We start from the raw sequence: 114,362 nt of genomic DNA, 5'->3' as shown, positions 1-114,362 counted from the left end.
CAAACGCCAGCAGACTTCCTGACGATCCGTACGTCGAGGTTCATGAAGTCCTTCTGCCTGGCCGAAACCGCGCCCTTCGGAGGCAACGGCGCACTCTTCGAACCGATAGTACAAGAAATACCGGTAAATTAGGGAGCGTGATCGAATTTGTGACTCGTCGATGCTGACGTCCACGCGAGCGACGCGCACCTTCGCGGTGGCTGTCGTACTCGCCGTCGTCGCAGCTCTCGGCTACCCCGTCTACGTCGATCCCGTCGTCGATCGGCCGACCGACGCCGACGCGATCGTCGTACTCGGCGGCTCTGCGGACAACCGCAACAGTCTCGGACTCGAGCTCGCCGAGGACGGCTACGCTCCCACGCTGGTGTACTCCGATCCGTACGGCTCCGCAAGCACTCTCACCGACATATGCCGCGACGGGCGCGAGGGCATCACCGTCGAATGCTTCGTTCCCGATCCCGGCACGACGCGCGGCGAGGCACGCGAGATCCGTGATCGAGCACGTCGCGAGGGCTGGACGTCGGTCGTCGTCGTCACGTCCACCCCGCACATCTCGCGGGCTCGATACATCATCGGCAAGTGTTGGGACGGGCAGGTCACGTACGTCGCGAGCACGACCGATCGAAACATCTTCGAGTGGGCGTGGGAGTACGTGTACCAAACTGCCGGGTACGCGCGGGCCGTGTTCGAGGACTGCTGATCTACGCGGGATCCAGCAATTTCCCGATGTCGGCGAGGTAGGCACTGCGCGTGTTCGCACCCGCGACACCGCGCACGCGTGCGCGCTCCCGTTCACGCACGACGGGGTCGTCCATCAGACTCTCGACGGCCTCGCGCAGGCGCACGGAATCTCCTGCGGGCACGACCTCCGCGGCGAGATGCTCGTATCCCTCCAGCCCACGAACGTCGGTCACCACCACCGGAGTCTCGAGGGTCGCCGCGCTCATGATGCGTACGTGGCCTGCACTGACGCTGTCGTCCCGCAACGGGATGACGTAGACGCTCGCGGCGGCGAGCAGGTCGGCGTGTTCCTCCTCCGACACTTCGCTTCGAACGACGATGTCGGCGCCCGACGCGGAGGCGACGACCTCGTCGTAGTCCTGCGAGGAGCAGACGATCGTCAGGTTCCACGGCCTGTCGCGGGCGGCCTCGATCAGCACGTTCCAGTCGCACGAGCTACGGCCGCTCGCGAAGACGCCGACGCGAGCCGAGTCGGGTGTGGGTTCTCGCTGTGATTCGTCGTCGTAGAAGTAGAACGGCACGTGGCTCACCGTTGCCGGGTCCAGGTTGTACTCGTCGATGTAGAGCGTCCGCTCCCACGGAGTCATGACCTGGATCGATCGGCAAGCTCGGTGAAGCAACCGCCGGTAGAGGAATCGGATCACCCGTCCTGTCGGGCCCGATTTCACTCCGGGAAGGAACTCGAGGATCACCAGTGGACGGTGGCGTCGTAACGCGCAGACGAAGGCGAGAACCACGATTCCCACCGGTCTCGCCACGCCCTCGGACGTGACGACTATGCCTCGTCTCCCTGCGCCGGACAGCAATGCCACAGCGGACACGACGGCGGCGAGATAGCCGCCCGACGGTTGCGCGAAGATCTCTGCACCCAGAGGTTCCCCGTACCAGACATTGCTTACTACGCGCCGGCCGGACGCAGTGCGCTGATCCACGTAGATCCTCCAGAATCCCGGCGCTGTAGTGAGCACGGCGCAGCTCGACGAAGGAAAGTATGACGAGTGGGAGCGCAAACTGCCATGCCGGAACGACAGGTGTGATCTAGAACCTCGGCAGCTCGAACACCGGCGGCGGCGGGAGCTGAATCTGAGGCAGCTGGATCTGCGGCAGTCCGGGGATCAGCGGAGCAGGCGCGGGAGCGGGCTCGGGCGCCGGAGCCGGCTCCTCGTACTGCGGAGCCTCGTACGTCTCGACGGGCGCAGCCGGGGCAGGCGCGACCGTCGTCGTCGGGGCAGGCGGTAGCGGCGTGGTCGTCGTCGTGGTCGGCACCGAACTGGACGACGACGGAACGTCGGTGACGGTGTCCGCGGTTTCGGTCGGTGCGCTCGTCGGTTCTTCCGAACCGCCGTATCCGAGCGCGAGGCCGAGGGCGGCGACGGCCGCGAGACCGCCCGCTACCAGTGCGGCACCGCGGATCTTGCGCTTGGAGGTCGCCGCGCGGTCCGTCGGCTCCGGGCTGAGCCAGTCGGGTGCACTGTGCTGCGACTGGGCAGGTGGCGCCACGATGGGCGCGGAATTCTCGACGGGTGTGGCGAGCAGAGCTGCGCCCTTGGCCGCGACGGCTTCGGGATCACGCGGCGTCACGACGGGCAGCCCGGTCCAGGACCGAAGAATGGCCTCGACCAACGGAATGCGTGCACCACCGCCGATCAGGAATATGGCGTCGACGTGCTGTGGAGAACGGGCGATGACGTCGCGAACCAGCCGTGCGGAGTACTCGATCGGCACCGTCACCAATGCTTCGAAGGACTCGCGCGAGATCAGGATGACTCCACTGTCGCCGGGCAGGCACACGGCACCGCTGGTGGACAGCTGCTCCTTGGCGATGCGGCACCGGCTCGTGAACTCCTGCACGCCGAGCGTGTTCTGGAGGTCCATCCCCTGCTTCGCGAGCTGGTTGTCGCAGATCAGTCGATCGAAGTCGTCGCCGCTGATGTCCGTGGTGCGTTCGGCGAGCAGCACGTTTCCGGTGGCCCGGTCGAGGACGCTGATGGTCAGCCCTGAGCTACCGAGGTCGTAGAGCCCGATCGTCGAGTATTCGCCGATCTCGCCGGAGGCGTCGAGGTAGGCAAGGGCAGCGCGGGCCTCGGGAACCAGTCGATAGTTGTACAGCCGCTGGCGGGCCATGGCCTGTTGGATCTCACCGAACTGCTGCTGATCCCGATACGCGACGCCGGTCGCCTCGACCTGACTGCCGTTGCTCTGCGAGAGCACGACGCCGATGGACTCCGCGGCCAGTTCCTCGGCACGGTCCCAGTGCGCGTCGACGGTATCGCTGTGAAAGTCCAGCTCCTGGTGGCCCGACGTGTGCAGGCGTAGATCGGGCCGCGCCATCCGGACGGCGCTGGACCCGACCGATACACCCAGAACCTCAGTCATGACCTGCCTCACTTGGTTTGCTGCGAACGGACTCGCCGATCGGTTGTGTAACGATCCCGTCTCGAAGCCGTCGCTCGGGCATCACTGTAGCGTGACCGTCACCTGAATGCGATTGCCGCCGGCGAGGCACTAGCCTGGCCCGGTGCACGTCCTCTTCGTCTGTACCGGCAACATCTGTCGCTCCCCCACGGCCGAACGGCTGGCCGTCGCCTACGCAGCCGAGTCGGGTGTGCAGCTGACAGCGTCGAGCGCGGGCACGCATGGCCTGACCGGACGTGCGATGGACGAGACCGCGGCTCTCGTGCTGCGGCAGCTCGGCGGCGAGCCCGACGGATTCGCCGCGCGTCGCATCTCGACCCGCATCGCCGACGACGCCGATCTGATTCTGACGATGACCACTCGTCACCGGGACGAGGTGCTCACGATCGCGCCGCGGAAAATGCGTCGTACATTCACTCTTCTCGAGGCGGCGGGCCTCGTCGAGCAGTCGGGCGCTCAGTCGTTGGACGAGCTCGCGGCAGCACGCGCACGACACTCGGTCGACGCGTTCGACATCGCCGATCCGTACACGAAATCGCACGATGTGTACGAGAACGTCGGTCAGCAGATAGCCGATGCTCTACCCGGAATCATCCGTCTGATCTGACCGATAGTCCGCTTGTATGTCGAACGAATGACAGCTCAACGGCTATGCAGCAGGTTTCCGACGCCCACGCGGTCCGGATAATCGTCCGACGCGAAATTCGGGCGTCGATGCTGCATGATGCTCCCCATGCCGATGTATCAGCTTCGTATCGACGACGTAGTGCTTGCCGAGGCCGAGCTGCCGTCCGACGGCAAAGCCATGACCTGGGCGGTGCGGATGACGACCGAACATCGCAAGATCGTGCGCGGACGCCGATGGCAGGGCCATCGCCTGGTGAGCGATACCTGGGAGCATCGCTTCGGCGGTGGGCGCGGAATCGTCGACGCCTCGGGTGATGCCGGTACGGCCGTCGCGAGCTGAGCGATTCAACGCCCGCTGAGGTAACGTTCCGATATCGATGCCGCCGGAAATCGGGCGGCAACAGGCGTAAGGGCTGCCAACAGGATGCGTGACAAGGTCATCGCGGCATCTGCGGTGGCGATCGCAGGTGCAGCAGTAGCCGTCGGACTCGGAATCGGCGCGCTCGGCGGTGCATTCGACGACGGAGTCGAGCAGGTGCAGCCACCGGCGTTGCGCTCGGATCTCAGTACCGCGGTGGCGGCGACGTCGTCGTCGGCCATCACCGTTCCGCCGTCGCCCACCTGGCAGGTCGCGGTCCCGACGCAGCCGCGCACCACCACTCCCACCGAGACGGCGACGCCCAGCTCGGAGCGAGAGACCACGTCGCGCACCTCACGCCCCCGCGCGACCACGTCCGAGGAATCCGAGGACGACACGTCCGAGTCCGAGACCACGACGACCGGTCGCTGATCCTCGGGTCGATCACCGGGCCGTGTCGGTCGCTCCGACTTCGCCGATCCACGATTCGTAGCCGCTGTCCGTCGCGGCCAGTTCGGAAATCCACACCAGCACCGATCGCGCCCGGGTCGCCGGCTCGATCGGAATGTGCGTCGTGCCCTGCTTCAACACTCCGGTGCCGATCACGCGGGTCGAGTCGAAACCGTCGTCCGATTCCGGCGGTGTCCTGATCTCGACGACCGTTCCGACGGCGTCCGATGCGATCCACACCTCGTCGATGTCGACCGGCTCGTCGAACCCGATCAGTAGTCCGATTCCGTTGTCCGGTGTTCCGAACGCAGTGCGGTAGGTGTCGGTGTACCACCTCGTCGCCGGGTTGGCGTCGATGGCTCGACCGGCATCGTCGGCGTTGTCGGGGTATCGCACCGCCGACCATGCCTCTGCGCTCGTCGGCCGCAACGCCCCTCCGGCCCAGTCGGACGTGGACACTCGCGCTGCGGACAAGGACGGCACTGCGACGTTCTGCCCGCCACGCCCGAAGACCGACGTCGCGATCAACCAGCCTGCGCCGCCGCAGAACACGAGCACTGCCAGCGCGGCGACCGCGGCCAGAATGCGGGCTCGCGACGACATGGGAGGCTCTTCGTCGTCTCGGCGTCGGCTTCGGCGGCGGCCGCGTCGACCGCGCTCGTCGATCAGAAGGACGTAGGGCGGAGTCACCAGGACGCGAGGCGGAATGCGCGACCGGTCTGCGTATGTCGCGAGGGCGTCGGACCGCGGATTGTCCGGTTCCAGGACGTCCATGTCGACGACTTTCACGCCGAGCTCGTAGCCCGTCGTGAGATCGCGGGCCAGCCAGGACGACGCACTGTCCGGCGACGGTTTCTTCTCGAGCAGCCGATATCTGTCGGCCAGAACGATTCCCGGACGCACCGATGCACTCATGGATCGCCTCCCCACCCCGGCGACACACTGTGCATGTCACCGGCGGGGAAATCCCACGTCCGGCGGTGCCGGGCCCAGTGGCGATTGTGCTACGTCACAACTAGGGCTGTCCGGGCTTTGAGCGAACTTCCTAAGCGGAGAGTCGTGCGCCCCACACCATGCGGACGATCGTGCCGTCGTGGTCGGAGGTGACGGTCGTCGAATCCGCGAGAGCGTGCATCAGCGGAACACCCCGTCCACGCGTCGAATCGGGAGCATGGACCGACCATGCGCCGTGGTCGCAGATCGTCACTTCGATCTGTCCCGTACCGGGCTCGTAGAGCGCGTGTAGATCGAGAGTGCCGGCCGCCCCGTCGTTCTGATAGGCGTGTTCCACGGCATTCGCAAGTGCTTCGTATGTCGCCAAGACCACGTCGTATACGCGCTCGGAATCCACGTCGAGACCGGTGAGCCATTCACCGAGTGCGATTCTGAGCGCGGAGGCTCTGTCCGCGACAGCAGCTTCGCCGTCGAAGTTCAGGTGCATGACGTCCCCTCGACCTGGGCTGAGTACTTGTCCGGTGGCAGCGTAAAGCGGCGTGTCGTCTCCACCGGGTGCTGTGACCTTCATGAGAGCGTCATACCCGAAAGTTCAGGACTTACCCGTGGCGAGAGCAGTGAGTGCTTCCTCGACGGTGGCGTAGATGCCGAACAGCTGGTCCAGCCCGACGAGAGACAGCGGCCGACCGGTCGCCGGGCCGTCGGCGACGACCGCGAACTTGGCTTCCTCGCCCAGTTGCTGGTGCGTCGAAGCGAGCAGGGACATCCCCGCCGAGGCGAGGAATCCGACGTCGGAAAGATCGATGACGAGCGCCGTCGGGGACTTCCCCAAGACCAGCGTGACCGACTCCTGCAGCTGCGGTGCGGTCACCAGATCCAGCTCACCGGAGACCGTCACGACGACTGTGTCGCCACGCCAATCCACTGCTACGTCGAAATGCTGGGGCCCAAGGCCCGACTCGTCCACGGTCACAAGTAATGAAGATACCCGAACCTCGCGGTACGCCACGTGCCGCCGCCTCGCGCTCACCTGGCACCGTGCCGGATTCGCACTAGAGTCGACGCGTGTGAGACCCGACCGACTTCCCGTCTTCGCGGCGACAGCTCTCGGCGGGGCCGTCGGAGCGATGGTGAGATTCGGTGTCTGGCAGGTGCGCGACACTGCGCGATGGTCGATGCTGAGCACGTTCGCCGTGAATGTCGTCGGGTGTCTGCTGCTCGGTGCCGCGCTCGGATATCTGTCCGGTTCGCGACTGCCCGTCGTGCGTGCGGCAGTGCTGGGCCTGGCGTGCGGATTCACGACGTTCGGCTTCTACGCAGTGCACGGCGTCACCTACGACGCCGCATGGCACTCCGTGATGTACATCGTCGCGACGCCGGTGCTGTCGGTCGTCGCGTTGGCGGCAGGTGCGTTGATCACACGTCCGGCGGTAGCGCGCACGTGATGGCATTTCTTCTCGTGGCACTCGGTGGTGCCGCGGCCGCCGTGGCGCATCTGGCCCTGACCGATGCCGTCACCGATCGCCGACGCGTACTGCTCCTGACGATCGGCACGTGCGGCGTGCTCGGGTTCGTGGTCGCTGCGGCACCACCGGAGTGGTTCGTCGGACTCGTGTGTTTCGGGTTTCTGAGCACAGTGGCGCCGATGTCGTCGGTCGCGCTGTCGACGGTCAACCAGATTCGCGACGGCAGAGTGCGCGACGGGGTGCTGTTCCTCGCAGCCAACGTCGTCGGTGGCGTCGCCGCCGTGATGTTCGGAATTCTGTTGCTGAAATCAGGAGTGACGCTCTATCACAAGTTCTGACAGTCACCCTGGATGCCGGCTTTGACGAACCCCGCCACCTGATACAGGTAGGTGTACTCCCAGAAGACCAGCGAGAAGTTGTACGAGCGCGGCACCGCCTGCATAGTGACGTCACCGTCGAAGCACTGGCCGAAGATGTACCGGGCTCGTGGCAGGTGATAGCGCCAGCTGACGACGACCACGTGGTCCCAACCACGTTCCTGCGCAAGCTCTTGCGTGAAGATCGCCTCGCCGCGCGTCGTACTGGGTTCGGGTGGGACACAGAGGACCGTGTACTTCTCGGTGTCGGCGCCGCAGTACTTCTTCATGACGGGGTCCTTGGCGCCGTACGGATCGGACAGCACGACGGTGTCGGCGACGCCCTGCTCGGCGAGCGAGATCCCGTACGCCTCGCGGCCGTCGTGTTCACCGCCGAGAACGACGATCGCGTCGGCCTGCGAGATCGGGTCGATGCGGGCTTTCGTGAACGTCAGGTATCCGCCGAAGCCGATCACCGACACCGCGATCACCGGGAGCACGATGGCCAGCACGACCCACCGGCTTGTACGCATCACCGTGTCAGCGTAGGCAGGTCGTCCGCTCCCCGGCTCGGTCGGCGACGAAGGTCACGCTGTATCCGCCGCCCCTGTCGCTCCGCCGCCCCTGTCGCTTGAATGAACCGTTCAAGCCATCTGATCGGATGAGTGAACCATTCAAGCGGTCGACACCCGGTCCTACTCGCTCGGCTTCGGCAAGTTGCAGTCGGTGACCTTCGGGTTCACTCCTGCGTAGTTGAGCGGCCCGGCGACGACGGTGAGGGCGATCGTGCCCACTCCCGCGCAGTTCTCCGGTGCGGACGAGGCGTAGCCCCGTTGGAACACGGCGATGGCTCCTATGACGAGCCAGATCAGGACGATCAACGTGACGAATCGCATGACTGAGATCCCCTCTCGTGACCGCCCGTCGGCCACCGCGAACCGGGCGAATACCCCATCCGCGGTGACCGAAACCAGTGCCCTACTGCGTGAACACGGGTGCCGGTGTCAGGCTCGCATCGGGCAGTCCGAGGTGATCGCGCAGCGTCGTACCGGTGTACTCGGTGCGGAACAGGCCGCGGCGCTGCAGCTCGGGAACGACGAGGTCGACGAAATCGTCGAACGTGCCGGGTGCCTGTGCGGCCGAGAGGATGTAGCCGTCGGCCTCACCGCCGTTGAACCCTTCCTCGATCTGGTCGGCGATCTGCGACGCGGTGCCGACGAACTGCGGCAGCAGGACGCCCTGCGCGTAGAGCTTGCCGATGTCGCGCAGCGTCAGCGAGTCCTTGTCGCTCAGACGGCGCGCGACGTCGAACAGGCCCTGAGACCCGGGCACGGTGACGTCCTCGATCTGCGCGTCGAGGTCGTATTGCGAGAAGTCGTGGTCGGTGTGCACCGACAGCGTGATCAGTCCCGAGATCGGATCGGCGAGCTCGTTGTGGAACGCCTGCTTCTCCCGCGCGATGGATTCGGTTTCACCGACGAACGGCACGAACGACGGGAAGATCTTGATGTCGTCGGGATTGCGGCCGAAGTTGGACGCGCGGGACTTGACGTCGTCGTAGTAGGCCTTGCGGCCTTCCTTCGTCGGGTCGATCTCGAAGATCGCGTCGGCCCATCGCGCGGCGAAATCCTTTCCTACCGAGGAGGATCCGGCTTGGAAGATGACGGGTCGGCTCTGCGGCGAATGCGGAACCGTCAGTGGCCCCCGGGTCTTGAAGAATTCTCCGTCGTGGTCGACGGTGTGCACCTTGTCCGGGTCGGCGAACACACCGGATTCCTTGTTCTGCACGAGCGCGTCGCGTTCCCAGCTTCCCCAGAGCTTGAATGCGACCTCGAGGAATTCCTGTGCGCGAGCGTAGCGTTCGTCGTGTCCGAGGTGGTCGTCGATGCCGAAGTTCTGCGCCTCGGCCTGATTCAGCGACGTGACGACGTTCCAGCCCGCGCGGCCACGACTGAGGTGATCGAGGGTGCCGAAGATCCGAGCGACCTCGTACGGATGGAAGTACGTCGTCGACTTCGTGATCGCGAGGCCGATCTTCTCGGTGACACCTGCCAACAGCGACGCGACCAACGAGGGATCGATCGTCGCCGACGCCTGAGTGCCGCTGCTCAGCGGAACGCGAATGTCGTTGCCGTAGCGGACAGGCGTGGCCAACAGGTCGGCGAAGAACAGGAAATCGAACTTGCCGCGTTCGAGAGTCTTCGCGACGCGGGAGTAGTAGTCGGGTCCGAGATAGTCGGTTTCCGACGCCGGATGCCGCCACGCGGCATGGGAGTGGGTGACGTGCGAGGCGATGAGAAAGCCTGCGAGGTGCAGTTCACGAGACATGGATGTGTCCTTCGGGATCAGAAGTAGCCGTTGAACGGCAGCGGTTCGGAGTTGAGGATGTTGTTGCCGATGGCGGCGGCCTTGTACGAGGCCGGGTTGTGCAGTGTGATCGTCCGGATGTTGCGCCAGTGCCTGTCGAGGTTCTTCGCGCGTGACGCCGCCGATGCGCCGCCGACCTCGAACAGCACTGTCGCTGCGCGAGTGGCGATCTCGTCGATGTGCACCTTCGCCTGAGATGCCCGGAACGACGCGAGAGCAGCCAGTTCGGCGTCGGGAACCGCATTGCTGACCGACGCGTATGCCGCGTCGATAGCATCGGCGGCGGCGAGCGTCGTCGACTCGGCAGCGAAAGCAGTACTCGACAGCTGCCCGACGGCGTTCTGCAGCAACGGGTCTCGCGTCAACTCTTCCGAAGGACCGTGCGCGAATCCGCGGGTGCGGCTGCCGATGAGGTCGACCGCGTCGGTGACGACGCTACGCAGGATGCCGCTGACCAGTCCGTGCAAGTACAGCTGCAGGAATGCGAACTGGTATGACGGGTCCGGTGCAGCATCGAGTGGGATGCGGGAGACGATGTCGTCCTCGGTGACGGCGACGGACGTGAATCGTGTTGTACCCGTGCCGGTTCGGCGCTGTCCGATACCGTCCCAATCGTCGACGATCTCGACGCCCTCACGGTCGGTGGGGACGATGACCGAAGCCACCGCGACACCGTCGACGTCGGCCCAGATGCTGACGTAGTCGGAGAACAACGTGCCGGTGCTGTAGAACTTCTCACCGTCGAGCAGGAAGGCGTCGCCGTTCGTCGTGAGGTGTGTGCCGTACTTGAAGTTCCCGACGGCCTGGCTGCCGCGCTCGCTGCTGGCGTTGCCGAAAATCTTGCCCTGCAGGATCAGCTGGATCCAGCGGTCGTTCTCGAAACCCGGGTAGTCGACGGCGGTCGCCTGCCGCAGTCGTTCCTCGACGAACCAGAAGTGCGTGCGGAGGATGTGGGCGACGATCGGGTCGGCCTCGGCGATGTCGACGATGACGCCGAACAGCTCGCGGACAGTGAGCCCACCGCCGCCGATCGACTTCGGCAACCGGAGTGCACCGACGCCTGCGCGACGGAGCGCCTCGATCTGCTCGAATGGATTCTGGTCCTCGAGATCGCGTCGGCTCGCGCCCTCGGCGATGGCCGCGAGGAGTTCGCGGTACTCGACGGACCCCGGGACGAGGCGCCCCACTGTCTGCTGCACTGCTGTAGTCATGCGTTCAATCGTCAGATGTTTAGCGCATGTTGTCAGTAGTTCAAATCATCGTGAATCTGAGAATTTGTTCAGGACGTCACTTCCTCCACGAAGACCACCTTGTTGCCTTCGGGGTCGAGCACGGTGAACGTCTTGACGACCGGGTACTCCTCCAGCACGCCGTCGGCGATCTCGGAACTGCGGAGGTACTCGACGTGTGCGTCGAGGTCGCTGACACCGAGAATCACCGACGACTTACCTGCGACGTCGGGGTCGACTCCTACCTGAATCCACGCCTTGTCGGCGATCTGCCATTCCGCCACATCGTCCATCGGTTCGACGTCGGCCGGACGTCCGAGCAACGCGGCGTACCAATCACGAGCCGTCGCAAAGTCTTTGACCGGTAGAACCGCAACGATATTGTCGAGCTGCATGGGCCCTCCTCGTGGGTGTCGTGAGAAGCATATGCGGCAAGCCACCCGTGCGTGCATAGTTTGTGCCGAGACCAACTGTGCGCGCACGGGTGGCGCAGCCGCCTTCCCGATTCGCCGCCCCCTCACCGGCTTTGTACTCTTACGCGGACGAAGGGACTCATTTCCGCCATGAGCAAACGCCGCTACGACTCCTACGACGCCTATGGCGGGTGGACCGACGATTCCCGTCGCCGTACTCGGGGTCGTCGCCGTCGCCACGTCGAGGCTCGACGAAACCGACACAGGACGCGTCGACGCGTTCTCATCGGGTCGGGCTTGTTCGCTCTGGTGCTGTTCGCGTTGCTCGGATGGCTGGGGTTCACGGGGTACTCGGCGTACACCGATCTGACCGCGGCCCGGGACCACGCGACCTCGGCTCGATCGGCGCTGCTGTCGGGCAACACCGACAGTGCCCGCACACAGTCGGATGCTGCCGTCCGCGCGTCGAGCGACGCCGCGAGCGCCACCGACTCCCCCATCTGGAAGGTGGCGTCGTCGATCCCGTATCTCGGGAGCCCGCTCGGCGTCGTCTCGGACATCGCCGACGTCGTGGACGGTCTGGCCACCGATGTCCTGACGCCTGCGGTCGACGTCGGAACGACGCTGGATCCGAAGCGCCTGCGTACTCCCGACGGCCGGATCGACCTCCAAGCCCTGCGCGACGCGGCCCCGGTGCTCGCCGAATCCGCTTCGGCAGCAGAAGAATTGAACGCACGGGCAGCGAGTATCGCCGAGCCGTCGTACCTGACGCAGGTCGCCGATGCCCGTACCCAGCTGCAGGATCAGCTACACGATCTGTCGACGCTGCTCACCAACACGAGTATCGCCGCGCAGGTGCTGCCACCGATGATGGGCGCCGACGGTCCACGCAATTACTTCATGGCGTTCCAGACGAACGCGGAGTCCCGCGGAACCGGTGGTCTGATGGGTGGTTTCGGCATCGTGTCAGCCGCGGACGGTCGCCTGGATGTCGCCGATCTCGCGCAGAACAGCGAGCTGAAGGAACGGTACGACAACCCCCTCGACCTCGGTCCCGAGTTCTACACCGCCTACGAGGAGCGCTACCAGGCGACGCAGAACTGGCAGAACAGCAACATCAGTCCCCACTTCCCGTATGCGGGACGAATCTGGCAGTCGATGTGGCAGCAGGAGACGGGCCAGGTCGTCGACGGTGCACTCGCGACGGACCCCGTCGCGTTGAGTTACGTTCTGGACGTCGTCGGGCCGGTGACGATGCCGGACGGCGAGGTCATCGACGCCGACAACGTCGTTCGAATCACGTTGTCCGACGCCTACTTCCGCTTCCAGGACGACAACGCGGCAAGAAAGAATTATCTGCAGGAGCTCGCGGCGCGCGTCGTGGCGAAGATGCAGGGTGACATCTCCTCTCCCGCAGCACTGTTGGAGGCACTCGGCCGCGCGACGAGCGAGGGGCACATCGCGGTGTGGAGTGCCGACCCTGCAGTGCAGGACATCATCGGCCCGACCAAGATCGGCCACGAGGTCCCCGATACGCCTGCCCCGTATGCATCCGTCGTCACCACGAACGGTGCAGGCGGCAAGCTGGACTACTACCTTCAGCGCAACGTCACGTACACCGGCGGATCGTGCGAGGGCGCGACCAGGCCTACGAAGGTGGTCGCCGAGATCACCAACAATGCTCCGGCACAGGACTATCCCGTGTACGTTGCGGGACGTCAGAACGAATCGACTCGCTACGGTGGCCCGCCAGGGACCAACAGGACCGTCGTGCAGTTCTACGCCACGCAGGGCGCGACGCTCGAGAACGTCACGCTGAACGGCAATCCGGTCTTCCTGATCACTGCCAGCGAGCGCGGGCACCCGTTCTTCTACACCCCGATCGTCACCGAGCCCGGCCAGACGAACGTGCTCGAATACGACCTGATCGAACCGACGGCACCCGGCGAGGCACAGGCGCCGATCCAACCCCAGGTCCAGCCGTCGACGTCGACGGTGGACGTGCCTACCTGCGGCTGACGGCGGGTTCCTCGGTGAGCGTGTCGAGCTCGCGGCCCTTGGTTTCGGGGGCCGCGTAGGCCATCCACAGGACTGCGACGATCACGAGCCCGGCGACGAGGGCGAACGTCAGCGGCAGCCCGAGGATCGGCCACATGACCGAGCCGAACAGCAGCGGAGCGAAGCCCGTCGCGACACGGCTGACCGACGACGCGTAGCCGAAGCCCGAGGCTCTGAGCGTCGTCGGGTAAAGCTCGGACACATAGCAATACAGCACCGGGATCGCGATCTGCACGACGAAGCCGAAGACGGCCAGCCACACCAGGGCGCTGGATCCGACGTCGAGCATCATGGCGAAGACCACGAGCGCGCCGCCGGCCAGCGGCCCGGAGATTCCGATGACCCACTTTCGCCCGACGACCTCGACGAGGTAGGCCGACACGATCACGCCGATGATGCCGACGCCCGTCATCAGGGTCGTGCCCGCGAAAGCCGCGAAGTCGTCGTACCCCTGCCGCCGCAGGATCGACGGCATCCAGCTCAGTGCCGCGTAGTAGAGCAACATGATCGAGACGAACAGAAGCCATGCCGCAGACGTGATCCGCGGGCTGTAACTCCACACCGACTGCAGTCCGGCGAGACCCGATCGCTTCGGCGCAGGTTCGGCGCCGATCGCGTACGGCTGTGGTTCGGCGCCGGTCCGCGACACCATCTCGTCGATGACCGCGCGCGCTTCGGCCTCGCGGCCGACCTTCGCCAGGTAGATCGGGGATTCGGGGATACCGCGGCGCACGAAGAACAGCAGCAATGCGGGCAGAACCATGAACAGCAGCATGACGCGCCAGCGGACGTCGCCGTCGATCGGAACGAGCAGCGTCGCAACGACGCCGCACACCGTGGCACCGATCGGCCACCATCCGTCCATGGCGGACAACACTTTTCCGCGAATTCGACGCGGCGAGAACTCGCTGACCAGCGCATAGTCCACCGGGATGCAGCCGCCGAGGCCGAATCCTGCACAGAATCGCAGCAGTACGAAGATCTCGAAGTTCGGCGAGAACGCACCGAGGACGGAGAACAGCGCAAAGATCAACAGCGTCAACGAGAATGCACGTTTGCGTCCGAGCCGGTCGGCGATGGTGCCCCACACGACGGCGCCGACGGCCATGCCGATCAGATTGCCGGTCGCGACGAGGCCGCGCTCGGCTTGGGACAGGTCCCAGTAGGTCCCCAGCAGCGGCGTCAGAAACCCGTTGAGTGCGACGTCCCAGGCGTCGAACATATAGCCGAGCCCGCCGATGACGAAGATTCGCCCTTGCACTGCCCATTTCCAGGGGAGCTCCTGCACCACCTGTTCACCGGTCTTCACCGCCGTATCCTCTCACCGAACCGCTCGGTATAAGGTCGTGCCTATGCGAACAGCGGCGACGCTCGTGGTTGCAGCGTTGCTCGTAGCGGGCTGCAGCAGCGGCGACCCACAACCGAGCGCCGACCCACAACCGAAAGCCGAGACGTCGGCGCATTCGGTCCATTTCGCGTCGGGATCGTTGACGGTCGGATCGCCCACGCGTGCACCGGCGCCGACGGGTTCGCCCTCGGTGATTCCCGGATTCATCGACCAGCCGCCGAGCAGTACGTTCACGATCTCCGACGTCCGGCTCGACGGCGGCGCTGCCGTCTTCACGTTCGACGGCGACGGCGTCGTCAATTACGTTGCGCGGTACGTCGACGAGCCCGCTGTGTACGGAAGCGATGCGCGAGTTGACGTTCCTGGCCGGTCGATTCTGCAACTCGATCTGATCACCGATCCCACCGCCGACACCGATCCGGCGTACCAGTCCACCGTGTCCGTCCCGGATGCCGACGGCGCGATGTTCGTCCACACGGCACAGGCGTCGGAGGGTGTGTTCCAGTCGTTCATCGGAACGTCCGTGGACCGATCCGACATCGTCGTCGTCCCCCAGCAGAACCCGCCGAGCCTGACGGTATCGGTCATCGGAGCGGCTTGAGCACTCGGCTCGGCACCCAGTGCGTCACGGTCTCGCTGCGGTCCTTCGACATCAATTGATACGTGACGCGCCCGATCCAGTCGCCGTCGACCGTCATCGACCATTCCGTCAGATCCCCCGGCACGACGGTCCGTACCTCGAAGCCGTCGGCGGTGTACTTGCCGGTGTGGTGCGGCGGCTGCGGATACAGAACCGCGAGATCGACCAGCACCTTGACCGACGGGGTGAGCACCTTGAACGGACGTCGTTGCCGGAACGCATCACCACCCGGCCCATTCATCGTTCGATCATATGTTCGAATCATGATCGACTCAAACGAGCCGGCGCCCAGCTTCCGCCGAGATCGAAGTTATGCATCCGAATCCGATGAATCGGCGTCATAACCTCGATCTCGGCGGTCACACGGTCACTTGTACCGCGACGCCTCGCTGACGCCGTTCCGGGCAGGGCCGCCGTCGTACGTGGGTGCGGACGGCGTGGCCGGCTGCGCCGGGCTCAGCACCTGCTTGGGCACGGACTTGTCCGTCTCGTAGTAGTACGCGTAGCTGTCGCCGCCGCGACGACCCGAGCCGGGCGTCATCGTGAAGACCGCACCCAGGATGTGCGCGCCGATGGTGGTCAGGTTGCCGGTGGCCCGTTCGAGCTCGGCCTCGGCGGTGTGGCCGTGGCGGGCGATGACGAGCGCGCCGTCGCTGTGCGTGGTCAGCAGCGCCGAATCGGTGACCGGCAGCAGCGGGGCACCGTCGACGATGACGTAGTCGAAACGACCGCGCAGATCGTCGATGACGCGACGCGACGCCTCGGAGCCGAGCAGCTCGCTCGGGTTGGGCGGCAACGGCCCGGACGCCAGAACCTCGAGTCCGACGAACTTGCTGGGTTGCAGGACGTCGTCGAGACCCGCTTGTCCGGCCAACACCGTCGACAGCCCGACCGAGCCGATGAGCCCGAGGTACTTGGAGACGCGCGGCCTCCGCAGGTCGCCTTCGACGAGCGCGACGTGGTGTCCCGCTTCGGCGAGCGCGAGCGACAGGTTGATCGCGACGGTCGTCTTGCCTTCCGACGGCACGGCGCTGGTGACGACGATGACGCGAGGCGGGTTGTCGACTTCGAGGAACTGCAGATTGGTCCGCAGTTCGCGGAACGCCTCGGCACTCGAGGAGTGACCTGCGCCGAACGACACGATCGACGTGTCCTTCAGGTTCTTGTCGTACGGAATGTTGCCCACGAGCGACGACTTCGCGGACTTCTCGAGCGTCTTGCGGTCCTTGATGGTGTTGTCGAGCCGGTCGCGCAGCACGGCGAGTGCGATACCGAGCAGCAGACCGACCGCGGCACCGAGCGCGAGATTCCGCTTGGTCTTCGGGCTGACCGGGGTCGACGGGGTCTGTGCCTGCTCGACGAGTCGGACGCCTGCGGTCGGCGAGCCACCGTCCTCCGGAGTTTCGAGTTCACGGACGAGCGTGGTCAGTTGAGTCGCCATCGAGTTGGCGACGTCCCGGACGATGGCCGCGTCGGTTCCGGTGTTGCAGATGTCGAGCAGGACCGTGTCCGGTGTCGACTTCGCAGTAGTGGTCGCGGCGAGCGCGCTGGGCGTCGTCGTCAATCCCAGATCGTCGATGACGCGGGCGGCGAGAGTCTCACCGGTCACGAGTTCGGAGTACGACGCGACGCGCTGCTGCGAGAACAGGTTGCCCTGATATGTCTCACTGACCGACGATCCGCCCGATGTGGAGACGAATACGCGGCTGCATGCCTGATAGGTCGGCGTGGTGATCAACGAAACGGCAAGGGAACCGAGGATTGCGACGGCGACTGTGACGACGATGATCATCCACCGGGTCTTCAATATCTTGAGATAGTCCTGGATTTCCACGTCGTGCTCCTAAACTCGAAATTCGTGTCGATCGTTTCATAGCGCCGTAGGTACTGCTCGTCCTCATGGATACAAGTCGCCTCCGACAGCCCTTCGGTACTGCACAGGCAGATGTGTCGCCGCCCGAAGTTCTTCCCCGATCGCCCTGGCCCCCACCGGCCCCAACATCTCGTCGTGCTCTGCGTCGACGTGACGTACCCGTAGGGGTCTGTCCACGAAATCTCGCCACCCGGATGCACCGTCGGACCCCCGTGCCGAGACGTAGATAGTATCGCCCGAAAACACGCGGGGTGCGTACGCGGCCACCAGGCTCGGCGCCTCGACGACGGGTTCGTACATGCGCCGCATGTGTTCGCCGGTAACAGATATCGCCGCGGGATACTGTGCGCGAAAGTTTTTCGAAATTGCTTCGAACGAATGACCCTCGACGCCGAGCCGACGGCCCAGATCTGCGACGGAGAAACTGTCGGCGTTCTCCGGGGCCGTCATGCGCGCGTCGACCAGAACCAGTGTCACGTTACTTCCCTCCTTCTGCAGTCTCGTCGCGAGAGCGTGCGCGATGACTCCACCGAGCGACCACCCGAGTACGACGCACGGGCCCCCGTCGTGAAGAGCACGGATCTCACGCTCGTACCGTGCGGCGTACTCCTCGACGGACCGCGGAAGCCTCTCGCTCCCGTCGAGCCCCGGGACCTGAACCCCGTAGAGCGGGCCGTCGACTTCCGTCGCCAACGCCGCATAGTTCCATGCGACACCGACGGCCGGGTGGATGCAGAACACCGGCACGCCGTCTCGGCCTGCAGCAAGAGGCAGGATTACGTCGAACATGTTCTGCTGCAGCATGTTCGACGACCGTTCGATGCGATCGGCGAGTGCGGTGACGCTGCGGTCGAGGAACATCCACGACACAGGAACGGGAACGTGCAGCGCATCCGCGAGCGCGTCGGACACCTGCACGGCACCGAGGGAGTGCCCACCGATCTCGAAGAAGTCCGCATCCACATCGACGGATTCGGGGTCCAGACCGAGACCCTCTGCGAACACTCGTCGCACGGTCGTTTCGAGTTCCGAAGTCGGCCGCCTGCCCGTCGACAACGGCTGAGACGGGGCGGGAAGCCGTATCGCATCGATCTTTCCGGAGATCGTCACGGGTAATGCGTCGACCGTCGTCACGGTGACCGGAACCATGTACGACGGTACCCTCCCTGCCAGGAAAGCACGTACGTCTCGCTGTGTCACTGCGCCGACGACGTATGCCGCGAGCTCCTTGCCGGTTTCCGATTCCCTGCCCAGCACGTACGCCTGGTCGACGGACGGATGGCGCATCAGTGCGGCTTCGACCTCGGCGGGTTCGACGCGGTGGCCGCGGATCTTCACCTGTGCATCCGCGCGTCCGAGGAACTCGAGAACGCGCCCGTCCGGGCGCTCCGACCAGCGCACGAGGTCGCCCGTCCGGTACATCCGAGTTCCTGGCTTGCCCAGCGGGTCGGGCACGAATCGCGACGACGTCGACGCTGGCCGTGCGACATAGCTGTCGGCCAATGCCGGTCCTGCCAGATACAATTCGCCGACGACGCCCGGAGGCACCTGGCGCAGCCGGCAGTCCAACACCAGCGTATCGAAACCCTTTGTCGGCGTGCCTATTCCGACGTGGGCGCCGCCCGCCAGGTCTCGGCTGCATGTACCCATGATCGTCGCCTCGGTCGGCCCGTACGCGTCGAACACGGATCTGCCGGGTGACCAGCGGCGGACCAACTCGGAGCTCACGGCGTCCCCGGCCATGATCACGGTCGTGACCGTCGGCACCGCATCGGCGTTCGTCGCCGCGAGGACGGCCGGCGTGAGGCAGACATGCGTGACCCCTGCGTCGGTCAGGAACTCCGCGAGCTGCCGTCCGGCATGAACGGCAGAGGGCGCGATGGCAAGGGCCGCACCGGATCCCGCGGCCAGCAACAGCTCGAACACCGACGCGTCGAAACCCGGTGAGGCGAACTGCAACACAGTCGATCGATGGTCGACACCGAACATCTCTCGTTGCGACAGAACCAGATTCGCAATTCCACGACCGGTCACCCGAACCCCTTTGGGTGCCCCGGTCGATCCGGACGTGTAGACGACGTAGGCGACGTCGTCGGGCCTCGGTGGTGATGCGTGAGCGTGCTCCGCCTGCGCTGTTGGTGCCAGCCAGTCGATTCCGTGCCCGAGTGGCTCGGCCGAAATCCCCACCACCGGGCCCACCTCACGGATGATGTCAGCGATACGCGATGCGGGATGAGCGGGATCCATCGGCAGGAACGCGGCACCGGACTTCGCGACGGCCCACACGGCCACGACGTGGTCGACGGACCGCGGCAACACCAGTGCGACGACCGTGCCAGGACGGGCGCCACGCGCGATCAGTGCGTTCTTCAGCGCCTCGGATCGTGCGTTCAAGTCCCGGTAGGTCAGCTCGGCATCCGAATCGACGACGGCAACCTCGTCGGGCCACTGATCCACCGCAGCGTCGAGGACGTCTGCAAGGCCGAGATGTTCGGACACTCCGACCGTGTGCGCGGGCAATACGCCGTCGGTTCCGAGCACATCGATCCGTCCGAGCTCGGCGGCGGGGTCGTGTACGACGGCGCGCAGCAGAGCCGTGAGGCGAAGTGCCATGAATTCCACTGTGGCCGAGTCGAACCGCGCAGACGCGAACGCCATGGTCCCCGCCAAGGACTCACCCGCGTCGTCGATCACGATCTCGAGATCGAACTGCGTGTCCGCGGTGGGAAGCAGCCGGACGTCGAGGTCGATGGTCGGGCGGGACGACACCGACAACAGAACCTGGAAGAACGGGTGCGCGTCGCCGCGTCGCGAGGGTGCGAGATGTTCGACGACGTCGTCGAACGGGACGTCGGAGTGCGCGAACGCGTCGAGGTCTCGGTTGCGCACGTCGGCCACGAACTGCTCGAAAGTGAGGCCACGCCGAATCGGTGTGCGGAGAACGACTGTGCCGACGAACATTCCGACGAGGTCGTCGAGCTGCGAGTCCGTTCGACCCGACACCGGGGTGCCGACGGCGACGTCGTCGGTGGACGCGAGGTCGGCGAGCAGCAGTGCGACTGCCGCGTGGACGACGACGAACGTCGATGCGCCGAGTCTGCGCGCCAAGGCTCTCAGTTCGGCGCTGGTCTGTTCGTCGACCGCGAACTCGACAGGACGGACCATCAACCCCGGATCGGCTGCGCCGGTGGGCAGTTCGAGGTAGTCGGGAAGGTCCTTCAGAGCACGTTCCCAGAAGGCGAGCTGCGTGGGCCGCACGACATCCAGAACCGCTGCGTGCCAACGACGAAAGTCTGCATAGTCGACGCCGAGCTCGGGGAACTCCGGTGCGCGGCCGGCGAGTCGGGCGTCGAGCGCAGTCTGCACGTCCCGGAGCAGTGGTGCGATGGACAGACCGTCGACGGCGATGTGATGGGCGACGACCACCAGCTCGTGGTCGACGAGTGCAAATCGAACGGGTATCTCGGTGGTCAGATCGAAACCGGCTTCGGCCACGTCGTCGGCAAAGGACTCGAGCACCACATCGCCCGCAGCGCGGACCGACACGACGGGCCCCGGCGCGTACACGGTCCGCAGCGGCTCGTGCCGATCCAGCACGTCGACGATCGCCACGCGCACGGCAGTGATGTCGACGTCGCGTGGCAGACGCACCGCACAGGCCAGGTTGTACGCGCTCGACTCGCTGTTCAGCCTGTTCTGCAACCAGATTCGACGCTCGGCTGCCGACGGGGCGGACGTCCTGTCGGTACGGTGTATCAACTCCGGCAGTTCGACGCGTCGGCCCTGCATCGTGTCGAGCTCGGCTGCAATACTTCTCGCGGTCGACGCGTCGAACAGCGTGCGTACCGGTACGTCCACCCCGAATGCTGCACCGATCCGCCCGGCCGCCCGGATCGCGATCGACGAATCGCCTCCGTGAGCGAAGAAGTCGGCGTCGACGGACAAGTCGTCCCTCTGCAGCAGCTCGGCAAGGATGCCGACCACGATGTCCTCGGCCAAGGTTCGTGGGGTCGCGTCGACCGTGGTGGCGTCGGGTACGACGAGCGCAGCCCGATCCACCTTGCCGTTGGCGGTGACCGGCACGTGGTCCACGAACACTACGACGCCGGGCACCAGCGATGAGGGAAGGATCGATGCCGCCCATGCCCGAGCATCGACACCCGGATCGCCGACGACCCAGGCCACCAAGCGATCTGCGCGTACATCGGCGACCGCACGGTCGAGTCGCGGATGGGACGCCAGTGCAGCTTCGACATCACCGAGCTCGACGCGCACTCCACGCACCTGCACCTGAGAGTCCGTGCGACCGAGGAAGTCGAGTTCTCCGTCGGGTCTGCGTCGGACGAGATCGCCTGTGCGGTAGACCCGTTGCCCGCCCGAGTATGCCACGAACCGCCCGGCCGTCGACGCCGCGTCTCCGTATCCTCTAGCCAGGCCGTCGCCACCGAGGTACAGCTCGCCGACGGCGCCGAGCGGCACGGGATGCAGCCGTGCATCGAGAACCAGACACGCCACCGAGTCGAGCGGAGATCCGATGGTCACGCTCGTCGTCAGCGGTCCGGTGAGGGTCGCCACCACGGTCGCTTCGGTCGGGCCGTAGGCGTTGAGCATCGTTCGACCGGGAGCCCATGCACCGACGACGTCGGGCGGCAGCACGTCTCCGCCGACAGCGACCGTCGTGACCGTCTCGACAGGCGGTACGGTCGCGAGAATCGCAGGCGTGGACAGGAAGTGGGTGACACCGTGGTCACGGAGGAACTCTGCCGTCTCAGCGCCTCCGACGAGTGACGCCGGGGCGATCACGAGCGTTGCTCCCGATCCGAATGCCAGCACGGTCTCCAGGACAGCTGCGTCGAAGTTGACCGAATAGCCCTGCAACACCCGCGATGCCGACGTCACGCCGTACCGTGGGACCACCTGCCGCGCAAGCGCACACACCGCTCTGTGGGTGACCGTCACACGCTTCGGAACGCCGGTCGACCCGGATGTGTGCACCACGTATACGGGGTGGTCCGGGAGTAGTGACGTATGCCGATCGGCATCGGCGATAGGAGCATCGCTGAATGCGAGCGCATCTGCCTCCGACACCCACGTGACTCCAGGCTCCGTTCCGCCGATGCCGACCGCGGCGGTGCGCAGCATGTGTGCGCGTCGTGCCGCCGGGAAGTGGGGATCGACCGGCATGAACGCTGCACCGGTTTTCAGGACGGCCCACATCGCGACGATGTACTCGGCCGACCGTTCGAACGACAGCGCGACGGTCGTCTCGGGTCCAGCTCCATGGGCGATCATCAGACGCGCCAGGCGATTCGACCTCACGTCGAGGTCGTCCGCGGTCACGGGAGCGACGCCGTCGAGTCCACCGGGACGCAGCAGATCCGGCAACACCTCGGCCGCACCGGGCCTCGGACGTCGACCAGGCGAGGCCAACTTTATGTCACCGACCACAACATGCGGGTCCGCGACGACGGCAGCGAGGATCGTGTGGAATGCCTCGACGAACGCGTCGACAGACCGACCCAGATACATGTCCGACGCGTATTCGAGCCATCCGTCGATGCTGTCCGCGGACTCGGTCAGCACGAGGTTCAGGTCGAATTCGGACGCGGTCTTCTGGCCCGTCACCACCTCGAACGGGACGTCCGGGCGAGAGGCTGTGTCGTAGGACAGCATGACCTGCACTGCACGTTCGTACGGTATCTCACTGTGCGACAACGCTTCCAGGTCATGGTCTCGAACGCCTGCGAGTAGGTCGGTGAAGCGTGCGGCCCGATCGATCTCGACCACCAGAGGGGCGGTCTCGACGAACATCCCGACCATGCCGGCCGTGTCCGGATGTACCCGTCCCGACGTCGGCGTCCCGATGACGGTCCGGTCCGTGCCGCCGAACCTCGCCAGCGTCGACGCGAACACAGTGTGCACCAGCATGAACGGTGTGGCGTCGACCGTCCTCGCGAGCCGACGCACCGCCGACGCATCGGCGATCCGGAGTGCGATGCGCGACATGTCCAGCGACCGTCGCGGCCCGTCCACGGGCAGATGGGCGTGCGGCTCCAGCGGAATCGGATCGTGCCCCTCGCGGCCCCTGTTCCACACCGCGAACTGCGGATACTGCGCTGCCAGGCGCGTCCACCGGGGCGCGCTCCCTCGAGTACGGGCCCGCCAGGCGTCCGCGAAGTCACGCATCAGCAGATCGATCGAGGCTCCGTCGACGGCGATGTGATGTGCGACGACGGCGAGGGCATCACCGTCGAGAGTGCGTATCAGTGCAGTCCGCAGAGGAACCTCGGTCGTCAGGTCGAAAGACTGTGCAGCGCAATCATGGAGACCCTGCTCGACTGTGTCGGCGTCGATGTGTCGAATGTCGAGCCTGGCAGGGTCCACCACGACTTGATGGGGCCCACGCTCGTCGGTCGGGAAGTAGCTTCGGAGAATGTCGTGGCGCCGGACGACGTCGTGCAGCGCAGCGATCGCGGCTACTTCTCCACCTGCAGGTAAGCGCACTGCGACGGGCATGAGGTAGGCCGTGGAGGGTTCGAGCTTCTCGGCCACCCAGATGCGATGCTGCGCCGACGACAGCGGCACCCGGCTCGGAACCACGACGGATGCGAGGCTCTGCGGGCGCATGGATTCGCGCTCGTCGACGAGTGCCGCGAGCGAGAAGACGGTGGGGTGCCGGAACAGCTCCGCGAGCGTGATCGGGGAACCCAGACGCGACAGCACCGTCGACGCGGTCAGCGAGTCACCACCGGCGTCGAACAGGTTGTGGTCGCGACCGACGGACTCGATGGACAGTACGTCCGAGAATATCTGTGCAACAGTCCTTTCAGTCGAGGTAACCGGAGCACTGTACGTTCCGCGCACATCGGGTAGCACCATCGCACGCCGATCCGGCTTGCCGCTCGGTGTCAGAGGGATCTCGTCGACCGGAACGATCGTCGGCACCATCCAGGCAGGGAGAACGTCGCGCGCGTACGCCTCGATCACTGCGGTGCGGCCGTCCAACACGACGAAGGCGACCAGGCCGTTGCCACGAACCGTCGCCACCGCGTCGCGCACCGACCGATGCCCGGCGAGCGCAGCTTCGATCTCACCGAGCTCGATGCGTCGACCGTTGATCTGGACTTGAGCGTCGGCCCGTCCGAGGAACTCCAGCGTGGTGCCGGTGTTCCGCACACGGTCTCCTGTGCGATACAGACGTCGGCCGGGCACATCGGGGTCGGCGACGAAATATGCTGCCGTCGGTCCGAATCGGTGGTCGTACCCACGTGCGATACCGTCGCCGCCGAGATAGAGTTCGCCCACCCCGCCGTCGGGTACACGCCGCAGTCGACGGTCGAGGACAAGTGCCCGCACACCCGGCAACGGGCTTCCTATCGTCACCGGTGCACCCACTGCCATGGGCTCCGAGACCGTCGCCAACACGGTGGCCTCGGTGGGGCCGTACGCGTCGAACATCGTTCGCCCCGGCGCGAACCGGTCGCGCAGTGCAGGGCTGCAGACGTCACCACCGACGTCGAACACCTCGACACCGTCGAGATCCTGTGGCTCGAGAGTCGCCAACACCGCGGGTGCGGTGATCAGATGGGTAATACGTTCTGCTGCAACGAATTCTGCCACCTCCCTGCCGGACGTCACCTCCGGCGGCGCGACGACGAGTGTGGCGCCGGACGCGAACGCCATCACCATCTCCTGTATCGACGCGTCGAACACCGGTGACGCGAGATGCAGCACGCGCGAGCTGCGTTCGATGCGGTAGTGCGAGACCACCGCATCGGCAAGCACGTTCACACCCCGATGCGTGACGCTCACGCCCTTGGGCGCTCCCGTCGAACCGGACGTGTGAATGAGGTAGGCCTCGTTGTCGACCGACACCGGACCGGGAACCGGCGAGGCGTCGGACAAGGAGTCGACCCAACGTATGCCGGCGAAAGGCGCTGCAGCATCGGTGATTCCCAGACCGACGCCCGCCGCACGCAGCATGTCCACCGACCGCGGGTCGGTCCGGTCCACGGGCACGAACGACGCCCCTGCCCGCGCGACGGCCAGGCACGCGATGACGGATCGGTCGGATCTCACGACATCGACGGCGACGCGCACCTCGGGGCCGGCGCCCGCGTGCACGAGTCGACCAGCCACAGAATGGATTTCGTCATGGATCGTGCGGTAGGTGTACGACCGGTCACCGAACCGAAGCGCCACGTCGTCGGGTCGGCCTCGCACCAATTCGGGAAACGTGCACGGCACCACCGACGCCGGGACCCATGAGGAATCGGCACCAGGAAGATCGATGTCGTCCAGGAGGCGATCGTCGTCCGACGCTCCGAGATCGTCCAGAATTGTCAGAAATCGGTCGAGGTGCGTCGTCAGAGAAGCCTGGTCGTACAAGTCCGGATTGCCGAGGAGATCCACGCGCGTACTCGCACCTGCGACTCCGGGGTACACGTTGACCATGATGTCGTCGACCGGTCCGCTGGACAGCACGTGATAGTCACCGACGACGTCGCCCAGTCGAATGGCAGTGCCGAAGTTCATGATGTTCACGGTCGGCCCGAAGGAATGCCCGGCTCGAAAACGCTGGTGCCGCAATGCACCCGACAGCTCCAGTTCGAGCTGTCGCCGCACCCCGCCGACCGTCGTCTTCGGCTGCAGATCGATTGCGACCGGGACGACACCCGCCAGCATGCCCGCCGACGCGCGGAGCCGCGCGGTGGTTCGGCCCGACACCGGCACGCTCAACACGATGTCGCTCATGTCGGTCATGCGGCCGAGATACACGGCGAACGCTGCCAGCACGTCGGGCACGTGCACCGCAGATCCAGCGACCACAGCACCGACGGTGACGGCGGTGCCTGCGGTAGGTTCTCCGCGGCCGGCCAACCATGCACGCTCGGGGAGGTTTTCGAGCTTGTGTGTCCAGTACGCCCGGTCGGTATCGTAGCGAGTGGAGTTCTGGTACTCGATCTCGTACTCGCGTATCTCACGCAGCGAGAGAGCGCGCGTCGGTGGCACGTCCGCGCCGTCGATCAGCGCCGAATACACTGCCGCCGTTCGGTTCTGCAACACAATCGAACCGATGCCGTCCATGACGACGTGGTGCGCCCTGCTGAACCAGAACCATCGGTCCGTACCGACGTGGAGAAGCTCGGAGATCACCGGCTGCTCCCCTGTGACGTCCACGGGCTCGCGGCACCGAGAGTCCATGTACTGCAACGCCGTGTCGATCGGGTCGTCCGCCTCGCGCAGATCCCGGTATTCCAACGCGTAGGTCGCAGACCGTTCGACCTGCTGGTACACGACACCGTCGCGTTCGTGCAGGCTCACGATCGCCGACTCGAGTTCACGCGTGGCGATGTGCGACGCGCGAATCAGAGTCGGTACGTCGACACCCCCGACGATGTCGACGTACTGCGCGATCGTGAACGGCACCAGCGGATCGACGGCCTGCGCGATATAGATGTCCGCCTGAGCGGCGGACAGAGGGAACGGTGAATCGATGTCGGTGACGACGTGGGAATTCGTCACGACACGAGCAGAATCCGATGCCACACGACCCCCTCCCGACAAGGGTTCTCCGAAATGCGAGAAGAATGTTCCCGCTCGTACAAGCTAGTTCCTTTTCACGAATCGTTCCACTCCGAGAAATGCACTCCAATGCCGTGAAAACACTGCTTGGCCGCACCTTTTCGCCGCATCACCCTGGGATTGCATCGATAAACGTCCATTCGCCCGTTTCCCTGTTCGGTGGCCTCTCCCATGGTCGTCTGCATCCGAATTCGAAAACCTCGTGCCACTCCACAATTTCTCCACGAGATGGACATTTCTTGTGATCACGCTACGATCACGGCGGGGGTACACCGATTTCGCACGACCGGTAGGCGATTGTCGAATCCCCGAATACCGCTCGGTCCGACTCTCTTGCGTCAGGAGCATTCCCTCATGTCCGAACACGCCCCCGAGGAAAAGCAGAATACTTCCGCGAAGCGGCCGCTCGTCGTCGGTCTCGGAGTTGCCGGCGTGGTCGTCGTCGGGTTCGCTGCGTGGCTGGGCTACTCGGTGTATTCGGCGCAGACGAATCTGGAGACCACCCGCGACGCGGCGACGCGAACCAAGGACGCGTTGCTTGCAGGGGATGTACCGGCAGCGCGCACCGCTGCCGCCGAGGCCGTCGTCGCCGCGGACGCAGCGCGTGATTCGACGACGGCGCTGCCGATGACCGTCGCCGCAGCCGTGCCGTGGCTCGGAAGCCCGATCGATGCCGTCGTGCAAATCACCGACGTCGTGCACGGTCTTGCGGTCGACGTCCTCGAACCTGCCACGGAGGCAGGTGCCACCATTTCCCCGGACAGCGTCGTCGAGGGAGGCGGGAAGGTGAACCTGCAGGCACTCGCCGACGCCGAACCCGTTCTGGCACAGACATCCGCGGCCGCGTCGGAGCTGTACGAACGTGCCCGACAGATCGACGATCCCACGTATCTGGCCGTCGTGAAGGATGCGCGGGAACAGCTGCAGAATCAGACCCACGATCTGGCCGGGCTGCTCGGAAACACCTACACCGCAACACGTCTGCTTCCGAAGATGATGGGCGCGGACGGTCCTCGCTCGTACTTCCTGGCGTTCCAGACGCCCGCCGAGGCTCGCGGAACCGGCGGACTGATCGGTGGTTACGGCATTCTGCGTGCGGACGACGGCTCAGCGCACATCGACAAGCTCGGTACCACACGGGAGTTGGAGTTCGCCGAGCATCCGATCGATCTCGGACCCGAGTACGACGCACTGTGGGCCCCGCGCAACACCACGGTCGATTTCCGAAACTCCAACGCCAGTGCCAACTTTCCCTATGCCGGCGAGATTTGGACGTCGATGTGGACCGAACAGACGGGTGAGCCGCTCGACGGTGCCATCGCGACCGACCCGATCGCGCTGAGTTATCTGCTCGGAGCCACCGGCCCGGTCCGGTTGGCCGACGGCGAGGAGATCACCGCGGACAACGTCGTCGAGGTGACGCTGTCGAGCTCGTACGCACGGTTCGGCGACGACCAACTCGCCCGGAAGATGTACCTGCAGGAGATCGCAGCGGCCGTCGTGACGAAGATGACGAGCGGCGTCGCACCGACTCGCGCATTGATCGATGCGCTCGGCCGCGCCGGAAGCGAGGGTCGCATCGCAGTGTGGAGCGCCGACGCGTCGTCGCAGGAGATTCTCGCGAGCACAGCCGTCGGACATGCACTTCCCGACGACCCGTCGCCGTACGCCGGTGTCGTCGTCAACAATGCAGGCGGCAACAAGCTCGACTACTACCTGGATCGCGACATCACGTACACCGCCGAGGCGTGTGCCGGGCCGACGCGGACGTCGACGGTCACGGCCACGTTGACCAACAACGTGCAGGCCGACGGCTTGACGACCTATGTGGCGAGCACCTTCCTGCAGGGCGTCCCGTACGGCACCAACGAGTCGATCGTGTACCTCTACGGCACGCAGGGCGCGACGATCACGTCGATGTCGATCGATGGTGCGCCCGCGTTCTCGGTGCAGTCCGGTACCGAACTCGGCCGTCCGGTCAAGGCTGCGTACTTGTCGATCGCTCCGGGTGAGTCGTCGACCGTGACGTGGGAGCTCGAGGAGCCGTCGGTGCCCGGGCAGGCGACGGTCCCGGTCCAGCCGCTGGTCGACACCCCGAACATCACCGTCGACGTGCCCGAATGCCGGTAGCCGTTCCTGAAAAAATTCGGTGAGATGTCACAACCAGGGGGTGCTGGCTCGACATCGGGTGCCCTGAACTGTGAGTGTGGAGGCGCACGTGCCCACGAACAGTTACGGAGATGTACCCACATGTTGCTGAAGTCCCGGCCGGTCTGGTCTGTTGCTGCTGCCCTCGCCGTCGGGACGGTGGGGTTGGCCGGTTGCAGCTCCGATGATGGATCCGACGCGGCAGCGGGTGACGCGACGACGAGCGCTGCGTCGTCGCAGGCCGAAGGCGGCAGTGACGCGTCGAGCGAGGTGTGCACCAAGCTGCAGGACATCTCGGATTACGAGATGCAGTCGATGACGGCGCTCGCCGGCGCGGATCCTGCGGACTGGCCTGCGCTGCAGGCTGCGTTGACGGCGTACTCGACCGGTCTCGCGGAGCACTACGACCCGGCCATCGACGTCGCGGACGAGCAGACCGCGTCGGATCTGACCAAGCTGCGCGACGCGAGTTCCGCGGCCACCGCGAGTGCCGCGGATGCGCCGTCGTACGAGGCGTTCAACGAGGCGTCGACGACGTCCATCGACGTCGAGACCGCTCAGGCCGCCATCGACGCCAGCAACCGTGTCGACCAGTACGCGCAGAACACCTGCGGCTTCTCGATCAATCAGCAGCAGGAAGCGCCTGCCCCTGCTCCCGCACCGGGCGGCTAGGGACTGAACGGCGGCGCGTCGCGCTTGAGACCCCAGCGCCACACCTGGCCGAGACGGGCCACACGCGCGCGCCGCGACGCCGACGACGCGCCACCCGCGATCACGCCTGCAAGGGTGACGAGCGCCAGTTCCACGCGCTGCAGGTAGCTGGTCAGCCTGCAGCAGTGGTACGACGTCAGGCGGATCGCGGCGTCGGCACGTGCCCGTTCGACGAGTCGGCCGTGGCTCTTCTGCGACGACGCAGCGATGTGCTGGATTTCGGCCCTTCGTGCGACGAGCAGTTCGATACCCTGCGCCGACGCGCGCCGGGACAGGTCGGCGTCCTCGCCGTACAGGAAGAATCGGGAGTCGAACGGACCCAGCTCCTCGAGAAGTTTCCTGTCTGCGAACAGCGCGCCACCACAGACCTTTTCGACGACGACGACATCTTCCTCGACTCCCGCGAGCTCGCTGGCGAACTGCTCGCGCCTGCGGGTTCGAGAGATCGAGAAGTTCCACTGCATGTACGCGTCCGATTGCACTCGGCCGTCGCGGTGCAGCCAGCCCCCGACGAGCGATCGCCGGTGATGATCGGCGGCATCGAGGAACCGGGCGAGTCCGTCGGGTGCCAGTGCCGCATCGGGATTCAGCATGAGAATCGAATCGGCCGTCGAATTCGCGACGCCGTGATTGACGGCGCGGCCGAAGCCCACGTTGCGTTCCATCCGCAGAACCCGCATGTTCGACGCGTCGATCGTGTCCTCGACAGGCGTCGAACTTGCGTTGTCCACCAACAGGATCGACCCTTCGATGCCGCATTCCCGATACGACGCCTGCACCGAGTCGGTGCACGCGCGCAGTAGATCGGGGTCGGACTCGAAGCACACGACGACGACGTCCACTGTTGCGCTGGTGGTCACGAGGTCACCTCTTTCTTACCGAGACCGAGAAGGCCGATTCCGAAGCCGCACAGGAGGAGTACCGGGCGGATGTAGAGCGCGTCGTAGAAGAATCCCGACAGCACGATCGCGAGAATCATCACGGCGCCCGCGCGTACGTATACCGACTCCGACCGCAGCAGCGCACGCAGCGCGATACACGTGAGAACGACGATGCCGAACACCATGACGATGCCGAAGTCCCACAGCAGACTGAGGAACAGATTGTCCACCGTCGTGAAGCCGTGGAATCCGAGACCACTGCCGAGCGCATCGAGCAGACTTCGTGCGCCGGAACCGAATACGACGCACGCGCCGCTGCAGGTGTCGGACCACTCGTCGAACACGATCGCGGCGTAGTTTCGGTTGTCGAGCGACGCAGACCCGGTGAGACTGCCGAAGTCGAACACGCGCTGACTCGACAACACCGTCCAGTACAACGCCACCAGGGTCACGACGACGGCCAGCAGCAGCGGGCCGACCCACGCGATCTGCTGCCCGACGACGGCGCGGCGGCGCGTGCGTACCGTCCTCGCCGCGACGACCAGGACCGCGATCGCGGCGGCGCACAGTATCGCGGAGCGAGTTCCCGAGGTCAGAACCGATACCGCGGTGGCGACCACGACGGTCCACCGCACGAGCGCACGGTGTGACCCCGCGGTCGACGACATCATGAGTGCTGCGGCACCGACTCCGACGGCGACCATGCCTGCGGGCACTGCCTGACCGATCAGTCCGCGTGCCCGAAAGGTGTCGCGGGAGAATGCCGTGTAGTGCGGATCGCCGAACAGGTCACCGAAAATGTGTTGCTGCAGTATGTATTCGGTCCCCATCGTGACGGCGAGCACGACGGACAGCACCACGAGAACCGTCAGCGGTGTTCTGAGCACCACTGCGAGTCCCGCCCCGACGAGGACGGGTGCCAGCAGCGTCACATACCCGACGGGGTTGAAGTTCATCAGCTGGTTGAACGACAGCACCAGGAACCCGAACAGCAACGCCTGCTGCACGATCGATGTGTCCGAGCGATGCACGGCCCACACCGCGACGGCGGATCCCACGAGCAGACTCAGCAATCCGAGGTAACGCCAGAACGATCCGATCGTCACGAAGTCGACCGGTACCGCGACGACGACAGTCGCTGCCACCAGCAGAAGTGCCGCGCTACGTCCCCCCACCCCCGCAAACGCATATGCATGTGCGCGAACTGGGGCAACCGCATCAGGAACGTCCCTACGCACACGCACATGCGTCTGCACGGGGGGCGGGGGCCGAAACGCCCCGGTCATCGCGCACTCCGCTTCTCGAGACGGGCCAACGCTTCCAGCGGATCCTCACCGGCGAGATCGGCGACGCCTTCCGCGACCAGATCGTCGTCCCAGTCCCACCACCGCAGCGCCTGGAGTCGCGCGATGACGTCGTCGTCGAATCGTTTGCGTACCAGTGCCGCCGGACTACCCGCGACGATCGAGTACGGCGCAACGCTCCGCACCACAGTGCTGCCCGCAGCCACGATCGCACCGTCCCCGATGTGGACCCCCGAGACGATCGTGACGCCGAAGCCGATCCAGACGTCGTTGCCGATCACGACATCGCCTTTGCTGCAGGGATATCCGTCGGTTCCGGCACCGGGCAGTCCGAGCTTGTGCCGGATCGGAAAGGTCGTCAGGCGATCGGTCGGGTGATTCCCGCCGAGCAGAATGTTCACTTCCGCTGCGATGGAACAGTATCGGCCGATGCGCAGCCGCGTCGCATCGTTCTCGTACAGCCGCACCTCAGGGATGCCGTAGCTGTGCGCCCCCATCTCGACGCGTCCCGACGCGATCAGGTTCCGCAGAACGCGTCGGCGATGGCGGTTCGGGTCGACGACCCTCAGCACGTGATCGATCATGCGAGCACCTCCCGTACGTAGCGGCCGGACATGGCCGTGAACCACAGCGAGAACGCCACCATCGCCGCCGACCACACCACGATGAGCGTCATGCCCGCCCCCGTCGCGATGCCCGCGCCGTATCCGATGACGACGACCACCGCGAGCGGCACGAGATAGCGGAGTTCGATATCCGGGCGTCCCGCACCGGTCAGGATGTTCACCGGCGCGATGGTCGCGCAGTTCGCTCCGTGTGCCGCAGCGATCAGTACGACGACGATAAGCGACGGTGTCAGGCCGAGTGCGACCTTCTGCGCCAGAAATGCAACGAAGGCTGCAGCACTCATCAGCGGAACCATCACCAGGACAACGAGTTTCTGCACGCGAGCGAGCAACGCTGCACCCTGCTCCGTGGTAGTCAGGCGCGACGAATCGGCGACGAGTCCCGCAGCGAGCGCGATCAACACGATCTTCGGGATCATGACGAAGCGCGTCGCGATGTCGTAGCGCGCCAGCAGCTCCGCGTCGCCGACGAGACCCAGTGCCCACCTGTCGAGTTGAGTGATCAACAGCCCGAGCATCGCGACGACGACTCGTGTTTTCATGAACAGCACGATCGTCTGCCGCACCGACGCCGACGTATCCGCCTGCAGTGCAGCATCGTTGCGTCGCCGTCCTCCTTCGAGTGCGAATCCGATGATTGCTTGCACGGCACCGGCGATCACGGTTCCGATGCCGAGCGAGATGATTCCGGCACCGGATTCGAGAGCGACGAGCGTCGCGACGAGTTGCACGGATCCGCCGAAGAACAGCACCGCGGTGCGTCGATAGAAGTGACTCCGACCCAAAGCCGCAGCACCGTACACTATTCCGATGCTGCGCAGCACGCCGCCGAGCGACACCAACGCGATCAGAGAGTACGCAGATCCGTGGAGTCCTGCGGCTGTCGAATATGCGGGCCAGATCGCGATGGCGACCGCACCCAACACGATCGGGGGCAGAGCCGACAGGCCGCAGAGGATAGTGGACGTGCGGAAGTCGAGGTGGCCGCCGCCGGCGAGTTTCGTCGCGAGTGTCGGTGTGCCGAAGTCGAACACGATGAAGATCGTCGAGAGTGTCGCCGCGAGAGCCCACACGGCGTAGTCGTCGACGCTCAGATACGCCGACCCGAGGATAGGTACGAAGGCGACGAACGCGCTGGCCGCGATGGCAGGCAGTCCACCCTTGAGCAGGCGGAACGCGAGACTGCGGGCTCCGGTGTCAGTACTCGTCATGCCCCACCTCGACGGGGTCGACTCTGCCGAGCACTGCGCGGCACCGGTCGACCGCCTCGGTCATGACACCGCGGTACTCTGCCAGCAATGCGAGGTCCAGTGCCGGAAACCGTTCCACCGCATCACCTTCCCACCGGCCGACCCAGGGCATCCCTACGGCATCGAACGTCGTTCCCACCGAGCCCGATTCGACCCATCCCAGCGGAACAGCTCCTTCTGTCGCACCCGCGACGAGGGCGTGCACTCGGTCACCGACCACGATGGCGCTGCGCGCGTAGACGTCGCGCACGGTCTGTTCCTGGTCGGCATGGTTGCCGACGAACCACGCTCGATACTGTCCACCGAGCGCGCGAGAGAGATGCTGCGACGACAGATAGTCGTCGGTCGAATGGACCAGAACGGCCGGTTCGAGCCCCAGGTTCGACGTCGTCGCCGTGAACCACGCCATCCACTCGTCCGACGGCCGTGGGCGGTCGCCACGCAACACCAACGCCGCGAGAGGTCGATCGGTCCCCCATCGCGACGTCGGAGTACCCAGCCGGAACGCCCAGTTCGGCAACCCGTCGTCCATCGACCGCCTGCACAGTGCGGACACGATCCGATACGGCAGCAGCACAACCGGATTCCCCGACGACGCATCCACGCCCCGCCCCCGCCAGATGCCGCGCCCACCACGTGGGAGCGCGATCACCATGAGCAGCGCCAACATCCACATGTGCATCGAATGCCGCACACCGACCTCGACCCGACCGGTGTCGACGGCGATGCGCGTCGGCCCGCTGACGGCACCGACGACTGCGCGTCCGAACCACACGCGGAAACTGCCCGTACGCACATCCGTGTCGTCCAGTCCGAGCCCTGCCACGTAGTCGGGCGACGACGACCCCGTCCACACGACGAGATGGCCTCGCTCGCGCAGGTAGTCGAGATAGCCCCGGCGGGACATCGACGACGCGATGTTCCCACTTCGTCCCGGCGCGCACACGTACACGGCGCTCACGGTGTGCGCTCCGCGGTGGGAACCAGGCGACGCAGTTCCTCGATCAGTTGTTCCCGAGCAGGCGCAGCACGCTGCAATGCTGCATCGACGTCTGCCGCGTACCGTGCACGCTCCGATTCGTCGTCCAGCAGAGTGCGCACCTGCTGCAGCACGCGCGCGGGCTCGAACTTGTTGACGTTGTGCACGTATCGGTCCAGCCCGAGGTCCGCGAACGCACCGAATCCCTTGCGCTCGTATGCGAGATGGACCACGTAGTGTCCTGCCTTCAGCGCCATCAGCGCAGCGTGCAAACGCACCGCGACGACGACCCGAGGCGCCCCAGGAGTCATAAACTCGCTGCGCGGCAGAATCTTTCGCGCGCCGACCGATGCCATCGCGTCGACGTCGTTGTTTCCCGCCGTCGCGCTCTGCACGTATCCGTCGAACGTGCCCAGTTGGTGCGCAAGGTCGACGACCAACGGACCGAGCTTGCCGCGCACGGCTCGCACCGTCAGCACGGGCACCGAATCCACATCGAGCCCCCTGCGCTCGATGTGGTCGGCACCCAGGATGGCGAGGTCACTGAGCCGTCGTACTCCGGCGTCGGCGAACTCCGCCAGGCTGCGATCGTCGCGCACGTAGAACGCGTCGATTTTGCGCATGCGGCTGGTCAACGCGCGGCCGACGGCTGCACCGGCCGGCCCGACGCTCTGCGGAAGGTACACCGTCGGCGTGGACGTTCGACTCGCCGCCCACAGCTGCGGGCCGTGCACCAGAGCGGTCTTGAGCGTCTCCACAGCGTAGCCTGCGCGCAGATACCCACCACCGACCGCGACGACGAGGTCCGCGTCGTCGAGCTCGCGCAGCAGGCGCCGATAGGGCGCTGCATACCCGGTGGCCGACGGACTCGAATCCACCACTCGCGCATCGATTCCGGCGAATGTCTCGGGATGCGACGCCGCGATCGTGATCTCGACGGCGTCACCGAACGCGGTTCGCACCACGGCGAGAGTCTCGTCGACGAGCAGACCGTCACCGGCGTTCTTCGCACTGTAACCGTGCAACACGACGACCTTCACGAGGACACCACTTTCTCGTACACCGCGATGTGCGCATCGACGCTCATGTCCCACGTGAACGACGACGCCCACAGTCGACCGCGAGCCGGTGCCGCCGCCCGCCACTCGGAATCCTGTGCAGCTCCGATGATCCCGTCGGCGATGGCGTCGGCGTCGATGTCTCCCAGTACCAGTGCCGGACCTGCGATGTCACGCAATGCACCTCGATCGGACGTGAGAACAGGCGCTCCGGCGGCCATGGCCTCGAGAACCGGGAATCCGAATCCCTCGTAGCGACTGGGGAAGACGAACAGCGCTGCCCGCTGCATGAGTGCACGCCGGTCGTCGTCCGAGACGAATCCGAGGTGAATCACGTTCGGACTCTTCTCGATAGCCTCCATCGATTCCTCGAAGTTCCACGCAGGCTTGCCCGCGACGACGAGTGGCAGTCCGAGCGCTCGGACGTCCGGGCGGCTCATGGCCTCGACGAGCGCGACGAGGTTCTTGCGCGGTTCGATGTTACCGACGTACAACAGATAGTCGTCGGGAATCCGGCTACGCACCTCGTCGGACAGCGAGACGGGTTCGGCGAACACATCGGCGTCGATACCGTGCGGCACGACGTGGATGTCGGCGAGTTCGATACCGAACACCTCGGCGATGTCCTCTGCGCTGGATTCGGACACAGTCACTGCCGCATCGGTACTCGCAAGAGCACGCCCGACGCGTGTGCGCCAGATCTTCTCCTGGCGACCGCTGCGGACCCCGTCGATCCACCTGCTGGCGATGCCGTGCACCGTGACCACCGACGGCGTTCTGGTGCGAACCAGCGGTCCGGTGTCGGCGACGTAGTGCAATACCGCGTCGGTCTTCGAGAGTCCGTGCAGAGTCTCCGACACCATCGTCATCGGCGCCGAGTCGTGGAAACTCATCGAGTCCACGGTCGACCCCCTCGCGCGCAATCCACGCGCCAATGCCCGCGCATACGTGGTGTTTCCGCCGACGTGCCGATCCAGGATTCGGCCCGGCATCAGCACTCTCACCCTGCCCTCCGGTACAACGTGTCGAGCGCGAGAGACTGCACCTCGGGTGAGTGAACGGCCACCGACTCCGACGTCTGCTCCTGGGCGCGAACACGATACGCACGGTCGGAGAAGAATCTGTCGACGGCGGCTGCCGCGGCGCGCGGGCAGTTACGCGTCAAAGGGAATCCGAGACCTTCCAACGCAGCGATGCCGCGCGCCAGAATCGGTGTCCCGACGGCCGCAGCCTCCAGAAGCGTGATCGGTGCACCTTCCCATTCGGCGGAGTGCAGGTACAGGTCAGCGGCAGCGATGTGCTTCTTCACCAGCTCCGATGGCACCCACCCCGTGATGGAGACGCCTGCCTGCTCCAGTACCTCTCGCATGTCGGCGTCGCCGTCGCCGACCCATGTCCACTTCACGTCGCTGTGCGACGCCCTGGCCGCCTCGGCGAAGAACAGCGGATCCTTCTGCGCCGAGATTCGGCCTGCCATGACGACCTCCGGCCGCCCACTCGTCTCGTGCACCAGCGCCCCGGGGAACGAGGTGTCGGGTACGACGTTGGGAAGGTACGTGACCTCGGTCGACGGTCCTGCCATGCGGGCTGCGGAAGCAGCCTCGAACGGGCTGATCGCCGCGATGGTCTGCGCGCGCTTGCTCAGCAGCACCTCGACGGCGCGGTAGGCCGACCGTGCGGCGCCCGAGCTGTCTCGGCGAAGAAACGCGTAGGCGTGTGGGGTGTAGATGACCTTGGTGTCCGGTCCGAAATCGAACAGTCGGAGCAGTCCCGCAAAACTGGAATGCAGATGAATTGCCTTCGGCTTCGTTCGAAGGATGTGTGTTCGCGCAGCACGAACGAAACCGGCCATCGACCCGTTGTAGCTGATCGATTCGGCCCCACAGGGCTCAGCGATGTCGTGCTCGGACCGCGTGCGCACCAATATCTGGTGAACAAGCGACGGCGAATTCTCGATGTACCGAGAAATAGCGGACTGAACTCCGCCTCCGTACGCCTCCGAGATGTGTAGTACGTCCACGGTGGGCACAGTTGTACCCGAAATTTTATGTGTCACTGCAACTCCCCGACGAAGTGTGCTTGTGCTGCGTGCACAGAGGACAGGGTGCACCCACCCGTGCACTTCCACGGCCGGACGACTCGACCTCTGATTTCGAAGACGTCGACGCACATGTTTGCGTCTTCTTTCTTCCTAGGGAATGACACACCGGAAATTCATCGTTGTCAAACCGAGATAAGAATTAAAGCACTTCGAGATAGTCGGAGATAGACGAAACAATTCCCGCAGACGAAAGGCCCATCGAATTCGAGCATCGCGATTCCGAATTCTCGATTCCGGAGACACAAGCCCCATCGACGGGCCGTTTCCATCGACATCCGGATGAAGATCGGCGCGAAACCGTGTCATTCACCCGAATGACAGAGCTGCGCCTCACATCACGAACGCAGGGAACTTCGTGTCGCGGCATCCGGTTTTCCACAGCTCGGCGGTCTGCACCACCCAGAACAAGGCGAATTCGAGCAGCAGCGCCGCTTCCGCGAACAGCACGAACAACGTCCAGCGAACTGTCATCGACAGGACGAGCACCAGAATCAGCGTGGCGACCATGCTCACGCCGATGATGCGATAGGCCGTCACATATCTCGTCGACGTGGCCGGATCGACCGTCGCCAGAAACGCGTTGACCCAGACCGCGAGAATGACGAAGCCGAAGAACGGGATCGCCGCCCAGCTGTGCCCGTGACGCTCGAACCAGTGCGGCGCGTAGACGAACCCGATCGCGAGAACGCCCGTGATCAGCACTCCGACGACCCGCACGAGCGTGCCCAGCACCGTCCACGACACTCCGAACGGCCCCGGCACGAACAGTATCGACGCCAGCAGCACGAGCAACACACCGACGAAGACGACCGAGACGTTGTTGCCGATCGCCTGGCCTGCGTCGTAGACGAGCGGAAGCCCGGATCCCCCACACAGGCCTCGCACGCGGCCGTCGACGCCCAGGTTGGTCGGCCACCCGGACGGAACGGTTGCGACGAAGAACGCCCAGAACCCGGCGAAGTCGTACAGAACGTCCTCGGTGTCCGAATTCCCCTTGTACACGATCAACAGTGCGCCCGATGCACAGAGCACGGCGATGAAGATCGCGTGTACGTCGGTGAAATAGTAAGCGCTGATGGATGATTGGAGACACCAGCCCGAGGTTCCCGCCTGAATGAACACCGACACGAACAGCATCACGACCAGGATGACCATCCCGATCCGAAGACTGCGGTACGTGCTCAGGGCGGTGGACTCGCTGCGTTCTCCGGTTCTGCTCACCCAGGCCCCCATCCCGACGACTGATCATTGAACCTCGAACCCTTCGGCCACGGGCGACTTTCGTCGAAAATGCGCGACGCCACGCTGGTACGAGACCCATTCGTGACGTTTGGTTTCACAATGAACTAGGGTCTCGAGAGAACGGAAGTGCACCTGGAGGACCAATGCCCGATCGAACCGCCCGCCGTCGGCCGGTTCTGGCATTGTTGGTCGGCGCGGCCTTGCTGTCCGTCACCGCGTGCACAGCGCGCGCCGACGACGCACCGGAACCATCGTCCGTCGCGTCGACGAGCCCGACGCCTGCGGCAAGCGCGTCGCCTTCACCGACGACGACCCCGTCGACGACGCCCCCTCCGTTGATTCCTCCGAGTGTCATCGCCTCGGCCGAAGTCCCGGCTCCGCCGGTATACGACGACCCTCCGGTCGAGGTCCCCACACAGCAGCCGACTCAGGCGCCGCCGCAGCCCGTTCCAGAAGAACCGACGACGCCCGCGCCGAGCCCGGTCGATTCCAACGGCTTTCCCCTGGGCACGACGTGCGGCGCGGTGTCGTGCACGTCGCCGGACGGTGTCATCTTCGTCAACCCCGATGCCGTTCCGAACTTCGGCGCGCAGCCGTTCGACCTGCTGTGCGGCCAGACGCTGTGTCCGCCTCCGGGTCTCCAGCTCACGCCCGAGTTACCGTCGTCCGGCAGCGCGGGCTAGCCCCCGCCCGCCCCACCGCGGCTGGCCCCCGCCCCACCGCGGCTAGCCCCCCGCCCCACCGCTTGAATGGTTCATCCATACGCTCAGATAGCTTGGATCGCGCATTCAAGCGATCCTCAGTTCACCAATCCCTCGGTCTTCAGCCAGTCGTACGCCACATCCGCCGGATCCTCACCGTCGATGTCGACGCGGCCGTTGAGGTCCTGCATCAGGTCGTCGGTGAGACGCTCGGAGATGACGGCCATCAGGTCGGCGATCTCGGGATGCTGCTCGAGAATCGTGCCGCGAACGACGGCCGTTCCGCTGTACGGAAGGAAGAACTTTCGGTCGTCGTCGAGCACCGTCAGATTCAGGTTCTTCACGCGACCGTCGGTGGTGTAGACCATGCCGAAGTTGCACGGCGCACTCTGCGCGGTGGAGGTGTAGACCACACCGGCGTCCATGCGCGTCACGTTCTCCGACGGCACCCCGTCGGGCGCGTTGAGCGGAATTCCGTACGTCTCGAGCATAGGCACGAATCCGTCTGCGCGGCTGAAGAACTCGTCGTCGACACAGAACGTCCGGTCGGCGACCGGGAGGTTCGCGACGTCGGACAACGACGTCACCCCCAGTCTGTCGGCGGTTCCGGCCGCGGCTCCGAATGCGTACGTGTCGTTGAAGTTGGCAGGCGGCAGCCACTCGAGGTCGTAGTCCTGTTTCTCGATGTCGTGCACGCGCTGCCACAGCTCGTCGGGATCGGCGATCGTCTCGGTTTCGCCGTGGTAGTTGACCCACCCCGTTCCCGTGTACTCCCACAGGATGTCGGCGTCACCGTTCAACTGCGCCTGGCGCGACGACGCGGAACCCGGTGCCCCGGTCAGGTCGGTGACGTTCGCTCCTGCAGCCGCGAGGTAGGTCGCGGTGATCTTGCCGAGCAGCACGCCCTCGGTGAAGCTCTTGGACGTGACGACGAGTGAGGAACCCTCCAACGGCGTTTCCCCGTCGCTCAGCGTCGTGCTCTCGAACGTCCCCGACGAACTCACGAGCCCGCAGCCCGACGCGAGCGTCGCGACCAGCGCTGCTCCCAGTGCTATCCGGCCCCTCATGCCACTCCTCGTGGGGTCGCGACGAGCTCGACGAGTCGTCCGAGCCAGTCGATGATCAATGCCAGCAGTGCGACCAGAATGGCGCCGGATATCAGCAGCTTCGGCAGGAACAACGTGACACCGGTGGTGATCAGCGTGCCGAGGCTCGTCGCGCCGATGAACGTGCTCAGTGTCGCGGTGCCGACGAGAATGACCAGTGCGGTGCGAACACCGTTGAGAATCACCGGAACTGCGAGCGGCAGCTCCACCTGCGCGAGAGTCCGTACTCCGGAGAAGCCGATACCGCGGGCGGCTTCGATGGTCCGCTTGTCCACCTGGTCGATGCCGATGATGGTGTTCTGCAGGATCGGCAGGATCGCATAGACGACGAGACCGACCACGGCCGTGCGGAATCCGGTGCCGAGCCACATCGTCAACAGCACGATCAGACCGACTGCGGGTGCCGCCTGCCCGACGTTCGCGAAGTTGATGACGAACGGCTTGTACGGTCGCGCCTTGTCCCGCGTCAGCAGAATGCCGAGCGGGATGGCGATCGCGATGACGATGACGGTGGCCGTCAGGGTCAGCTTGATGTGATCGAAGATCGTGTTCTGCAGGTTCTCCCAGCCGAGTGATGCCTGCTCGGTCGGTGTCAGGGTCGCGCCTGCGTACCACGTGAAATAGCTGACGCCGATGATCACGATCAGCAGCGGCTCGAACCAGACGTCCATCGGCGTTCGCCGGAGCCGGTTCATGCCGGATTGCTCTCGCCGTGCGCGGTGTAGGACACGTGGCCGTCGCCCTCGCGCGCGTCGGACAGCTGCCCGCGGATGACTGTCATGACCGTGGCGATGGTCAGGGCACCGGTGACGGCTCCGCGTCCGTCGGTGACGAGGACTCCGCCCTGACTTGCGGCAAGCATGGTGTCGAGGGCGTCGTTCAACGTCGACGACGGGGCGACGGTCGGCAGCCGGTGATCGATGTAGTCGGAGATCGTGTCCTTCGTGGCGACCTCGTCGAGCGACGGCCACGAGCGCGGGCGACCGTCTCCGTCGACGACGACGATCCACGTGACACCCGCGGCCTTCGCGCGTGCGATGACTTCCTGCGAGTTGTCGCCGACACGCGCGGTGACGACCGAATCATGGTCGACGTCTTTGACTCTCGACAGCGTCAGGTGCGCGAGGGTGGCACCGGATCCGATGAACTCCTCGACGAACGGAGTCGCCGGGCGCGCCAGGATCTCCTCGGGCGAGGCGTACTGCTCGATCTTGCCGCCCTCGGACAGGATGAGGACCTTGTCACCGAGCTTGGTGGCTTCCTCGAAGTCGTGGGTCACGATGACGATGGTCTTGGCGACCTCGTGCTGAATCGCGATGAGACTGTCCTGCAGACGAACTCGCGTGATCGGATCGACCGCACTGAACGGCTCGTCCATGAGCAGTACGGGTGGGTCTGCAGCAAGAGCACGTGCGACGCCGACGCGCTGCTGCTGACCACCGGACATGTCCTTCGGCAAGCGATCCCGGAACCTGTCCGCGTCGAGTCCGACGAGGTCGAGCAGGTACTCGGTGCGTTCGGCGATGCGATCCTTGTCCCACCCGAGCACACGAGGGATGGCACCGATGTTCTTGGACACCGACCAGTGCGGGAACAGTCCGCCTGCCTGGATGACGTAGCCGATGGACTGACGCAGCTTGTCGGGGTCCTCGCCGGTGACGTCGCGGTCGCCGATGAACAGTCGCCCCTCGGTCGGCTCGATGAGACGGTTGATCATCTTGAGCGTCGTCGTCTTGCCGCATCCGGACGGGCCGACGAACGCGACGATGTTGCCTGCTTCGATCTCGAGGTCGATCTTCTGCACGGCGGGCTTGGTCTGCCCGCGGTACTGCTTGACGACGCCGTCGAGCCGAATCGATGCACCGGCGACGGTCCGTTCGGTGTCGGTCATGACAATCCCTTCGAGATGGTGAGGCGCCCGAGGAGGACGAGCAGCGCGTCGAACACCAGGGCGATGACGACGATGAGAACTGTTCCGGTGAATGCCATCTCGACCGAGTTGGTTCCACCGAGTCGAGACAGACCGTTGAAGATCAGCGACCCGAGACCGGGCCCGAGGACGTAGGCGACGATGGCGGCGACACCGATGACCATCTGCGTCGACACCCGAATTCCGGTGAGGATGACCGGCCAGGCCATCGGCAGCGATACCGAGAACAGGATGCGTGCGCGTGAGAGCCCGATCCCTTTCGCGGACTCGATCACCGTGTCGGGAACACCTCGAAGTCCGACGATGGCGTTGCCGATCACCGGCATCGCCGCGAAGAACGCGAGCATGATGAACGACGGCACGACGCCGAGCCCGAAGGGCACGATGAGCAGCGCCAGCAGCGCGAGAGACGGGATGGTCAGCGCAACCCGACTGGTGGTCAGCGTCAACGACGAGAAGAGAGGGAGGCGGTGCACCGCAACGGCTATGGCTACAGCGACGAGGGTGCCCACGAGCACCGTCTGGAAAGCGAGCGATGCATGCTGATAGGTCAGAAACGCGAGAAACTCACCTCGCCCCTGAAGGTAATTCCAGAGATTCACGAAACTCCTTCTTGCGCAAGCATTCTTCAGGACACGGAGAAACCCGGCGACACCCCCGTGTGTCAGGCAGCGACGATACCGCCAGATCTGGATTTGCACCTGTTTTCGGGGAAATGATCCGGTGCGCGGACTTGCCGCGAGCAGTCACTCCCGCGCCCCTCGACCTGCGTCTTTCTCCGCACGCGATCTCACCTGGCCGGAATTAAAATCACCTCGAGCAGAAAGGGTGCGGCTGCACAAAGAATCGCGGCGAGCGAATGTCTCAACAAATCCGTCCCGATCGTTCACCATTCTCTACATGCGAATGCACGAGAAGGGGTCCACGTTTGCCCCTGCCCTGGTGAAGGCCGACGCCGTTGCTGCGGTCCTTCTGTCGTCGTCGGGTGAGTCCGACGGCTGGGAAACCGAAGTGTTCGACGCGCTGTGCCGCACCCACTCGAACACGCACCTGCACTTCGTCCTCCCACCGCCGACGGACCTGTTCGTGCAGCTGTGCACATCACTGTCCGGCGCGTTCGGTCCGATTACGTCCGAGATGCCGAGATATTCGAGCGCCGACGACGTCGTCGACGGCATCGCCGCCTCGCTTGCGTCGAGCGGCCGCAGTTGGTCGTGGTCGGAGAGCCCGGCCGCACTGACACGCGCCGCAGGCACGCGGGGCAAGCGGCTGCTGCTCGTCGGGGGCGCTAGGCGTCCGGTGTACGCGGTGTGGTTCGGACTGATCGGCTACCGCCCCTCGTGAGCGAGAATGTGTACTCCTCTATACATTTCCACTCACGAGGGGAGTCAGCCCCAGATTCCCCCGATACGTCGTGGACGGGTATTCGGCGTGAAACAGCCCCCGCGCGATCAACAGTGGCACGACGTGCTCGGCGAACAGCTCGAAATCCGAGTGCACATCCGCGGGCATGATCGTAAAACCGTCGGCGGCGCCTGCCCTGAACCATTCCTCGATCGTGTTCGCGATCTGCTCCGGATCACCGACGGCCAACCTGTGGCCTGCGCCGGACGCGCTGCGATCGATCAACTGCCGCGCGGTCACCGGTTCCGAGGCGATCAGCGCACGCGCGCTGAGGAGAAATCCCGCCGGACCGCCGGCATCGCTCGACGCCGGATCGGACACCTGACCCAGTTCGACGACGCGATCGAGATCCAACGATCCCGGCTGCGCCCCGAGTTTCGCTTCCAGTCCGCGCAGCGCGGACGAGTAGTCGATCGTCTCGCGCAGTTCGAGTTCCCGGTGCAGCGCGTCCGATTCCGTTTCCCCGACGACGACGACCAGTCCCTGCGACAGCTTCACATCGTCGGCGTGGCGTCCGAACCCCTCGGCCCGCGAACGAATCTCGTTCCGATACGCAATCGCGTGGTCCACCGTCTGTGCTGCGGCGAACACGACGTCGGCATACTTTGCCCCCAGAGCCCGGCCGCCCTCCGACGCCCCTGCCTGAACCACCACCGGACGGCCCTGCGGTGAACGAGGCAGCGGCAGTGCACCTTTCACATCGAAGTGCTCACCGACATGGTCGACGTCGTGAATTCGCGTACGGTCGGCGAAGAGACCGGAGTCGCGGTCACCGACGACGGCGTCGGAATCCCAACTCTCCCAGAGCCTCAAGACCAGCCCAACGAACTCGTCGGCACGAGCGTACCGCGCGGACTTCTCGAGCGGCGACACCCCGAAATTGCCTGCGGCGTCGGCACTGTACGAGGTCACCGCGTTGAACGCACTGCGCCCGCCGGTCAGATGATCGATCGTCAGATAGCGCCGCGCCAGTTCGTACGGACTGCTGTAGGTCGTCGTCGACGTGGCAAGAACACCGATGTGCGACGTGTGGGCCGCGGCGTGCGTCAACATCAGCAGCGGATCGAGTGCATTGCCCGGCGCAGAACCGATGTCGGCAGGAAGCGCGGGCGAGTCACCGATGAACAGCGCGTCGATCTTCGCGTCCTCGGCAATACGTGCGAGCCTGGTGAAGTGGGCCGGGTCGACGAAGGCCAGCGGATCTGTGCCAGGCCGTCTCCACGACGTCCGTAGGTGGCCGGGAGTGGAAACCGCGATGTTCAGGTGGAGGGTGCTCATGGAAGCCAATGTTTCTCTACAGAGTTGATAGAGAAAACGGATCGACTCAGGAAGATTTTAAGCCGTGACGCTCTGATGCGACACGATGCGCGACGCCACGACCTCCGCTTGCGTCCGAATCTCGGTGATGTTGAAGCTTTCCCAGTTCGACCCGCGCCGCACGGACCCGACGGCCCAGAGCCGATCCTGCAGCGGCCCGACGACACGTCCCTCCAGGTCGGTGTCGAGTCCGATGTTCGTGCGACCCGGCCGCGCGTACCCTCGATCGAGCAACTGGTCGACGAGCGGCTCCTCCATCTTGCGCGCGTAGCGCGACGGGCCGGTACAGCAGATGACGAGATGTGCTGGCTCGGTCCATCTTTCGTCGAATCGACGCACCGAGACGACGCCGTCGGCATAATCGTGGACGCGCCCGGACACCACTCGAAGCGAACCGTCGTCGACGAGGCGTTGCAGTACCTCGGCGGTCTCGGGTGGCATTCGGTTTCGATGCTGCTCCCAAATCAGAAGGACTCGCCGGAACAGCTTTTCACGCTCGGCGTCCGAGACCCGGGGCCACACATCGGGAATCACGTGCCGCAATCCGTCGACGACGCGTCGCCAGTCGAGATCGTCGTATCGCTCGAACAGCAGCCGCGTCGCGCGAATGATGTCGACTGCAGTCGTTGCCTCCGTGAGGTGTTCGACCTGTTCGTACAGAAGCGGTGGTTCCGGCTCGGCCAGTTGCGCTTCGGGAAATCGGCCGCGCTGCGAGATGGCGGTGATGTCGCGACATCCGTACGTATCGAGTTCGGCAACGACGTCGGCTGCGCTGAGCCCGGTCCCGACGACGACGATCGGTTTGTCTCGAGCGTCGTATTCGGCCACGATCTCCCCGACGTCGACCGTCCACGGATGCGTCACGACGCCCGGGCCCGCAGGCACCGGTACCGAGAACGCTCCGTGCCCGACGGCCAGGATCACGTGGTCGGCGACGACGGATTCACCGCTCGCGAAACGAACTTCGAGGGAGTCGTCCAGCGCGACCACTGCGTCGTGCCACAGTACGAAGTCCGCTTCGGACCCGGCGACGGCCGCATCGAGCGAATGTCGAAGGTAGTCGCCGTAGACCTGGCGCGGCGCGTAGGTGTAACTCGATCCGAGTCCTGCCGCCTCGAGATAGCGGACGAAGTGGTCAGGGAAGTCCGGGCGAGCACTCATCCGGTTCGCTGGAACGTTGACCCGATGCACCGGAACGGTCGTCGAATACGCGACGCCTTCACCGATGCGTTCCGAGCGCTCGACCAGGTGCACACGATCACCTGCGCGTGCACGACGAAGCACCGTGAGTGCCGAGATCACTCCCCCGGCGCCACCTCCGACGATGACGGTATCCACGATCCTTACCTCGAAACGCTTCGGAATCTGCCCACCCTCCGAGGTTACGGAGAGATCGACGCAGTGTCGTCGGTTGGATTCACGCTGATTTCAAGGCGGCTCCGCCGCATGTGCATGGAAATACATAGCCCGCTATGCATTTCCATGCACATGCCTTCGGTGCCTTTTTTGGACCAAATCCAGAAAACGGTCGCGGAAATGGCCGATCCCTCCTAGGGTTGGGGCCATGGCTTCCGGACCGGACGATGCGCAACGGTTACGCGCCGCGGGTCTCCGCGTGACGCAGCCGCGTGTCGCCGTCATGGATGCCGTCCGCGCCAACCCGCATGCCGATACCGAAACGATCGTGAGTGCCCTGCCCTCGGTCTCGCGCCAGGCCATCTACGACGTGCTCGACGCGTTGTCGACGGCCGGGCTGGTCCGAAGAATCCAGCCTGCGGGTCACGTCGCGCGATACGAGTCGCGTATCGGCGACAACCATCACCACATCGTCTGCCGCACTTGCGGTCTCATCGCAGATACCGACTGTACGGTCGGAGATGCGCCGTGCTTGACGGCGTCGCACGATCACGGTTTCGAACTCGACGAAGCCGAGGTCGTCTTCTGGGGCACGTGCCCGGAATGCGCCGCGTCATCCAAGACTCGATCACAGCCGTGATCGTTCCAGATCGACCAGCCCAACGTCGAAAGGAATGCAGTGACCTCCGATAGCCGCCCACCGAATCCCGATACCGGCACGCACAGCAACAGCGAAAGCGAAAACCCGGTCATCGAGTCGCCGAAGCCCAAGGGCAACGCACCGCTGACCAACAAGGACTGGTGGCCGGAGCAGATCGACCTGTCGATCCTGCATGCACACACCGCCAAGTCCACACCGCTCGGCGAATCCTTCGACTACAAAGCAGAATTCGCGAAACTCGACGTCGACGAGCTCAGGGCCGACGTCGCCGCCGTCCTCACCGACTCCAAGGACTGGTGGCCCGCCGACTACGGCAACTACGGCGGCTTGTTCATCCGCCTGAGTTGGCACGCCGCAGGCACCTACCGCATCTACGACGGCCGAGGCGGCGGCGGCCAGGGCGCCCAGCGTTTCGCACCGCTGAACAGCTGGCCGGACAACGCGAACCTCGACAAGGCCCGACGCCTGCTGTGGCCGGTCAAGCAGAAGCACGGCAGCAAGATCTCGTGGGCCGACCTGCTGGTCTTCGCCGGCAACGTCGCACTCGATTCCATGGGGTTCAAGACATTCGGCTTCGCGTTCGGCCGCGAGGACATCTGGGAACCGGAAGAAGTTTTCTACGGCCCAGAGGACACCTGGCTCGGCACCGACAAGCGCTACTCGGGTGAACGCGAGCTGGCCAAGCCGCTCGGCGCCACCACCATGGGTCTGATCTACGTCAATCCCGAAGGGCCCGAAGGTAAGCCGGATCCCGTCGCCGCCGCGCACGACATCCGCGAGACGTTCGCCCGGATGGCGATGAACGACGAGGAGACCGCGGCACTCATCATCGGTGGCCACAGTTTCGGTAAGACACACGGCGCACGTCCGGCGGACAAGGTAGGTCCCGAGCCCGAAGGCGCGCCGATCGAACAACAGGGCCTCGGCTGGAAGAACGGTTACGGCACGGGCAAGGGCGAGGACCAGGTCACCAGTGGCCTCGAGGTCGTGTGGACCAAGACCCCGACGCAGTGGGGCAACGGGTTCCTCGAGAACCTCTACGGTTACGAGTGGGAGCTTCAGAAGAGCCCCGCGGGCGCGTGGCAGTTCGTCGCCAAGGACGGCGCGGGCGCAGGCGAAATCCCCGATCCGTTCGGCGGACCGGGGCGCGCACCGACGATGCTCGTCACCGACGTGGCATTGCGTGAGGATCCCGCCTACGCGAAGATCACTCGCCGCTGGCTCGACCACCCCGAAGAGCTCGCCGACGCGTTCGCCAAGGCCTGGTACAAGCTGCTGCATCGCGATCTCGGTCCCGTCTCCCGGTACCTGGGACCGTGGGTTCCCGAGCCGCAGCTGTGGCAGGACCCGGTTCCCGACGCCCCGACCGAGCTCATCGACGCCGCCGACATCGCGTCGCTGAAGTCGCAGATCCTCGACTCGGGCCTGTCGATCCAGCAGCTCGTCAGTACCGCGTGGGCCTCGGCGGGCAGCTACCGCAAGACCGACTTCCGCGGCGGCGCCAACGGCGCGCGTGTCCGTCTCGAACCGCAGAAGAGCTGGGACGCCAACGAGCCTGCCGTCCTCGCCGAGGTCCTGGGTGTGCTCGAGCAGATCCAGAAGAATTTCAACGGCAGTGGCGGCAAGCAGGTCTCGCTCGCCGACATCATCGTCCTCGCCGGCTCGGCCGCGATCGAGAAGGCCGCCAAGGACGGCGGCCACGAGGTCACGGTTCCGTTCACCCCCGGCCGTACCGATGCCTCGCAGGAGGACACCGACGTCGACTCGTTCGAGGTACTCGAGCCCCGCGCCGACGGTTTCCGCAACTTCGTCAAGGCCGGAGAGGAGACGCCGTCGCAGGTGCTGTTCCTCGATCGGGCGTACCTGCTCGACCTGACCGCGCCTCAGGCGACAGTTCTGGTGGGCGGCCTGCGTGCACTCGGGGCCAACCACGGAGGCACCAGGCACGGTGTGTTCACCGATCGTCCGGGCACGTTGACGAACGACTTCTTCGTCAACCTTCTCGATTCGGACACGGAGTGGACCAAGTCGGGTGACGACACCTACGTCGGCAAGATTCGGGCGACGGGTGAGCAGCGTTGGACTGCTACCGCGATCGATCTCATCTTCGGTTCGCACTCGCAGTTGCGTGCGATCTCCGAGGTCTACGCGCAGGCGGACAACGGTCGTAAGTTCGTCGACGACTTCGTTTCCGCTTGGGTGAAGGTCGCGAACAACGACAGGTTCGACCTGAAGTAACAGCTACCAGGGTTGGCCCTTCGGCCCCCGGGGTATGACGTGCCGGACCTTGTCCACGTCGACCCGGGGGCTTTTCGCTGTGACTACCAGCAGTACTCACCCACTCACCGAACCGCAGGAGAACATCCCTGCGGCATCTGTCGTGGAACCGATCCTGCTGGAGCTCGCGTCCGTTCGCGTGCTTCTCGACGCGTTGGGGACGGTCGCGTTGTTCGTGACCGCGTCCGTTGCATTCTCCGTCCGTGAAGCACTCGCGGTCGTTGCAGTCGTCGGTCTGTTCGTCCTGGCCTCACGGTGGGTCAGGTGGCGGCGCAGCAGCCGCGCGTTATCGTTCCGTGATATTCGTGACCGAACCGTTACCGTTGGATAACCGTCTCCGCAACCTTGCTTTGCCAAACTCATTGCCATACGTCACGAGCGCTGAAGAAGTCGGTGCCATTTCCACCTTCTGACTAAAGGGGAATGCAACATGACCGTTACAGAACCCACCGCCGATTTCATCGCCCACATCGCGGACCAGGACCCGCCCGAGCACACGCAGCGCTACGCGATCGACGTGGAGTCCTACTCGAACGACTACGCGGTTCTGCGAGCGTCGGGCGAGCTCGACATGTCCGCCCGGGTCGATTTCGTTCAGGCCCTCGACCGCATGGCACTGGACAACAAGCACGTCCGCGTCGACCTCTCCGAAGTGTCGTTCATGTACTCCGGCGTTGCCAACGCGATCATCGACAACGCGCAGATCAACGACGGCACCGTGAGCGTCTTCGCGCCCACCCGGCCGGTACGCATGATTCTCGACGTTCTCGGCGGAGGATATCTACTCGTCGACGAGTAGAAACAAACCAGTAGGATCGAGTCGCGTCGAGCAGCCGGCGCGACATCCGCCGTGCTTGCCCGTACGGCCTTCCGACACTGGGAGCTGCACGACATGCCATCTGCTCGCAAACCTGCTGCGCAGCTCGACAAGGAACCGTCCGAACTGCTCGGGCTGGAGGTCTCGATGCAGTTCGCGCCGGTTCGGCGACTCGATGACGCTGCTCTGGCAGCCGTCGAGCTGCAACTGCGCGGCCCGGACGGAACGGCTCTCGCGTCCGCTGAGGCGGTACGTCGTGCAGCCCAGATGATGGACCAGCGCGCAGACTACGACGGCTTGAAGCTCGCGAAATCTCGAAGCAGCGTCGCGTCGGCCGTCGCGGGGCAACTGCCGTTGCTCGTCACGGTCGACTCGCAGTCGCAGATCGCTCTCGACTCCGGGGTCGGCCCGGAACGCATCGTCGTCACTGTCAACGTCAGCGACGTGTTGACCAATCCCCACGACGCCCTCCGCCGCGTGCAGGCCGCGCGCTCGCACGGACGCCTCATCGCACTCGACGGCGTCGGCGTGGAAGCGCACGCCGCGACACTCCTGTCGCTCGTCGAACCGGACATCGTCATCACTGCACGTGAGTTCATCACTCGCACAATCGATTTCGAGATCGGATCACTGGCGCACGCGCTCGCCGCCTACGTGGAACGAACGCACGCCGTCGTCATCGCCGAGGGCATCGACGACGATTCGGCGCGTCTGTCGGCTCGCACGATCGGCGCCACCTACGGCATCGGAGCGCTGTATCCGGCAGTGTCCGATCCGAAGGTGTTGCTGCACGAGAACGTCGTTGCCATCCCCAACTCGCCGGTGTGGAGCACTCCGGCCACCGATGCCTCGACTCCGTACAACATCGTGCGGGAGAACATGGAGTCACGACGCGGAACCAAGCGGCTGCTGGTGCAGATGAGCAAGACGCTGGAGTCCCAGGCCGTCGCGATGGGGTCGTCGATGCTCGTGCTCGGAACTTTCCAGCGTGCCGAGCATTTCACTACGACCACGGCCCAGCGGTGGCGTCACATGTCGGAGTCCATCGGATTCGCAGGCGTCTACGGCGTCGGCTTGTCGCACATGCTCGATGGTCGGATTCAACACGCGCCACTCGATCCCGACGACGAACTGGTCGACGAGTGGACCGTCGTCGTACTCGGTCCTCATCATTCCGCGCTGCTGTCCGCACGCGATCGACACGACAACGGCCCCGACCTCGAGCGCACGTTCGACTTCGTCCAGACCTACGACCGCACCACCGTCGTGCAAGCGGCGCACTCGATCATGCGACGGTTCGTCACGGCGTAGCCACCCGCAGCACCCCTGCAGGCACGAGGTCGTCGGCGCTGTTCTTCCACGGCTTCACCCAGGTCATCTTTTCGGGCCGCAGCGTGAGTCCGCACGCGCTGCACACCTCGCCCTGCGTGGTCTCGTTGCCGCACACGCGGTGGATCAACGCCATGTGTCCGCCGCCCGACGGCATGACCGTGTGCCGTTCGCCCCACAGCGCGAGATGCTGCAGCACAGGAAGCAGCTCGGCTGCAGCCTCTGTCGCCGCGTACCCCTGGCGCGTGCGCCCACCGTCGGAATAGTCGACGCGCACGAGCAGATCTGCGTCGATCGTCGCGTTCAGACGCCGACTGAGGACGGCCTCGGAGATTCCGAGATTGTCACGCAGAGAATCGAATCGACCGCGGCCGTGCAGGACGTCGCGGATGATCACCAGGACCCACGGGTCTCCCAGGACGTCGAGCGCGCGTCGAATCGGGCAGTTCTCGTCGGACCAATCCGAACGTAGAGGCATGGCTTTCCATCGCTTCGCATATCGGTTACTGTCACTCCAGCATATAACTTCCTTGAAGAAAGTTTACAGCCGATGACGATCGAACAGACCCGGTCGACGCGCATCCACCCCGCATGGTTGGTCGCGGCCGCCGCGTTCCTGGCACTCTTCGCGGCAGCGGGCTTCCGCGGCGCACCCGGCGCGTTGATGGTCCCCCTGCACGACGAGTTCGGCTGGTCGATGGGTTCGATGTCGCTGGCCGTCAGCCTCAATCTGATGCTCTACGGCCTCGTCGCACCCTTTGCTGCTGCACTGATGGACCGCTTCGGCATGCGCCTGATCGCCTGCCTGGCCCTGATGCTCGTCGCTGCGGGTGCCGCAGGCAGCATTGCGATGACTGCGTCGTGGCAGCTGCTCGTCTTCTGGGGCCTGCTGATCGGATCGGGCACGGGAGCGATGGCGTTGGTGTTCGCCGCCACCATCGCCGATCGGTGGTTCGTTCGGCGTCGAGGGCTCGTCATGGGCGTACTGACCGCGGGCGCCGCGACGGGCCAGCTCGTCATCCTCCCGCCCGTCGCAGCTCTCGCCGACGGCATCGGATGGCGGCCCGCTTCCCTCGTCATCGCGGCGACGGCGCTGGTCGCAGCACCTCTGGTCTGGCTGATGATTCGCGACTACCCATCCGATCGTGGCGTCCTACCCTTCGGGGCCGACCCGAAGACGTACGACGCCCCAGCCCGTACGTCCGGCGGTGCCGTTGCGCGCGCATTCGACGGCCTCGCCGTCGCGGCACGCACGCGCTCGTTCTGGGCGCTGGCAATCGCGTTCGCAATCTGCGGTGCGACGACCAACGGACTCATCGGTATTCACTTCATCCCGTCGGCACACGATCACGGGATGCCCGCCCCTGCTGCCGCGGGCTTGTTGGCGGCGGTCGGTGTGTTCGACATCGTCGGCACCATCGCGTCGGGTTGGCTGACCGACAAGTTCGATCCACGTAAACTTCTCGTCGGTTATTACGCGTTCCGCGGCGTGAGCTTGCTGCTGCTTCCGTGGTTGCTGGCCGAACACGTGCATCCGAGCATGCTGCTGTTCGTCGTCGTCTACGGTCTCGATTGGGTGGCTACCGTCCCTCCGACTGCAGCGCTGTGCCGAGAGATCTTCGGCTCGCGCAGTTCCATCGTGTTCGGGTGGGTCTTCGCTGCCCACCAGATCGGCGCAGCGGCAGCGGCATTCAGCGCAGGCGTCGTCCGGGATTCATTCGGCACGTACACCTACGCCTGGTGGGGTGGCGCGGCGTTGTGCGTTCTGGCTGCCGCACTGTCGATCGTCGTCGCGAAGCCGCGCACCCCCGTGCCGACGGGTGCTTAGCCGGACGAAATTACCGACGAGTTCGACGACATCGACTCGCCGACGGCCGTAGTATTCGGTAGAACGTGGTTGAGGAGTAGCCCGTAGTCGAAGTATCGGACTGCGGTGTGCTGCGTGCGCACCCCGCCGTCCCACTAACCACGGAGGGTATCGATGACGCTACTCGACTCGGTGCACACGGCGCCGGCGTCCATTCGAATGTCGTTCTGTTCGCCGATCGTCTTGGACGCGAACGTATTTGCGATGTCGGTCGACGAACCGGCGGGCGGCCCCATCGTCATCCGCGTCTGCGGCGGTTTCGACCCCGCGTCGACGCGTGAGTTCGAGCAATGCATCGGCGCGGCGCTCGAGTACGAGCGGGGATTGGTCGTCGACCTGTTGGACGTCGAACACATCACGACCGACGCAGCGTCGATTCTGACGCGTGCTGCTGGTCGATCGGCCCCCGGATTCTGCATCCAGGTCGCGTGCCGCCCCTCCGCTCGTCGTGCAATCGCCTCCCTGGCCGGCGCGCTCGATTGTCACGAGACCCTCGCGCATGCCATCACCGCGGCCTTGCCGAGGACCGCGAATCCACCGCGTCAGCATTTCGCGGAATAGAGCAACGCCAACTCTTCGAGCACTTCCTCGGCGCGATCTGCACCCGAGTGAAGTCCTGCTTTGCGCAACATGTCTCGCTGGAGGGCGAGCTGAGCGCACAATGCTGGAATCGTGTCGGCCGGAATGGTATTCGGCGGGCGTTCGGTGTAGAAGATTTTTTCCAGTTCTTCGATCAGGCGTTCGTCCATGGCACTGTGAATCTCCAGTTGCGGGGATCGCACTCGACGTGGAAGAACCAGGGATGTTCCCGGTGGTGGGTGCCGATGCGAATGTCGACTGCCGGCACGTGTTCGACCAGGCCACTGCACCGTAGCACGAGCATTCCCCGTGGAACCGGCCGAACAGGGGTAGGGTCGTTACCGACGGGGCTTTCGGGCTGCACGTGATGCGACGGGTCCCCGAGTCGCCCCGAGCCTTGTGGGCAGACGAATCGACGATCCGATTCCTTGACCGGTATCGGTCGAGGGGATGATGCTTTCATGGCGGTCGACAACCTACCGAACGTGATCTGGACCGAATCTCAGAAGCGGCAATTCTGGTGGGACACGGTCGTATTCGGAGATCACCAGAAACCCGAGAGAAGGATTCGTCCCACCGACGGCAATCGAATTCCACCGATGTCACCAAAAAAATCAGCCTGACCGATCGACGATCTCGGATGATTGGAAACACTCCGGCGCGGGCACTCACGAGTACCGACTACGGAGGTATCAGTGACCGCAGCCCGAGAACGTACTTTTCCCGCCATCAGCGTCGACGACGGTGTGTACGCACCCCAGGAGGACTCGTTCCTCTTGTGTTCGGAAATCGTTTCACTCGACATTCTGCCCGGAGCTCGCGTTCTCGATCTGTGTACCGGTAGCGGTATCGCAGCCATCGAAGCCGCGCGCAACGGCGCCCGCGAGGTCTTCGCCTACGACATCTCCGAACGGGCCGTTGCCTGCGCCGAGGCGAACTCCGCTGCCAACGGAACGACGGTGAACGTCTGTCTCGGCACACTGGACGACGCGCTCCATCGAGGGCCGTTCGACGTCGTCGTCTCCAATCCTCCGTATGTGCCGTCGCGCAACGAGCCTGTTGGAATGGGTCTGAATCGGGCGTGGGACGCAGGTGATCGAGGCCGCACAGTGCTGGATCTGCTCTGTGCGAGCATGCCCGCCCTGCTCGCACTCGGTGGAACTGCAGTCTTCGTGCAATCGGAACTGGCCGATGTCGACGAGTCGCTGAGACAACTGCGGAGCGCTGGGCTCGACGCCGAGGTCGTACGGCGTCAGACCATCGATTTCGGCCCCGTCATGCACGAGCGCGCGTCGTGGCTGGAGGCCACCGATCAAATCGATATCGGTTGTCGCCATGAGGAATTGGCGGTGATTCGCAGCCGTCGTCGGTAAGTGTCTACACAGATCGCTGGCAGGGGCGTACCGTCGATCGCGGAGCCCTGGGTCAAGTGTGGACCGCTGGTTCGGATTGTCGCCCAGGCAGACTAGGGGCGATCGTTCATGACTGCCGGAAATTCGGACACCTCCCGGCTTCCACTCCAAAGCGATGTCATCGACCAGTACGACGACGCTGCGGCGGCAATCGGTCGGTTGACGTCCGTACTCGAAACACAGTTGCCCCTGGGCGCCGTCCTGCAGCAGGTGTGCGAGCAGGCGGTATCGGCTATTGCCGGGGCCGATTTCGCTGCCGTGACACTGCTCGAACACGGTGTCGGTTCCACGGCCGCGTGCACCGACGAGGTCGCTCGTGACGTCGATTTCGATCAGTACGAAGCAGGTCAAGGCCCGTGTCTCGATGCGGCAAGCCAGCGAGCCACCGTACGGGCTTCACGATCCGACGCCTGCGATCGGTGGCCGCTGTTCGCCGAGAAATGCGCTGGATCGCCGATCAACAGCTTTCTGTCGTCCCCGATTCTCAGCGGGGGCGAGGTACCGGCTGCGCTCAATCTCTACAGCTATGCCGACCATGGATTCGGAACCGTCGACGAAGCAGTGCTCCGGGTTTATGTCTCGTGCATCAACATCATCGTCTCGAGCGCGAGGACGTCCGCAGGAATCAAGAGCGAACTCGACGGGCTGAACATCGCCATGCGCTCCCGTGCGGTGATCGAGCAAGCCAAAGGGGTCATCATGGCCGACAAGGGAGTCGATGCCGACGATGCATTCGTGATACTCACGCGCCGATCTCAGCGCGAGAACGTCAAGGTGTCGGAGCTGGCCGCCTCGATCGTGAGTTCGGTGACACCGTCCAGGAACTGAGATGTGGGCGAACCACCGGCTAATCGCCACCTGGTGCGGCCGACGCAGTGATTCGACCTCGCCGCGACGGCGTCCTGGTTCTGGTATATAAATTTTCAGTTGCCCGAGAAGAGCGACCTCGCCGACGTACGCGTCCAGCAATCGGCGAGCAACCCCTCCGAAAGGACAGTCTGGATGTCGTACGCCGCCGGAGATGATCAGTCACCACGCCCCGCGGGCGTATCAGCACTACTTGCCGAGTTCGCACGTACCTTGCGTGACTCGAGCCGTTCCACCCCGGCCACACTCGAAGAGATACTTCGGTCGTCCATCAGGTTGGTCGAGGGCGCCGACAGCGGGTGCATCACGACATTGGACAAGGGCGTACGCACGGTCGTCGCCGCAACCGACGAACTCGCAGAAGAACTGTGCCGTCGCCAGTACGAGTCGGGTGAAGGCCCGATCGCCACCGAGGTGCGCCATTTCCAGGTCGTCGTCGCCGACGACCTGGGCGTCGAGAGCAGGTGGCCGAGCTTCGCCGCAGGTGCCGTCGATCAGGGCATACGTTCCCTCGTCGCGTTCCAGCTCTATAGCAACGGTGACGACGTCGGCGCGCTGGTGCTGTACAGCAACCGTGCCAATGCCTTCGGTCCCGACGCCATTGCCGCAGGTGAGGCGTTGGCGGCTCACGCTGCCGTTGCGTTGTTGGGTGCGCGTGACAACGAGCAGTTCCGGATCGGACTGGCGAGCCGAGACATCATCGGACAGGCCAAGGGCATGGTCATGGAGCGGTACAAGATCGACGCCACCCAGGCTTTCGAGCTTCTTGCCAAGCTGTCGCAGCAACAGAATCTGCCACTGCGACGCGTCGCGCAGGAGCTTGTGGACGCGGAGCGCCCGTAGGGCGAATCCGGCGGGTTTGCGGCCGTCACCCCGGGGTATCACCGTCTCTCGTATTGCTTCGAATTACGACCTGAGACAAGGGGTGTGCGTGTTCCACGCTGCGCTGAACAAAGAAGTGCACGGCGAGCGCCGGTGAGCACAGACAGGCTGCACATCGCACTCGTCGCGTCGAATCGCTTTCCCATCCGGCAACCGTTCGCAGGTGGCCTCGAAGCGCACACGTGGCACCTTGCTCACTCGCTCTCGAAGGCGGGTCACGACGTCACACTGTTCGCGGGACCGGGTTCGGATCCGGCTCTGAACAGTACGTTCATCGACGTCCAGGTTCTGGAACTGTCACCTCAGGCCCGAGGCGATGTGTCGATGCCGTCGGACATGTTCATGTCGGATCACCATGCCTATCTTCGCCTCATGCTGCAGCTGGCGGCCGACACCGACTACGACGTCGTCCACAACCACAGCCTGCACTACCTGCCCATTGCGATGGCGCGAACGCTCGCGACCCCGGTCCTGACGACGCTGCACACCCCGCCGACTCCGTGGATCGAGTCGGCGGTGGCCGCGAGTGACGGCGTCGGGACTCGCTTTGCGGCGGTCAGCCGTCACACGGCGTCGATGTGGAACGGGATCATCGACGAGATCGACATCGTGCAGAACGGTGTGAACGTCCACGACTGGCCTGAAGGATCGGGTGGGCCGTACCTGGCGTGGTCCGGCCGATTCACTCCCGAGAAGGGCCCGCACCTGGCGATTCAGGCCGCCGAGCGTGCCGGCTACCCGATCCGGCTCGCGGGTCCGATATCCGATCCTCATTACTTCGCGCGCGAGATCGAGCCGCGTCTCGGCGACGGCGTCACCTATGCAGGCCATCTGGAGCAGAGCGAACTGGCCGCACTGGTGGGAGGTGCTGCCGCGGCGTTGGTGACGCCGACATGGGACGAACCCTACGGTTTGGTCGTCGCCGAGGCGTTGGCGTGCGGCACGCCGGTCGCGGCGTTCGCGCGGGGCGGCATACCCGAGATCGTCACCCCGGACTGCGCGACGCTCGTCCCGGCAGGCGACGTCGCCGCGCTGGCGGCTGCGATCCCGCGCACGGTAGCGCTGTCGCGAAAGGTCGCGCGCCAGCACGCTATTCGGCGTTGCTCGGCCGAGACGATGCTGGATGCGTACGTGCATCTGTACCGGGGAATGATCACGAGGCCGGTCACCAGGTTGCACGATCCCGGCCAGCACCTGAGGGTGAGGCCGCGTCGACGCCCGGCGTGAGAACGAAGCCCGCTAGGACACCCTGAGGCTCTCGACCGGATACAGCGGCGGCAGATAGTGCCCTGGATTCCGGTCGACGAGCCAATGCATCAGCACCGACGTTCCGGCGTCGGTGTGATCGACGGACACGTCGTCGCACAATGCCGACATCAGAGGAATACCGTTGCCGCGCAGTCGATCCGACGTATCTTCCTGCCACCGTCCGTGATCGAGGACGACGACTTGCAACGCGCGCTCCACCGACGAGTACCCCGCGCGGAGCGTCAGCGTTCCCGCCGCAGCGGTGTGCGAGTAGGCATGTTCGACGGTGTTGGCCATCGCTTCGTAGACGGCGAGCGAAATATCGGCGACGCGAGTGTCGTCGAACTCGGTGATGCCGAGCCACCCGACGAGGGCATGCCGGATTCCGCTGATGGCCCGCGCATCGGCGGGCACATCCGAGAACACGAATTCGGCGGTCACCTCTGAGCCATACCCGGAAAAATCAAAACCATGTGAGCGAAAATGTATAGAGGGGTACACATTTTCACTCACGACACCTTCACGCGCTATCCGTCGTCGCCTGTCTCGTTGCTCTTGCGGCGCCTCGACATGATGCGCTGATACTTGACCACCCCCGCAACCACGACGGCCGTCCACCCGACCGCGATCACGAGACCACCCCACACCGCGGCCTTCGTGAGGCTGTGATCGGAGTAGACGTACCCGATTCCGCCCCACAGAGCACCGACGATCACGAACACCGCCATGATCGATAACGCCGATTGTGTCGTCTTGTTCACCACCACCGAGATTCTCTACCCGCAACTCGCCCTGCTCATGCACCATGTGAGCGAAAATGTATAGAGGGGTACACATTTTCACTCACGACCTTCATGCCGGCGCAGCCCACAGTTCACATCGGCGGGTCATCGTGAGGTGTATGTCGAACGCACTCGCCGGTAAAGCCCTGGCAGACCGTGCCGCACTCGCGTTGTCGATCCCGGTCGCGCAGAACCTGGGCGTCAGGCTGATCGACGACGACGCGCCCTGGCTGGGTGCGACATTCGAGATTCTGCACGACGCGTCCAACGGCGCAGGTTCGGCACACGCCTCGATGTTGGCGGCGGGCATGGAACTGGCGGGCTATCTCGCGCTGCTCCCGCAGCTCGGCGAGCACGAGCATGCGGTGACGCACTCGTTCTCGCTCGACCTGTCCACGGCAGTCGCAGTGGGCACTCGCGTGCGGACGTCGGGCACGGTCGACCGGAGGACTCGACGGTTGGCATTCGTGGCCGTCACACTCAGCTCGAACGGTGCCGTGGCCGCTCGAGCGCAGCTGGTGAAGTCGATCGTGCCGTATCAAACGTGACGTTCGTCGCTGCGGTTTCGGCGACGCTGGCGCTGACGTCGCGCCGAGTGGAACGGTCGTCAAGAAAGTCACCGATGCTGGTTGAAATCTCACCCATGGACCGCGCATTCTGGAGCCATGGCTACCACCACCGACATCGCCCCCGAGGAACAGCGCGCCCTGGACGAGATCCGTACCCGGCTGACCGAGAAGTTCCCCCACGCCGACGCTGCCACCGTCGATTCGGCTGTGTCGGAGGCTCACCAGCGGTTCGACGACCCGAAGATCCGCGATTTCATCCCACTGTTCGTCGAGCGTCACGCGGCATCTGTGCTGGCAGGCGAATAAGTTCATCTGCCGTTGGTTGACGCAAGCGGTGGACGGTTTCGATCATGAGGTCATGACCGAGCCGTTCCTGCCCCGCCACCGTCACGACGATTCGATCGACGCCGCCGATCCGGGGATCGACGCCCCCAGCGAGGACGACGTCGACCGGAAGGTCGAAGCGTTCGAAGAGCGGCTCGACTCCGAACGCGACGAGAAGACGCTGTTCAGGACGCCGAAACCGGAGTAGCGGCTTCACTCAAGACCCAGGTCGGACCGTCAGCATCTGAGACATCGTCCCGATCGGCCCTCGCTCGTCGTGCAGCGTGCTCTGGGTCAACCCGAGCCCACCGGGACCGAACGAGACCGTCGTGTCGAACCCGATCCACTCCCCTCGCGGCTCGTCGAAGAAGTGCGCGGTCAGGTCGACGTTGGGAAACACCACCTTCGTCGGATCGGCCCGGACCGTCATTCCGTTCGCGATGTCCATCAGCCTGGCGACATTCGCGACCGGCCCGACGTCCTCGCCGTCGAGCAGAGGCGTCGACGACCGAACCCAGAACTGCGCTCGCCCCGGTTCGACCTGCGCCCGTCGCACTTCCGCCGATGCGATGAATCCGCCCTGCCAGACGGTCGTCGCATCCCAGACGTCCATGTCGTCGGGCGGCGCGATCCGCGGCAACGCACTTCCCGCGACGGCGTCGGTGACGCCGGGCTGCATCAACCAGGCACGTAGCCGAACCGCCGCGCGCCCGTCGTGCTCCAGAACAGCTTCGACGAGCTCGATCGTCCTACCTGGCCGCACCACGGTCACCGTGACATCGACGTCGGCGATCGGGACGGTGCCCATGATGTCGTAAGACAGCCGCGCGACGACCAACCGATCGTCCCGACGCGCATCACGATCCTGCTCGACGGCGTGAACGAGCAATCCGAGCGCGGGAGCGATGTGCTGGGTAGCGATGTCCCAGGCGCCACCGACGTGCTCGGTCGCGCGAAAAGCGCTGGGGCTCAGGCGAACGAAATACGACATTCCCGGGACACTACCCACCCCATGTGCATGGAAATACATAGCCCTCTATGTATTTCCATGCACATAGGGCGCAGCCCCCTCACTCACGTACCCCATCTCCTCCTCGAGCTTGTCCACGGACGCGACCGATCGTCGATGGACCGCCCTGCCCTCGGTCGAGACATGAACGAGCACGCGACGGCGGTCATGCGCATCGACCTCGCGGTGCGCTAATGCATCCGAAATCAGGCGGTCGACTGTGCGTGTCAACGTGGGACCTGTCAGACCTGTCAGCTCTCGCAGTTCGGTCATGGACAAGCCGCTACTTCGATGGTCGACCAAGAGCTCCAACAACAACCATTGGTCGACGGTCAACCCGAATCGTGCCGTCACAACGCTCACCGCCTCGGACATTGCACGCGACGTACGAAGGAGCGCCAAGGTGGGCCGTTCGACCGGCCGGGTCGTTCCACCGCTCATGTGCATCCAATCGGAATAGTTCCACTCGAATCTATCGAGCCACGATACAGATGTTTAACACCGGTGACACACCGTCGGCCTAGGCTTTTCGACCAGACGACGAACGGACGACGATGGCGACCACTCCAACCGAACCGACCGGCGATGGCGATCGCTTCGGCGTCGGTGTCGCCATCCCGATGCAGGGCGCCGGGGGCATCTTCGGGCCATCGTGTCGCTCCACAGTCGAACTTGCGGTACACGAAATCAATAGCGCTGGAGGTATTCTCGGGCGTGAAGTGGAGCTCGTCGTTCTCGATGCGGGCAGGTCACCCCGCATGGTCGCACGCGAACTCGACGGCCTGATCCGTCAGGGTTACGTGCATGCCGTCACCGGGTGGCACACATCGTTGGTACGTGACGCAATCGTCGCCGCCGTGGCTGGCCGCATCCCCTACATCTTCACTGCACTCCACGAAGGTCTACCGACTCAGGATGTCGTGACGGTCGGCGAGGTTCCGACGACACAGGTTGCACCCGCACTTGCCTGGTTGTGCGACAACTTCGCTGTACCGAATTGGTCGATCGTCGGCAACGACTATGTGTGGCCACGCTTTTCGTCAGGGTTCGTCGAGAACATCGCACCGTCTCTCGGCATCACCGTGTCTTCGTTGGGATTCGCATCGTTCGGTGACGAACCGGCCATTTCCGCACTCCTCGACACCATCGAGCGGGAAAGTCCCGACGCGGTAGCGATGTTCCTCGTGGGGCAGGATGCCGTACTGTTCAATCGCGAGTTCGCGCGTCGAGGTCTTGATCGGGACATACTGCGGTACAGCCCACTCATGGACGAGAGCATGTTGATGGGTAGCGGTATCGACGGCACCGCAAACCTGTATTCCTCTGCAGGATATTTTCGTTCGATCGTCTCGGCCAACACATTGGACCTGCAGAGTCGCTACGCCGCATTCCATGGACCGTTCGCGCCGACGCTGAACAACACCGCGGAGAGTTGCTACGAAGGCATGCTCACGCTCGCCCATCTTGTCTCACGAGCCCAATCGACCGACATGACGTCGATCAAGGCATCCATCGGCGGACTTGCATACGACGGCCCACGCGGAGTCATGCAGTACCAGGGCGCTCAGGGGTTCCACGACATATACCTTGCGCGCGCCGACGGATACGACTTCGAAGTCCTTTCTCGCATCTGATATTTCCGCCGTGTAACCGGTCTGTGAATACCGGCGCTCAACCTTGCAGCAGTGTCGCGGGTGCCTTACTTTCATGGAACTTACTTTCAAATGGATATATTTCATTAGGGGGTAAATGACGACGGAAAGAGGTACCAGGTGCACCTGACACCCAAGGACGAGGATCGTTTGATGCTCTTCCTCGCAGCCGAACTCGCGCGCAAACGCCGTGGGCGCGGTCTGCAGTTGAGTTACCCGGAGGCACGGGCGCTCATCGCAGACGAGGTCGTCGAAGCAGCACGATCAGGGGCGACGGTCCCCGAAGCGGCCGAGCTGGGCTCGAATCTCCTGACTGAGGACGACCTGCTGCCCGGTGTCGCCGAGCTGGTAGGAACCGTGCAAGTCGAAGGATTCTTCGACGACGGCCAGAAGCTGGTCACGATCCACGATCCCATCCGACCTGGCACCGACTCCTCGAGCCCTGAGGTGGAACCCGGTGAGCTCATCGTCGACGACGGCGAGATCGAACTCAATGCCGGACGAGCCACCGCGGAGACGACGGTGGTGAATACCGGCGACCGGCCCGTCCAGGTCGGATCGCATTTCCACTTCTACGAGGTCAACCGTGCACTCGATTTTCCTCGAGCAACCGGGTACGGCATGCGCCTCGACATTCCAGCGGGAACGGCTGTCCGTTTCGAGCCAGGCGAGGAACGGGAGGTCCGGCTCGTGGCTTTCGGTGGCACCCGAGAGGTGTACGGCCTCAACAACATGACCAATACCTCGATCGACGAGCAAGGCCCCTCCATCGACCAACTGAAATCCCTCCATGCCGTCGGCTTCCGCGGCGCAGTATCCGACTGACACCCAACACGAATCACGAAGGAGGCCCGATGGCGCTCCGCATTTCTCGACGCCACTATGCCGAGCTGTTCGGCCCCACTGTCGGCGACAGAATTCGGCTTGCCGATACCGACCTCATAGCGAAGGTCGAGCGCGACGACACCGTCTACGGCGACGAAGCAGTTTTCGGCGGCGGTAAGACCATGCGCGAGGGCATGGCCGTTCACAATTCGATCACCAACGAGGACGGTGCGCTCGACTTCGTCATCACGAACGTCCTCGTCATGGACGCGGTACTCGGAATTCGCAAGGCCGACATAGGGATCAAGGACGGCGTCATTGCCGGGGTTGGCAACGCCGGCAACCCACGATTGATGGACGGTGTCGATCCGAATCTGATCATCGGCGCCGGTACCGACGTTCGATCCGGTGAAGGCATGATCGCCACAGCCGGAGCCATCGACGTACACGTGCATTTCGACAGTGCCGGACTTGTCGAGGAAGCGATCTCCAGCGGCATCACGACGATGATCGGCGGCGGCCTCGGTCCGGTCACTGTCGGCATCACCAGCTCGGGTCCGAACAATCTCGCACGCATGATGCGCTCGGTCGAGGCGTTCCCGATGAACTTCGGATTCCTCGGCAACGGAAGCGCCGCAGATCCAGCGCCGATCGTCGAGCAGGGCCTTGCCGGTGCGATCGGATTCAAGATCCATGAGGACTGGGGCGCCACCGCGGCCGCGATCCGTGCATCGCTCGACGCTGGTGACGAACTCGATCTGCAAATACAGATTCACAGTGACACCCTCAACGAAGGAGGGTTCTTCGAGGACACGATGCGCGCCATCGCCGGACGCGTCATCCACACGTATCACGCCGAAGGCGCAGGCGGGGGCCACGCGCCGGACGTCATGCGCGTCGTCGGCGAGAGCAACTGCCTACCGTCGTCGACCAATCCCACGAATCCTTATACCCGCAACACATTCGACGAGCATCTCGACATGGTGATGGTATGCCACCATCTGAATCCACGAATTCCCGAGGACGTCGCGTTCGCCGAATCACGAATCCGCCGCGAAACCATTGCAGCAGAGGATGTTCTGCACGACATGGGTGCCATCTCGGCAATGGGATCGGATTCCCAGGGCATGGGGAGAATCGGTGAAACCATCGCTCGCACATGGCAGTTGGCATCTCATATGCGGGCAACTCGCGGCCCTTTGACCGCCGATGTCGGCACTGGCGCCGACAATGCACGAATCCTGCGTTACCTCGCCAAGATCACCATCAACCCAGCACGCATGTTCGGCATCGATCACACGGTCGGTTCACTCGAACCCGGCAAGATGGCCGACATCGTGCTGTGGGACCCGAAATTCTTCGGCATTCGTCCCGAAGTCGTGTTCAAAGGAGGGTTTCCCGCATGGTCGGTCATGGGCGAATCGAACGCGTCACTGATGACCTGCGAGCCGCTGAAGTACCGCCCACAATGGGCAGCATTCGGTAAGACACCGTCGGACGTCTCGGTCAACTTCGTGGCACAGGCAGCGATCGCCGATGGCCTCGGTGACCGCCTCGGACTCGATACTCCGCTCGTCCCCTGCATCGGCGCACGGTCACTGAGCAAATCGTCTCTGCTGCACAACGACTACCTGCCCTCGATCTCCATCGACCCCGACACCTATCGAGTCGAGGTCGACGGCGAAGTATGCACCAGCCAGCCCATGACGCGTGTCCCTCTGGGCCGCCGCTACACGATCAAATAGGAGGACGACGCACATGCACGAACCAACCCGAATCGGTATCGGCGGGCCAGTCGGATCCGGAAAGACCCGGCTCGTCGAACGTCTGCTGCCGATGCTCACGGCAGCCGGTATCGACACGGCCGTGATCACCAACGATCTCGTCACCGACGAAGACGCGCAACGAGTACGCCGCAGCGGATTGATCGATCCCGCACGCGTCGCAGGGGTCGAAACCGGCGCCTGCCCTCACACCGCTATCCGAGAGGATCCGTCGGCCAACCTCAGTGCAGTGATGACGCTGCAGAAGACTTACCCCGAACTGTCGTTGGTGCTGATCGAGTCCGGCGGCGACAACCTTGCCGCAACGTTCACGTCGGATCTTGTCGACTACTGGATCTTCGTCATCGACACTGCTGCGGGCGACGACATTCCCCGCAAGAAAGGAATTGGCCTACTCCAGGCAGATCTGTTGGTAGTGAACAAGATCGACCTCGCACCGATGGTCGGCGCCGACCTGGACCGTATGCGCAGCGACTGTGCCGTGGCTCGCCCCGACCGTCCAACGATCTTCACCGACCTGCGAAACGGCTCCGGCCTCGACGAGGTCTTCGACGCCGTCGTACGCGGTGCGATGTTGACACCGAATGTCCCCGCGTGACCGCGGCCGCGCCCACTGTCGAGGGTAAACTCGCCATCGATGTGGTGTGTGGCCGCAACAATCGAACGCGGATAGCGAAGCTCGAACAGCGTTTCCCGCAACGCATCACGGTCCCCATGTACTTGGATTCCGAAGATCCGGGGATGGCGTTTCTGTGCGTACAGAATCCCACGGGTGGGGCTTTCCCACGTGACCGGATTCGGACTGACATCGGCGTTGGGACAGGTTGCCGACTGCATCTGACAGCACAGTCGGCAACGCAGATCTACGCCGGAGACGAGTTGTCGACACACGACTACCGCTTCACCTTGTCCGACGGCAGCCTCGTCGAGCACTTCCCGAAGGTTGCTATCCCGCACGCACATTCACGGTTCACGCAGTCCACCACGATCGACATGACAGGCGACTCGGTGTTCATCGGATCCGAATCCGTTGCGTCCGGCCGAATCGGCCATGGCGAACGGTTTCTGTACGATGCCTACAAGTCACGGACGGCGATCGAGATCGACGGCACCCTCCAAGCCGTGGACAATGTCCGTCTCGAGCCCGGTACTCGACCGACAGGATTGGGCGCGGTCGCGTCCCGGAACTATTACTCGAGCTTCCTCGTCGTCGCTCCACAACGGGATCTCGACTATCTGAAGAAAGAATTCAATTTCGTTCTGCGCGAGTCTCTCGATGTCGTGGGCGCGGCGAGCATGCTGCCGAACTCGATCGGAGTCTCGGCGCGATTTCTCACCGACCGAGCCCCGACGACGCAGGCGACCACCCACGCACTGTGGGACGTCGCCCGACGTGTCCTTCTCGGCCGCTCCCCTCTGACACCCAGGATGTGACATGGAAACAACAGAAATTCTCGGCTCACGCACGGACGAGAGGTACCGCGGCCGGGTCGTCGACCCAGTTCGTATTCCATGGGGCGACGCCAAGAAACACCGCCAACTCGTGCGCACGGCAGCCGACCGCGAGCTCGCCCTGCAGCTCCCACGTGGGTCATTCCTGGCCGCGGACACAGTGCTGTGGGACGACGGCGAGACCATCGTCGCAGTCGAGCGGCCCGCGGAGGATGCCATCGTCGTCGAGTTCGCAGACAACGTCGGCACCGACGCAGTCCGACGTGCATTGCTTCTGGGTTACCTCCTGGGAAATCAACACGCGCCACTCGATGTGACGGTCGATCGCGTCGCGACGCCCTTGATGACCGGCCCCGAGACAGCCGAAGCTACATTGAGGGCACTGCACGTGACAGGTCAGGTGTCGCAAGTCGCGCTGGCGCTCAACGGATGGTCCAACACGTCGGCCGATCATCACCACGGCCACAGTCATGACTGACACACAGGCCATCACCTTCCTCAACTGGATCCAGCTGTGCGACAGCGCATTTCCATCGGGAAGGTTCGTTCACTCCAACGGACTCGAGGCATGGCTCGCAGGCAACCCTGGGGCGCGAGAACGCGACATTGCTACGGTGGCTCAGGCGTACGTCTCCGAGTCGGTGACCACGCTCGATGCCGTCGCGCTGGCATGGGCGTGGACTCACGACCATCTCGATGACTCTCTGGTGCTCGACCGAGCTCTCTCCGCTCACAAACTGTCGGAGTCAGGCCGTCTGTCGTCCACAGCGTGCGGGCGACAACTGGCTCTGGTCGCCCAGCGGGTTCTCTCCCCTACGTCGTCGTCGGACTACCTCACTCATGTCCTCGCCAGCCAGGCACCTGGAAACCAGGCGGTCGTCGAGGGCATCGTGCATCGGCGCCTCGGCATCGACAGACATCTGGCAGTCCTGGGCTTCGTGAGGTCGTCCTACTCCGGATTGCTCTCTGCTGCAGTCCGTCTCGGGCGCGCAGGCCCGATGTGGGTGCAACAGCAGCTGTTCGACGACCGCTACTTTCTCGAAACCTGCGCCGAACGCGCGATCAGAACCGACTGGGACGACGCCATGGCTTTCGCCCCAGAACTCGACATCTATGCCATGCAGCACGAAACCAACTCATCGAGGCTCTTCACAACCTGATCTGGAAAGGCACTGTCATGAAACGCATCTCACATCGCACGGCAGCGACTGCACTGCTGCTCGGCGTCACACTGATCGTCACCTCATGCGGAAGCAGGGCAGGCGACGACACCTCGACCTCCGGCACGGCGGCGCCGAGCTGCGTCGATACGTCCGGCAGCAGCATCAAAGTCGGCGCCATCAATTCGCTGTCGGGTCCGACAGCGATCAACGAGACCGTGATCCGCGACGCCATCACGATGGCCGTCGACGAGATCAACGCGTCCGGCGGCGTACTCGGTAAGCAACTGGATCTGCTCGCCGAAGACGGTGCGTCGGAGCCGACCGTGTTCGCAGAGAAAGCGCAGAAGCTGATCAGCAACGACTGTGTCGCGGCGGTGTTCGGCGGCTACACCTCGGCGAGTCGCAAAGCGATGCTGCCGGTGTTCGAGGACAACAATGCGCTGTTGTACTACGGCCAGCAATACGAAGGACTGGAGGCGTCGGACAACATCTTCTACACCGGCGCAACGACCAACCAGCAGATCATCCCATCGCTCGACTACCTGAAGGAACAAGGCGTCAAGTCGCTGTACCTCGTCGGTAGCGACTATGTCTTCCCGCGCACGTCCAACGCAATCGTCAAGGCGTACGCCGCCGAGAACGGCATCGAGATCAAGGGTGAGGACTACACCCCGCTCGGGTCTACGGACTTCTCGACGATCGTCAACAAGATGCGTGCAGCGGACGCTGATGCGGTGTTCAACGTGGTCGTGGGCGATTCCCTGGTCGCGTTCTTCCGTGAGTACACCAATGCAGGTCTCACTGCTGCGGACATGCCGGTGATGTCGATGTGCGTCGGTGAGGAAGAAGTGGCCGGTATCGGTGTCGAGAACATCGCGGGCCAGTGGTCGGCGTGGAATTACTACCAGACCCTCGACACACCGGACAACACGACGTTCGTGTCGGATTTCAAGAGCGCCTATGGGGACGCCCGAGTGACTTCGGATCCGATGGAATCGGCATACACGGCTGTGCACCTGTGGAAAGCGATGGCAGAGAAGGCCGGTTCGTTCGACGTCGGCGCGATCCAGGCCGCGGCCGACGGCGTCAGTTTCGCGGCGCCCGAAGGTGACGTCGTCGTCGATGGCGACAACCACCATGTCACCAAGACCGCACGAATCGGCGAGGTCCGGCCCGACGGACTGATCTACCAAGTATGGGAGTCACCGGCACCGATCGAACCGGATCCGTTCCTGGAGACGTACGACTGGGCCACCGAGCTCAACTGACCCACCCCATGTGCATGGAAATACATAGCGCTCTATGTATTTCCATGCACATGCGACGGAGGCGCCTACTTGAACGCCGGAACAACCTCGTCGATGAACAGCTTCAGCGACGCGCGCTTCTGCTCGTGGGTGAGGGTGTTGTCGGTCCAGTAGCTGAACTCGTCGATGCCGAGAGCTTCGTAGTGCTTCAGACGCTCGACGATTTCCTCGGGTGTACCGATCATCGCGGTCTTGTGCAGCGAGTCCGGCGTGAACTCGGGCCGCTCGGCGAACTTCGACTCCGGGCTCGGCTCCTTGAAACCGTTGACGGTCTCGGTCTTGTTGCCGAACCAGGCGTCGAACGTGCGGTAGTACTTCTGGATTCCGTCGGCAGCGGGCCGCCACCCGTCCGGGTCGGACACCGGATGCACGTACGTGTGCCGCAGCACCATGATCTCCGGCCGATCCACCTCGGGGTGCGCGTCGACGGCGGTCTCGAATTTGTTCTTGAGGTCTTCGACCTCCTCGTCGCCCTTCATCAGCGGCGTCACCATGACATTACAACCGTTGGCGACGGCAAAATCGTGCGACGACGGGTCGCGCGCCGCAACCCACATCGGCGGCGTCGGCCTCTGCACGGGCTTCGGCACGCTGGTCGACGTCGGGAAGCTCCAGATCTCGCCGTCGTGCGCGTAGTCGCCCTGCCACAATGCACGGACGGCGGGCACGAGCTCGCGTAGGTGCTTGCCACCGTCGGCTGCAGGCAGGCCGTCGGCGAGACGGTCGAACTCGAATTGGTAAGCGCCACGCGCCAATCCGATCTCGGCACGACCGTTGCTGATCACGTCGAGCAACGCGCATTCACCTGCAACGCGAATGGGGTTCCAGAACGGCGCGATGATGGTTCCGGCACCGAGCCGGATCGTCGACGTCTGTCCCGCCAGGTAGGCGAGCAACGGCATCGGACTCGGCGAGATGACGTATTCCATCGCATGATGTTCGCCGATCCAGACGGTCTCGAATCCGCCCGCTTCGGCGATCGTGGTCAGCTCGGCCAGATTCTCGAAAAGCTCTCGGTGGCCGACGCTTTCGTCCCAGCGCTCCATGTGCGCGAACAGTGAGAACCTCATGTGATTTCCTTTCCTCGAACTCAGCTGCGCATGACGAAGGGATCCGCTACGGGGTCCTCGTTCGTGTTGATCCACACGCTCTTCAAACGGGTGTACTCGCGGATGGTCTCGGTGCCGTGTTCGACGCCGACGCCACTGCTCTTGAATCCTTGGCGCGGCGACATCGGCGACATCGCGCGGTAGGTGTTGACCCAAACGGTGCCTGCATCGAGTCGCGACGCCATCCGGTGTGCGCGCGACAGGTCCTTCGTCCAGACACCTGCTGCGAGACCGAATTCGGTGTCGTTCGCCAGGGCGACGACCTCGTCCTCGGACTCGAACTTCATCACTGCCGCAACAGGTCCGAAGATCTCCTCGCGGACGACGCGCATGTCGTTGTCGACGTCGACCAGCACGGTCGGCTCGTAGAAGAACCCGCCGAGTCCACCGCCGTCGGACGCGTGGCCACCGGTGACGACGCGTGCACCCTCGCTGCGCCCGAGATCGACGTAGCCTGCGACCTTCTCGTGCTGACTCTCGAATGCCAGCGGACCCAACTCGGTGTCGTCGAGCAGCGGGTCGCCGATCTTGATGGTCCGTGCGCGTTCGCTGACGCGTTCCAACAACTCGTCGTAGACCGACGCGTGCGCGAACACGCGACTACCTGCGATGCACGTTTGTCCTGCGGCAGCGAAGATTCCGGCGACGACGCCCATCGCCGCATTGGCGACATCGGCGTCACCGAAGACGATGTTGGGTGACTTGCCACCGAGTTCGAGTGTCGATCCGATGAACCGGCTTGCCGTCGCTGCCGCGATGCGCGAACCCGTCCCGGTACTACCGGTGAACGAGATCTTCGCGAGACTGCGGTGATCGACCAACGCCTGGCCCGCTTCGGCACCGAATCCGGTGACGACATTGACTGTGCCGTCGGGGAATCCGGCTTCGGACGCCAATTCCGCCAAACGCAACGCAGAGCGCGACGTGTACTCCGACGGCTTGATGACTATGGTGTTGCCCGCACACAATGCGGGCGCCAGCTTGCTCGTCGTGAGCGTCAGCGGCGAATTCCACGGCGTGATCGCGCCGACGACGCCGAGGGGTTCGCGCGTCGTGTAGTTCAGGACTCGCTTGTCCGACGTCGGAATCACGTCGCCCTGGATCTTGTCGGCCAAACCTGCGTAGTAGTAATAGTATTCGGGCACGGAGGCCAGCTGACCGCGCATCTCGCGCAACAGCTTTCCGTTGTCGAGCACCTCGAGCCGCGCCAACTCTTCGGCGTTCTCCCCCACCAGATCTCCGAGACGACGCAGCAGACGTCCACGGGCGGTGTTGCTCATATCACGCCACGACGGCTCCTCGAACGCAGCTCGGGCGGCGGTCACCGCGCGGTCGACGTCCTCGGCATTTCCGCGCGCCGCGTGGTACAGAACCTCACGGTTCGCCGGGTTGATACTCGGGAAGTACTCGCCCGACGACGGCGCAACAGGCTTACCACCGATGAAGTGGTGCAGCTCAGACATGGATGAGACCTCCGATGAACTCGACTATGACTGTTGCTAATTCGGTTGGACGTTCGACCGGAAGCATGTGGCGAGCTCCGTCGACGATCACCGCACGACACCCTGGAACAGCGGCCTCGAGACGAGACGTCATCTCCGGCGTCGAACCCGGGTCCGCAGCGCCCGTCACCGCAAGTGCGGGCACGGCAATGTCGCCCAGATGAGGACCGACCTCCGCGTCGCCGGTCGCGAACACGCGGTAGCAGTTCAGGAACGAGTCGACGTCGTTGCCTTCCAACGTCTCTCGCGTCCAGTCGACCCACTTCCGCGGCAAGTCCGAACCGTCGTACCACCGCGCGACCGACGCGTCGATGCTCGCACGATAGTCACTTTTCGCGACCTCGTAGCGCGCAAGCACCGACGCACGTTCGGATTCGGTCCGTCTGCACACCGACGCCACCGACGTCAGAGAAGCCACCCGATCCGGAAAGCGAAGCGCAATCCTTTGCGCCACAAGCGCTCCGAGCGAGAAGCCGACCACGTGCGCGCCGTCGGGAATTCGCCCGAGGACCGCGTCGACCAGGTCGTCGAGCGTTGTTCCCTCCGGCGCGGGAGCCTCGTCGCCGTGACCGAGAAGATCAGGCGTGACGACGTCGTAGCCGTCGCCCAAGATCTCGGTGACGGGCTCCCACATCCGGTGGTCGAGTCCGACACCGTGAAGCAGTACCACTGTCGGTGTCACGAGAAACGCCTTACTGCTCGGTGGACAATGCGGCCAGACGCTGCTGCGGGCGGCCTGCGGACGATGCGGCCAGAGCGACGAGGATCTCGCCGGGGTGCGGCGCGTCGGCGATCCTGACCTCGACGGTCTGGTGGTGCGAGCGGATGGTCGCGTCGGTGATGTGCTTGAGCGGAATGTCGAACAACACTCCGGCCGGGCCGCGCTTCTCCACCGCGGGCAACAGCGTCGTCGCCGATGTGGCCTTGCGGAAGTGGTCACCGAACTTGAGCGTGTGGATCAGCGCGGATCCATGTTCGATTTCGCCGTCCAGTCCCACAATCGCGCCCTTACCGTAGGCCTCGACGGTAGCACCGAGAGCCTCGACGACGCGAGGAGCCAGCAACGCACCCAGATCGGATGCCGTCGCGTCGATTCCGGGTGCCAGGTCCTCGACGAATCCCTGACCGGCCCAAGGGTTGTCGATCACGGCCGCGACGACGGCGACGCGGTAGGCAGGAGAAACCGGGCGTCCGCCTTCGGTCAGGATGTCCTCGACGACGGTGATGATCTTGCGGACGTTCATGAAAGTGCTGCCTCCAATGTGTGCGTGCTGACGGCGGGATCGGATTTTCGGTCGCCGATTCGTGGATGTGGACGTGGGCCGGTCGACGCCGCGGCTACGACGACGATCTCGTCGGCGCGAGGCGCGTCGGAAACCCGGGTGCTGACGGTCTGATAGTGGCTGCGGGTCGCAGCATGGAGCTTGTGCCAGAGCGGGACGACGAGCTCCTGCCCGGCATCGGCACGCGCGTCGGCGAAACAGATGATCGACTCGCCCTGCAGGAATTCACGCAGGAGGTTGCCGAAGTAGGGCGTATGTATCAGCGCCCCACCATGTTCGATCTCTCCGGCCGTTCCGACGATCGCAGCTTTGCCGAATGCCTCGATGTTGTCCGATCCGCCGAGCGCCTCGCCGAGACGGTCCGAGATCAGTGTCGCCAACGCAGGCGCCAGGTCGATCACAGCATCGGACAGGTCGGTATCCGGCCCGGTGCCGATCCACGGATTACGCACCACCACAGCAACACTCGCGCGGGAGACCGGCCGAATCGGGGCAGTGCCGGCTTCGGTGATGGTCTCTTCTCGGTAGACCACTACGCGACGGATTGCCTCGGTGTCGCCGTATCGCTTCTGCTCTTGCATGCAACACACATTAGGGCCCTAGCCACAGTCGGTCAACAGGTGACGCCAAAATATGATGCTTCGACCCGCACACAGTCGTAAAGCTGCAGGTGAAACACCTTTGTAATACGACCGTCACTGCTGTTTACGCATCGACTCAAATCCAGTGTTGACAAGAAAAAGTGAGCCAGCACATACTCTGTTGTATGGCAGAGCACGGATCGTCTCCCTCCAGCGCCACCATCGCATCACGGCCGACACCGGTCGAAACGCCACCGACAGGGCGCACACGCCGACTCGGTAGCGTCTTCTGGACGTCCGTTGCGGTCGCTGCGTTGTTCGTCGCGTGGGCAGTTGCGTTCACCGACAACCTGAACTCGGTGATCAGCTCGTCGCTCGATTGGACGACACAGACCTTCGGTTGGCTGTATCTGACTGTGACGCTGGGTGTTCTGGTGTTTCTCGTGTTCCTCGCGTTCAGCCCGGCAGGCGACCGTCGCCTCGGGCCTGCCGACGAGAAGCCCGAGTTCTCCACCATCAGCTGGCTCATGATGATCCTCAGCGCCGTGATGGGCATCGGCCTCATCTCCTATGGCGTAGCCGAGCCGATCTCCCACTTCGCGACGCCACCGCACGGGCTCGCCGGGCCGGGAACCCCCGAGGCCGCGGTGCGCGCGATGCAGTACTCGTACTTCGACTGGGGAGTGCACGCGTGGGCGATCTTCGCTGTGTTCGGCCTCGCCATCGCCTATTCGACGCACTGTAAGGGGCGCCGCGCCCTGGTCAGCCAGCTGTTCCGGCCACTCCTGGGCGACCGGGTCGACGGCCCGATCGGCAAGACCATCGACGTCCTCGCGGTGTTCTCGACGCTGTTCGGCACGACGACGTCACTCGGGCTCGGCGCACTGCAGATCAACAACGGATTCAACGTGCTGTTCGGCATCCCCGTCGACTCCACCTCGCAGGTGCTCATCATTGCCGCCGTGACCGCGGTGTTCACGATGTCCGCGGTGACCGGCGTCAGCCGCGGCATCAAGTACCTCAGCCATGCCAGCTCGTGGATGGCGATCGCATTGTTCGTGTTCATGCTGATCGTCGGGCCGACGATCTTCGTGATCAACCTCTACACCGAGTCGATCGGCATGTGGGCCACGGACTTCCTGCGAATGAGTCTGCAGGGCAGCGCTTTCGGCGATATCGAGTGGATGCAGGGTTGGACTTACTTCATGCTGGCGTGGTGGGTGTCGTGGGGCGCATTCGTCGGTGTGTTCCTGGCCCGTATCTCACGCGGCCGCACCATCCGCGGGTTCATCCTCGGCGTGCTCGTCGTCCCCAGCATCGTGTTCTTCACGTGGTTCACGGTGTTCGGCGGCACCGCCATCCACATCGATCTCTACCAAGGCGGCGACATCGCCGCACGCACCGCCGCCGACATCAACAGCGCATTCTTCGCGACGCTCGAGCACTTCCCCTTCGCGTCGATCACCACTGCGGTGGCGATCCTGCTGGTCGCGGTCTTCTTCATCTCCGGCGCCGACGCCAACACCTACGTGCTGTCGATGATGACCACCAACGGATCGCTGACACCGCCGCGCTGGGTGCTCGTCATGTGGGGCGTGCTGACCGGAATCACCGCCATCGTCCTGCTGTTCGCCGGCGGACTGAACGTCCTGCAGAACACCGTCATCGTGACGTCGTTGCCGTTCCTGGTGATCGTCGCAGGGCTGACGGTGGCCCTCTGGAAACAACTTGCCAACGATCGAAAGGAAGAACTCCTATGACCACCCGACGCTCGCAGCTCGAGCAGGCATGGAACGCAGCATGGGACAACGGCGACGTCGACGCTCTGGATGCGGTCCTCGCGCCCGGCTACGTGCGCTACGGATCCAACGGCCACACCACCGACCGGGCCACGTTCAAGGCGTCGATCGTCTCGACGCGGGCCGCGTTCCCAGATTTGACGACGGTCGTCGACGACATCCTGATCGACGGGGACCGCGCGGCCATCCGTTGGCACAGCACCGGCACTCACACCGGCCCGTTCCTGGGGATCCCGACGACCGGTCGCACCGTGGAGGTCAGCGGCGCCACGTTCGCCGTGTTCGACGGCGACACCATCACCGAGGAGCACGTCACGTGGGACCCGCGGGCGCTGCTCAGCGCATTGAACATCATCACCGTCGGCCAGGACTGAAAGGAATCTCATGACACAGCTCGACACCGACGTCACACCGGATCTGGTCAAGGCCGTCAACCGGCGGTTCGTCACCGGGGTCACGGTCATCACGACTCAGGTCGACGACACCCCACGCGGTCTCGCCGTCAACGCGTTCACCAGCGTTTCGCTCGAGCCGCCGACCATCATGGTGTGTGTACAGAAGACGTCGAACACGCACGACAGCCTGTTCCGGTCGTCGCACCTCGCCGTGAACATTCTGTCGGTCGAACAAGGCGATGTGGCAGCAACGTTCGCGTCGAAGGCAACCGACAAGTTCGACGGCCTCGACTGGACTCCCGGCCCGCACGGCAGCCCGCTGTTGGCGCGTAGCAGCGCGGTCATGGAGGTCGAGATTCGGGAGCGGCTGCAGGCGAACACGCATACCGTCTTCGTGTGCCGCGTCCGGCATGCCGACGTCACCGACATCGCACCGATGGTCTACAGCGCGGGCGGGTTCTTCGACGGCGGCGCCCTGCAGGCCCTGGTCTGAGCCCCAGGGGGATCAGGCGTCCGCAGCGTCCAGGCCCGCCATCACCGCGTGGTGACTGGCCTGGACGTGGTGCCGCATCAACCGCTCCGCGCCTGCACCGTCCTTCGCGACGATCAGTTCGAGGACACGATGGTGTTCGGTTTCCGAGTCCACGGACCTACCCGGTTGCGACAGCGACGTTTTCACGAGACGCCCGTAGGACAGCTGATTCATCAGAATGCGGTAGTGCGCGGACAGCTTTCCGTTGTCGGCGCCGGCGATGAGGATCTCGTGGAAGTCGCGGACCAGCTCGGCGTAGCGTTCGGTGTCACCGGCCTCGACGGCCTCGTCCGCCTCACGGACGTTGGCCTTCATCGCGTCCAACTCGGGAATGTTGCCGCGGGCTGCCATCAGCCGAGCGGCAGCGCCTTCGAGGAGTTGCTTCATCTCGAACAGCTCGTTGATCTCCCGACGCGACGGCCGTGCAACGAATGTGCCGACACGCGAACGAATCTCGACGAGACCTTCGATCTGCAACTGCTTCAGCGCTTCGCGGACGGGTGTGCGAGAGATTCCGAACGTCTCGGCCAGCGCCACTTCGGACAACGCGTCGCCGGGGTTGAGCTCGCCGTCGATGATCATCGTTCGGAGGCTGGACGCGACCTGCATCTGAAAGTTGGCCGTCACGAGCTTTCGGGGAGTCGCAGACACCATGAACAATTCCTCGATTCTGTGGCACTTGGTATGGCACGACCTTACACAACAACCCCTACCGATATGGACGTACCGCTCATGACCACGCTCATCACGCGCCACCGTGTTCGAGATTACGAACAATGGCACAACGCCTTTGCGGGCCACCAGGACAACCGTCGAGCACACGGCGCAACCGGCCATCGCATCTACCGGGACGGGAACGACATCACGGTCCTGACGCACTTCCCCGATCGACGCAGCGTCGACGAGTTTCTCGCAGATCCCGCTCTCGCGAATGTCGTTGCGGTTGCAGGCTTCGTGGACCCGCCGGTGACGGTGATCTGCGACGACGCCGATTCCCAGACGTACTGATACGTAAAGAAATCCAAAAGTCTGTGCAGCCGAAGCATTTTCACGCCCACGGGGGTTGACTTCCGGCGGCGAAAAGACAAGTGTGATCCGTATACGATCTACTGCCATACATCATGGCAAGAAGTGAGATTCTCAATGTCAGACACTCCCTCGGCGGATACCGCAGATCGCCAGTATCGAAGCAAGATCGCCGCGGTCGAGCCGTACGGCGTCGACCACATTCCCGACGTCGAACGTCACGGAACGGCTCGATCCCAGTTCTCGATCTGGTTCGCCGCCGGTATGAACTTCCCGATCATGGTCCTCGGATTCTCGGCTGTCAGCTTCGGACTGTCTCTGACGTCGGCCGTCAGCGCGATCGTCGCCGGATCGCTCATCGGAGCCGTCGTCATGGGCGTGCTGTCGCAGATGGGCGCCCGACTCGGCGTTCCGCAACAGATCCAGGCTCGCGGACCACTCGGATTCTTCGGCAACTTCATCCCCGTGGCGTACATCAACATCTTTGCTGGAATCGGCTGGGCCGCAGTGACGATCATCCTCGGCGCACAAGCCTTGCACGAACTCGCCCCGGGCATCCCCTTCTGGCTGTCGGCGCTCGTGCTCGTCAGCATTCAGCTCGTCGTAGCAGTGTTCGGCTACAACATGATTCACTTCCTGCAGAAGATTCTGTCGTTCGTACTGTTCTTCGGATTCGTGCTGATCACGGTCGTGTCGATCGTCAACAGCGACACCCTCGGTTTCGACGCGGACACCTCGGCGCCCTTCTACATCGGCGGTGTCGGCGGATGGATCACCGTCGCCGGATTCTTCATGTCGTTCCTGATCGCCTGGTGGCCGTTCGCATCCGACTACTCGCGTTATCTGCCCGACGACGACAAGACCGCCACTCGCGCAGGCCTTTACACTCTCGCGGGCAATTTCTTGACGCTCAGCTGGCTCGGCATCGCCGGTGCGCTGCTCGGCGCGTCCGCGGTCACCGGCGAGGAACCGATCGGCGCACTCGCACGCCTGACCGGTTCGTGGGCGCCGGTCGCTCTCATCGTCGTCATGCTCTCGTCGTTCTCACAGAACTTCCTCAACGTCTACGGCGGCGCGATTTCCGTTCAGACACTGCGGATTCCGGTAAGTCGTCGTACCGCGGTGGTCGTCATCTGCGTCCTCGCGTACGTCATCAGCCTGTGGGCCGGTGAAGGTTTCGAGGCCAAGTTCAAGAACTTCCTGTTCCTCGGCGCGTACCTGATCGCACCGTTCGGCGCCGCGCTGCTGCTCGACTACTTCGTCGGCGGACGCAAGGACAAGACACGCATCGAAGAACTGTACGACGAGACCCGCATCGTCAACTGGGGCTTCGCTGCCTGGGTCGTCGGCGTCGTCGCGTCGATCCCGTTCTGGAACCTGTCGTTCTACAAGGGCTGGGTCACGGTCCATCATCCGGAGTGGGGCGACCTGACCTACATCGTCGGATTCGCCGTCGCCGCAGTGGTGTACATGCTGACGTACATGCTGCCCGGTCTCCGTCGAGGCACCAAGTCCACGACGACGCAGAAGGCGAGCGTGACGTCATGAGCACACCGTCGTTCGTCACGGAAGTCGAACGCGCCGTTGCCGATATCGCGGCCGGGCGAGCCGTCGTCGTAGTCGACGATCACGACCGCGAGAACGAAGGCGACCTGATCTTCGCCGCCGAACATGCCACTGCGGAACTGGTCGCGTTCACGATCCGCCACGGTTCCGGCGTGCTGTGCGTACCGATGCGAGGAGATCGCCTCGACGCACTGAATCTCCCACCGATGGTGTCGGACAACGAAGATCCCAAGGGCACCGCGTACACGATCAGTGTCGACGCCCGCACCGGCGTCAGCACCGGCATTTCGGCGGCCGACCGTGCACGCACCCTGCGCTTGCTCGGAGCCGGCGACACTCGGGCCGAGCAGCTGACCCGCCCCGGCCACGTCTTCCCACTCCGTGCACGGGAGGGTGGCGTACTCGAGCGGCCGGGACACACCGAGGCCGCCGTCGATCTCACGTCCCTCGCCGGGCTACACCCCGCCGGCGCCATCTGCGAGATCGTCAACGACGACGGCACCATGATGCGCGGCGACGAACTCGACTCCTTCTGTGCCACACATGGATTGAACAATCTGGCCATCGCGGATATCGTCCGCTACCGCAGGTGGACGAGCGCACTGACGATCAGTCCGACCGTGGCGCTCCCCACCGAACATGCAGTGTTCCAGATGACGGCGGTCACCGACGAGAGCGGGCTCGAACACGCGGTACTCGCACTCGGTGACATCGAGGGTCAGGACGATGTACTCGTGCGCGTGCATTCCGAGTGCCTCACCGGGGACGTGTTCGGGTCGCGTCGCTGCGATTGCGGTCCGCAACTCGACCGCGCCCTCGCCGAGATCGCCCGCGTCGGAACAGGTGTCGTGGTGTACCTCCGTGGCCACGAGGGTCGCGGCATCGGGTTGCTGCAGAAGCTGCGCGCATACGAACTACAGGAACGCGGGTACGACACCGTCGACGCCAACACCGCACTCGGCCTACCTATCGACGCTCGTGACTTCGGTTGTGCAGCGCGGATTCTCGACACGCTGGGCATCAGGTCCGTCAACCTGATGACGAACAATCCGCACAAGGTGTCGGGTCTGACGTCGTACGGCACCGACGTTCTGCGGACCACCCCACTGCACGTCGAGGCCCACGATGACAACCACCGCTATCTGCTCACCAAGGCCGAGAGGCTGGGGCACGCACTCCTCACGTGAGCGAAAATGTATAGCGGGCCAGGAGCGTAGCCTGCGGAGTGACCCGAAGGCGCTATACATTTTCGCTCACGACGGGACGTTCAACGCCTCCTGCGACGACGCCTGGACGTGCATGCGCATCGCCCGCTCCGCACCCCAGGAGTCTTTCGCCTCGATCAGATCCACGACCCGTTGGTGCTCGGCGGTCGATACTGCAAGCCGTCCAGGATGTTCGACCGTCCGTAGCACCAACCGCTGATACGCCAGCTGATTCATGAGCCGACGGTAATGCTCGACGAGCTTCGAGTTGTCGCTACCTTCCACGATGGTCTCGTGGAACTGCTTGACCAGCGCGACGTACTTGGTGACGTTGTTGGCCCGCACCGCCGCGTCGGATTCGGCGAGATTCGCTCGCAGGATGTCGAGTTCCTCGATCGGCCCACGCTTGGCCATCAGGCCCGCGGCCAACCCTTCGAGCGCCTCCTTGACCTCAAACAGTTCGGCGACTTCCCGACGCGTAGGCTCACGAACGAACGTGCCGACCTTCGACCTGATCTCGACGAGACCTTCGTTCTGAAGTTGTTTCAGCGCCTCACGCACCGGAGTGCGGCTGACGTGGAACGCCTCCGTCAGCCGCTGCTCGGAAATGGGACTGCCGGGCGGGTATTCCCCGCTCAGCACCAGTTCTCGGAGCTTGTCCAGTAGTGACGCTTCCACCGATCGACCAAGCGTCATGACGCTCCCTCCTTCAGCTCAGTGAAACCTGATCACCGGTTTCGTCTGTGTCATGTCGATCATTCCAGCGATGGCGTCGTTGATATCGGCAAGTGCGAATCGCCCGGAGATCATACGGTCGAATCCGAACCGCTCGCCGGTGAGTGCGAGGAAGTCGAGCGCCTGCTTGTAGTAGGCGATCGAGCCCGAGAATGCGCCGACGACTTCGAGGTTCTTCATCGTGATCCGGCTGGCGACGACGGACGACTCGGTCGCCGACACCTGCCCCATCAGCACGTAGCGTGCGCCTTTCGCGGCGATGTCGAGGCCTTCGGCAAACGCCGTCGGACCGCCGGACATTTCGACGAGCAGGTCGGGACGGACTCCGCCGGTGATGCGGAGGATCTCGTCCCGCCGTGCTTCGGTCGTCGGGAATTCGTCGATGCTGACCACGGATGTCGCGCCGAACTCGCGAGCCATCTCGAGCCGCGAGTCGGGCCCGCCGACGACGATCAAGTGCCGCGCGGGCGTCAGGGACAGCATGGCCGTCGCGAACAGTCCCACCGGCCCTGCGCCCTGCACGAGGATGCACGCACCGGGCGCAACAGCACCGAGCTTCTCGACGGCATTGGCCGCCGACCGGACCGCACATGCCGCCACGCTGGCGAGCTCGTCGGGAACGGCATCGGGGACCTTGACGCGTCCGCTGTTCGGCAGCACGTATGCGTGCGTCGAGAATCCGCCCAGCACATAGGGATACGCGTCGACGTTCGCATACCCGTACATGCGCGGGTTTTCGCACAAAGCAGAGTCCCGACGCGTCATGCACGCGGGACAATGCCCGCACGACGCGTGCGACCAGATGACTCGGTCGCCGATCTCGAGTGGTTCGCCGAACGAGTCGGTCTGCGGACCGTCGCCGAATCCGGTGATCCGGCCGACCATCTCGTGGCCCTGGATGCTGGGCAGCGCGGCCGGTATGGTCAGGTGCCCTTTCCACCCGTGTACGTCGGTGCCGCAGATGGAGCTGGCGAGCATCTCGACGAGAAGCGCACCGGGCTCGAGCTCGTCGGGCAGCGGTACTTCTCGTAGTTCGATCGGTTCGCCGTATCCAACGGTGACCGCCGCGAGCGTTGTTGCGGTCATTCCACGAACTCGTTGGTGTAGGCCTTCGTGGCGTCGAGATTCTGCAGGCCCTGCGACTGTTCCAGCAGTTCGACGTTGGCGACGTAGCCGTCGGTCGGCATCTTGCCGTCCTTGGTGAACATCGGCAGTGTGCCGTCGAGAACGCGGGTGTACATCTCGCGGTCGGTGCCGGTGAGGTTCTCGGGCATGACCTCGGTGATCTCGGCTGCGGTGTGCGTGCTCATCCATTCGAGGGCGCGCTTGACGGCAGAGGCCACCTTGCCCGCGTCGTCGCTACGCTCGTCGACCCAGGCCGATTTCGCGTACAGGGTCTCCGCGGCGTAGCCACCGTCGCCGAACATCTGCTTGTTGCCCTCGACGGTACGCGTGTCGATGAGCGTCGACGTGCCGGGGTTGCGCTGCTCGAACTGGCTGAATGCCGGCTCGTACATCCAGCCCGCGTCGACCTGTCCCGATTCCAACGCCGCGACCGCGCTCGCTCCGGTGCCGGTGCTGACGCTGCTGACGTCGCTCATGGACAAGCCTGCCTGGCCGAGCACCAAGGCGAAGTACGCGTCCTCGGCGGAGCCGGGTGCTGCGACGCCGACGGGCTTGCCCTTCAGATCCCCGACGGTGGTGACGCTGCCCGAGCTCGACGGCGGCACCGCGAGCACTGCACCCGGGCTGTCGGACAGAACCGTGAATGCCGTCAGCGCTTGGCCTTTCGACTGCATACGGAGCGTGTGGTCGAAGAAGCTGGCGGCCACGTCGGCGCTGCCCGACGCCACGGCCTCCAATGCTTTGGTGCCCGACTGCATGTCGGTCAGCGAGACGTTAACGCCTGCTTCGTCGAAGTATCCGAGCTCGTCGGCGACGACGAGAGGCACGTTGTGCAAGTTGGTGAGGCCGGCGACGGCGATGTTCACTTCACCGGGCGAGCCGGCCGCGCCTCCCTGCGCACAGGCGGTGGTGGTCAACAGCGCAGCCGCACCCGCGGCGATGGCTGCCTTCTTCAGTACCGAATGGATCGTCATGTCGTATATGCCTTTTCGTGGTTTCAGTTGCGTCCGACGGAGCGCCAAGCCAGTAGCCTGCGTTCGGCCTTGCCGATGAAGAATTCGATGACGAGGACGAACACCATCAGCGTCACCATGCCTGCGAAGACACCTGTGGTGTCGAAAGTTCCTTGAGATTGCGCGATTACGTACCCGATGCCGCGGAACGCACCCATGTACTCGCCGGTGACTACGCCGATGATCGCGAAGCCGATACTCGAATGCAGGCTCGAGAAGATCAGTCCCAGCGCACTCGGCAGGTAGACGGTCTTCAGCAGTTGCCATTCGCTCGCACCGAGCATGCGGGAGTTGTCGATCAGTGGACGCGATACACCCTTCATCGCTTCGAGAGTGTTGAAGAAGACCAGGAAGAACACCAGCGTGACGCCGAGCGCGATCTTCGATCCGATGCCGAGTCCGAACCACAGCAAGAAGATCGGCGCGAGCAGCAGACGCGGCATGGCGTTGAACATCTTGATGTATGGGTCGAACAGCCGCTCGAGGAAATGCACACGGCCGAGCAAGGTTCCGAACAACAGACCGAGCACGGCACCGATGACGAAGCTGAGCAACGTCGCCTGGCCCGTCGCGATCAGGTGTGTGTAGATGGATCCCGACGTGAACCAGTCGTAGATCCGCGTCGCCACCGACACCGGGTCACTGAAGAAGAAGGGATCGAGAAACCCTGTGCTGGCGCCGATTTGCCAGAATGCCAGGATCGCCACGCCCAACGCGATCTGGCAGGCGATCATCACCGGACTGCCGAGGCGTCGCTTCCGTGGCGCCCGAGTCTTGGCGTTGTCGCGGGTCTTCAGGGCACTGTCCATCACTGTCATCGTTGGCCTTCCTTCACGCCGACGTGGACGAGTACGTGTGCAGCACTTCCTTTTTCAGGCAGGACCACACCTCCTCGTAGATCTGTTGGTATTCGGGGCTCTGCTTGATGTCGAGCAGATCGCGTGGACGCTCGATCGGCACGTCGAACCGGCCGGCGAACGTACTCGCGGGACCTGCACTGAGAACGTAGATTTCGTCGGACAGAGCGACGGCCTCGTCGAGGTCGTGGGTGATGAACAACGCGCCTGCGCCCGACGTCTGCCACACCCGCAGCACCTCCTGCTGCATGATCAGGCGCGTCTGCGCGTCGAGCGACGAGAACGGTTCGTCCATCAGAATCAGGTCGGGGTCGGTGATCCACATCTGCGCCAAAGAGACTCGGCGACGCTGCCCGCCACTCAGCTGCGACGGGTAGCGGTCCTCGAACCCGGCGAGCCCGACCTTGCGCAACCAGTCACGCGCCAGCTCCCGCGATTCCCGACGGTTCGCGCCGCGATAGTCGAGCGACAGTGCGACGTTGTCGACGGCCTTGCGCCACGGCAGAAGCGTGTCCCGCTGGAACAGGTAGCCGGCACTCGTGTTGAGGCCGTTCAGCGTCGTTCCATTGGAGAAGACCATGCCCGACGCCGGCTGCAGCAGCCCGGCCACCATGTTGAGGATCGTCGACTTGCCCGATCCCGTCGGCCCGACGACCGTCACCAACTTGCCTCGTTGGATCGAGAGGTTGATATCCCGAACGGCCGTGTAGGCGCCGGACCCGGTATCGGGGAAAACGACTGAGCAATCTACGAGCTGCGCGACGCTGTCTCTCACCGCAAGCCCGGAACCTGTATCGGCCATGTACTTCCATCCCATCTCGTGCTGTCTTCATGCATTTAACAGCAGACGTTGTACACATGAGAGGGAATTGACGGAATGCAACATAAAGGCACTTGTACGTTACTTTGAGCGTGTTCTACGAAACCTCGTCTTTACAATAAGCGGTTCACAGACCTCTCTGATGTATACTTGTCACGTGCACGGAAATACATAGAGGGCCTGGAGCGTAGCCTGCGGAGCGACCAGAAGACCCAGTGCATTTTCGTGCACATGCGGGCGGAGCCCACCTACTCGAGCCGGTCCAGCAGCTCGACCGCCGCCCGCGCGTACTCGCCGATCCACCGGTCCGAGATGCGCTTGATCGGCAGGGGCGCGAGCGAGAGATGACGCTCCCTGCCCACCTTGCGGCCCGTCACCAGCTCGGCCTTCTCGAGCACACGCAGATGCTGCAGAGCCGTCGTCCGATCCACTTCGACGAGCAAAGCGCACAGCTCGCCCGTCGTGCGGGGCGCTTCCTTGAGGATGTCGAGCATGCGACGACGGATCGGCGACGCGAGGGCTTTGAAGACCCGATCGTCGTCGTCGGTCTTGTGCTCGGAATGCGACATGTTGTAAAAATACAACATGACTGAAAATCTGACGGAACTATCCTTCACCGTGTCGGGGCGGATCTCACGTCCGATCGCAGAGGTCTACGAGGCAGTGGCCGATCCCGCGCAGTTGTCCAAGTACTTCACCACCGGCGGCGCGCGCGGGCGACTCGAACCCGGGGCCGAGGTGTCGTGGGATTTCCACGACTTCCCTGGCGCGTTCCCGGTTCAGGTCGTCGAGGCCGATCCACCGAAACGCATCGTGATTCGCTGGGAGGGCGAGGGTTCGTCCGCCGAAGACGGCCACACCACAACGACTTTCGAGTTCGAGTCGCTCGACGACGACACTCGCACCCTCGTCACCATCACCGAATCCTCGTGGAGGCCGACCGCAACCGGCGCCAAGAACGCCTTCGGCAACTGCCAGGGATGGACGGGAATGCTTGCGGCACTCAAGGTGTGGGTCGAGCACGGCATCAATCTGCGCGACGGCTTCTACAAGTAGAGCGTTATAGCCTCGACGCCATCTCGTTACCTCTCCGTTGCCATTCGGGTTCCGATCCGGAGACTTCGCGCTGCCAAGCTCGTGTGCAGAATGTCCGCACGCGAGAAGGGAATCCGATGACAAGCCCGGAGCACGACGACGACACCGAACCTCGTCCCACGTCTTTCCTGCAGATGTTCCTCGACGCCGAGAACCGCGACGACGCGGAGTCCCAGTAGTCGCAAGCCGTCAGAGCCGACGCGCGATCAAAGAGCCGTGCGGCCTGGTTCCTGGGTCTTGCCTCGTATGGGTTTCGACAACCTCGAACCCGGCGCCCTCTACCTCCTCGGCCAATCGCGCGGCCGGCCATCGGTACGCGGTGATGACGGCGTGCTCGAAGCTCTCGACCTCTGGTCCCTCGAAAAATCCCAGCAGCACACCACCTCCTGGCGCGAGTGCACGAGCGAACTCGGTGAGCGGTTCCCGCAGCGTGTCGGGGGTGTAATGGATCGTCGAGTACCAGCTGAGAATTCCGCCGAGTGAACCATCGGCGACACCGAGAGCAGAGATGTCGCCGACGCGAAATCCCCGGCCCGGGTATTGCCGACGCGCGTGTTCGATGAACTGCTCGCTCAGGTCGACGCCTTCGATCTCGACGCCCTGTTCGGCCAACAGATGGGTCCAATGCCCCGGGCCGCATCCGGCGTCGACGACAGGGCCTTTGAGCCCACGCGCCCAGGTCAGGACGACAGTGTGGTCGTCGGGATGCACCGATTCCATCGTCCCGAAGAGGTCCACGTATTCCGTCGCGCGGCTGGAATATGCAGCAGCAACAGCCTCACCCGAATGCGTCATGGCGCAGAAGGTACAACCGGGCACCGACAGATTTGGGCGCGGTCAGTTCCGACGCTCGGTGAGGTGGACGATCACCGAATCTCCGTCGGCCTTCCCGATCGCCTTGCGGACCGCGGCGTTGATCGGAAGCTTGTGCGTACCGTCGCCGAGCGCCATGAACGCGCCTTGGAACGGGTGGCCATCGACGGTCCCCGTCACCTTGACGAGGCCTCGGGTTCCGAAGATGGTCGCCGAATCGGGAAGTTTCACGCACGTCCACGTGTCACCCTCCTGAGCCTTCCCGAGCACGGCAGAGAACCGAATATCCAGCGGGCCAGGCATGTTCACTCTCCCGTCGTATCGAATTCGCGGACATCGGCGTCGAGAATCGCGGCCTGTTGATCGGAATCCGGTCCCGATCCGCGGAACGCCATCAGCTCGTCACGCCCGACCCAACGCTCGTACACATTGATGCGCGACGAGTCGACGAGGTCGGCCCCCAGCGCGAAGTCCAGACAGCCCTCGGCCTCCCGCGCGAGCCGTACGACGTCGTCGCAGCCCGCGAGGTAGACGTCCCTGTCACTCACTATCAGATGTCCGGCAACGATGATCATGCGAGGTAGACCTGCGACGGCAGCAATTTTCACCGGTCGCGATCGATCCGACTACCGACGACTGGAATCCTTGGCGCGGATGTAGCAGTTCTCGCGGTCGATAGAATACCGACAGCCCCGTTTGCAACAGTGTCGGCGGCCTTCGCCATACTCTCTGCGTGCTGATGGCTTATATAGACGAAACTGGCGACACCGGCTTGATTTCGAATGGCGGTACCAACTGCTATGCCCTTGGATGTGTGCTGATCGAGGACTCGCAGTGGCCGAAGGCGTTCGACAGCCTGCTTGCGTTTCGCAATCGACTATCGACGACGTACAGCATCAACCAGCGGTGGGAGCTGAAGGCTAATTTCCTCATTCGTGGCGGCGGACCATTGAAGCAACTAGGGCTACCCCCTGCCGTTCGCCATCTCGTATATCGAGGTCATCTACGAATACTTCAAGAGTTGAATGCTCGAGCATTTTCCGTCGTAGTAGACAAGAATGCTCTGTCTCTTTCCGGCCAGGATTGCTTCCACCTGGCGTGGGAGACGATGATGAATCGCTTGGAGCGGACGAGCACCAAGGAGAAATCGACCTTGATGGTATTCCATGACGAAGGAGAGGATCACGCAGTCAGGCGAGAGTTTCGAAAGGCTCGTCGCTACCTGACCGCAGGCAGTGCGTTCGGAACGGGCCATGTCAGATCGAAGGGCACACTTTTTCTCGATGATCCGGTGTCTCGAGCCTCGCACAATTCCCACTTCATCCAAATCGCGGACATGTTCGCTTATGCAGGTTGGCGCACCTATATGGCGCCGAGCGCGAAGGTCGCACAGGTCTGCCCCTCGGACATGTGGAAGAACCTTGGCGACGCAACCCACAAGGCTGTCAACGGTTTGACCAGACGGGGCGCTCCTGGCGTCGTGCTGCGCAAGTAAAGGCCCCCCAGTGTCACCTGGGGGGCGGCTAGCGCCTAGCCAATCCATTGGGAAAGGTTGAGCGCTGATAGCCACGCTACACGCGATGGTGCCGATTGTCGTCGATCCTTCCCACTGAAACGCCGCTTGGACCGCCACCGAACGCCCACGGCTGACGTTCGGGCCGCAGATAGCTAATCCTGGGCGCTAGAGTCGAACCGACACGACTGGCGCAGGTAGGGAACTACCGGGGAGTGAAGTCGAGGACGTCGTCCGCCTGGGCGTTCTCCGCACAGAGCGGAGAACTGCATGCCCGCAAGATTGCTCGACGGCGTTTCCCTCGCCGCATCCACGTTGGAGACCGTCTCCGCTGAGGCAGTCGACTTCGCCGCATCGACCGGACGTAAGCCGTGCCTCGCGACGGTCCTGGTCGGCGACGACCCGTCCTCGCACGTCTACGTACGCATGAAGGTGAACCGTTCGCGGAAAGTCGGGATCGATTCGCGTCGCATCGACCTCCCCGAGTCGACCACGACGGGCGAACTACTGTCGGTCCTCCACGACCTCTCCTCCGACCCGGCAGTCGACGCCATTCTGCTTCAGCACCCGGTCCCCGCACACATCGACGAGCGCGCGGCATTCGAAGCCATCGATCCACGCAAGGATGTCGACGGCGTGACGCGAACGTCGTTCGCGCAGATGGCTTTCGGTGAGCCCGGCTTCAGCTCCGCCACTCCCGGCGGAATCATGAGACTCCTCGACGCCGACAACGTCCAGCTCGCCGGCGCATCCGCCGTGGTCATCGGCCGGAGCCCAATCCTGGGCAAACCCGTCGGGATGTTGCTCCTTGCCGCCGATGCCACAGTCACTCTCTGTCACTCCAAAACCACCGATCTCGCCGACGAGGTCCGACGCGCGGATGTCGTCATTGCAGCTGTCGGGCGGCCGGAGTTCATCCGCGGCGACTGGATCAAGCCGGGAGCCGTCGTCATCGACGCGGGGTACAACGAGGGCAATATCGGCGACGTCGAATTCAGCGCCGCGGCCGAGCGCGCCGGCCTCATCACTCCGGTTCCAGGAGGGGTCGGTCCGATGACAATCGCAGTGCTGCTCGACCAGACAGTTCAGGCTGCGAAGGCCCTGGCTGACGTTCGGTGAAAATAGCCTCCTCTATTTGGGATCCGAACCCTCTGCAGGGGGTTCGGATCCCAAATAGAGGAGGTTTTTCGACGGTCAACGCCGCGAATCGTCGACTACCGGAGATTTTCGCTGGGCGCTCGGGCAGAATTGGGTACGGAAAGGCTTCAGACACTTCACATTTACTGATGCGAAGGAAAAGGACCGTGGAATCCTTGAACGATGCATCCGAACCCCAGCGTGAAGACCTGATCGAAACCTGCGACATCTGCATCGTCGGTGCCGGTATCGCCGGGCTGAATGCTGCGGCGGTCGCATCGCAGTATCTGTCGCGAGACCAGAAGATCGTCCTCGTCGACCGTCGTCCCAGATCCGGCGGGATGTGGGTCGACACCTACCCCTATGTTCGCCTGCACCAGCCGCACCCACTGTTCACTGCGGGGAACATCGAGTGGACTCTGGATGAGGATCGCTCGCACTTAGCGACGAAGTCCGAAGTCCTGGACCACTTCGACCACTGCATCGACGTCATCGAGCAGCGCGTCTCCTTGGTCGAATACTACGGATGGACAGTCGATGACCACGTCGAGTCGGAATCCGGCAACCGCCTGACAGCGAAATCGATTTCAGGGCAGCGCCTTACGATCCAAGCTCAGCGAGTGATCAAGGCGAGCGGGCTCGAGATCAACCCCAAACAGCCACTTCAGGTGTCCAGCAGCCGTATTCATTCCGTCTCACCGGACTACTTCGATTTCCGCGGCCACGACATGCGAGGGAGTCGCGCACCGATCTGGATCGTCGGCGGCGGGAAGACGGCGATGGATACCGCTCACCTCGCGGTCACCGAGTATCCCGGCCGAGAGGTCAACATCATCGCTGGACAGGGAACTTACTTCATCGACCGAGACAAGTTGGTACCCAACGGAACTCGACGACTGCTGAGCGGGACGCTTCCAACTCGCCTGTTCAACACAGCCGCGCTTCGTTTCGATGGGACGAACGAGGACGACGTCAGGGAGTGGTTCCAGTCGGACTACGCAGTCCAGCCAGTTCGACCGTCACGTCAGTTCTTCAACGGTCTACTGTCGAAGTCGGAAGCAGAAGCAATCTCTTCCAAGGTATCTACCGTGGACATGGAGTATTTCGAGGACGCGATCGACCACCCCGACGGAATCGAACTTCGCTACCGGAGTGGCAGAACACGGCACATCCCGCCTGGTAGCTGGCTGGTCAACTGCTCGGGCTACATTTTCCGAGACAACTCGGCCTACGAGCCATACGTCTCATCTCGTGGCACCGCCGTGTCGATCAATACGCGTTCCGTGACAATTGGTTTCAGTTCGTTCGCGGGATACTTCCTGACGCATCTCTTGCTTCTCGGCAAGCTCGACGAAGTACCGCTGTACGAGCTCGACGCCGAGGACCTCACTCGCAAGGCGAAAGAGACTTTGGTGTGGACCGCGCTTGCATTGAACCAACACAACCTGAGCGTCATCTTCGACGCTGTCCCGCAGAAAGTCTTTCAGGACTGCGGCCTGAATTTCGATCGTTGGTACCCCGTGCACCGCAGGATGATCGGCACCCTCGCCTTCCTGCGGACACATCACCGGGACCGCGAACACCACAGAAAGACGCTGGACACAGTGCGCGAGCGTTTCGACGTCAGGTGCGGGCCCCTGCAGAGGTGAAGCCGACTGCCCGGTCCCTGCGACTCGGTGCGGTCGTATTTCAGCTGCCCATTCCGGGCCATCGGGAGCCGAAAAGATTACTCTGGAGATACGGTGCCGAGAGGAAAGCCCACGGTGCAGCCATGCTGGTCGTGCCGTCGGGACCAGTGTGGGAGCCGCAGTCCGACGACAGTGAGCAGCCCCCCGATGTGCCCTGACGAACCGGTTGACACGCAGAGGTACCCGCCGTCACCTGCTGCGGAGTTGGCCGAGATCGGTTTCGACGACGCCGAGGAGATCGGCCATGGTGGCTTCGGCGTCGTCTACCGCTGCGTTCAGGGCGAGCTGAGTCGGACCGTCGCGGTCAAGGTTCTCACCGTCGAACTCGACGAGGAGAATCGTTCTCGCTTCTTCCGGGAGCAGCGGGCGATGGGACGGCTGACCGGCCACCCGAACATCGTGAACATTTTGCAGGTCGGAGCCACTGAAAGTGGTCGCCCGTTCATCGTCATGCCGTACCACCAGCATGATTCCGTCGACGTGTTGATCCGTCGCGGGGGCGCGCTTCCGTTGGACCAGGCCCTTCGGCTGGGGGTGAAGATCGCCGGTGCGGTGGAGACTGCGCATCGACTCGGGATCCTGCACAGAGACATCAAGCCCGCGAACATCCTGGTCACCGATTACGGCGAACCCGAGCTCGCAGACTTCGGGATCGCGCACATCACCGGCGGCTTCCAGACGACGTCCGGGGCGGTCACCGGGTCCCCTGCCTACACCGCCCCCGAAGTGCTCGCGGGCAATCCGCCGACACCGGCGGCCGACGTCTACAGCCTCGGCTCCACGGTGTTCAGCGCCCTGACCGGCCACGCCGCGTTCGAGCGTCGGAGCGGCGAGCAGGTCGTCGCCCAGTTTCTCCGGATAACGCAGCAGTCGGTACCCGACCTTCGAGAGCAGGGCATTCCCGACGACGTGGCGGCCGCGATCGCCCGTGCGATGTCGCGCGTTCCGGAGGAGCGTCCGGTCTCGGCGGCCGACTTCGGCGAGGAGTTGCGACGGTTGCAACGGGACCATGAGCTTGTCGTCGACGAGATGGCACTGCGTACGGATCCCGTCGTGGAACCTCGTGAGCCTGCGGCCCCGACCCGGACGCAATCGCGGCCGAGAGTTCCCACTGGACTCAGTGGCACGACGGGCAGTCTGCCCCTGGATCTGACGAGTTTCGTCGGCCGTCGTCAGGAACTCACGGCGGCGAAGAACCAGCTGTCGAGTTCCCGTCTGGTGACGCTGACGGGCATCGGAGGCGTCGGCAAGACGCGGCTGGCAGTGCGGATCGCCTCTGCTGTACAGCGGGACTACGCGGGCGGCGCGCATCTGGTCGAGTTGGCCGATCTTCGCGAGACGTCGTCGCTGATCGACGCGGTGAGCGCTGCCGTCGGATTGCGAGATCAGTCCGTCCGACCGCTGCGCGACGTACTGATCGAGTTTCTCGCGCCGAAAGAGCTGCTCCTCGTTCTCGACAACTGTGAGCAGATGGTGTCCGCCGTCGCGAAGCTGAGCGAGACGCTGCTGCAGATCTGTCCACAACTGCGGATCCTCGCGACCAGCCGGGAGGCTCTCGGCATCGCCGGCGAAGCAGTGCTGAGGGTTCCACCGTTGACCGTTCCGAATCCGGAACTGCGGCCGTCGCTGCGTTCGGTGTCCAAGTACGACGCGGTGACGCTGTTCGTGGAACGCGCCGCCGCTGCGGCTCCCGGATTCACGCTGACCGACGAGAACACGGACGCGGTGACGGGCATCTGCCTTCGCCTCGACGGTTTGCCGTTGCCGATCGAATTGGCTGCCGCTCGGCTGCGGGTGATGTCGCCCGAACAGATTCTCGATCGGCTCACCGACAGGTACGCGCTGCTGACACGGGGAAACCGAGGTGCGCCGGATCGTCAGCAGACGCTGCGGCTGTGCATCGACTGGAGTTTCGAACTGTGCACTGCTACAGAGCAATTGGTGTGGGGTCGGCTGTCCGTCTTCGCTGCGACGTTCGAACTCGACGCGGCAGAGCAAGTGTGCGGTGCGGGACTCGAATCCGACGAATTGCTCGACGCCCTGACCTCCCTCGCCGAGAAGTCGATTCTCATCAGGGAGCGAATGGGGTCCGTGGTGCGGTTTCGGATGCTCGAGACGATCCGCCAGTACGCGTACGAGAAGCTCGAGCTGACGGGTGAAACCTTGCTCATGCGTCGACGTCATCGCGCGTGGTACGAGAAACTGGCGTCCGACGCCGAGAACGACTGGATCAGTTCGCGCCAAGTGGACTGGGTCGCCCGATTGAAGCGGGAACGGCCCAACTTTCGCGAGGCCCTCGAATTCTGCATCGACGACGACCCCTCCGCAGGTCTCCGCATCGTGACGACGCTGTACTGGTTCGGGCTTTCCCAGGGCCTCTACACCGACGCGAGGCATTGGCTCGCCCGACTCCTCCCCCACCAGAGCGGTCCGCCGACGATCGAGTGGGTCAAGGCACTGTGTTTCGCCGCCGCCATGGCGAACGTGCAGGGCGACCATCACTCCGGAGTTGCTCTCGTCGAGCAGGCCCACGCACTGTCCGAGAATGCCGACGACCCGATGATGCGCGCGTTGATCGCGAACGCGGACGGAACCGTCGCGTTGCACAGCGGTGACATCCGCTCGGCTCCAGCATTTTTCGAGTCCGCAATCGAGGAGTTCGGCGCTCGAGGTCAGCGGACACTCGAGACGAGTGCCATGCATCTGCTGGGGCTCGCGTACGGCCTGAGCGGGCAGCTGGACAAGGCCATCGAATGCCACGAACATGTTCTCGCCGTCACCAAGCGGTACGGCGAGAAGATGTACCGGTCACGGTCGTTGTGGGCCATGGGTATCGACGTCTGGCGGATGGGTGACGCAGATCGAGCGGTCGGGCTACTCGACGAGGCGTTGGAACTGGCGCGCCAATTGCGGAATCCACGCATCACCACGTCGTCACTCGCTACGTTGGCGTGGATCGCCGTCGAACACGATGCTGTCCGTGCAGCAGTTCTACTCGGCGCAGCAGACGGTGTGGCGCACTCGTTCGGTAGCTCGCCGGTGATACATCCCAATCTTTTCGTATTCCACAAGAATTGCGAGGTTCGGACGCGTCACGACTTGGGAGACAAGGCATTCGACGTCGCCTACCGGCGGGGCGAGCACTTCGACCTCGGCGACGCCATTGCGTACGCGTTGCGTGAATCTTCGTCGGGAGCCTCCCACACCCCGGAGACGACCCCACTCACCAAGCGGGAACAGCAAGTTGCCGACCTCGTCACCGAAGGTCTCACCAATCAGGGCATCGCCGAACGGTTGGTGATTTCGCCTCGCACCGCGCAGGGACACGTCGAACATATTCTGGCGAAGCTCGGGTTCACGTCGCGGGCGCAGGTCGCGGCATGGGTTGCGGATCAGACGCGAGACTGAGTCATGCAGTGGGCCGGGCAGTCGGCCGGACCGCAGGTTGCCACGCGAGCAACAGCTCGCGACACAGGTCGGCCTTGATGCCGCGGAACCGTCGGGGCTCGGTGGGTCGAGGCATCATGGCCGCCTGCAGAAGATGCAGAAATCTGGTGCGCTGAACGCCGAATTTGACGAACACGCTCTCTGCATCGGCACCGCCGTACGGCGCCCATTCGATAGCGAAGGCGACAAGCGCCTGGTCGGAACCCGTGAGCGACCGTTCACGGGAGAGAAGGTCACACCAGCCGAGCGAGCGCCGTACCCATCCGAGGTCGGGGGCGCGCGTGACTGCGTCGGTCGGTGCCGACTGCCGTCGAGGCTTCGGTTCTTGCAGCGGTGGAACAAGCGTCAGGTGCATCGGGGCCTCGGGAGGACGGTTCGAATCGGGGGGTATCCCCATGCTCGCCCACGCACACCCGTCTGTAACCGTCCATTCGGCGGGGTGAGGTACCTGTTCTTCACGACGTCGATACAAGTCGGTTTGTTTGCCGAATTCCGTTCGGGGCGCGCCCAACTCGATAACAGGTATGCAAACAGGTATATCGGCCGATGCACATCGTGACGTGGTTCGGCGATCGTGGGGCATTCCAGCGACGGAACCAGTGAGGAGAAAAGACGTGATCAAAGCCGTATCGCACGCGCTGGGCACGGTCGCGTACACCGCAGCGATCATGACCCTCGTCGTCCTGGCTATCTGGAAGTTTCCGATCCCCGGCGTGTAGTCACCTGGGCGACTTCAAGACCGCGTCGACGGCCGTGTACAGGATTGCGTTCTCCCGTTCGAGTGCCGACAGGTCGCCGGGCAGAGCCCGCTCGATCGAGATGCCCGTGATGACGGCGTTGAGAAAACCCGCCTGCTTGGCGACGTCACCGTCGGCGACGACGCCCTCCTTGTCGAGCACGGTCAGCCAGTGCTCCATCCGACTCAGTCCCTCGTTCGACATGGCCGTGTAGGTCGTGCGCATCTGTTCCGTGGGATCGGGCCGGATGAAAGCGTCGAACACCTTGATCCAGGCGTCGCGCGCCTTCTCGCCGACCTGCGGGGCGAGAATCTGCCGAAGACACTGGACGAGCCGTTCGGAGGCGGGAACCGACTCGTCGTGAATGATCTGGTCGTCGGGCGTCGCCACGTCGTAGATCGTTTGCAGGACCGCGTCCCGTAGCGCGCGCTGCGTGGGGAAATGATGCCGCAGCGACCCCATACTGACCCCGGCGCGCGACGCCACGGCCCGCACACTCAGCGTCGATGCCGGATCTTCGCCGATCATCTCGCACGCCGCGATGATGACCTTGGCCCTGGAATCGAGCACCTTCTTCTGCTCTGCCATCGCTCTCCCTCTCCCACGCACACGCTTATGCGTTCGCGTGAATCAGCGGACTAGCACGCTGTGCTAGCACACTGTGCTACTGTCGTGTCACCGACCGCAATAGTACAGCGTGCTAGTCCGTCGAACAGGAGGGATCCAATGCTCGAGCAGTGGAAGCGTCAGCGAGCGGCCAAGCGCCTACAACCCGGCGACGGACGCGCACTCCAGCCGTTCCGATGGTGGCAACTGCCCGGCCGTGCGCTGTTCCACCTCTCGCTCCGCGAGACCTATGCAGTGGATGTCCGACACTGGCAGAACCAGAGCTCCGGCGAGGTGAAGGCCAACCTCTACCAGGACGGCCGACACGTCGCGCAATCGAAACTGCCGGCCGCGTTCCCCGTCGAGAGCGGCACCGTCGAGGTGGCCATGAGCGGCTCCGGCGTCAAACGATGCCACTACATCGCCGACGACGGAACCGAGCATCAACTCCGTCCGGACCCCGCGTCGGCGGAAGGTCGTCGCGCTCGCCTCGAACAGAATCACCCGGCGACCAGTCGGCTCATCGGGATCGTCTCGGTAGCCATGCTCGTCGTCGGCGTTGCACTCCTGATTCTGCAAGTGGCGGAACCCATTTCGCGTATCCCACCGATAGCGGACTCCATCGGCACGTTCACGTCTCCGATCGATCTGCCCCTGTGGCTCAACATCGCACTCGGCGCAGGTGCAGTGATCGGCAGCGTCGAGCGCTCGCTTCGACTTCGGTACCACTGGCTGCTCGATGCAGTCGGCACCTGACACGACCTCCGGAAAGGTACACCATGAGATCCCGATTGATCCCAGCCGTTGCGTTAACGGCCATCCTCGCCGCCGGCTGCGCGCAAACGAGCACGCAGGCAGCCCCCGAACCCGCCGACCTGCAGTGGACCACATGTCCCGACGGCGTCGAGAATCCGGAAACGGGACCGCCCCGATTGCAGTGCGCCACAGTTCCTGTGCCTTTGGACTACGACGATCCCGACGGCGAACAGATCGACCTCACGATCTCCCGCCTGCAGTCCGAGAACCCCGATGAACGACGCGGTTCGCTCATGCTCAACCCGGGAGGACCCGGTGGCACCGGATTGGACCAACCCAATTTCCTTGTTCAGCAGGGAATGCCGCAGGAAGTGCTGGATTCCTACGATCTCATCGGCATCGATACCCGCGGCATCGGTCACTCGTCGCCGATCAGTTGTGGATTCACCGACGACGTTGAGTACTACGGCGCCGTCCCACCCTATGCATTCGACGATGCGGCATTCGCCGAGCAGGCGAAAACCGCTGAGGAGGTTGCCGATCGGTGTGCGGCCAACAACGACGGGCGCACGCAACATGTGACGACGGCGAACATGGCGCGCGACCTCGACAGCATCCGTGCGGCATTGGGCGAGGAGAAGGGAAACTTTCTCGGATACTCGTACGGCACCGCACTCGGCGCCGCGTACGCATCGCTGTTCCCGGACACATCCGACCGAATCGTGTTGGACAGCAACATCGGTGACACCCATCTCGATCAGGACGGTATGCGAAGCTACGCCGTGGGCATGGAGGACACCTTCCCGGATTTCGAGAACTGGGCAGCACAGCGAAACGAGCAGTACGGCTTGGGAAGTACGCCGGAACAGGTACGCGATACCTACTTCTCCCTCGCCGACAAGCTCGACCGCACCCCGGTCGAAGGAGTCGACGGGCGCGCCTTCCGCTTGGCGGCATTCGTCACGCTGTACAACCCGGCGTCCTACGATGCGGCAGCGGAGAATTGGGCATATCTGCGGCAAGCTCCACCCTCGGATCAGGTGTCCGCGATCAGCTCGCTGGCCCCACAGATGGACAACAACTGGTCGGTGTTCCTGGCGGTGACGTGCAACGACGTAAAATGGCCCGACGACCCCGCGGCCTACCAGCAGGCCGTGAAGGAAGACCGCACCGAGTACCCGCTGTTCGGTGCCGCGGCCGCGAACATCATGCCGTGCGCGTACTGGCAGATAGATCAGACGGAACCGCCCGTCGAGGTGAACGACGACGGCCCGACGAATATCCTTGTCGCACAGCATCAGCGCGACCCGGTCACTCCGATGCTGAACGGCGAACTGATCGACGACAAGTTCGGCGACCGGTCCCGATTGCTCACCGTCGACGGGAGCGGCCACGGCGTGTACAACCTGGGCAAGAACCCGTGCGCCCAGGACGTCATCACCGATTACCTGGTCGACGGCACCATGCCGGACGAAGATGTGACCTGCCCGGCACCGTGAGTCAGTCGGGCACCGCCACGTCGACGATCAACCCGTGATGGTCGGAACCTTGGATCACGATGCGCTCCAACGACTTCGGCTCCGCACCTCGCGTCAACACATGGTCGATGCCCACGATCGCCGGGTACGGCTTGTCAGCCGGATATGTCGGCACGATCCCCATACCCAAACGGTCTGCGGCATCGACATATCCGGCGTCGAGCAGATCACGAAACTGCTTGTGCGTGTACGTGGTGTTGAAGTCACCGCTGACGACGACGGCGTCGTCTGCGGTGGCGGCCCCGGCCAACGCGTCGCGCAGGCTCGTCAGTTCCGCGGTCCAGACGTCGGGAGGTGTGACGACGGCGGGACCGGGATGCACGTTGAAGAGCGTGAACGGAGTCGAAAACTGCACCTGCGCTGCAAGATTGGTGGGACCGTAATAGCCGTCGAGCTCGCGCGTCTCGGTGAGGGGATAGCGACTGTAGATGCCGGCCCCACCGCCGCCGTTCTCGTCGGGCATCAGGTACTGGTACGGCAGGAGTTGTTCGAGCCCCTGCTCCCGCAACGATCCGGCCAACGTGACCGTCAGCTCCTGAACAGTGAGGATGTCGACGCTCCGGGTGCGCACCGAGTCGGTGAGCCCGACGGGATCGGCCGCCCCGAACAGCAGGTTCGCCTGCATCACACGGACGGTCGGTGCGTCGATGTCCTGTCCGTTCGCGATGTACAGCGGACTGATCACCGTGGCGCCGAGTCCGAGGAGGATCGCCGAGACGGTCAGCAGAACCCACCGACGGAACACCAGACAGATCAGCGCAGCCACCAGCGTGACGGTGAGCAGGATCGGCACGAACGACGCGAGCGCGATCAGCGGGTTGATCGGGCGGTCGGTGAACATCGCGGCGACAGCAGCGGCTCCCGCGGCGACTCCCGACAGCCCGGCCACCTGCGCGACCCGGCGCGCGGCAACGTTGTCGGTCAGGAAGCTCATACCCAGTACCCCTCGTGCGCGAAAATGTGTACCCCTCTATACATTGCCACTCACGACCTCTTGAACATGTTCAAATCTGCGCGTAGGTTCGTTTGAACATGTTCAAGAAGGGAGCCGATTCGTGGCCGATACGCGTGACAGGGTGGTCGACACCGCACTGAGGCTGTTCCGCGAGGACGGCTTCCAGGCCACCACCATGCGCCGGATCGCCGACGAAGCAGGCGTGTCCCTCGGCAACGCGTACTACTACTTCGCCGGCAAGGACGACTTGGTACGCGAGCTGTACATGGTGATTCAGCGCGAACACCGTGACCTCGCGCTGCCCGCGATCGTCGAGGGCGCCTCCCTCGCGGACAACTTGGCCACCGTGTTGCATCGAGGGATCGACGTGATGGCTCCCTATCACGCGTTCGGTGGCTCGTTCCTTCAGTTGGCGCTGCCGACGAAGTCCAGTTCCAGTCCGTTCTCAGACGAATCGTCCGACGCCCGTTCCATGGCGATCGACCTCATGCGAACCGCGCTCACGGCATCGAGACAGAAGCTCCCCAAGTCGCTCGACGACAGCCTGCCGACCTTGCTCTGGACGACCTACCTGGCCGTCACCCTGCATTGGGTGACCGATTCGTCCGACGACCAAGCGCGCACCAGGGCGCTGATCGACGGCCTTGTTCCCGTCGTCGCGAAAGCTGTTCGTTTGGCGCGCCTTCCGGTGGCGCGAGGGCTGGTCACCGACGTCGCCGATCTCCTGCACCGAATGACGACACGAGAGGACAAGCAGCCGTGACGAATTCGCCCTCCGTCGTCGCCATCTGTGGCGCGACGGGTTACATCGGCCACCATCTGCGCCGACATTACGAGGAGCTCGGAAGTCGAGTACGCACCATCGGACGCAGCAGTGCGAACACCGCGACATGGTCCGATCACGACAGCCTCGTACGGGCACTCGATGGCTCGGACCTCGTCGTCAACCTCGCTGGACGTTCGGTCAGCTGCCGATACAACAAATCCAACGCCGACGCCATTTTCTCTTCCCGCGTTCAGACCACCGCCGCACTCGCTCGTGCACTGAAAGATACAACTCGACCACCTGAGCTGTGGGTCAACTCCAGCACGGGAACGATCTATCGCGACGCGCGAGACCGTCCGATGGACGAACGTACCGGCGACAACGGCAGCGGATTCTCGGTCGAGGTCGCGCGGGCGTGGGAACGCGAGATGTTCGACGCCGAAGTCCCGATACGCACAGTCGCACTTCGACTTTCGATAGTGCTCGGAGCGGGCGGTGGCGCGGTGAATCCGCTGATCAACTTGGCGCGAGTCGGTCTCGGGGGCAAACAGGGCGACGGTGGTCAGATGTTCAGCTGGGTGCACGTCGGCGACGTCGCCCGCGCTATCGACCACATCTACGCGCATTCGGACATCTCGGGGCCGGTCAATGTCGCAACATGTAACCCGGTCACCAACGACGAACTGATGCACCACTTACGCAATGCTCTGGGTCGTAAACACGGTCTGCCGACTCCCGCATGGCTACTCCGATTCGGTGCGCGCATCATCCGCACCGAAGCGGAGCTCGTGCTGAAGAGCCGGTGGGTCCATCCACATGTATTGATGGACAGCGGATTCCAGTTCGAACACTCCACTCTGCCGAACGCCCTGAGCGACATTGCATCCAAGACTCCGGGAGGCCTTCTCCCCGTCGCCCTCGGCTGAGCGTCGTCAGCTACAGCCTGTCAGCACCTCAATCCAACGGCCGTCGATCAGCCTGTGGACCCATAGTGGGCGCCTACAACCCAGTCCCTCCGGTCACGTCTATGGCCTGCCCCGTAACCCAACCACCAGCATCGCCGGCGAGCCAGCGGACCACCCCGGCAACATCTTTCGGTTTCCCGACACCGTTGAAGGCAGACAGCCCTGCAGCACCTTCCCTCGCACCGGGCAGGTCGATCCAGTCCGCGTTGATATCGGTGTCTATCACCCCCGGCCTCACGACGTTGACGGTGATACCTCGACGCGCCAACTCCGGTGCCACAGAGCGGAATGCGCCTTCGAAGCCTGCTTTCGACGCGGAATACGCAACGTGCGTAGGTGCTGCGATGCGCACATAACCCGTCGACACTCCGATAACGCGCCCTCCTTCGTTGATGTGCTCAACGAGGCTGTGCAGCAGAAACAATGGAGCAGTGAGGTTGACGTCCAGCACGTTCGCGTATGTCTCGCCGTCGAGATCCGACAGCGATTGGGCCCCGTTCATCCCCGCATTACTGACGAAGATGTCAGTGCCCGAGTATCCGTACTCGGCCACGGCTGCCCGCCATGCTTCGGCGATTCGCACGCCGGCCGTCACCCCCGACGACAAGTCGACTTCGATGAGCACAGCCGTCGCGCCTAGCTTCTCGATCCGCTCTGCCGTTCGGAGGGCGGCCGAACGATCGTGCCCGTAGTGCACACCGATGAGCGAGACGCCTTCTTCGGCGAGAGCTTCAGCAATTGCCGCGCCTATTCCTCGGGATGCACCCGTGATCAAAGCGGTTGACCGCTCCATCGTTCCTCCGTAGTGATCGTTACGAAATGCCGCACGATATCGTAGCAATCACTATGGAATCCGATGTTCGCAAGGCAGGCCGGCCCCGCTCGTTCGATCCGGACGAGGCGCTCGAACGCGCTCTCATGGTTTTCTGGCAACACGGATACGACGGCGCCAGCATCGCCCAGCTACAAGAGGCCACCTCGCTGTCGGCACCCTCCCTGTACAGGGCATTCGACTCGAAAGAACGACTCTTCGAACGCGCCGTGCAGCGCTACCAAGAGCAATACGGGTTCGGTATTCGGTCGGATCTCCCCCTGCCCGACGCCGTCACCGAGTACCTCGAACGCGCCGCCCGCGAGTTCACTACCGAACCCGGCCGAGGCTGCTTGGTCTCGACAGGACTACTGGCCACCAGCCCAGACAGCAAGGTTGCCGCAGCCGTGGTCGAAGCCGAACGAGATCGGGCCCTCTCCTCACTGCGCGACCGCCTTCACACGGCCGTTGTCGACGGCGAGCTCGACCCGGCCGCTGATGTCGACGGCCTCGCGCGCACCCTCGCGGCCCTGATTCAAGGAATGTCGGTCCAAGCCAGAGACGGAGCGAGCAGCAGTCAGTTACTGAAGATCGCGCGGGCGGGCGTCGCCCTCGTGCGCGCAAACATGTAGCGATGGAAATAGCCTCCCCTATTTGGGATCCGAACCCCCTGCAGAGGGTTCGGATCCCAAATAGAGGAGGTTATTTCGCGCCGAACGGATCCGTAGCGCAGTCCAGCGCGTCGAACACGGTATGGAATTCGATCAACCCGGCATGTTCACCCGCGCAGAAGCCCTGGCGACCGGATTCACGGACGACGATCTACGTAGAGGACGTGCAACGGGAACGATCGTCACAGTCCGCAGGGGTTACTTCATCCGCACTGCGTTGTATCGCGAAATGACGGCGCACCAACAGCATTCGCTTCTGTCGAGGGCCGTGTACCAGGAGTCCGGCAACGAAGCCGTTCTCAGCCACGTATCCGCCGCTGTGGTCCATGGGATGGATACATGGAACATTCCGTTGGACAAGGTGAACCTCACCATCGGACGCAGCTATGCAGGCAAGAAGGGTCGACGACGCATCCTGCACGGGACATCCATCGACGCCGGCGAGTGGACGACGACCGATGGGCTCCGTGTGACAACACCGGCCAGAACCGTGGTCGACCTGGCGCTCTCGACGACGCCGGCACAGGCGGTATCGGTCGGCGACTACGCTCTGAACAGGCGGTTGACCACGGCCACCGAGCTCGACGAGGCGTTGGCATCCGCACACGGCAAAACTGGAATAGCGCAAGCCCGCCACGCTGTGGGGCTCATGTCCAGTCGCAGCGAAAGTGTCGGCGAGTCGCGAAGCCGTCTGCTGCTCGGTGCCATGCAGATCCCCACTCCTCTGTTGAATCAATGGGTCTACGACGGCGCAGGCAAATTCGTCGCACGGGTCGACTTCCTGTGGCCTGAGCTCGGAGTCATCGGCGAGTTCGACGGAAGGCTCAAGTACAAGTCCAAGGCGGACGACGTAGCGATAGCGGAGAAGAACCGCGAGAACCGCCTGGTCGACCTCGGGTGGACAGTGGTTCGCTGGGAGTGGGACGAGCTCGAGTCACCACAGCTGCTCCGAGCGCGTTTCGAAGCCGCCTTCGCCCGTGCCGCCAAACACAGCGCGCCGGGCGGGACGTATTCCGACACCAGGCGTCGGTAGCCTGCGCGCGCCCGAAATAACCTCCCCTATTTGGGATCCGAACCTTCTGCAGGGGGTTCGGATCCCAAATAGGGGAGGTTATTTCGCGTCGAAGGGGATCCGGGCCAGCGCGTCGACCACTCCATCCGGCGCCTGACGGTACGCGCCGAACCCCGAGACCCGCCGGCACCCGTCGAGCTCGACAACTACGTAGGCACCTCCGGACCCGTCGGCCCGCAACAGGTCCGCCGACGCCAGACGCGTCGCCACGTCCGAACATGGTTGCGCGATAGGGGCATTCAACAATGCGTCGACGACCGACACACTCTCGTCGCCCCCGAGGACGAGCGTCGACCCAGGCACGTACTCGGGCGGATCCTGGTTCGGCAGAACGGGGTACCGGCACACACTGAGCGCTCGAACGTCGTCGGTGGGCATTGCCAGGGCGGGGGCCAGCATCCGACCGTCCGCACGCTCGCGCTCCACCGCGGCGTCGACGTATTCGGCTGTCGTAGTCTCGAATTCGATTCCGGGTTCCCCTCCACAGGACAGCGCGGCGACGTCGACGCCGGTGGGATGGGAGGTTCGGGACACTTCTTCGAGGGCGCGCAACGCGTCCAGCGGCGCCTGCTGCATTCCGCACGGAATCGTCGGCCACGCCGGCCTGAGCGCTCGTCCGGACTCGTCCACGAGCCACAGACCGGCCGGCAGTTCCGAGAAGTACGCGCACTCCGCAAAAATGTGGTCCGCGAACCGCTCGGAATCAGCCGCGAATGCCCTCGTCACCGCATCGATGTCGCCGTCAAGGCGAACCGTGTCCACGCTCAGCTTCCCGGCGTCGTCGATACCTCGTTCGCAACGCACCACCGCCACTGGTTCGAAGAGCGCGAATGGGTATCCCGGCTCGGGCGCGTTGGCAGTCAACGCCGGATCCCACGGACCTAGGCCGGTCAAGGCGGTATAGATGTTCTCGGACAAGCACTCTGCAGCGGCGACGACCTCAGCATTGGGAGGTCGATACGACACCGTATCGATACCGAGAACCGATCGTCCGACGCCGCACCCCGATACGAGCAACACCAGCACGACGACGCCTAGCCTCGATCCACGCGCAAGCCTGACAGCCCGGAAGATCGATACGACGCCCATGGCTGAAGACCCTAAACCGGACTCTCACCCGAGCGCGAAGGCCACGAGGAACCCCGCTGCCGTTGCCATGCCGACCCACCAGCCGCCGTCTCGGTAGGCCTCGGGCATCAGGGAGTCTGCGAGGACTGCCAGCGTCGCACCACCGGCGAAGGCCTGGACCGTCGAGATGCCGGTGTCCGGGATGACGTCGGACAGCAGGTATCCCACGACGGTGACTCCGACGAGTACGACGGCAGTCGCGGTCCACAATCCGAGCGCCCGGGAGTGGCTGAAATTGTGCTGGTCGCGCATCAGTGCAGCACCGCCGACAGCTTCGGGCACGTTGCCGACCGCGACGGCCACCAACAGCACTATCCCTCCGCCGCTGGTCAGAGACACCCCTAACGCGGTGTTCTCGGGTACGCCGTCGAGCACGGTTCCGAGCATCAATGCCCACCCGATCGCGGCCGGCCCGAGTTTGTTCTCGATCAGATGATTCGCGACGACGTACACCCCCGCGCCGAGGAAAAGGGCTCCGCCTGCGATGACGATGCCCGCCTGCTCGAACGCCGGTGTGAACAGTTCCGACGACACGGCTGCGATCATCGTGCCTGCGCCGAAGGCCATCATCGCGGCCAGCAACGGCTTGGGCAGCGACCAGCGCAGTCCCACGGCAGCCCCGATGACCAGAGGAAGGGCGGTGCCCAGCCCATAGAGTGCAGCTCCGAGCGCGGTCAAGACAGAGGTCCGTTCACCGCTCACGAATCGCCAGGATGGAGACAGTTCAAACGGCGATCGTGAGTGCACTAATCGTCGTCATCCTCCTGACGCAGGGACCCGAACCCCCGCCCGACGCGCAAGGCGACGACCAGGGCCAACAGGATCCACACCGCGGCGATGCCTACTATCCACCAGACCATTTCGTCATTCTGACAGAAAAACGGCCCAAAAACCTATCCGGCTGCCGGTTTTGCACCAATCCGCATCACGCAACCGCCCTCACCAGACCCGCGAGCGCCCGAGCCTGAATCTCCGTCGTGAACTTCGCGTCGACTGCGTCCCTGCTACGACGGCCCATGTCGTCGCCCTTCGCGGGGTCGTCGAGCAGCGTTCGCACAGCTGTAGCCATGGCCTCGGCGTCACCCGGAGGCACGATGATGCCCGTCACCCCGTCGTCGACATATTCGCGAATCCCCGGATTGTCGGTGATGACGACCGGCCGAGCACACGCCATCGCCTCGAGCAGGGCCGTCACGCCGGACACATGCAAGTTCGGCTTCAACGCCAGCGCGACGACGCGTGCGCGTCGGTATCTGTCCCGCAGATCGGCGTGTGAGAGATGCGGTACGACGTCGACGCGTCCCGGCGCCTCCACGTGCAGCCGCGTCACCAATTCGACCTTCGCATCGAGCAGGTTCGCCGCTGCGCAGAACGTCGCGTGGTCTCGATGTTTGTCGTTGCCCACGCCGAGTACCGTTCGCTCTGTCGACTGCGGCTCCGGCGTGAAGAAGTCGGCGTCGATTCCCATGGGCACGTACACCGGTTTCTTGACGCCGATCTCACGCAACGCGGGCAGCTGCGCCGTCGACAACGCCCACACCGCAGCCGCTTTCGGCAGCGCGAAGGATGCAAGCCGGTAGGGGTCGTCGTTGACCCAGATAGCTCCTGTGACAACGGGTCTGCGCGTCGTCAGCACCGCGGGGATGCCTGCTCGCTCGTCCCAGCTGAGCACCGGGCCGCCGCGGGCGAGCGTGGCACCTTGTCGCCACGCGTGATCCAGCCGTCGCTCCAGGCGCCCTGGTATGCCGACGAGCGGGTCCTTCGACCTGCGCACGTCGACGTCCAACCCGTGGTTGGCAATTCGGTCGAGTCCGTAGGGGAATCGGTCGGGCACCTCGCCGTTGGCGTGACGCTGAGCCCAGAGGTCGACGTCGGTCGACGCGTCGTACACGATCTCGACAGGGTGGGCCATGAGCGCAATACTGCCCCATCTGTCGTTCGAACGAATGACCGGACCTGGGGCGTAGCCCCCACACGAAAGGGGTAAGCAGCCACAATGCGCGCCATCGACCCCTGCGTGCTGTTGTATGGACTCGAGCATGTCGACCGGAAAGGATCGACTCCGACCTGAGACGCCCAGAGACCTATCCGAACGGATACCCGATGCCCGACCCCACGGAAGACCCCGTGATTCTGCGGGCCCTGCTCGAGAACTCGCCGGACTTCGTGTCGTTGTCGGAGTTCTCGGGACGCGTGGTTTTCGTCAACGAGGCCGGTCTCGGCCTGATCGGTCGTGCCGCGCTACCGGAAGAACCATTCCTGACGACGGCAGACTTCTTCACCCAGCAAGGCCTGGACGTCGCCCCGGAAGTCGAGGACGGCCTGAGCACCATCGGGTTCTGGCAGGGCATGAGCGAGTTACGCCATCACGTCAGCGGGGCCGGCATTCCCGTCGCGATCACGACGTTCGTCATCCGCCGCGACGGTGACAAACCCGACCTCATCGCGTCGATCATCCGCGACCGCACCGAAGGTGTTCGACGCGACCGCCAGCTCGAGGAGTCCGTCGTCGAGGCGCGTCGCAGCGCGGCAGAGAAGCACGCACTTGCGGATCTCAGCCGTCTCGCGGTGTCCGGTGAACTCCCCGAGCTGCTCGACGCGGCCGCGGCGGCTGCGTCGATGCTCATCGGCGTCGAATCCGCTGCCATCGCACGCCACGCACACCCGTCGGACACTTTCCTGAGGATCGACGCGGTGACGCGCACGATGGGCGACAGTCCCGTCGTACCTGCGGGTGACAAGTCGCTGGCCGGGTACGCGATTGCGCACAATTCTGCGATCGTCTGCACGGACGTCGGCCGCGAGAACCGCTTCGACACGTCAGCGATGAAAGCTCTCGGGCTGCACAGCGGCATGGCCGTGCCGGTCCCGATCTCGTCCCCCGACCCGTGGGGCGCCCTGTCCGTCTACAGCGCCGAGAGTCGCGACTACAGCGATCAGGAAATCGAGTTTCTCACCGCCGTCACCAGTGTGCTGTCGACGGCTCTCAAGCGCATCGATCTCGATCGAGAACTCCGGCGACGCTCCATGCACGACGCCCTCACCGGCCTCCCGAATCGCACCTTGGCGTACGAGATCATCGACGACGCCCTCGCACGCGCGAAGGACGAATCCGGCTCTGTCGCTTTGTTGTTGCTCGATATCGACGACTTCAAGATCATCAACGACAGCCTCGGCCACGACGCAGGCGACCGCGCGTTGGTGCGATTCAGCCACCGACTCGCGGGCAGTGTTCGACCGGAGGACACCGTCGCTCGCCTCGGCGGCGACGAGTTCCTGATCATCTGCGAGCGCATCGACGACGCCAAACACGCAGAGGCCCTTGCACGTCGAATCACGACGTCCATCGCAGCCCCGGTGTCGACGGCCGAGGCACCCGTCCCGCTCAGTGGCAGCATCGGAATCGCCGTGTCGGAACCGACGTCGACGCGGAGACAGCTTGTCCACCAAGCGGATTTGGCGATGTATCGCGCCAAGGACAGCGGCGGCGGTTACGCCGTGTTCGACACGGGGGATCTGTACGACGCGGACCGCGTGCGATCGTTGTCGATCGACCTCCGAAATGCCCTCACCCGAGGCGAATTGACGCTTGCCTATCAGCCGCTGGTGCAGATCACAACGGGCAAGATCGTCGCCGTCGAGGCGCTCGCACGGTGGCAGCATCCGATGCACGGACTCGTCGATCCGAGCGAGTTCGTCGCCGTCGCCGAAAGGACCGGCCTTGCAACGGCACTCGGATCCTGGGCGCTGCGCACGGCATGCTCGCAGGCAGCGAAGTGGCGCAGCTTCTCCGACATCGAGATTCGCGTGAATGTCAGCGCGCTGCAACTCCGTAACCCGATGTTCCCCGACGAAGTCGCGATAGTACTGAAGGAGACCAACCTTCCGCCGCAGGCTCTGGGCCTGGAGATCACGGAGACGGTGTGGGTCGCCGACACCGCCCGCGTGGCCGACACACTCACCGCCTTGCACACCATGGGCGTGTCACTGCTGCTCGACGACCTCGGCAAGGGCCACAGTTCCATCTCCTACCTGGACCGCTATCCGATGTTCGAATGCTTCAAGATCGACAAGTCGTTCATCGGTGCACTCCCGGCGCCCCGCGCGATCGCCGTCGTCACCGCAATCGTGTCGCTCGCCAAGGCGTTCAAGGTGACCGTCGTCGGCGAGGGTGTCGAAACTCAGGATCAGCTCGACGCACTCGCCGCCACGGGATGCGACATCGCGCAGGGTTATCTCTTCGGGCGGCCCATGGTCGCGGATGATCTCACCGCACTCCTCGCGTAGCTCCCCGGCCCCTGCCCACGCCTGACATCGGCACGTTAGCTTTGCGCACCTTCGGGGTACAGGACGGTACGACGCGCACGCCGACGGGAGTGAGACCAGGTGACCGAGGAAAAGACAGGCGATCCGCAGCTGGATGCACTGGAGCGGATCGTCCGGATCACCGAACGCTGCCTCACCGAGGTCGATGTCGACGGTGCTGCCGTCGCGGTCCTGACCGACGACGCCGGCGAGCGTGACCTCCTCCACTCCACCGACGAGGCTGCCGCGCGGATCGACGAGCTGCAGTTCACGACCGGCGAAGGTCCCTGCCTGCAGGCTTTCCTTCGGGGTGAACCCGAGCTCCATGCGGACATCGGCACCTCGACGGTCTGGCCGAGTTTCGCGACCGAACTCACCACCGAGCTGAACATCCACAGCGTTTTCGCGTTCCCTCTGCTCAGCGGCAACGCGAAGCTCGGGGTCCTCGAGCTCTACCGCCGGGAACCCGCGCCCCTGACCGACGAGCAGTACGCTGCCGCCGAACGTGCGTCCGCGGCGCTGGGTATGGCGGTGGTGGTCGAACTGGTGACGTACGCACGTTCGATCGAAGAGGGAACGTTTCGACCGAGCGACGGTCCGTTCAACCTGGCACGGACCGACGTCAGCATTGCGGTAGGAATTCTGGCGGCGACGCTGCGAGTGGCACCGGAGGAGGCGTCGGCGAGATTGCGTGCCCGGGCGTTCGCCGAGTCGAAGCCGGTCTCGGACCTGGCTCACGACATCGTGCACAACCAGGGCTCACTCGACGACGACACAGAAAGCGCATAGCTCAAGCCCCCGAACCCTGGTCCGAGAGATTCAGGAAACACCCGGTCTGAGCGAAGATCGCCGCCGCCTCCCGGGACGCGAGGCCGAACTGTGTCTTGTCCGACGCAACGAACTGCACGTCGTGATGCCCCGGCTTGTCCACGCGCACAACGAGTTCACTGCTGCCGACGCGCACAGCAATGCCCTGCACCCGCGCCACTGCGTCGGTCCACAGTGCGTCGGGGATCGGCCCGTCGAACGCGACGGTGTCCACCGTCCACGCCGACGCGCTTCCCGGATCCCCCGGGACCGCCTCGCACGGCAGCCGACGACCCTCGGTGATGCGAGTCCACGTCAGCCCTCCGACTACCGCCGACACGGCCTCTGCCATCTCGAGGACGACCGGGTCGAGCCGTCGTAGCTCGTCCTCGACCGGCCCCTTCGCGCGCAGAGCGTCTTTGATCTCTGCAATCTGTTGTGCATTCACTGTCGGCCCTTCGCTCTCACGTGCACAACCGGCCATCAGCGCGACCGTGCACACCACTGCCCCGAATATCTTTGCCGAACGGATCATTTCACCACCAGATCCGGTCGGCCGATCCCGATGACCGCGAGGTTGTAGCCCGAGGTTCGCAGGAATCCGTTGTCGCCGGATCGTGGGTAGCCCGAGTGCCCGTACGCACCCTCACGCGACACACCGTCCGGCGTCACTGCATCGGCCGTCGAAAGTTGTTGGTAATTACCGTTGTACGGTCCTTCGTCGAACGCCGAGAATGGTCCGAGCCTGCCGACATTCGTCACATGATCGCCCTCCGCATCCATCACCCACACGTTCTCGTACGGCATGCCCATGTCGGACGGCGACTGCGCGTTCAACCCGGGGGACCCGTAGAGGACTGCGTCGTCGACCACCGATGCGCCACCCTGCTGCAGCGCCTCCGACGTGGTCAGCGAACCGTAGGAGTGGCCGAACGCGCTGATGTGCGGATCAGGTTTGTCGGATGCCGCGTCGAGACCTTGGTAGTACGACGCCAACGCCGCACCGCCGTCCTCCGCGATGTCGTCCGAGGAGACATCGCCAACCCCCGAGACGCTGTCCCACCAGCTGACCCCGCCCAGCTCAGGCGGTTGATAGCCGATCCAGGCGATGTTGGCGACGGTCTGGTCGCCGTGTCCCGACTGCGCGAGTTGGTTGCGCATCTCGCGGCCCAGCTGAGTCGCCTCGTCGGTCATCGACCCCATCGACTCTCCGACATTGGTTCCGAGTCCGGGCGTGGTGACGGTGATGTGGTCCGCGACATCGGGATTCCCGATCGCGATGGCAGCGAGCCCGCGTTCGTGACTCGTCATGTCGTACACCGTCAGCAGCGCTTCGGGGTCCTCACGAAGTGCCTGTTCGATCGCGTCGAGATCGGCAAGCTTGTGTTCGACCATCCCCAAACCCGCATCGTCGTTGGACAGCCATCCTCCGAACATGTTGTTCTCCAGCTTCATTCGCAAGTCTGCTGCAAGCTTTTCGAGTTGCTCCCGATCCTCGGGAATCCGACTGATATTCGCCTCGCTACGCGCCGCCGACGGGATGCCGTCGAGGTTGCCGATGAGCTCGGGATGTTCGCCGATCATCTCGGCGCGTTGACCTTCCGGCAGCGCGTCCCAATACGCGTTGACCTGCTCCGCCGACGCGCCCTCCGGCGGAAACGGCGCGGTCAACCTCCCCTGCCCGGTCCCCGCAGCCAGACTAGTCTCGAGATCCACACCGCCGACGGCGATACTGCCGTCGGCGATATTCGCAAACACCTGTGCCGCATCGGAATCGATGTCCGACGCCTGCGCAATCAGTGCGCGAGCAACATCCTCGATATCGGTTTTCAGCGCGTTCCGGGCGGCGACGTCCACCGGGTCGGTCGGCAATGCCGTGGACGGAAGATCCACAACCTTGCCCGACGGCAACAGCAGCAGCGCGTTCGCGGCGGCCCGGTCCCGTAGCGCTTGCAGTTGCGTCTTCAGATGTACGACGGCATCCGCAGTCTGCCGTGTCACCGTGAGTGCGGCTCCGATTTCGGTTGCATCCCTATTGATTTGATCTTGCGTCACGATTCCAGCGTCGCGTGCCGCCGCGGCCGCGTCGCCCTCCCACCCCGGCAGAGCCGAGATCGACCGAAGTTGGTCTTGCACATCGGTGAGCGCGCGCACCCGCGCCGTCAACGCGCTGATCGCGGCTTCGAGCGCGCCGACGTCCCATGCGTCGATCGCCTGCAGATCCATCCCCACCCCCGCCTGACCCCTCCCCAGGAAGCCGAAAATCAGAGTACACACAGGGTCCGACACGTCACCAAGACAGAAGCGGACCATCCCCGGGTTTCGACGATTCGACGACGGCAGCAGCACTCGCGTCGGTCTGTTCGTAGGAATAGGCGGCGTGGCGCAGCCCGTCGTCCAGGCGCGTGAGAGCGGCGTTCAATCCTGTTCGACGCGCGGTCGAGTGGTCCAGAAAGTTCTCGAACTCACGACGGCTCCGCACCGACCAGCCTGCATGACAGTCCCGCAGCACCGATTCTTGCGACGCGAGTGCGTCATCCGCGTCCTGTGCGACGACCCGAGTCCGCGCCGCGGCCTCCCACACGACAGAACTGTCCACCGAAAATCCGTCCGACACTTTCGCCCCCTGCAGCGATCGACGAAACCCCGCGCCACAGCGTAGTCGCATGAACGCACCTATGCTGGCGTTGTGTTCTTCCTCTTCGGTTACGGCGTCAAGCGAAAACCACTCGGCCCGGGCGCGACTCGAACCTGCCCGCGATGCCACAACACCACGCAGTGGTCGCGTATGCGTCAGTACAACCAATTCACGGTGTTCTTCGTCCCCATCGCGCGTTGGAAGCGTTCGCAGTTCGAACAGTGCGGAATCTGCGGTACAGCTGTCGAGGCGTGAGCCCCGCCCTGCCACGTAAATGCACATGCGTTTGCGTGGGCGCCAGAACTACTCGGGCAGAGAGTCGCTCACATTTAGTGGTCGGCACTTCCTCGCGACGTCCGTGGTGGTCCCCGGATGCGCCCTTCATATGCCCGTCCGGCCTTCTGGCACAGCCGAATTGGCGGTGACCTGCCCAGAACCATCCCAGCGCAGCACTGTAGGCGGCACAGGTGGTGCTTCTGTGCCGCTCACGGTGTCTATTCAGGTGCCTGTTCAGGTGCCGCCCTCGGGTCAGGTGGGCGGGGCGCCGGATCGTTCCGGGTCGAGATACTCACCTGGGTGGTGATAATGATTGACCCGCCCCCGTCGACTGGGATCGACCGTCGCCGGTGCATGCCACAACGTCCGACCAGGATACTGGTGCTCGGGTCCGGCTTTCGTTGTCGCCCAATCGGTATCGTCCGGGCCGACCAACCGATGATGCTGATCGCACCCGAACGTCAAATCCTCGATATCGGTGCAACCACCCTTCGCCCACTCGTTCACATGATGCACCTGCGACCACGTCGCCGGCCGACTGCACCCCGGATGACTGCACCCACGATCGGCAGCCATCAACACGATCCGCTGATCTTTCGAGGCGAGACGTTTCGACCGGCCCAGATGCAAAGGCCGACCATCGTTGTCGAAGATCACCAGATAATGATGCGCATGCGAGGCCATCCGGATCGCATCGCGCATCTTCACCATCGACCCGGTCGCGGTGAACGCATGACCGGTCCCCGCCTCGAGGTCCTTCAACGTCATCGTCACCACCGCCGTCACCGGCAGACCCCGATGCTGCCCCAGCTTCCCCGACGCCAACATCTGCCGCAACACGACCTTCAACGCATCATGCTGACGTCGCCCCTGACCCCGGAGATCACGCACAGCCCGGAGTTCGGCATCGACCTCGGCCCGAGCCTTCTCGGACGTAGATGTCTCCGACCCACCAGCAGAATCGGCATCGGCCGCACCAGGACCGGCGGTACCGGTAGCGATAGCGGCGGTGTCATCGTCTGGGTCATCGTCTGGATCGTCTGGGTTGTCGTCGGGGTCGTCGAACAGCGTCGGCCCCTCCTGCCCGCCGCCAGTGCTGTCGGCGTCGTCGCCTGGATTGTCGTCTGCGTCTGAGTCGTCGTCGGGTCCGTCCACGTCGGGCTTGTCGTCCGCAGGGTTGCACTTGCCGGGCTTAGCGAACTTCGAGAACACCGCCTCCATGTACGCCCGCAACTCCGCATCGACCACCCCGCTCATCGTCGACAACCCACACTCGTCCTGATGACCGAA

General features: G+C 64.1%; 115 protein-coding genes and 1 riboswitch. Of the genes, 54 read left to right on the top strand and 61 right to left on the bottom strand.

The window, feature by feature from the left end:
• Positions 1-160 precede the first annotated feature (160 nt).
• Positions 161-700 (top strand): YdcF family protein, encoded by a 540-nt coding sequence (locus CHB96_RS20825; protein ID WP_089249804.1) that lies wholly within the window; start codon positions 161-163, stop codon positions 698-700.
• A gap of 1 nt (position 701) precedes the next feature.
• Here CHB96_RS20825 and CHB96_RS20820 read toward each other — a convergent pair whose 3' ends face one another.
• Positions 702-1,673, bottom strand: coding sequence for a glycosyltransferase (locus CHB96_RS20820; protein WP_141136519.1), 972 nt, complete (start codon positions 1,671-1,673; stop codon positions 702-704).
• A 106-nt stretch (positions 1,674-1,779) separates the two neighbouring features.
• On the bottom strand, positions 1,780-3,117 hold the full coding sequence (locus CHB96_RS20815; protein ID WP_245865979.1) for a DUF7159 family protein: 1,338 nt from the start codon (positions 3,115-3,117) through the stop codon (positions 1,780-1,782).
• A 142-nt stretch (positions 3,118-3,259) separates the two neighbouring features.
• On the opposite strand from CHB96_RS20815, the gene CHB96_RS20810 reads away from it, so the two are divergent.
• The 3 genes from CHB96_RS20810 to CHB96_RS20800 all read left to right on the top strand — a co-directional run bounded on the left by CHB96_RS20810 (position 3,260) and on the right by CHB96_RS20800 (position 4,573).
• Positions 3,260-3,763 carry an arsenate reductase/protein-tyrosine-phosphatase family protein gene (locus CHB96_RS20810; protein ID WP_089249800.1) on the top strand — a complete coding sequence of 168 codons (504 nt, stop codon included), beginning with the start codon at positions 3,260-3,262 and terminating at the stop codon, positions 3,761-3,763.
• A 126-nt stretch (positions 3,764-3,889) separates the two neighbouring features.
• Complete coding sequence (locus CHB96_RS20805; RefSeq protein ID WP_089249798.1) at positions 3,890-4,123, top strand: hypothetical protein; 234 nt, start codon at positions 3,890-3,892, stop codon at positions 4,121-4,123.
• An 84-nt stretch (positions 4,124-4,207) separates the two neighbouring features.
• Entirely contained in the window at positions 4,208-4,573 is a 366-nt protein-coding gene (locus tag CHB96_RS20800) for a hypothetical protein (RefSeq protein WP_089249796.1), read from the top strand.
• 12 nt (positions 4,574-4,585) lie between these two features.
• Here the strand turns inward: CHB96_RS20800 and CHB96_RS20795 are convergent, their stop codons facing one another.
• From CHB96_RS20795 to CHB96_RS20785, 3 genes are all read right to left on the bottom strand, one after another.
• Complete coding sequence (locus tag CHB96_RS20795) at positions 4,586-5,506, bottom strand: hypothetical protein (RefSeq protein WP_089249794.1); 921 nt, start codon at positions 5,504-5,506, stop codon at positions 4,586-4,588.
• 130 nt (positions 5,507-5,636) lie between these two features.
• Positions 5,637-6,116, bottom strand: a complete 480-nt coding sequence (locus CHB96_RS20790; protein WP_245865977.1) for an ATP-binding protein — start codon at positions 6,114-6,116, stop codon at positions 5,637-5,639.
• A 21-nt stretch (positions 6,117-6,137) separates the two neighbouring features.
• The gene (locus tag CHB96_RS20785; protein WP_281254440.1) at positions 6,138-6,518 is read right to left on the bottom strand and encodes an STAS domain-containing protein; all 381 of its coding nucleotides are present in this window, start codon (positions 6,516-6,518) and stop codon (positions 6,138-6,140) included.
• A 94-nt stretch (positions 6,519-6,612) separates the two neighbouring features.
• Between CHB96_RS20785 and CHB96_RS20780 the strand changes: the two genes are divergently transcribed.
• Both CHB96_RS20780 and CHB96_RS20775 read left to right on the top strand, forming a co-directional pair.
• Positions 6,613-6,990 (top strand): CrcB family protein, encoded by a 378-nt coding sequence (locus CHB96_RS20780; protein ID WP_245865975.1) that lies wholly within the window; start codon positions 6,613-6,615, stop codon positions 6,988-6,990.
• Positions 6,990-7,349, top strand: a complete 360-nt coding sequence (locus CHB96_RS20775) for a CrcB family protein (protein ID WP_245865974.1) — start codon at positions 6,990-6,992, stop codon at positions 7,347-7,349. Before CHB96_RS20780 ends, CHB96_RS20775 begins: the two co-directional genes overlap by 1 nt.
• Here the strand turns inward: CHB96_RS20775 and CHB96_RS20770 are convergent.
• From CHB96_RS20770 to CHB96_RS20750, 5 genes are all read right to left on the bottom strand, one after another.
• The gene (locus CHB96_RS20770; protein WP_089249788.1) at positions 7,337-7,900 is read right to left on the bottom strand and encodes a YdcF family protein; all 564 of its coding nucleotides are present in this window, start codon (positions 7,898-7,900) and stop codon (positions 7,337-7,339) included. The genes CHB96_RS20775 and CHB96_RS20770 overlap by 13 nt on opposite strands.
• Positions 7,901-8,062: 162 nt before the next feature.
• Positions 8,063-8,263, bottom strand: a complete 201-nt coding sequence (locus CHB96_RS20765; protein ID WP_089249786.1) for a hypothetical protein — start codon at positions 8,261-8,263, stop codon at positions 8,063-8,065.
• Positions 8,264-8,345: 82 nt separating this feature from the next.
• A complete protein-coding gene (locus CHB96_RS20760; RefSeq protein WP_089249784.1) occupies positions 8,346-9,695 on the bottom strand; it encodes an LLM class flavin-dependent oxidoreductase in 1,350 nt (449 codons plus the stop codon).
• Between the two features lie 17 nt (positions 9,696-9,712).
• Positions 9,713-10,945: an acyl-CoA dehydrogenase family protein gene (locus CHB96_RS20755; RefSeq protein ID WP_089249782.1), complete on the bottom strand. Its 1,233-nt coding sequence runs from the start codon at positions 10,943-10,945 to the stop codon at positions 9,713-9,715.
• A 68-nt stretch (positions 10,946-11,013) separates the two neighbouring features.
• Positions 11,014-11,358, bottom strand: a complete 345-nt coding sequence (locus CHB96_RS20750; RefSeq protein ID WP_089249780.1) for a VOC family protein — start codon at positions 11,356-11,358, stop codon at positions 11,014-11,016.
• A gap of 168 nt (positions 11,359-11,526) precedes the next feature.
• Between CHB96_RS20750 and CHB96_RS20745 the strand changes: the two genes are divergently transcribed.
• Positions 11,527-13,395, top strand: coding sequence for a DUF4012 domain-containing protein (locus CHB96_RS20745; RefSeq protein WP_089249778.1), 1,869 nt, complete (start codon positions 11,527-11,529; stop codon positions 13,393-13,395).
• Here the strand turns inward: CHB96_RS20745 and CHB96_RS20740 are convergent.
• Complete coding sequence (locus CHB96_RS20740) at positions 13,382-14,743, bottom strand: MFS transporter (protein ID WP_089249776.1); 1,362 nt, start codon at positions 14,741-14,743, stop codon at positions 13,382-13,384. The two genes, CHB96_RS20745 and CHB96_RS20740, sit on opposite strands and share 14 nt — an antisense overlap.
• 43 nt (positions 14,744-14,786) lie before the next feature.
• On the opposite strand from CHB96_RS20740, the gene CHB96_RS20735 reads away from it, so the two are divergent.
• The gene (locus CHB96_RS20735) at positions 14,787-15,383 is read left to right on the top strand and encodes an AMIN-like domain-containing (lipo)protein (RefSeq protein ID WP_089249774.1); all 597 of its coding nucleotides are present in this window, start codon (positions 14,787-14,789) and stop codon (positions 15,381-15,383) included.
• On the opposite strand, the gene CHB96_RS20730 is transcribed toward CHB96_RS20735, so the two are convergent.
• From CHB96_RS20730 to CHB96_RS20720, 3 genes are all read right to left on the bottom strand, one after another.
• On the bottom strand, positions 15,367-15,663 hold the full coding sequence (locus tag CHB96_RS20730) for a hypothetical protein (protein ID WP_089249772.1): 297 nt from the start codon (positions 15,661-15,663) through the stop codon (positions 15,367-15,369). The genes CHB96_RS20735 and CHB96_RS20730 overlap by 17 nt on opposite strands.
• A gap of 126 nt (positions 15,664-15,789) precedes the next feature.
• A complete protein-coding gene (locus CHB96_RS20725; RefSeq protein ID WP_089249770.1) occupies positions 15,790-17,256 on the bottom strand; it encodes a tyrosine-protein kinase domain-containing protein in 1,467 nt (488 codons plus the stop codon).
• Positions 17,257-17,319: 63 nt separating this feature from the next.
• The gene (locus CHB96_RS20720; protein ID WP_245865972.1) at positions 17,320-26,820 is read right to left on the bottom strand and encodes a non-ribosomal peptide synthetase; all 9,501 of its coding nucleotides are present in this window, start codon (positions 26,818-26,820) and stop codon (positions 17,320-17,322) included.
• A 414-nt stretch (positions 26,821-27,234) separates the two neighbouring features.
• Here CHB96_RS20720 and CHB96_RS20715 point away from each other — a divergent pair, with 414 nt between their 5' ends.
• Both CHB96_RS20715 and CHB96_RS20710 read left to right on the top strand, forming a co-directional pair.
• Positions 27,235-29,010: a DUF4012 domain-containing protein gene (locus CHB96_RS20715; protein ID WP_089249768.1), complete on the top strand. Its 1,776-nt coding sequence runs from the start codon at positions 27,235-27,237 to the stop codon at positions 29,008-29,010.
• Between the two features lie 120 nt (positions 29,011-29,130).
• On the top strand, positions 29,131-29,700 hold the full coding sequence (locus tag CHB96_RS20710; protein ID WP_089249766.1) for a hypothetical protein: 570 nt from the start codon (positions 29,131-29,133) through the stop codon (positions 29,698-29,700).
• On the opposite strand, the gene CHB96_RS20705 is transcribed toward CHB96_RS20710, so the two are convergent.
• From CHB96_RS20705 to CHB96_RS20665, 9 genes are all read right to left on the bottom strand, one after another.
• The gene (locus CHB96_RS20705) at positions 29,697-30,599 is read right to left on the bottom strand and encodes a glycosyltransferase (protein ID WP_089249764.1); all 903 of its coding nucleotides are present in this window, start codon (positions 30,597-30,599) and stop codon (positions 29,697-29,699) included. The genes CHB96_RS20710 and CHB96_RS20705 overlap by 4 nt on opposite strands.
• Complete coding sequence (locus tag CHB96_RS20700; RefSeq protein WP_141136518.1) at positions 30,596-31,795, bottom strand: hypothetical protein; 1,200 nt, start codon at positions 31,793-31,795, stop codon at positions 30,596-30,598. The genes CHB96_RS20705 and CHB96_RS20700 overlap by 4 nt, the downstream gene beginning before the upstream one ends.
• Positions 31,796-31,902: 107 nt before the next feature.
• Positions 31,903-32,508 (bottom strand): CatB-related O-acetyltransferase, encoded by a 606-nt coding sequence (locus CHB96_RS20695; protein WP_089249760.1) that lies wholly within the window; start codon positions 32,506-32,508, stop codon positions 31,903-31,905.
• Entirely contained in the window at positions 32,505-33,761 is a 1,257-nt protein-coding gene (locus CHB96_RS20690; RefSeq protein ID WP_089249758.1) for an MATE family efflux transporter, read from the bottom strand. The genes CHB96_RS20695 and CHB96_RS20690 overlap by 4 nt, the downstream gene beginning before the upstream one ends.
• On the bottom strand, positions 33,748-34,761 hold the full coding sequence (locus tag CHB96_RS20685; protein WP_089249756.1) for a hypothetical protein: 1,014 nt from the start codon (positions 34,759-34,761) through the stop codon (positions 33,748-33,750). Before CHB96_RS20685 ends, CHB96_RS20690 begins: the two co-directional genes overlap by 14 nt.
• Positions 34,758-35,819 carry a polysaccharide pyruvyl transferase family protein gene (locus CHB96_RS20680; protein WP_245865970.1) on the bottom strand — a complete coding sequence of 354 codons (1,062 nt, stop codon included), beginning with the start codon at positions 35,817-35,819 and terminating at the stop codon, positions 34,758-34,760. Before CHB96_RS20680 ends, CHB96_RS20685 begins: the two co-directional genes overlap by 4 nt.
• Positions 35,816-36,829 carry a glycosyltransferase family 4 protein gene (locus tag CHB96_RS20675; RefSeq protein WP_089249925.1) on the bottom strand — a complete coding sequence of 338 codons (1,014 nt, stop codon included), beginning with the start codon at positions 36,827-36,829 and terminating at the stop codon, positions 35,816-35,818. The genes CHB96_RS20680 and CHB96_RS20675 overlap by 4 nt, the downstream gene beginning before the upstream one ends.
• A gap of 8 nt (positions 36,830-36,837) precedes the next feature.
• Positions 36,838-37,857: a glycosyltransferase gene (locus CHB96_RS20670; RefSeq protein WP_245865968.1), complete on the bottom strand. Its 1,020-nt coding sequence runs from the start codon at positions 37,855-37,857 to the stop codon at positions 36,838-36,840.
• Positions 37,858-38,268: 411 nt separating this feature from the next.
• Complete coding sequence (locus CHB96_RS20665; protein WP_141136517.1) at positions 38,269-39,159, bottom strand: hypothetical protein; 891 nt, start codon at positions 39,157-39,159, stop codon at positions 38,269-38,271.
• Positions 39,160-39,323: 164 nt separating this feature from the next.
• Between CHB96_RS20665 and CHB96_RS29765 the strand changes: the two genes are divergently transcribed.
• Positions 39,324-39,863, top strand: a complete 540-nt coding sequence (locus CHB96_RS29765; protein WP_176444407.1) for a hypothetical protein — start codon at positions 39,324-39,326, stop codon at positions 39,861-39,863.
• Positions 39,864-39,979: 116 nt separating this feature from the next.
• Here CHB96_RS29765 and CHB96_RS20650 read toward each other — a convergent pair whose 3' ends face one another.
• From CHB96_RS20650 to CHB96_RS20635, 4 genes are read right to left on the bottom strand one after another with little or no spacing between them, the layout of a single operon-like run.
• Positions 39,980-40,948 (bottom strand): glycine betaine ABC transporter substrate-binding protein, encoded by a 969-nt coding sequence (locus CHB96_RS20650; RefSeq protein ID WP_089249749.1) that lies wholly within the window; start codon positions 40,946-40,948, stop codon positions 39,980-39,982.
• Positions 40,945-41,682, bottom strand: coding sequence for an ABC transporter permease (locus CHB96_RS20645; protein ID WP_089249747.1), 738 nt, complete (start codon positions 41,680-41,682; stop codon positions 40,945-40,947). Before CHB96_RS20645 ends, CHB96_RS20650 begins: the two co-directional genes overlap by 4 nt.
• Complete coding sequence (locus CHB96_RS20640; protein ID WP_089249745.1) at positions 41,679-42,878, bottom strand: ABC transporter ATP-binding protein; 1,200 nt, start codon at positions 42,876-42,878, stop codon at positions 41,679-41,681. Before CHB96_RS20640 ends, CHB96_RS20645 begins: the two co-directional genes overlap by 4 nt.
• Entirely contained in the window at positions 42,875-43,519 is a 645-nt protein-coding gene (locus CHB96_RS20635) for an ABC transporter permease (RefSeq protein ID WP_089249743.1), read from the bottom strand. Before CHB96_RS20635 ends, CHB96_RS20640 begins: the two co-directional genes overlap by 4 nt.
• Before the next feature lie 298 nt (positions 43,520-43,817).
• On the opposite strand from CHB96_RS20635, the gene CHB96_RS20630 reads away from it, so the two are divergent.
• Entirely contained in the window at positions 43,818-44,261 is a 444-nt protein-coding gene (locus CHB96_RS20630; protein ID WP_245865966.1) for a hypothetical protein, read from the top strand.
• Between the two features lie 18 nt (positions 44,262-44,279).
• Here CHB96_RS20630 and CHB96_RS20625 read toward each other — a convergent pair whose 3' ends face one another.
• Together CHB96_RS20625 and CHB96_RS20620 are read right to left on the bottom strand one after the other, a co-directional pair.
• Positions 44,280-45,599, bottom strand: a complete 1,320-nt coding sequence (locus tag CHB96_RS20625; protein ID WP_089249921.1) for an NtaA/DmoA family FMN-dependent monooxygenase — start codon at positions 45,597-45,599, stop codon at positions 44,280-44,282.
• A gap of 57 nt (positions 45,600-45,656) precedes the next feature.
• The gene (locus CHB96_RS20620; protein ID WP_176444406.1) at positions 45,657-46,976 is read right to left on the bottom strand and encodes an FAD/NAD(P)-binding protein; all 1,320 of its coding nucleotides are present in this window, start codon (positions 46,974-46,976) and stop codon (positions 45,657-45,659) included.
• Positions 46,977-47,202: 226 nt separating this feature from the next.
• Here CHB96_RS20620 and CHB96_RS20615 point away from each other — a divergent pair, with 226 nt between their 5' ends.
• The 5 genes from CHB96_RS20615 to CHB96_RS20595 all read left to right on the top strand — a co-directional run bounded on the left by CHB96_RS20615 (position 47,203) and on the right by CHB96_RS20595 (position 52,060).
• Complete coding sequence (locus CHB96_RS20615) at positions 47,203-47,634, top strand: Fur family transcriptional regulator (RefSeq protein ID WP_089249739.1); 432 nt, start codon at positions 47,203-47,205, stop codon at positions 47,632-47,634.
• A 39-nt stretch (positions 47,635-47,673) separates the two neighbouring features.
• Positions 47,674-49,893 carry a catalase/peroxidase HPI gene (katG, locus tag CHB96_RS20610; protein ID WP_089249737.1) on the top strand — a complete coding sequence of 740 codons (2,220 nt, stop codon included), beginning with the start codon at positions 47,674-47,676 and terminating at the stop codon, positions 49,891-49,893.
• 79 nt (positions 49,894-49,972) lie between these two features.
• Complete coding sequence (locus CHB96_RS20605; protein WP_089249735.1) at positions 49,973-50,263, top strand: hypothetical protein; 291 nt, start codon at positions 49,973-49,975, stop codon at positions 50,261-50,263.
• Between the two features lie 99 nt (positions 50,264-50,362).
• Complete coding sequence (locus CHB96_RS20600; protein WP_089249733.1) at positions 50,363-50,731, top strand: STAS domain-containing protein; 369 nt, start codon at positions 50,363-50,365, stop codon at positions 50,729-50,731.
• Between the two features lie 93 nt (positions 50,732-50,824).
• Positions 50,825-52,060, top strand: a complete 1,236-nt coding sequence (locus CHB96_RS20595) for an EAL domain-containing protein (protein WP_245865964.1) — start codon at positions 50,825-50,827, stop codon at positions 52,058-52,060.
• Here CHB96_RS20595 and CHB96_RS20590 read toward each other — a convergent pair.
• A complete protein-coding gene (locus tag CHB96_RS20590) occupies positions 52,050-52,556 on the bottom strand; it encodes a winged helix-turn-helix transcriptional regulator (protein ID WP_089249731.1) in 507 nt (168 codons plus the stop codon). The genes CHB96_RS20595 and CHB96_RS20590 overlap by 11 nt on opposite strands.
• A 72-nt stretch (positions 52,557-52,628) precedes the next feature.
• Here CHB96_RS20590 and CHB96_RS20585 point away from each other — a divergent pair, with 72 nt between their 5' ends.
• On the top strand, positions 52,629-53,906 hold the full coding sequence (locus tag CHB96_RS20585; protein WP_089249729.1) for an MFS transporter: 1,278 nt from the start codon (positions 52,629-52,631) through the stop codon (positions 53,904-53,906).
• Positions 53,907-54,059: 153 nt separating this feature from the next.
• Positions 54,060-54,506, top strand: a complete 447-nt coding sequence (locus tag CHB96_RS20580; protein WP_141136515.1) for an STAS domain-containing protein — start codon at positions 54,060-54,062, stop codon at positions 54,504-54,506.
• Here the strand turns inward: CHB96_RS20580 and CHB96_RS20575 are convergent.
• On the bottom strand, positions 54,488-54,694 hold the full coding sequence (locus CHB96_RS20575) for a hypothetical protein (protein ID WP_089249726.1): 207 nt from the start codon (positions 54,692-54,694) through the stop codon (positions 54,488-54,490). The genes CHB96_RS20580 and CHB96_RS20575 overlap by 19 nt on opposite strands.
• Positions 54,695-55,219: 525 nt before the next feature.
• Here CHB96_RS20575 and CHB96_RS20570 point away from each other — a divergent pair.
• The 4 genes from CHB96_RS20570 to CHB96_RS20555 all read left to right on the top strand — a co-directional run bounded on the left by CHB96_RS20570 (position 55,220) and on the right by CHB96_RS20555 (position 58,912).
• Complete coding sequence (locus CHB96_RS20570; protein ID WP_089249724.1) at positions 55,220-55,897, top strand: HemK2/MTQ2 family protein methyltransferase; 678 nt, start codon at positions 55,220-55,222, stop codon at positions 55,895-55,897.
• A 108-nt stretch (positions 55,898-56,005) separates the two neighbouring features.
• A complete protein-coding gene (locus CHB96_RS20565; RefSeq protein ID WP_089249722.1) occupies positions 56,006-56,764 on the top strand; it encodes a GAF and ANTAR domain-containing protein in 759 nt (252 codons plus the stop codon).
• Between the two features lie 99 nt (positions 56,765-56,863).
• Positions 56,864-57,646: a GAF and ANTAR domain-containing protein gene (locus tag CHB96_RS20560; RefSeq protein ID WP_245865963.1), complete on the top strand. Its 783-nt coding sequence runs from the start codon at positions 56,864-56,866 to the stop codon at positions 57,644-57,646.
• Between the two features lie 132 nt (positions 57,647-57,778).
• Complete coding sequence (locus CHB96_RS20555; RefSeq protein WP_245865961.1) at positions 57,779-58,912, top strand: glycosyltransferase; 1,134 nt, start codon at positions 57,779-57,781, stop codon at positions 58,910-58,912.
• Positions 58,913-58,924: 12 nt separating this feature from the next.
• Here the strand turns inward: CHB96_RS20555 and CHB96_RS29760 are convergent, their stop codons facing one another.
• Entirely contained in the window at positions 58,925-59,374 is a 450-nt protein-coding gene (locus CHB96_RS29760) for an ATP-binding protein (protein ID WP_176444405.1), read from the bottom strand.
• Positions 59,375-59,460: 86 nt separating this feature from the next.
• Entirely contained in the window at positions 59,461-59,697 is a 237-nt protein-coding gene (locus CHB96_RS29755; RefSeq protein WP_176444404.1) for a hypothetical protein, read from the bottom strand.
• Positions 59,698-59,834: 137 nt separating this feature from the next.
• On the opposite strand from CHB96_RS29755, the gene CHB96_RS20545 reads away from it, so the two are divergent.
• The 3 genes from CHB96_RS20545 (at position 59,835) to CHB96_RS29750 (ending at position 60,816) form a co-directional block, all read left to right on the top strand.
• Positions 59,835-60,263 (top strand): PaaI family thioesterase, encoded by a 429-nt coding sequence (locus CHB96_RS20545; protein ID WP_089249716.1) that lies wholly within the window; start codon positions 59,835-59,837, stop codon positions 60,261-60,263.
• A gap of 117 nt (positions 60,264-60,380) precedes the next feature.
• The gene (locus CHB96_RS20540; RefSeq protein ID WP_089249714.1) at positions 60,381-60,590 is read left to right on the top strand and encodes a three-helix bundle dimerization domain-containing protein; all 210 of its coding nucleotides are present in this window, start codon (positions 60,381-60,383) and stop codon (positions 60,588-60,590) included.
• Between the two features lie 52 nt (positions 60,591-60,642).
• Positions 60,643-60,816 carry a hypothetical protein gene (locus tag CHB96_RS29750; RefSeq protein WP_176444403.1) on the top strand — a complete coding sequence of 58 codons (174 nt, stop codon included), beginning with the start codon at positions 60,643-60,645 and terminating at the stop codon, positions 60,814-60,816.
• Positions 60,817-60,825: 9 nt separating this feature from the next.
• On the opposite strand, the gene CHB96_RS20530 is transcribed toward CHB96_RS29750, so the two are convergent.
• Entirely contained in the window at positions 60,826-61,599 is a 774-nt protein-coding gene (locus tag CHB96_RS20530; RefSeq protein WP_089249710.1) for a thioesterase family protein, read from the bottom strand.
• A 45-nt stretch (positions 61,600-61,644) separates the two neighbouring features.
• Positions 61,645-62,058, bottom strand: coding sequence for a MarR family winged helix-turn-helix transcriptional regulator (locus tag CHB96_RS20525; protein ID WP_089249708.1), 414 nt, complete (start codon positions 62,056-62,058; stop codon positions 61,645-61,647).
• Between the two features lie 113 nt (positions 62,059-62,171).
• Between CHB96_RS20525 and CHB96_RS20520 the strand changes: the two genes are divergently transcribed.
• The 8 genes from CHB96_RS20520 (at position 62,172) to urtA (ending at position 69,761) form a co-directional block, all read left to right on the top strand.
• The gene (locus CHB96_RS20520; protein ID WP_089249706.1) at positions 62,172-63,251 is read left to right on the top strand and encodes a substrate-binding domain-containing protein; all 1,080 of its coding nucleotides are present in this window, start codon (positions 62,172-62,174) and stop codon (positions 63,249-63,251) included.
• Between the two features lie 138 nt (positions 63,252-63,389).
• Positions 63,390-64,094, top strand: coding sequence for an urease subunit beta (locus tag CHB96_RS20515; protein ID WP_089249704.1), 705 nt, complete (start codon positions 63,390-63,392; stop codon positions 64,092-64,094).
• A 29-nt stretch (positions 64,095-64,123) separates the two neighbouring features.
• Entirely contained in the window at positions 64,124-65,839 is a 1,716-nt protein-coding gene (gene ureC, locus CHB96_RS20510) for an urease subunit alpha (RefSeq protein ID WP_089249702.1), read from the top strand.
• 13 nt (positions 65,840-65,852) lie between these two features.
• A complete protein-coding gene (ureG, locus tag CHB96_RS20505) occupies positions 65,853-66,476 on the top strand; it encodes an urease accessory protein UreG (RefSeq protein ID WP_089249700.1) in 624 nt (207 codons plus the stop codon).
• Positions 66,473-67,312, top strand: a complete 840-nt coding sequence (locus CHB96_RS20500) for an urease accessory protein UreD (RefSeq protein WP_089249698.1) — start codon at positions 66,473-66,475, stop codon at positions 67,310-67,312. The genes ureG and CHB96_RS20500 overlap by 4 nt, the downstream gene beginning before the upstream one ends.
• Before the next feature lies 1 nt (position 67,313).
• A complete protein-coding gene (locus CHB96_RS20495; RefSeq protein WP_089249696.1) occupies positions 67,314-67,808 on the top strand; it encodes an urease accessory protein UreE in 495 nt (164 codons plus the stop codon).
• Positions 67,801-68,490 carry an urease accessory protein UreF gene (locus CHB96_RS20490; RefSeq protein ID WP_089249694.1) on the top strand — a complete coding sequence of 230 codons (690 nt, stop codon included), beginning with the start codon at positions 67,801-67,803 and terminating at the stop codon, positions 68,488-68,490. Before CHB96_RS20495 ends, CHB96_RS20490 begins: the two co-directional genes overlap by 8 nt.
• A 17-nt stretch (positions 68,491-68,507) precedes the next feature.
• Positions 68,508-69,761, top strand: a complete 1,254-nt coding sequence (urtA, locus tag CHB96_RS20485) for an urea ABC transporter substrate-binding protein (RefSeq protein WP_089249692.1) — start codon at positions 68,508-68,510, stop codon at positions 69,759-69,761.
• 65 nt (positions 69,762-69,826) lie between these two features.
• On the opposite strand, the gene CHB96_RS20480 is transcribed toward urtA, so the two are convergent.
• From CHB96_RS20480 to CHB96_RS20460, 5 genes are read right to left on the bottom strand one after another with little or no spacing between them, the layout of a single operon-like run.
• The gene (locus CHB96_RS20480) at positions 69,827-70,870 is read right to left on the bottom strand and encodes an LLM class flavin-dependent oxidoreductase (protein WP_089249690.1); all 1,044 of its coding nucleotides are present in this window, start codon (positions 70,868-70,870) and stop codon (positions 69,827-69,829) included.
• A 20-nt stretch (positions 70,871-70,890) separates the two neighbouring features.
• Positions 70,891-72,372, bottom strand: coding sequence for an aldehyde dehydrogenase (locus CHB96_RS20475; RefSeq protein ID WP_089249688.1), 1,482 nt, complete (start codon positions 72,370-72,372; stop codon positions 70,891-70,893).
• Positions 72,365-73,093 carry an alpha/beta fold hydrolase gene (locus CHB96_RS20470; RefSeq protein ID WP_245865959.1) on the bottom strand — a complete coding sequence of 243 codons (729 nt, stop codon included), beginning with the start codon at positions 73,091-73,093 and terminating at the stop codon, positions 72,365-72,367. The genes CHB96_RS20475 and CHB96_RS20470 overlap by 8 nt, the downstream gene beginning before the upstream one ends.
• A 10-nt stretch (positions 73,094-73,103) precedes the next feature.
• Positions 73,104-73,655, bottom strand: coding sequence for an amino acid synthesis family protein (locus CHB96_RS20465; RefSeq protein WP_089249686.1), 552 nt, complete (start codon positions 73,653-73,655; stop codon positions 73,104-73,106).
• Complete coding sequence (locus CHB96_RS20460; RefSeq protein ID WP_089249684.1) at positions 73,652-74,275, bottom strand: amino acid synthesis family protein; 624 nt, start codon at positions 74,273-74,275, stop codon at positions 73,652-73,654. Before CHB96_RS20460 ends, CHB96_RS20465 begins: the two co-directional genes overlap by 4 nt.
• 185 nt (positions 74,276-74,460) lie before the next feature.
• On the opposite strand from CHB96_RS20460, the gene CHB96_RS20455 reads away from it, so the two are divergent.
• Genes CHB96_RS20455 through CHB96_RS20445 form a run of 3 tightly spaced genes read left to right on the top strand, consistent with a single transcriptional unit; the run spans position 74,461 to position 76,962 of the window.
• Positions 74,461-76,035, top strand: a complete 1,575-nt coding sequence (locus CHB96_RS20455; RefSeq protein WP_089249682.1) for a BCCT family transporter — start codon at positions 74,461-74,463, stop codon at positions 76,033-76,035.
• Entirely contained in the window at positions 76,032-76,448 is a 417-nt protein-coding gene (locus tag CHB96_RS20450) for an ester cyclase (RefSeq protein ID WP_089249680.1), read from the top strand. Before CHB96_RS20455 ends, CHB96_RS20450 begins: the two co-directional genes overlap by 4 nt.
• A 10-nt stretch (positions 76,449-76,458) precedes the next feature.
• Positions 76,459-76,962 (top strand): flavin reductase family protein, encoded by a 504-nt coding sequence (locus tag CHB96_RS20445; RefSeq protein WP_089249678.1) that lies wholly within the window; start codon positions 76,459-76,461, stop codon positions 76,960-76,962.
• Positions 76,963-76,974: 12 nt separating this feature from the next.
• Here CHB96_RS20445 and CHB96_RS20440 read toward each other — a convergent pair whose 3' ends face one another.
• Positions 76,975-77,655 (bottom strand): GntR family transcriptional regulator, encoded by a 681-nt coding sequence (locus CHB96_RS20440; protein ID WP_089249676.1) that lies wholly within the window; start codon positions 77,653-77,655, stop codon positions 76,975-76,977.
• Between the two features lie 78 nt (positions 77,656-77,733).
• On the opposite strand from CHB96_RS20440, the gene CHB96_RS20435 reads away from it, so the two are divergent.
• The 3 genes from CHB96_RS20435 (at position 77,734) to CHB96_RS20425 (ending at position 80,780) form a co-directional block, all read left to right on the top strand.
• A complete protein-coding gene (locus tag CHB96_RS20435) occupies positions 77,734-78,009 on the top strand; it encodes a putative antibiotic biosynthesis monooxygenase (RefSeq protein ID WP_141136514.1) in 276 nt (91 codons plus the stop codon).
• A gap of 135 nt (positions 78,010-78,144) precedes the next feature.
• The gene (locus tag CHB96_RS20430; protein ID WP_089249913.1) at positions 78,145-79,575 is read left to right on the top strand and encodes a purine-cytosine permease family protein; all 1,431 of its coding nucleotides are present in this window, start codon (positions 78,145-78,147) and stop codon (positions 79,573-79,575) included.
• Complete coding sequence (locus tag CHB96_RS20425) at positions 79,572-80,780, top strand: bifunctional 3,4-dihydroxy-2-butanone-4-phosphate synthase/GTP cyclohydrolase II (protein WP_089249672.1); 1,209 nt, start codon at positions 79,572-79,574, stop codon at positions 80,778-80,780. The genes CHB96_RS20430 and CHB96_RS20425 overlap by 4 nt, the downstream gene beginning before the upstream one ends.
• Before the next feature lie 66 nt (positions 80,781-80,846).
• Here the strand turns inward: CHB96_RS20425 and CHB96_RS20420 are convergent, their stop codons facing one another.
• The 6 genes from CHB96_RS20420 to CHB96_RS20395 all read right to left on the bottom strand — a co-directional run bounded on the left by CHB96_RS20420 (position 80,847) and on the right by CHB96_RS20395 (position 85,917).
• On the bottom strand, positions 80,847-81,494 hold the full coding sequence (locus tag CHB96_RS20420) for a GntR family transcriptional regulator (protein ID WP_089249670.1): 648 nt from the start codon (positions 81,492-81,494) through the stop codon (positions 80,847-80,849).
• Positions 81,495-81,512: 18 nt separating this feature from the next.
• Positions 81,513-82,619 (bottom strand): zinc-binding dehydrogenase, encoded by a 1,107-nt coding sequence (locus CHB96_RS29430; protein ID WP_176444402.1) that lies wholly within the window; start codon positions 82,617-82,619, stop codon positions 81,513-81,515.
• Positions 82,616-83,632, bottom strand: a complete 1,017-nt coding sequence (locus CHB96_RS20410; RefSeq protein WP_089249668.1) for an ABC transporter substrate-binding protein — start codon at positions 83,630-83,632, stop codon at positions 82,616-82,618. Before CHB96_RS20410 ends, CHB96_RS29430 begins: the two co-directional genes overlap by 4 nt.
• Positions 83,633-83,655: 23 nt before the next feature.
• Entirely contained in the window at positions 83,656-84,489 is an 834-nt protein-coding gene (locus CHB96_RS20405; RefSeq protein WP_245865957.1) for an ABC transporter permease, read from the bottom strand.
• Between the two features lie 13 nt (positions 84,490-84,502).
• Positions 84,503-85,330, bottom strand: coding sequence for an ABC transporter ATP-binding protein (locus CHB96_RS20400; protein ID WP_089249907.1), 828 nt, complete (start codon positions 85,328-85,330; stop codon positions 84,503-84,505).
• Between the two features lie 266 nt (positions 85,331-85,596).
• Positions 85,597-85,917, bottom strand: coding sequence for an ArsR/SmtB family transcription factor (locus tag CHB96_RS20395; RefSeq protein ID WP_245865956.1), 321 nt, complete (start codon positions 85,915-85,917; stop codon positions 85,597-85,599).
• Positions 85,918-85,933: 16 nt separating this feature from the next.
• On the opposite strand from CHB96_RS20395, the gene CHB96_RS20390 reads away from it, so the two are divergent.
• Entirely contained in the window at positions 85,934-86,404 is a 471-nt protein-coding gene (locus CHB96_RS20390; protein WP_089249664.1) for an SRPBCC family protein, read from the top strand.
• Between the two features lie 228 nt (positions 86,405-86,632).
• On the opposite strand, the gene CHB96_RS20385 is transcribed toward CHB96_RS20390, so the two are convergent.
• Genes CHB96_RS20385 through CHB96_RS20375 form a run of 3 tightly spaced genes read right to left on the bottom strand, consistent with a single transcriptional unit; the run spans position 86,633 to position 87,831 of the window.
• On the bottom strand, positions 86,633-87,238 hold the full coding sequence (locus CHB96_RS20385) for a class I SAM-dependent methyltransferase (RefSeq protein WP_089249662.1): 606 nt from the start codon (positions 87,236-87,238) through the stop codon (positions 86,633-86,635).
• A gap of 42 nt (positions 87,239-87,280) precedes the next feature.
• The gene (locus tag CHB96_RS20380) at positions 87,281-87,559 is read right to left on the bottom strand and encodes a DUF1905 domain-containing protein (protein WP_089249660.1); all 279 of its coding nucleotides are present in this window, start codon (positions 87,557-87,559) and stop codon (positions 87,281-87,283) included.
• A 2-nt stretch (positions 87,560-87,561) separates the two neighbouring features.
• Positions 87,562-87,831, bottom strand: a complete 270-nt coding sequence (locus tag CHB96_RS20375; protein WP_089249905.1) for a putative quinol monooxygenase — start codon at positions 87,829-87,831, stop codon at positions 87,562-87,564.
• 164 nt (positions 87,832-87,995) lie between these two features.
• Between CHB96_RS20375 and CHB96_RS20370 the strand changes: the two genes are divergently transcribed.
• From CHB96_RS20370 to CHB96_RS20355, 4 genes are all read left to right on the top strand, one after another.
• Positions 87,996-88,751 (top strand): DUF3800 domain-containing protein, encoded by a 756-nt coding sequence (locus CHB96_RS20370; protein ID WP_089249903.1) that lies wholly within the window; start codon positions 87,996-87,998, stop codon positions 88,749-88,751.
• Between the two features lie 192 nt (positions 88,752-88,943).
• A riboswitch (ZMP/ZTP riboswitch) is annotated at positions 88,944-89,020 on the top strand.
• Positions 89,021-89,039: 19 nt separating this feature from the next.
• Positions 89,040-89,888 carry a bifunctional 5,10-methylenetetrahydrofolate dehydrogenase/5,10-methenyltetrahydrofolate cyclohydrolase gene (locus CHB96_RS20365; RefSeq protein ID WP_089249658.1) on the top strand — a complete coding sequence of 283 codons (849 nt, stop codon included), beginning with the start codon at positions 89,040-89,042 and terminating at the stop codon, positions 89,886-89,888.
• Positions 89,889-90,073: 185 nt separating this feature from the next.
• Positions 90,074-91,555: an FAD-dependent oxidoreductase gene (locus CHB96_RS20360; protein WP_245865954.1), complete on the top strand. Its 1,482-nt coding sequence runs from the start codon at positions 90,074-90,076 to the stop codon at positions 91,553-91,555.
• Positions 91,556-91,741: 186 nt separating this feature from the next.
• Positions 91,742-95,002 (top strand): protein kinase domain-containing protein, encoded by a 3,261-nt coding sequence (locus CHB96_RS20355; RefSeq protein ID WP_089249654.1) that lies wholly within the window; start codon positions 91,742-91,744, stop codon positions 95,000-95,002.
• A 1-nt stretch (position 95,003) separates the two neighbouring features.
• Here CHB96_RS20355 and CHB96_RS20350 read toward each other — a convergent pair whose 3' ends face one another.
• Together CHB96_RS20350 and CHB96_RS20340 are read right to left on the bottom strand one after the other, a co-directional pair.
• Entirely contained in the window at positions 95,004-95,396 is a 393-nt protein-coding gene (locus CHB96_RS20350; protein ID WP_089249652.1) for a hypothetical protein, read from the bottom strand.
• Between the two features lie 364 nt (positions 95,397-95,760).
• A complete protein-coding gene (locus CHB96_RS20340; RefSeq protein ID WP_089249648.1) occupies positions 95,761-96,366 on the bottom strand; it encodes a TetR/AcrR family transcriptional regulator in 606 nt (201 codons plus the stop codon).
• A gap of 138 nt (positions 96,367-96,504) precedes the next feature.
• On the opposite strand from CHB96_RS20340, the gene CHB96_RS20335 reads away from it, so the two are divergent.
• Together CHB96_RS20335 and CHB96_RS20330 are read left to right on the top strand one after the other, a co-directional pair.
• Complete coding sequence (locus CHB96_RS20335; protein ID WP_089249647.1) at positions 96,505-97,140, top strand: hypothetical protein; 636 nt, start codon at positions 96,505-96,507, stop codon at positions 97,138-97,140.
• Between the two features lie 23 nt (positions 97,141-97,163).
• Entirely contained in the window at positions 97,164-98,639 is a 1,476-nt protein-coding gene (locus CHB96_RS20330; protein ID WP_089249645.1) for an alpha/beta hydrolase, read from the top strand.
• Between the two features lies 1 nt (position 98,640).
• Here CHB96_RS20330 and CHB96_RS20325 read toward each other — a convergent pair whose 3' ends face one another.
• Entirely contained in the window at positions 98,641-99,612 is a 972-nt protein-coding gene (locus tag CHB96_RS20325) for an endonuclease/exonuclease/phosphatase family protein (RefSeq protein WP_089249643.1), read from the bottom strand.
• Between the two features lie 121 nt (positions 99,613-99,733).
• Here CHB96_RS20325 and CHB96_RS20320 point away from each other — a divergent pair, with 121 nt between their 5' ends.
• Together CHB96_RS20320 and CHB96_RS20315 are read left to right on the top strand one after the other, a co-directional pair.
• Entirely contained in the window at positions 99,734-100,396 is a 663-nt protein-coding gene (locus CHB96_RS20320) for a TetR/AcrR family transcriptional regulator (protein WP_245865952.1), read from the top strand.
• Positions 100,393-101,325: a TIGR01777 family oxidoreductase gene (locus CHB96_RS20315; protein WP_089249639.1), complete on the top strand. Its 933-nt coding sequence runs from the start codon at positions 100,393-100,395 to the stop codon at positions 101,323-101,325. The genes CHB96_RS20320 and CHB96_RS20315 overlap by 4 nt, the downstream gene beginning before the upstream one ends.
• A gap of 73 nt (positions 101,326-101,398) precedes the next feature.
• Here CHB96_RS20315 and CHB96_RS20310 read toward each other — a convergent pair whose 3' ends face one another.
• A complete protein-coding gene (locus CHB96_RS20310) occupies positions 101,399-102,157 on the bottom strand; it encodes an SDR family NAD(P)-dependent oxidoreductase (protein WP_089249637.1) in 759 nt (252 codons plus the stop codon).
• Between the two features lie 53 nt (positions 102,158-102,210).
• Between CHB96_RS20310 and CHB96_RS20305 the strand changes: the two genes are divergently transcribed.
• Entirely contained in the window at positions 102,211-102,807 is a 597-nt protein-coding gene (locus CHB96_RS20305) for a TetR/AcrR family transcriptional regulator (RefSeq protein ID WP_089249635.1), read from the top strand.
• A gap of 121 nt (positions 102,808-102,928) precedes the next feature.
• Positions 102,929-103,879: a type IV toxin-antitoxin system AbiEi family antitoxin domain-containing protein gene (locus tag CHB96_RS20300; RefSeq protein WP_089249633.1), complete on the top strand. Its 951-nt coding sequence runs from the start codon at positions 102,929-102,931 to the stop codon at positions 103,877-103,879.
• Positions 103,880-103,957: 78 nt separating this feature from the next.
• On the opposite strand, the gene CHB96_RS20295 is transcribed toward CHB96_RS20300, so the two are convergent.
• From CHB96_RS20295 to CHB96_RS20285, 3 genes are all read right to left on the bottom strand, one after another.
• Positions 103,958-105,007 (bottom strand): hypothetical protein, encoded by a 1,050-nt coding sequence (locus CHB96_RS20295; RefSeq protein ID WP_245865950.1) that lies wholly within the window; start codon positions 105,005-105,007, stop codon positions 103,958-103,960.
• Between the two features lie 24 nt (positions 105,008-105,031).
• The gene (locus CHB96_RS20290; RefSeq protein WP_089249899.1) at positions 105,032-105,724 is read right to left on the bottom strand and encodes a ZIP family metal transporter; all 693 of its coding nucleotides are present in this window, start codon (positions 105,722-105,724) and stop codon (positions 105,032-105,034) included.
• Positions 105,725-105,971: 247 nt separating this feature from the next.
• On the bottom strand, positions 105,972-106,958 hold the full coding sequence (locus CHB96_RS20285; RefSeq protein ID WP_089249631.1) for a glycosyltransferase family 4 protein: 987 nt from the start codon (positions 106,956-106,958) through the stop codon (positions 105,972-105,974).
• A gap of 191 nt (positions 106,959-107,149) precedes the next feature.
• On the opposite strand from CHB96_RS20285, the gene CHB96_RS20280 reads away from it, so the two are divergent.
• A complete protein-coding gene (locus tag CHB96_RS20280) occupies positions 107,150-109,333 on the top strand; it encodes a putative bifunctional diguanylate cyclase/phosphodiesterase (protein ID WP_089249629.1) in 2,184 nt (727 codons plus the stop codon).
• Positions 109,334-109,432: 99 nt separating this feature from the next.
• A complete protein-coding gene (locus tag CHB96_RS20275; protein WP_089249627.1) occupies positions 109,433-110,140 on the top strand; it encodes a GAF and ANTAR domain-containing protein in 708 nt (235 codons plus the stop codon).
• A gap of 1 nt (position 110,141) precedes the next feature.
• On the opposite strand, the gene CHB96_RS20270 is transcribed toward CHB96_RS20275, so the two are convergent.
• The 3 genes from CHB96_RS20270 to CHB96_RS20260 all read right to left on the bottom strand — a co-directional run bounded on the left by CHB96_RS20270 (position 110,142) and on the right by CHB96_RS20260 (position 112,757).
• Positions 110,142-110,693 (bottom strand): LppA family lipoprotein, encoded by a 552-nt coding sequence (locus CHB96_RS20270; RefSeq protein WP_089249625.1) that lies wholly within the window; start codon positions 110,691-110,693, stop codon positions 110,142-110,144.
• Positions 110,690-112,384, bottom strand: coding sequence for an alpha/beta hydrolase (locus tag CHB96_RS20265; RefSeq protein WP_176444401.1), 1,695 nt, complete (start codon positions 112,382-112,384; stop codon positions 110,690-110,692). Before CHB96_RS20265 ends, CHB96_RS20270 begins: the two co-directional genes overlap by 4 nt.
• A 64-nt stretch (positions 112,385-112,448) precedes the next feature.
• Positions 112,449-112,757, bottom strand: coding sequence for a type VII secretion target (locus CHB96_RS20260; RefSeq protein ID WP_176444400.1), 309 nt, complete (start codon positions 112,755-112,757; stop codon positions 112,449-112,451).
• A 90-nt stretch (positions 112,758-112,847) separates the two neighbouring features.
• On the opposite strand from CHB96_RS20260, the gene CHB96_RS20255 reads away from it, so the two are divergent.
• On the top strand, positions 112,848-113,051 hold the full coding sequence (locus CHB96_RS20255; protein ID WP_089249619.1) for a zinc-ribbon domain-containing protein: 204 nt from the start codon (positions 112,848-112,850) through the stop codon (positions 113,049-113,051).
• Positions 113,052-113,324: 273 nt separating this feature from the next.
• On the opposite strand, the gene CHB96_RS20250 is transcribed toward CHB96_RS20255, so the two are convergent.
• Positions 113,325-114,362 (bottom strand): HNH endonuclease signature motif containing protein (locus tag CHB96_RS20250; protein WP_141136511.1); only part of this gene is annotated, 1,038 nt, incomplete at its 5' end.

The organism is Rhodococcoides kyotonense (genome assembly GCF_900188125.1).
GTDB classification, from domain to species: Bacteria; Actinomycetota; Actinomycetes; order Mycobacteriales; family Mycobacteriaceae; genus Rhodococcoides; species Rhodococcoides kyotonense.
The sequence above is the reverse complement of the archived record's forward strand: the minus strand, read 5'-3'. Positions and strand labels throughout refer to the sequence as shown.

Bases quoted from the DNA above. Each gene is read 5' to 3' on its own strand.
- CHB96_RS20335 (WP_089249647.1), top strand. From the start codon at position 96,505: ATGCTCGAGCAGTGGAAGCGTCAGCGAGCGGCCAAGCGCCTACAACCC.
- CHB96_RS20760 (WP_089249784.1), bottom strand. From the start codon at position 9,695: ATGTCTCGTGAACTGCACCTCGCAGGCTTTCTCATCGCCTCGCACGTC.
- CHB96_RS20410 (WP_089249668.1), bottom strand. From the start codon at position 83,632: ATGACGATCCATTCGGTACTGAAGAAGGCAGCCATCGCCGCGGGTGCG.
- CHB96_RS20330 (WP_089249645.1), top strand. From the start codon at position 97,164: ATGAGATCCCGATTGATCCCAGCCGTTGCGTTAACGGCCATCCTCGCC.
- CHB96_RS20790 (WP_245865977.1), bottom strand. From the start codon at position 6,116: ATGAAGGTCACAGCACCCGGTGGAGACGACACGCCGCTTTACGCTGCC.
- CHB96_RS20325 (WP_089249643.1), bottom strand. From the start codon at position 99,612: ATGAGCTTCCTGACCGACAACGTTGCCGCGCGCCGGGTCGCGCAGGTG.
- CHB96_RS20520 (WP_089249706.1), top strand. From the start codon at position 62,172: ATGGCGACCACTCCAACCGAACCGACCGGCGATGGCGATCGCTTCGGC.
- CHB96_RS20815 (WP_245865979.1), bottom strand. From the start codon at position 3,117: ATGACTGAGGTTCTGGGTGTATCGGTCGGGTCCAGCGCCGTCCGGATG.
- CHB96_RS20630 (WP_245865966.1), top strand. From the start codon at position 43,818: ATGCGAATGCACGAGAAGGGGTCCACGTTTGCCCCTGCCCTGGTGAAG.
- CHB96_RS20530 (WP_089249710.1), bottom strand. From the start codon at position 61,599: ATGTCGTATTTCGTTCGCCTGAGCCCCAGCGCTTTTCGCGCGACCGAG.
- CHB96_RS20695 (WP_089249760.1), bottom strand. From the start codon at position 32,508: ATGATCGATCACGTGCTGAGGGTCGTCGACCCGAACCGCCATCGCCGA.
- CHB96_RS20800 (WP_089249796.1), top strand. From the start codon at position 4,208: ATGCGTGACAAGGTCATCGCGGCATCTGCGGTGGCGATCGCAGGTGCA.
- CHB96_RS20435 (WP_141136514.1), top strand. From the start codon at position 77,734: ATGACCACGCTCATCACGCGCCACCGTGTTCGAGATTACGAACAATGG.
- CHB96_RS20565 (WP_089249722.1), top strand. From the start codon at position 56,006: ATGACTGCCGGAAATTCGGACACCTCCCGGCTTCCACTCCAAAGCGAT.
- urtA (WP_089249692.1), top strand. From the start codon at position 68,508: ATGAAACGCATCTCACATCGCACGGCAGCGACTGCACTGCTGCTCGGC.
- CHB96_RS20540 (WP_089249714.1), top strand. From the start codon at position 60,381: ATGGCTACCACCACCGACATCGCCCCCGAGGAACAGCGCGCCCTGGAC.
- CHB96_RS20285 (WP_089249631.1), bottom strand. From the start codon at position 106,958: ATGGCCCACCCTGTCGAGATCGTGTACGACGCGTCGACCGACGTCGAC.
- CHB96_RS20385 (WP_089249662.1), bottom strand. From the start codon at position 87,238: ATGACGCATTCGGGTGAGGCTGTTGCTGCTGCATATTCCAGCCGCGCG.
- CHB96_RS20465 (WP_089249686.1), bottom strand. From the start codon at position 73,655: ATGAACGTCCGCAAGATCATCACCGTCGTCGAGGACATCCTGACCGAA.
- CHB96_RS20675 (WP_089249925.1), bottom strand. From the start codon at position 36,829: ATGCCGGGCCGAATCCTGGATCGGCACGTCGGCGGAAACACCACGTAT.
- CHB96_RS20795 (WP_089249794.1), bottom strand. From the start codon at position 5,506: ATGAGTGCATCGGTGCGTCCGGGAATCGTTCTGGCCGACAGATATCGG.
- CHB96_RS20405 (WP_245865957.1), bottom strand. From the start codon at position 84,489: ATGACAGTGATGGACAGTGCCCTGAAGACCCGCGACAACGCCAAGACT.
- CHB96_RS20460 (WP_089249684.1), bottom strand. From the start codon at position 74,275: ATGCAAGAGCAGAAGCGATACGGCGACACCGAGGCAATCCGTCGCGTA.
- CHB96_RS20585 (WP_089249729.1), top strand. From the start codon at position 52,629: ATGACGATCGAACAGACCCGGTCGACGCGCATCCACCCCGCATGGTTG.
- CHB96_RS20425 (WP_089249672.1), top strand. From the start codon at position 79,572: ATGAGCACACCGTCGTTCGTCACGGAAGTCGAACGCGCCGTTGCCGAT.
- CHB96_RS20650 (WP_089249749.1), bottom strand. From the start codon at position 40,948: ATGAGGGGCCGGATAGCACTGGGAGCAGCGCTGGTCGCGACGCTCGCG.
- CHB96_RS20525 (WP_089249708.1), bottom strand. From the start codon at position 62,058: ATGAGCGGTGGAACGACCCGGCCGGTCGAACGGCCCACCTTGGCGCTC.
- CHB96_RS20715 (WP_089249768.1), top strand. From the start codon at position 27,235: ATGTCCGAACACGCCCCCGAGGAAAAGCAGAATACTTCCGCGAAGCGG.
- CHB96_RS20390 (WP_089249664.1), top strand. From the start codon at position 85,934: ATGACTGAAAATCTGACGGAACTATCCTTCACCGTGTCGGGGCGGATC.
- CHB96_RS20340 (WP_089249648.1), bottom strand. From the start codon at position 96,366: ATGGCAGAGCAGAAGAAGGTGCTCGATTCCAGGGCCAAGGTCATCATC.
- CHB96_RS20730 (WP_089249772.1), bottom strand. From the start codon at position 15,663: ATGAATGGGCCGGGTGGTGATGCGTTCCGGCAACGACGTCCGTTCAAG.
- CHB96_RS20490 (WP_089249694.1), top strand. From the start codon at position 67,801: ATGACTGACACACAGGCCATCACCTTCCTCAACTGGATCCAGCTGTGC.
- CHB96_RS20750 (WP_089249780.1), bottom strand. From the start codon at position 11,358: ATGCAGCTCGACAATATCGTTGCGGTTCTACCGGTCAAAGACTTTGCG.
- CHB96_RS20495 (WP_089249696.1), top strand. From the start codon at position 67,314: ATGGAAACAACAGAAATTCTCGGCTCACGCACGGACGAGAGGTACCGC.
- CHB96_RS20770 (WP_089249788.1), bottom strand. From the start codon at position 7,900: ATGCGTACAAGCCGGTGGGTCGTGCTGGCCATCGTGCTCCCGGTGATC.
- CHB96_RS20625 (WP_089249921.1), bottom strand. From the start codon at position 45,599: ATGAGCACCCTCCACCTGAACATCGCGGTTTCCACTCCCGGCCACCTA.
- CHB96_RS20375 (WP_089249905.1), bottom strand. From the start codon at position 87,831: ATGATCATCGTTGCCGGACATCTGATAGTGAGTGACAGGGACGTCTAC.
- CHB96_RS20600 (WP_089249733.1), top strand. From the start codon at position 50,363: ATGACCGTTACAGAACCCACCGCCGATTTCATCGCCCACATCGCGGAC.
- CHB96_RS20690 (WP_089249758.1), bottom strand. From the start codon at position 33,761: ATGACGAGTACTGACACCGGAGCCCGCAGTCTCGCGTTCCGCCTGCTC.
- CHB96_RS20480 (WP_089249690.1), bottom strand. From the start codon at position 70,870: ATGAGGTTCTCACTGTTCGCGCACATGGAGCGCTGGGACGAAAGCGTC.
- CHB96_RS20350 (WP_089249652.1), bottom strand. From the start codon at position 95,396: ATGCACCTGACGCTTGTTCCACCGCTGCAAGAACCGAAGCCTCGACGG.
- CHB96_RS20455 (WP_089249682.1), top strand. From the start codon at position 74,461: ATGGCAGAGCACGGATCGTCTCCCTCCAGCGCCACCATCGCATCACGG.
- CHB96_RS29750 (WP_176444403.1), top strand. From the start codon at position 60,643: ATGACCGAGCCGTTCCTGCCCCGCCACCGTCACGACGATTCGATCGAC.
- CHB96_RS20710 (WP_089249766.1), top strand. From the start codon at position 29,131: ATGTTGCTGAAGTCCCGGCCGGTCTGGTCTGTTGCTGCTGCCCTCGCC.
- CHB96_RS20745 (WP_089249778.1), top strand. From the start codon at position 11,527: ATGAGCAAACGCCGCTACGACTCCTACGACGCCTATGGCGGGTGGACC.
- CHB96_RS20420 (WP_089249670.1), bottom strand. From the start codon at position 81,494: ATGACGCTTGGTCGATCGGTGGAAGCGTCACTACTGGACAAGCTCCGA.
- CHB96_RS20640 (WP_089249745.1), bottom strand. From the start codon at position 42,878: ATGACCGACACCGAACGGACCGTCGCCGGTGCATCGATTCGGCTCGAC.
- CHB96_RS20805 (WP_089249798.1), top strand. From the start codon at position 3,890: ATGCCGATGTATCAGCTTCGTATCGACGACGTAGTGCTTGCCGAGGCC.
- CHB96_RS20440 (WP_089249676.1), bottom strand. From the start codon at position 77,655: ATGGTGTCTGCGACTCCCCGAAAGCTCGTGACGGCCAACTTTCAGATG.
- CHB96_RS20575 (WP_089249726.1), bottom strand. From the start codon at position 54,694: ATGGACGAACGCCTGATCGAAGAACTGGAAAAAATCTTCTACACCGAA.
- CHB96_RS20280 (WP_089249629.1), top strand. From the start codon at position 107,150: ATGCCCGACCCCACGGAAGACCCCGTGATTCTGCGGGCCCTGCTCGAG.
- CHB96_RS20400 (WP_089249907.1), bottom strand. From the start codon at position 85,330: ATGGCCGATACAGGTTCCGGGCTTGCGGTGAGAGACAGCGTCGCGCAG.
- CHB96_RS20475 (WP_089249688.1), bottom strand. From the start codon at position 72,372: ATGTCTGAGCTGCACCACTTCATCGGTGGTAAGCCTGTTGCGCCGTCG.
- CHB96_RS20615 (WP_089249739.1), top strand. From the start codon at position 47,203: ATGGCTTCCGGACCGGACGATGCGCAACGGTTACGCGCCGCGGGTCTC.
- CHB96_RS20370 (WP_089249903.1), top strand. From the start codon at position 87,996: ATGGCTTATATAGACGAAACTGGCGACACCGGCTTGATTTCGAATGGC.
- CHB96_RS20545 (WP_089249716.1), top strand. From the start codon at position 59,835: ATGTCGAACGCACTCGCCGGTAAAGCCCTGGCAGACCGTGCCGCACTC.
- CHB96_RS20755 (WP_089249782.1), bottom strand. From the start codon at position 10,945: ATGACTACAGCAGTGCAGCAGACAGTGGGGCGCCTCGTCCCGGGGTCC.
- CHB96_RS29430 (WP_176444402.1), bottom strand. From the start codon at position 82,619: ATGACCGCAACAACGCTCGCGGCGGTCACCGTTGGATACGGCGAACCG.
- CHB96_RS20825 (WP_089249804.1), top strand. From the start codon at position 161: ATGCTGACGTCCACGCGAGCGACGCGCACCTTCGCGGTGGCTGTCGTA.
- CHB96_RS20380 (WP_089249660.1), bottom strand. From the start codon at position 87,559: ATGCCTGGCCCGCTGGATATTCGGTTCTCTGCCGTGCTCGGGAAGGCT.
- CHB96_RS20300 (WP_089249633.1), top strand. From the start codon at position 102,929: ATGGAATTCGATCAACCCGGCATGTTCACCCGCGCAGAAGCCCTGGCG.
- CHB96_RS20310 (WP_089249637.1), bottom strand. From the start codon at position 102,157: ATGGAGCGGTCAACCGCTTTGATCACGGGTGCATCCCGAGGAATAGGC.
- CHB96_RS20430 (WP_089249913.1), top strand. From the start codon at position 78,145: ATGTCAGACACTCCCTCGGCGGATACCGCAGATCGCCAGTATCGAAGC.
- CHB96_RS20450 (WP_089249680.1), top strand. From the start codon at position 76,032: ATGACCACCCGACGCTCGCAGCTCGAGCAGGCATGGAACGCAGCATGG.
- CHB96_RS20265 (WP_176444401.1), bottom strand. From the start codon at position 112,384: ATGGATCTGCAGGCGATCGACGCATGGGACGTCGGCGCGCTCGAAGCC.
- CHB96_RS20765 (WP_089249786.1), bottom strand. From the start codon at position 8,263: ATGCGATTCGTCACGTTGATCGTCCTGATCTGGCTCGTCATAGGAGCC.
- ureC (WP_089249702.1), top strand. From the start codon at position 64,124: ATGGCGCTCCGCATTTCTCGACGCCACTATGCCGAGCTGTTCGGCCCC.
- CHB96_RS20365 (WP_089249658.1), top strand. From the start codon at position 89,040: ATGCCCGCAAGATTGCTCGACGGCGTTTCCCTCGCCGCATCCACGTTG.
- CHB96_RS20395 (WP_245865956.1), bottom strand. From the start codon at position 85,917: ATGTCGCATTCCGAGCACAAGACCGACGACGACGATCGGGTCTTCAAA.
- CHB96_RS20270 (WP_089249625.1), bottom strand. From the start codon at position 110,693: ATGATCCGTTCGGCAAAGATATTCGGGGCAGTGGTGTGCACGGTCGCG.
- CHB96_RS20295 (WP_245865950.1), bottom strand. From the start codon at position 105,007: ATGGGCGTCGTATCGATCTTCCGGGCTGTCAGGCTTGCGCGTGGATCG.
- CHB96_RS20595 (WP_245865964.1), top strand. From the start codon at position 50,825: ATGCCATCTGCTCGCAAACCTGCTGCGCAGCTCGACAAGGAACCGTCC.
- CHB96_RS20590 (WP_089249731.1), bottom strand. From the start codon at position 52,556: ATGCCTCTACGTTCGGATTGGTCCGACGAGAACTGCCCGATTCGACGC.
- CHB96_RS20645 (WP_089249747.1), bottom strand. From the start codon at position 41,682: ATGAACCGGCTCCGGCGAACGCCGATGGACGTCTGGTTCGAGCCGCTG.
- CHB96_RS20305 (WP_089249635.1), top strand. From the start codon at position 102,211: ATGGAATCCGATGTTCGCAAGGCAGGCCGGCCCCGCTCGTTCGATCCG.
- CHB96_RS20775 (WP_245865974.1), top strand. From the start codon at position 6,990: ATGGCATTTCTTCTCGTGGCACTCGGTGGTGCCGCGGCCGCCGTGGCG.
- CHB96_RS20445 (WP_089249678.1), top strand. From the start codon at position 76,459: ATGACACAGCTCGACACCGACGTCACACCGGATCTGGTCAAGGCCGTC.
- ureG (WP_089249700.1), top strand. From the start codon at position 65,853: ATGCACGAACCAACCCGAATCGGTATCGGCGGGCCAGTCGGATCCGGA.
- CHB96_RS29765 (WP_176444407.1), top strand. From the start codon at position 39,324: ATGCCCGATCGAACCGCCCGCCGTCGGCCGGTTCTGGCATTGTTGGTC.
- CHB96_RS20355 (WP_089249654.1), top strand. From the start codon at position 91,742: ATGTGCCCTGACGAACCGGTTGACACGCAGAGGTACCCGCCGTCACCT.
- CHB96_RS20580 (WP_141136515.1), top strand. From the start codon at position 54,060: ATGACGCTACTCGACTCGGTGCACACGGCGCCGGCGTCCATTCGAATG.
- CHB96_RS20735 (WP_089249774.1), top strand. From the start codon at position 14,787: ATGCGAACAGCGGCGACGCTCGTGGTTGCAGCGTTGCTCGTAGCGGGC.